We start from the raw sequence: 115343 nt of genomic DNA on the forward strand, positions 1-115343 counted from the left end.
GGGAAATTGAGGAAGATCTAAGGCACGAGATCAGAGGGTTGATTACTCAAAAAATCCATGAGTTTTCTATTGATCTTAAAGAAGATCCGAAATGGGAAGAAGAATTTAAAAATATTAAAAATGATCTTTTAAAAGGTGATAAGCTGAAAGAATATTTCAATGACATCTGGATTTCTATTAAAAATACGCTGAAAAACGAATTACATGAAGAGGATTCTTCCTTAAAAAATTATCTTTCAAAAAATTTAAATGAATTTTCGGAAAATCTAAAAACTGATGAAAGCCTGCAGAAAAAAATTGACGATTGGGTGCGGGTGACGGCTTACAAATATATCCTTAAAAATACCCATCAGTTCGGAAACCTCATCAGCTCCACCGTTGGAAACTGGCAGGGAAAAGAGCTTAGTGAAAAACTGGAGCTTGAGGTAGGGAAAGACCTTCAGTTCATCCGGGTAAACGGAACATTGGTTGGCGGCTTGGTAGGACTGATCATTTATACCATTGCTCATTTTTTTCTTTAAATAAATCGACCATGAAAAAAACATTTGCCTTTCTGCTTGTCCTGAACATTTCATTTTTCTTTGCCCAAAAAGTGGAACTTAAAAAAGTAACCGATTCATTTCAGGTTTTCAGAGGTGAAATTGACGGAATTCCTGTTACCTTACAACTTAATTACGACAATATTATTGATTGCCATCAGTACCAGCATTTTTTAGACGGCTGGTATTACTATGATAAATACAAAAAGAAAATTCCGCTGACGGGGGTTTATAATCTTGGAGATCTTTATCTTTTCAATTTCGGGAATGAGCAGAAAAGGGCGGCAAAACTTTTTAAAGACACCATGACACGCGATCTTATTGAAAAATCCGACAGCATTGCCAAAAAGCTAAACGCAAAAGAAATCATCAGCATTTCAGGTCAGGATACGGACAAAGAAGCAACAGGAACTTTCTCGATGGCCAATAAAAGCCTGCCGATCAGGCTAAACACCAGAGATACCAGAATTTACCGCTTCAATGATTATATTACTGTTCCGGGTGCCAAAAGGATAGATACCTATGACTTCATCAATAAAGCCGGTGGCAACCAGTTAATCTCCTACACTTCCGGAACATCAGGAAACCGAGTTCTGCTCTATTATGAAGAACCCTCCAATTTCAATTATTGTGGAAGATGCGGGGCCAGCGAAGGTGAAAAAGGATATCGTGTACTGTATTTCACCAATGACTGGAATTTTAAAAATTATGAAGACTATCCGACTGAAAGCTGCCTGGATAACATTTACGACAGCACTTCTGTGAGGCTTAAAGATTCAAAGACATTGAAGATAAGCGTCAAGCCATCAGATTCTGCGGCATACACTCTACTCGTTGACATCAAAAACGCTAAAGTTACCCTGTCAAAATAAAAAAGGAGTCATTTTCAGACGAGTTCATTGAAAAACTAAATTTCAGTAAATATTCCTATTTTCATTCTAAATAAATCGGACTATTGTAAGATGGATGGTTTTTCTTAGTGATCCGGCCATCATCACGCTCCACTTTTTTTATTTAAAAGTCTGAAAAATCAAATTTTCAGATCAGTTCCTCATCCTGGAAATACTGAATGATCGCCTTCTTCATCAGGAGCTGTTGCTCATTGGGTTTCAGCTCAGGGAGTTCTTCCAGTTGTTCAAAATGCGGATAACCATCATCGTCGTAATGCGAAAATTTATAATATCCGAAAGGTTCCAGCAGCCGGCATACGGCGATGTGAATGAGATTTACCTTATCATCTTTTGTGTATTTCTGCTGTCCGCTGCCCAGTTCCTGAAGCCCTATCAGGAAAAGATAGGTTTCAATCGGCGCATTTTTTTCCGTGTCAAAATTTTCAATGAAAAATTGTTCTACTTTCTGCCAGTATTCCGTTTCGTTCATAAATACAATTGTCTTTTGTGCCTTTTGTGGTTAAATTATAACTACCTTTTGATCTTGCTCTTTCAATGGATCAGAACCTTATCAATAATCATTTATCTTTTATCGATCTTCAGAAGAAATGCATATTCCAGCGCGTCTTCTTTTAACGACTCAAATCTTCCGCTTGCTCCGCCGTGGCCTGCGCTCATGTCTGTTTTGAAAACCAGAAGATTGTTATCCGTTTTCAATTCCCTTAATTTGGCAGTCCATTTTGCGGGCTCCCAATACTGAACCTGGGAATCGTGCAAGCCGGTGGTAATCAGTATATTCGGGTAATTTTTCGCTTCCACATTGTCGTAGGGCGAATATTCTTTCATATAATGGTAATACTCCTCATCGTTCGGATTTCCCCATTCGTCGTATTCTCCGGTGGTTAACGGGATGGTTTCGTCCAGCATGGTCGTTACCACGTCTACAAAAGGAACCTGTGCAACAATACCATTAAACAGAGTCGGTTCGTAATTCATCACGGCGCCTACCAGTAGTCCTCCCGCACTTCCGCCCATAGCGTAAAGGTGTTTTGAGGAAGTGTAATTTTCTTTAATTAAAAATTTTCCGGCATCGATAAAATCAAAGAATGTATTTTTCTTAAACAGCATTTTTCCTTCTTCATACCATTCCCGTCCGAGGTATTCGCCACCTCTGATGTGCGCAATGGCATAAACAAAGCCTCTGTCCAGGATGGATAGTCTTACATTTGAAAAACTGGCATCTACCGTATGTCCGTAGCTTCCGTAACCGTACAAAAGCAATGGTGTGTCAGCAGATTTTTTGGCGTCTTTACGATATACGAGGGAAATAGGAATTTTTGTTTTCCCATCCCGGGAATCAGCCCAGATTCTCTCCGAAATATAGTTTTCCGCGAAAAATTTTCCGCCCAATACTTCCTGCTGTTTCAGGAGTACGGTGGTTTTCTCCTTCATATTATACTCATAGGTCGAACTTGGCTGTGTTAAAGAAGTATATCCATAACGCAGAACTTCCGTGTCGAACTCGAGATTAACACCGATATAGGCGGTATAGGTAGGATCCGAAAACGGCAGGTAATGTGACTCCTGTGTTTTTTCGTCAATGATTTTAATCTGCAGCAATCCCTGTTCTCTTTCTTCCAGAACCAGATAGTTTTTGAAGATCTCGAAACCTTCCAGCAAAACTTCCGGCCGGTGCGGAATGACATCTACCCAGTTTTCCATACCACAGTTGTCGATTTTTGTCTTTACAATTTTAAAATTGAAAGCATCGTCCGCATTGGTAATGATGTAAAACTCGTCTTCATAATGTTCCACGGAATATTCCAGGTCGTCTATTCTCGGCTGAATGATCGTCCAGTCCACAAAAACATTATCTGATGGAATAAACCGGTGCTCGTCGGAAATAGTACTCGAGCTTGCAATGAAAATGTATTCGAGAGATTTCGTTTTAAACACATTAACGTCGAAAGTGTCATCCGTTTCATGGAAAATCAGGACATCTTCTGAAGCATCTGTTCCAAGTTTGTGTCTGTACACCTGGAAGGCCCTTAAATTTTCATCTTTTCTGATGTAAAAAACATGTTCGTTGTCATTTGCCCATACTGCTTTTCCGGTAGTGTTTTCAATTTTATCGGGGAGAATTTCTCCTGTTGTAAGATTTTTAAAATTGATGGTGTAGATTCTGCGGCTCACATTGTCCGACGAAAAAGAGGCCAGTTCATTATTCGGTGCAACGGCAACGCTTCCGACTTCAAAATAATCCTGTCCTTCTGCCAGAATATTAACATCGAGAATGATTTCTTCATCGTTGTCCAAACTCAGTTTTTTTCTACAGAAAATAGGATATTCTTTTCCTTCCTCATAACGTACGATGTACCAGTAACCGTTAAAAAAATAGGGTAAAGATTCGTCATCCTTTTTATAGCGGGCCTTCATTTCCTCAAAAAGTTCTTCCTGCAGCTGTTCTGTATCTTTCATTATGAAATCTGCATAAGCATTCTCTTCTTCAAGATATTTTATAACCTCCGGATTTTCCCTTTCATTGAGCCAGAAATAAGGGTCAATTCTTTTATCACCGTGTGTTTCAAGTATTTTTTCTATTTTTTTTGCCTTTGGAGCTTCCATTCAATATTAATTCTTGTTCAAATTTAGTTAAAAAAAAACCATCTTTCCTTTATGAAAAGACGGTTGATTTATATTTTATCGTAAAAACTTACTTATGAAGTGCTTTAATATACTTTTCCAGTGCCATTGTCATAGACGGAGTTTCCTTTGTAGGCGCCATAAGATCAACTTTTAATCCGGCTTCTTCTGCCGCTGCAAGTGTCGTGGTTCCGAAAACGCCGATTTTTGTCTCTTCCTGTTTAAAGTCCGGGAAATTCTGCTGTAAAGATTTTATTCCCTGCGGGCTGAAGAAGATCAGCATGTCATAATCTTTTACATTAATATCCGTGAGATCACTGCAAACCGTTCTGTACATGATGGCTCTTTTCCAGTCTACATTGGAGGCTTCCATTGTTTTCACGATATCCGGGCTCAAGACGTCCGATGAAGGCAGTAAATATTTTTCTGTCGGGAATTTTTTGAATAAAGGAAGAAGGTCCGAGAAATTCTTTTCACCGAAGCTGATCTTTCTTTTTCTGTACACGATATGCTTCTGAAGATAATTGGCGATCGCTTCCGACTGGCAGATGTATCTCATCGTGTCAGGAACCGCAAAACGCAGCTCTTCCGCTAATCTGAAGTAATGATCAATCGCATTTTTACTCGTGAAAATAATTCCGGTATATTGCGTAAGATCGATCTTCTGTGTTCTCAGTTCTTTATTGTCAACTCCCTCGACATGGATGAAAGGGCGGAAATCTATTTTTATCTTTTCCTTCTTTGCGATATCCAGGTACGGAGACGACTCACTTGGCGCTGGTTGAGAAACCAATATAGACTTTATTCTCATCATTGACAGATATTAAAAAAATAATACTTTCCAAAGCAACAAAAGAGGTGCGATTTGGAGGGTGCAAATATACAAAAATTTATAATACCATTTTTCAGGTAAGATGTTGTTCTTGTGAAATAAATAGAAAAAAACCTTGAAAATGAATACAAAAGAGAAAAAACCGACATAATACAAAAAGATTTTATTTCTGTCGACCGGGAAATAATAGTGGGTTACACATAAAATGATTAACAAAAAAGAAAGGATAAAGTAAAATTTTGTGGCCGTGAAATAAAAAACAGTCCATTTTTTTCCATCTCCTGTACTTTGGAAAAAGAGAAACCCTAATCCCGACTTTATCATGTAAAAAAGAACCACGGAAATTAGACAAAATCCAAATTTATTCAGCTGGTATCCCAGAATATGAAGATCGGCAATGTATTTCGGCACTGTGGGAATGTACTGTGAGATGAGAACGGATAGCGTAAGAGCCGTCACGCAAGAGGTAATCACCCAGCTCGGGAGATTATTACTGGCGTCAAAGTATTTCTGAACCAGAAAATCTCTCAGATTCGCCTCTCTCTCAATGATGTTCATCATAAAAAGGTATAAAAAGATACACCCCAATAATATAAAGATTACCCAATCGTTGTTTTCAGGCGTCCTTATGTGATTTATAAAATGTTGTGATAACGGCAAGCGACTATTTTTTGCAAAATTATAGATTATTTTGTATAAAATAAAAAGGTTAAATAAACTATCTTTGCAAACTGAAATGAAAAAACTCGTCATCATTCCCACGTATAACGAAAAGGAAAATATTGAAAATATTATTTCCGCGGTTTTTGCATTGGAGGATGACTTTCATATTTTGGTTGTGGACGACTCTTCTCCCGATGGAACAGCGGAGCTGGTAATGGATCTTCAAAGAAAAAATCCGCATTTCCTGCATCTGTCTGTCAGAAGAGTAAAAGACGGTCTGGGAAAGGCTTACATTCACGGATTTAAATGGGCTATCGAAAATAATTATGATTATATTTTTGAAATGGATGCCGATTTTTCGCACAACCCGAATGATTTGCCGAAACTTTATGAAGCTTGTCTAAAAGCTGATATGGCCATCGGTTCAAGATACTCGAAAGGTGTAAATGTGGTCAACTGGCCTATGGGAAGAGTGTTGCTTTCTTATTTCGCTTCGAAATATGTAAGGTTTGTCCTTGGACTGCCAATTCATGATACAACGGCAGGTTTTGTCTGCTTTTCCAGAAAAGTGCTGGAAGAAATCGGTCTGGATAATGTGAAGCTGAAAGGGTACGGATTTCAGATCGAAATGAAATTCAGAGCCTTTAAAAAAGGATTCAAAATTGTGGAAGTACCGATCATTTTTACCAACAGGATCCTGGGGGAAAGCAAAATGAATGGCGGAATTATTCATGAAGCGGTTTTTGGCGTTTTAAATTTAAAATGGAAATCTATCATTAACAGATTATGAAAAAATTGGTATTCATTTTTGTCCTGATGAGCATGCTTTCCTGTGGCGACGCTATTGATAAGCCTAAAAATCTTATTCCGGAGGATAAAATGGCCGAGATTATGGCTGATCTTTCTATTAATGATCAGGCGACTGTCATGTACCCGAATTCAAACCTTGAAGAAGGAACGAGGTATGTCCTGAAAACCCATGGTATAAAATCCGATGACTATGTTCAGAGTTTCAAGTATTATATCGTGAAAGAAAAGATGAGCGCCATTACGGAAGATGCTCAGAAAATACTTTTAAAGAAAGATCCGAAAGCGGAGAAATATGTAAAGGATAAAAAAAATAATACAGGGAATCCTCAAAATCCCCCTGTTTTATCGAGATAATAGAGATGCAAAAATTTTTTAATATAGAAAAAACTTCTGAAGGAAAGGCCAGGGCAGGAGAGCTTACCACAGATCATGGTAAGATCCAGACGCCCATCTTTATGCCTGTAGGAACGGTGGCAAGTGTAAAAACCGTTCATCAGAGGGAATTAAAAGAAGATATCAAAGCCCAGATTATTCTGGGAAATACCTACCACCTCTACCTTCGCCCGGGGATGGAAACCATGCAGGAAGCAGGTGGATTGCATAAATTCATGAACTGGGATCTTCCTATTCTTACGGATTCGGGAGGCTTTCAGGTCTTTTCGCTTTCAGGAACAAGAAAAATGTCCGAGGAAGGTGTAAAATTCAAATCTCACATAGACGGCAGCGTTCATCTGTTTACGCCTGAAAAATCAATGGAAATCCAGCGTCAGATCGGAGCCGATATTTTTATGGCTTTTGACGAATGTGTGGCGTACCCTTGCGATTACAATCAGGTAAAATCTTCCATGGAAATGACCCATCGCTGGCTAAAGAGATGTATGGATTGGAATGAAAATAATCCTGAGCTATACGGCCACAAACAAACATTTTTTCCGATTGTACAAGGGTCTACCTATTCTGATTTAAGAAAAATTTCTGCAGAAGTAATTGCCGAAGCAGGAGCGGAAGGAAATGCGATCGGAGGGCTTTCTGTCGGAGAGCCGGAAGAAGAAATGTACCGGATCACCGATGAGGTAACCGATATTTTGCCTAAAGAAAAACCACGATACCTGATGGGCGTAGGAACACCATGGAATATTTTGGAATCTATCGGTCTGGGAATAGATATGATGGATTGTGTAATGCCGACCAGAAATGCCAGAAATGCTATGCTGTTTACCTGGAAAGGGGTCATGAACATGAAAAATGAAAAGTGGAAAAAAGACTTTTCTCCGCTGGATGAGTTTGGAACAAGTTTCGTAGATAGGGAGTATTCAAAAGCTTATGTAAGGCATTTATTTGTTTCTAAAGAATATCTTGCCAAACAAATCGCTTCAATTCATAACTTAGCATTTTATCTGGATCTTGTGAAAGTTGCACGGGAGCATATCATGGCAGGAGACTTTTACCAATGGAAAAATTCTGTAGTGCCGGTTTTAAGACAAAGACTTTAAAACAGGTTTAAAGGTTAAAAAAATAAGAAACGCATTAAAAAAAATAGAATAATGCTGAAAATTATAGACCGATATATTATTAAAAAATACCTTGGAACGTTCAGTTTCATGCTGATATTGTTGTCTATAGTGGTACTGGTAATCGATGTTCAGCAGAAAATTCCCAGAATTGAAAATGCGACAGCCATTGATCCTAAACTTAATGTCACGTATTTTCTTGTCCATTTCTATCCCTTCTGGATCGTCAATCTGGTGATGACTTTTTTATCCATCCTGGTTTTTATCTCCGTGATTTATTTCACTTCCCGGATGGCAAATAATACGGAAATTGTAGCTATTATCAGTAGTGGAGCCAGCTTTCACCGGTTTGCGAGGCCTTATTTGGTGACCTCTCTTTTTATTGCTGTAATCTCTTTGGGGATCAACCATTTTGTCCTGCCTTGGGCGAATATTCAGAAAAACCAGCTGGAAGCTTATACTTACAATGCCGCCAATAAAGAAAAGGTATTGGGAACAGCTCCTGTCTCTGCACAGCTCAGCAAAACGGAATATATTTTTATTAATTCATGGAACAAAAGAGAAAAAAGAGGTTCCGGTTTTGTTTATCAGAAGTTTGATAAAAACAGGAAAATGATCTACGAGCTTAAAGCTTCAGATGCTTTCTGGGATAAGGATAAAAAACTTTTTGTCCTGAATTCTTACACCGAAAAAACAATTAATAAAGATGATACCGAAAAGTTGGCGAACGGTTTTGATCTTAAGAAAAGCTTTGGTCATGATCCTGATGAGCTTTTCCCCAACGAACTGTTAGGGCAGAACAAAACAACGCCCGAACTTCTGAAATTCATCAAAAGAGAAACCGAAAAAGGAAACAGTAACCTCAACGCGCATTTGAATGAGCTTTATCAGCGTACTTCAATGCCTGTTTCCATCGTGATTCTTACGTTTCTGGCGCTTTCCCTTTCTTCACAGAAAAAACGGGGAGGATTAGGGATCAATTTAGCTTTAGGAATCTCACTGGCATTTGTCTTTGTATTCTCATTCGAAGCTTTGAAAGTCGTTTCAGAAAATAAAAGCATGTCTCCGGCATTGGCGATGTGGTTTCCGAATCTCGTATTTTCACCGCTTGCCTTATTTTTATATCTGAAAAGAGCCAATCAGTAAAGCAGCTTTATTTCTTTGTGATAAAAAGATTTTAAGCCGTCGTTTTCAAGTTCAATCAGGATTTCTCCATTCCTGTCAGCATTTTTAATGATGCCATTTTGTCGCTTTCCATCCAGCTCAAAGACGGAAACCTGATTCTTCCTGAATAAAAGGTTGTTAAAATCATTCAGGATTTCCTGGTCTGATGGTATTCCCTTTAATCTTTCCACCATAAAATCATGGAGGGCAGAAGTGAAGTCGTTAAGGTCAAAATACTTGCCGGTCTGCGATAGAAGAGATCCTGCGTTTGATATCTCATCAAATTTTTCCTGCAGAATATTAAATCCTGCCCCGATGATGAAATAATTATTTTGATTAATTTTTTTTTTTTCGATCAGAATTCCGACTATTTTTTTATTTTTAAGGATAATATCGTTGGGCCACTTTATTTTTACGGTGTTTCCAGTCAAATTGGCAAGGAAATCACTGATGATGATTGCGGTATAATAATTGAACAGGAAATCTGACAATGAAAAATTTTCCGTTTTCACCGCAAGGGTATAAGCTAAATTTTTTTCAGCAGTTGACGACCACGTATTTCCATACTGACCCCTGCCTCCGGTTTGATTAAATGTATGAAGTGCTACAAAATCAGAATTTTCATAAAGTAAAAACTTTGAAATTTCGTCATTAGTAGAAGAGCATTCTTTTATGTAGAACAGATGACTCATTTAAGAAAACTTTAAGACTTTAAGGGGCTAAAAGTAAGGCTAAAGTGAAAGAAAAACAATAAATTTGCAGATTATAGTATTTTTTAATGAACAAAACAGTAGAAAAACAAGCGCTAATAGATAAAATTGTAGAAGCTATTCAGGATGTAAAAGGAGAAGATATCATGATCTTTGATCTTTCTAATATTGAAAATTCAGTAGCGGAAACTTTTGTAATTTGTAGTGGAAACTCAAATACGCAGGTTTCTGCGTTGGCAGGAAGTGTAGAGAAAAAAGTAAGAAACGATCTTAAAGACAGGCCTTGGCATGTAGAAGGTACCGAGAATGCAATGTGGGTTTTGGTAGACTACGTTTCTGTGGTGGTGCATATTTTCCAGAAACAGACCCGTGAATATTACGATATAGAGGAACTCTGGGGAGATGCTGTCATTACCAGAATCGAAAATTAATATTAAATTTTAAAAAGTATAAATGAACAATAAAGGATTTAACTGGTTTTTTCCGATTGCGATCATAGCTCTTTTGTTATTCTTTATTCCCAATTTTTTAGGGGATAACAATGCAAAATCTATTGATGAGGATGGTTTCTTTAAAGAGATGCAGGCAGGGAAAATCCAGCGGGTTTTAATCGATAAACAGGCCCAGAAGGCTGACGTGTTTTTAACACAGGCTGCTAAGACAGCTACCGTAAAAAAAGATGATAAGGCTAACCCTTTTTCTGCCCTTTCCATGGCTCCCAAAGCAGACTATACGCTTAAATACGGAGACCTGAGACTATTTCTCGAGAAATTTGATGCCCTTAAACAGCAAAATCCACAGATTACAACATCTAAAGACTACGCAGAAGGGGAAAGCCCGCTCATGAGCATTCTTATTCAGGCATTGATCTGGATTGCAATTCTGGGATTATTTTATTTCCTTCTTTTCAGAAAAATGGGAAGCGGAGGCGGTCCCGGAGGACAGATTTTCTCAATCGGAAAGTCTAAAGCCAAACTTTTCGACGAAAAGGAAAGAATCCAGGTGACATTCAAAGATGTTGCCGGTTTGGAAGGTGCAAAAGAAGAGGTGCAGGAAGTTGTTGATTTCCTTAAAAACTCTGAAAAATATACGAAACTTGGAGGTAAAATCCCTAAAGGTGTCCTTTTGGTAGGACCTCCGGGAACCGGTAAAACGTTACTGGCGAAAGCTGTAGCAGGTGAAGCTAAGGTGCCTTTCTTCTCATTGTCAGGTTCGGATTTCGTAGAGATGTTCGTGGGAGTGGGAGCTTCAAGGGTGAGAGACCTTTTTGCCCAGGCCAAAGCCAAATCTCCGGCAATTATCTTCATTGATGAGATCGACGCCATAGGACGCGCAAGAGGGAAAAATAATTTCTCCGGAGGAAACGACGAAAGAGAAAATACCCTGAACCAGCTTCTTACAGAGATGGATGGTTTCGGAACCGATACCAACGTGATCGTGATGGCGGCAACCAACAGAGCGGATATCCTGGATAAAGCTTTAATGAGAGCCGGACGTTTTGACCGTTCCATCTTTGTAGATCTTCCGGAATTGCACGAAAGAAGACAGATTTTTGATGTGCATTTAAAGAAAATCAAGCTTGATGATAATGTAGACCGCGAGTTTCTGGCAAAACAGACGCCTGGCTTCAGCGGGGCGGATATTGCGAATGTTTGTAACGAAGCGGCCCTTATCGCGGCAAGAAACAATCATACTTCCGTAACAAAGCAGGATTTCCTTGATGCGGTAGACCGTATTATCGGAGGTCTTGAAAAGAAAAATAAGGCCATTAAACCTTCTGAAAAGAAAAGAGTAGCATACCACGAAGCAGGACATGCAACGATCTCCTGGCTGGTAGAGCATGCATCGCCTCTTTTAAAGGTAACCATTGTTCCGAGAGGTCGTTCTTTAGGAGCTGCATGGTATCTTCCGGAAGAGAGACAGCTAACCACCACTGAGCAAATGCTGGATGAAATGTGTGCCACACTAGGAGGTAGAGCTGCGGAACAGGTGATCTTCAATAACATTTCCACAGGAGCACTTTCTGACCTTGAAAGCGTGACGAAAAGAGCTCAGGCAATGGTTACCATCTACGGATTAAGCCCTAATATCGGTAATATCTCTTATTATGACAGCTCAGGCCAGTCCGAATATAGCTTTGGTAAGCCATATTCTGAAGAAACAGCCAAAAAAATCGATATCGAAATCAAAGGAATTATCGAGACTCAGTATGACAGAGCTGTTCAGATTCTTACCGAAAATAAGGATAAACTGGACGCGCTTGCCAACAAGCTTCTGGAAAAGGAAGTAATCTTCAGAGAAGATCTTGAAGAAGTATTCGGTAAAAGAGCATGGGATCCGGAATTAACGGAAAAGCCGGTTACCAATACCATTCCGACGGCAAAAGAGCCGAGTGAAGAAATCATTATTAAAGATAAAGAAGAAGAAAGTGATATTCAGGCACCTGAAAGTCCGACACAACTCTGATTATCTTTAAAATAACATAACCAAAACCTGACAGTCCCCGATTTGTCAGGTTTTTTCATATTTATCGGCACGTTTTTAGATTTCTATGTGATTAATTTTATATTTTTGTATAAGTGACTAAAAAATAAATAAGTTGAGTTTATTCAAGAGGATTGTAAGCAAACTTACCAACCAGCCTGAAGAAGAAGAAAAACCAAGTCTGGAAAAGCTAGGGGATTCGCTTAAAAATGCGGATCTTGACTACAAATTTGCCCAATTGTTTACTCATTCAGGAGGATTTTTCAATTACTGTGCAGATGAAGGGGAAGCTTTGCAGACTTTACATCAAATTATTAAAATAGAAGGAATACACAACGTTTTCTGCTGGGACAAAGATCTCCAGAATTTTTTGAATGTTGTGAAAACACCTTATACTCCGGAGTTGCAGGGTGATAACGACGCCAGTTTCATCACTTGTGAGTATCTTATCGCTTATGACGGGAGAATCATGCTTTCTCACAATAATATTCTTCATTATCATTCTTCCAGGCTGCCGAATAAAATCATCGTCATGGCCAATGTGTCACAGATCGTGAACAACCTTAATGATGCCATGGGAAAGATTAAAAGAAACGGAAACATCAAAAACCTTACTTCCATCAGCGGAGCACAGTCGAAACTGGATACTTCTTCCAACAGCAATACGAAACTGTTTTTACTGTTGCTTGAAGATTAAGAATCACTTTATAAATTTTAAATCTTGGACAAAAATCTCATTCAAAGAACCTTATCCGGAATTGTTTACGTAGCAGTTATTATTCTTTGTACGACACCGCTAGGCGCAAAACTGATCAACAGCATGGTGCCTGATCTTATAAAGCAGGAATATCTGTATTACGGGCTGATCACTCTTCTTCTCGGAGTCGGTTCCTGGGAATGTTTCAAGATCATGAAATTCGGAAACGGCTATGAACGATGGGCTGTTTTTCCGCTCATCATTTTTATCTTTTATATTTTCTCCAAACGGTATTTCCACTTCGATTTCTTTTTTGATTTCAGGATAAGTGAGATTCTGGCTTTGCTGCTAATAGTCATTGCTATAGTCACTCTTTTCAAATATCCGAATGAATTATATTATGACAGCGGAAAGCTGATCTTTACCGTGATCTATGTTGCATTGCCGTTCAGTTTTGCCTTGGGACTTCCGAAGTTTTCAAGATTTGATGACCGGTTTTCTCTCGAAGTTCTTTTCCTTTTTATTCTGATCTGGAGCAGCGATACTTTTGCTTATCTCACCGGAAAGTTTTTCGGAAAACATAAAATGGCGCCTAAGATTTCGCCTAAAAAAACCTGGGAAGGCTATATTGGAGGAGTAGTGCTTACGCTGATATTATCATATTTTATTGAACAATACCAGCCTGATCTTCGTGGGAACTGGATGGTCGTAGGATTTCTCGTAGCCGCCTTTGCGCCTGTGGGAGATTTGGTGGAAAGTCAGCTGAAAAGAAATTTCGGTGTCAAAGACAGTGGAAACATCATTCCGGGGCATGGCGGAGTATTAGATCGGCTGGATAGCTTTTTAATTTGCGTTCCTGTCGTATATTTGTACTTTATTTTAGAAAAATTTATTTAATCTCATGAAATTACACAGAGAATCAAAAGGAACAATCACCGTTGCCTCCTTATTATTCGTCATTTTAAGTGCGCTGGCCATTTATTTCCTGGAAATGTGGTCGCTGGTGATCATTCTGCCTTTGCTGGTCGTTTACAGTCTTGTATTCTGGTTTTTCAGGGTGCCAAACCGTGATATTCTGGAACACAGGGAGAATGTTATTGCTCCGGTAGACGGCAAAGTAGTCATGATCAAAGAAGTGGAGGAAGATGAATTTATCAAAGGAAAAGCGATTCAGGTTTCTATCTTCATGTCTCCCCTGAATGTTCATATCTGCAGATATCCCGTTTCAGGACAGGTGATTTACAAAAAATACCATCCCGGGAAATACCTTGTAGCGTGGCATGAGAAGTCTTCTACGGAGAATGAAAGAACTACCGTAGCCATAGAAAGTTTAACCAATCACAAGGTTGTCTTCCGTCAGATTGCGGGATATGTGGCCAGGAGAATTGTTTTTTACTGCAATGAAGGGGATGACGCCAAAGCAGGACATGAATTCGGATTTATTAAATTCGGCTCCAGGATGGATGTCTTTCTTCCGCTGGATACGGAAATCATTTGTAAGATCGGCGATATCACCAAAGGTGGACTGGATGTTATCGCGAAAATGAAAGACTAAACACTGTTTAAAAATATAATAAGACCGTTTCTCACAGAAGCGGTCTTTTATTTTAAAGTAACGTCCATTGTTAAAAACGCACCCGAATGTTAATATTTTAATTATTTTAATACTTATTTAATACTTCGTGGTACATATATGGTAAGTAAAGTTGTATTTTTGATGAAATTAATTTCAATTTTCATGAAAAAAGCTTTACTTTTTGCACTCGCCTTCACGGCTTTCTGTAGAACTGCCGCCCAAACGACAGTCAATGTATTCTCACAAATTGTATTTTATGATGGATATGCAGCCAATGTTTCTCAACCCGTACCGGCCAATACCATCAGACTAGCCAACTTCAGGTATACTAAAAAATTAACGGATGCCGAGCTGAATACCTTTCAGAATAAAATCCAGATGAACGTAAAGATCGGTGCCCTTTGCGATAATTACGACAGAATCGGAGGAGTGCATCTTGCCCTGGTTCCGAAAGGGCAGGCATCCTATACATTAAGTGATGCCACTGTAAAAAGAATAGAGGTAGGGAGGTATATCACGCCTTTCATGGATAAAAATCTTTCTCCTACGGAAGTTCCTTATTCGTACCAGGTCGATAATCTTTATTCCGTTTTCAGCAACATGGTTTTAAGGGATGCTTATGATATCTGGGTAGAGCTGGATGTATTCGGTGTGCCTTATGCCGCAAATAATGAGATCGACGGATGTGACGGAAGAAATGATGTATTCGCCGGAACACTTGACTTCGTGACTTATAACGATCCTTCAGTCACTACAACGTATAATAACCTTCTTCCGCTTTTGGATTCTAATGAATTAAACAATTACAATAATACGGATCAGGCGGGCCAAACCGTAAGACTGGTTAATTTTAATCTTACCCAAAGCGCCATCGATGCTAAGTTTTTCATCGTTTCCACGCCTCACGGAGCAAATACCAACGGAGAAGAATATGTAAGAAGACAGAACTTTATATATTTAGATAATAATCAGGTTCTGACTTTCACTCCTGGGGGAACTTCTTGTGAGCCTTTCAGAAACTATAACACACAGGCGAATGGGATTTACGGAAGCTCACCGAGACCCGCTTCATGGTGGACTTCATGGAATAACTGGTGCCCGGGTGATGCTGTTCCGATAAGAAGCTTTACGGCTGGTACTTTGGCAGCCGGAAACCACACCATTAAGTATCAGGTTCCAAGTGCTGTTTTTTACGGACAGGACGGTAGAATTGTTCTTTCGATGTACATGCAGAGCACCAGCCAGCAATTGTCGGTGAAAGATGTTTCAACGGTTGATGTGTCTGTTTTCCCTAATCCGACAACCGATTTTGTGAATATCCGTTCCGATAAGAAAACCAAAAGTATTTCGGTGTATTCTGCAGAAGGAAGAAAACTGAACGAGGTAAAAGATTCAAAAGTAGACCTCACCTCATATCCTGCCGGCGTCTATATGCTGGATATCGTTCTTGAAGGAGGAATTCAGTTTAAACATAAGATAATAAAGAAATAAGTAATAGCTAAAGAGGAGTATAATTGATGTTCCTCCTGTCTTAATAATGCTGATAAAAACGTCGGGACCTTTTGTCTAAAACGTCGAGTCTTTTTTGGGAAAACGTCGGGACGTTTTGTAGCACTTATAAAAAAGAGATAGTTATGATGGTATTCTTCTTTAGTTAAACAAATATCTTTTTGGCGATCAAGAATCCGACTTAATAGCTTATTTTAATTCTATAGGATTGTAAACGTCTATCTTCTTTATCTTGCCTTTATGAACAGGATTAGCAAGTAGGCTATTGTGATAATCTATTTTTTTTTGGTAATATTTTTGTCTGTCAATATCAATAAACTTTGAATTATAGTAGACGTTGTTTTCTGCCTTTTTAAAACTTAATAATAAGAAATGGAAATATTTTTTACTATCATATAACTCTAATATTAAACCGGGTAATTTTGAAAATTTGTAAGGGCCATCCTGAAACGGAATTTCATCGGTGAACCAGGCGGTATATTGTCGCCCTCTGAATTTTACAATAGCTTTTGTTGCGTTATATCCGGTTATTTTCTTCCTTTCATTTGTTATTTGCCAATTTAAATCATTAAAATTATCAGTATAACCAATATTGGAAGTCCCTATTCTATCCGTAAAAATAATTTTATTTTCGTCGTACTTTTTGTAGATTGAGATCGTTGATTTCGGAATTTTTATTTTATTTAAATCAATATAAGAAATATCTCCGGTAATTGTTTTTTGTTGAGTCATTGAATCTATAGACTTTTTATACAAGTTTTGGTAAAGGGACTCATCATTGTTAATATATAAAGCCATTTTCTGTTCTATACTATCCTTCTTTAAGGAGTCAGGAACTGAAATAAAATTATATATTGCCTCGTATTTGAATTCTTTCAATTGTAAAGCTTGTGCCTTTACAGATACAACTAAAAAAACTAAAAGTAAGTTGATGTAATGTTTCATATTTCTTTTATATCAACCTACCTCATTGAGGTAGGTTGTAAATTTATTTACTTATTAAATTCAGACGTTTTCTCTGTCAATAAGCATTCTTATCACTTCATCTCTAGCCTCGCTTTGAGAATTTGCATAAACATTAAAAACTTCACCATCACTTGTTATAAATGTATACCATTGACAATGCATCTTTACAAAAGTCAATTTCTTTGAACTTTCTAAATTATTTGTTTGTTTGGTCTCTTTTGCTAACGCTGTTATAGAAACTAAGGTTAAGATAAAAAAAAATTTTTTCATGATTTAATATATTTTATGATCCTAATATTTATAAATATTGTCATTACCAATATTTATTTTATTCATAAGAATAGGCGGGATTAGGATATTTCTAGCCCATCTCAGGTTTTAGTCATTTCGACCAATCTTTTCATTTTCTTATAATCAATCAAATTGTTGTAATAATGATTATCCAAGATTTTTATGAGACAATCAAAAGTATAAAATTTATATTTAAATGACAAATAAATAAATATTTAATAATTAAATTATGTTTTTTTAATATATTAAGTATAATTATTGTATTTTTTTTATTTATTAGATAAATGCATTATGTTTGGTATATAATAAAAAAAGCATCCTTTTGTTGAGGATGCTTTTATAGTATGTGAATATGAATTAAACGAAATTAATTAATGTGTTAGTCGAAGTTCTGAAGCTCCACCAGCTTATGGTATACGCCCTTCTTAGCGATCAGCTCGTGGTGGGTGCCTTGTTCCACGATATTTCCTTTTTCCATCACAACGATCCAGTCGGCTTTCTGAATGGTTGAAAGACGGTGGGCGATGACCAGAGAAGTTCTGTTTTCCATCATTTTTTCCAGGGCATCCTGTACAAATCTTTCAGATTCGGTATCGAGGGCAGAGGTTGCCTCATCAAGAATCATGATCGGTGGATTTTTCAGTACGGCTCTGGCAATGGAAACTCTCTGTTTCTGCCCTCCGGACAGTTTTCCTCCGTCGTCCCCGATATTGGAGTCATAGCCTTCCGGAAGCTGCGAGATAAACGAATCTGCATTGGCGATTTTTGCGGCGGCAACCACTTCCTCGCGGGTAGCATCTGGTTTACCCATCAGGATGTTATTATATACCGTATCGTTGAATAAAACGGATTCCTGGGTGACCATTCCCAATAGCTTGCGGTATTCTTTTAATTTTAAATTTTTAATATTCTGTCCGTCGATCAGGATTTCCCCCTCGGAAACATCATAAAATCTCGCCAAAAGGTTTGCGATGGTTGTCTTTCCGCTTCCACTTTGCCCTACCAGGGCTACGGTTTTTCCTTTAGGAATAATGAGCGAAAAGTTTTTAAGGATGGTGTGGTCTTTATCGTAGTAAAAACCAATGTCATTGAATTCTATTGCATTATTAAGGGTCGAAATGCTTACAGGGTTCGGAATTTCATCAATCTTTACATCGGCCTCCAGGATTTCCAGTACTCTTTCGAGAGAAGCTTCTCCCTTCTGAACATTTGATATGGATTGGGATAACGTTTTTACAGGAGGTAAAATCTGGAAGAAAATCCCTAAGAAAACAAGAAAATCAGCAGGGGAAATACTTTGGTCCACGATGATCTGTTTTCCTCCGTACCAGGCAATAATTAAAAAAGTAACGGAACCTAAAAATTCGCTCATCGGTGATGCGAGTTCTTTTTTTCTTCCCAATCTTATAGAGCTGTTAATCCATCTTTGCATTGACTGCATAAAGCGGCTGTCCATTATTTTCTCGGCACTGAAAATCTTGATGACTTTCGTAGATTTCAGGGTTTCATCGACTACGGAGAATATATTTCCCATTTCGTTTTGGGCCTCATGAGAATCTTTCTTCAGGCTTTTCCCAATTAACGCAATCATGGTGCCCATTACCGGTAACACCAAAAGAGAGAACAGAGTCATTTCCGTACTTAAGAAAAACAAGGTTACCAATGTGCTGATCAACATGAAAGGCGCATTGATTAATTCTACCAGGCTGCCCAGGATATTTCCTTCTACTTCACCCACGTCATTCGACATACGCGACATGAGATCTCCCTTTCTGCTCTCCGTGAAAAATGATACGGGTAGCGAGAGGATCTTTCTGTACATCGCACCACGAAGATCTTTGGTAACGCCTACACGATAATTGATCAGTAAAAAAGACCCGAGATATCTGAAAAGGTTCCTCAGCAGAAACATAAAAGCTGTTATGACACAAAGCCAGGCCAATACGGTAAGAGCACCATATTGTGTGACGAGACTTTGAACATAATAATTGGCATATTCTTTTGCATAAGAGAAAAAATCCAGGATTTCTCCTGAATATACCGGTGGTGTACTGTATTTTTTGGCTTCGATCGTTCCGAAAAGCATTCCCAAAACCGGCAGAATGGTCCCTAAGGAAGCAATCTGAAATACCGAATACATGAGATTGAAAAATAAACTTCCGTAGATGTATTTTTGATGAGGTCTTGCGAACTTAAGTATTTTAATGTATTGATTCATTCAATGAAAAAATTGGATAGCAAAATTACGTAATTAAAATGATAAGACGTTTTTAAAGGTCTTTTACTTTATTTAATATGTTCTGTTTGGCAGGCTTTTGTTACAATTCAGCCACCGGAAATAAAAAGCCACCGGATTTCCGATGGCTGTAGGTGATTAAAATTTTACAGTGTCATTGTATTTCGGATTGAAATTGGAAGGAGATAATTTCTCGAGTGTTTTCCCAAAATTATTAATGATCTGTGTAAGGTTGTCAAAATCTACAATGTGTACATCATCGCTTTCATGGTGATAATGTGTCGCTTTTGTCATGTCAACGGTTGAAAAAGAATGGGCAATGATCTTCTTCTTCACAAAACTTACGTTATCGGAGCGGTAAAAAAGCTGTTGGGCGGCGTACGGATCGGGATTGATCTTAAGGCCGTTGACTGCATTCTTATTAAAAAGCTCATCAAGATCTGAAAACTGGTCGCCGGTCATGAACAGTGCATTTTTCCCGAAAGCCGATTCTGTTGCCACCATTTCAAAATTAAACAGTGCCGTCATGTTATTGTAAATTTTATCAAGGTTTTTATCCGTTGAGATAGCTCTTGACCCCAGCATTCCTTTTTCCTCTCCGTTGAACGCCATAAATACCATTGAAAAATCCGGTTTCTTATTTTTGAAATAATCAGCGATTCCTACCAGGGTCGTGATTCCGCTTGCGTCGTCGTCGGCCCCATTGTAGATACTGTCTTTCGGGTTGTTGCTGGTCCCGATGTGATCAAAATGTCCTGAAAAGCCTAAGAATTTTTCGGTTTTTCCTTTTTTGATACCACAGACATTGTAGACTGTTTTTCCTCCATATTCAAAAGGGACAAGATAAGAATTGCCGGTGCAGTATTCCAGGTTGTTTTCTTTAAAAAGTTTGGCAATATAATTTGCGGCATTTTCATTTTCCTGGCTGCCGATTTCACGTCCTTTCATTTCATCGGAGGCCAGAGTAGAAAGTACGGTCTCAATTCTTCCTTTCTGAACTTCCTGTGCAAAAGTAAGAACGGAGAATATGGAAAAGACCGGGTAGGTAAGTTTTTTCATGTCATAAAATTTATACACAATCTGTCGCAGCTTACAGGGAAATGTTGCATTGAATGTTTTTTAATTTCCTCAATAACGTTTTAAAACAAAAAATATTTAGGCATAAAAATAAAAAACAGCTCCCAAATAGAAGCTGTTCTCACTCAAAAAATCGTTGTAAGGTTATCGAAGTCTGTCGACAGATTTTACGAGCCGCTCATCTTTTTTGATGTATATGTTTGCAATAAACAGACATACAATCGCAATCAATGGAAGTATTGGCTCAATACCCTTCTCAGGAAACTGAATTCCTCCGGATAAGTTTAGCAACCAGTACGTCAATACACCAACCAACAAAACGTTTATAATGATGCTGATGTTATTCAGCAAAATTTGTCTTTTTCTGTTTTTGTAGCTGAATACACTTAATAATCCCGTAAGAACGAGCACTACGCAGGCGGCATTCAGCAGAGGAAATTCTCCGAAAACGACGACATCCTGTCCCGCAATGAACAGAAAGACAGCGGCTAAAACTGCCAGAAAAGTCCATATGGTCTGTATTCTTTGTATCATTACAATTAAATTCCAGGCAAAAGTAACATAAATTTTGCACAATTCAAAAATAAGTGTAGATTTGCATTATACAAATGTACCTGAAAACAAAAGTCACCGGACTTACTTTTCTTACTCACAATTAATTACATTTTTTACATTAAATATGTTTAACATTGAAACGTTAAGGTCAAAATCCGTAACGGAGCTGACTAAAATCTTAAAGGATTTGGGCGTTAAAGTTGCAAGAAACAGCACTGAAAATGACAAAATCTTTGCAATTCTTGACTTTCAGGCTTCGAATCCCAAAGTGGCGAAAGAATATTTCAACACCACCGAAACCAGTATAAATGCTGAAGAAAAAGCCGAGGAAAAACCAGCCAAAGCACCTGTCAGAAAAGCGGCTCCGAAAAGAACGGCAGCTAAGCCTAAAACAGAAGCTAAAGCCCAGCAAAAACCAGAAGCTGAAGAAAAAATAGAAACAGAAGAAAAACCTTCTGAAGAACCTCAACCGGAGGAGACAAAAGCCGAACCGGCAGCCACAGCAGAAGAAAATTCAACATCTGCGGCAAAGAAAAAAAGAAAAAGGGTTCCGACAACAAATGCAGCAACTACAGAAGCTCAGCCGGAAACTCCCGAAATTAATAAAAACACAGAATCCCAGGAATCTTCTCCAGCAGAAGAAAGGCCAAATACCCCTCAGAATCAGGCCAGACCTCAAAGAGGACAACACAATAATCCGAACAGTAACGGAAATCAAAATAAAAACAATCACCAGAACCAGAACCAAAACCAGAATCAGAATAAGCAGCAACAGCAGCATTCTGAAAGAAACGAAGAGCATCACGAACAGAAAAAAGAGTTCAGCTTCGACGGAATGGTAAGTATTGAAGGGGTTCTGGAGATTTTACCGGATAATTACGGTTTCCTGCGTTCATCCGATTTCAGCTATATTTCTTCTCCAGATGACGTGTACGTTTCTACCGCTCAGATCAGAAATTTCAGCCTGAAAACAGGTGATACCGTAAAAGGTATTGTGCGGCTGCCTAAAGAAGGGGAGAAGTATTTTTCTCTGTTAAGGCCTACTGAAGTTAACGGACGTGATCTGGCATTCATTAAAGACCGTGTGGCTTTTGAATATTTAACACCGCTTTTCCCGCAGGAAAAATTTAATCTTGCAGGAAAGGGATCTACTATTTCCACAAGGGTAGTTGATCTTTTTGCGCCGATCGGGAAAGGGCAGAGAGCTATGATCGTCGCCCAGCCTAAAACGGGTAAAACCATGTTGCTGAAAGATATTGCCAATTCTATAGCGGCAAATCATCCTGAAGTTTATATGATGGTGCTTCTTATCGACGAACGTCCTGAAGAAGTTACCGATATGGAAAGAAGTGTAAATGCAGAAGTTATTGCTTCTACTTTTGATGAAGCGGCTGAAAAACACGTGAAAGTTGCCAATCTTGTTTTGGCAAAAGCTCAGAGAATGGTAGAGTGCGGGCATGATGTTGTGATTCTTTTAGATTCTATTACGAGACTCGCCAGAGCTTACAATACCGTAACTCCCGCATCAGGAAAAGTACTTTCAGGAGGGGTGGATGCCAATGCACTTCACAAACCGAAAAGATTCTTCGGAGCAGCGAGAAAAATTGAAGGCGGAGGTTCGCTAACGATAATTGCTACGGCATTAATCGATACAGGTTCTAAAATGGACGAGGTGATTTTTGAAGAATTTAAAGGAACGGGAAATATGGAGCTTCAGCTGGACAGAAAAATTGCCAACAGAAGAATTTATCCTGCTATTGATCTTGTTTCTTCAAGCACTCGTAGAGACGACTTGCTTCTTGACGAGGTGACTTCACAGAGAATGTGGATTCTGAGAAAGTATCTCTCTGAAATGAATCCTGTAGAAGCGATGGAATTTGTTGATAAAAACATCAAAGGAACTCTTAATAATGAAGAATTCCTGATGTCGATGAATAAATAATAATTAATTTATTTTGTTAAAAAAAAGCGCGGGCCAATCGGTTCGTGCTTTTGTTTTTTTTGATCGTTTTATATATCAAATTTTCTTCATCTCTTTTCCAACTTCCCGATACAGCAATTTAATTCATTCTAAATCAATATATCAATGTTAAAGATTTATTAAAGTAATCCATGTTTTTTGAATATGGTCTTATTTATGGTTAAATTTGGGTTAATAACATTAAAAAATAAAAATATGTCATTTGAATTACCAAAACTAGGATATGCGTACGATGCATTAGAGCCTACGATTGATGCTAAAACCATGGAAATTCACCATACAAAGCACCATCAGGCCTATATCGACAACCTGAATAATGCCATCAAAGGAACTGAGCTTGAAGGAAAAACCATCGAAGAGGTATGTCAGACAGGAACGGATAAACCGGCTGTAAGAAATAATGGAGGAGGACATTTTAATCATACTTTATTCTGGGAAATCCTTACTCCTGGAGGAAGTAAAGAGCCTGTAGGAAACGTGAAGTCTGCAATCGAAGCTTACGGAGGTTTTGAAAAATTCAAAACGGATTTTTCTGATGCCGCAAAAACAAGATTTGGTTCGGGCTGGGCCTGGCTGGTGAAAAATAGCGATGGTTCCGTAGCGGTAACCTCTACGCCAAATCAGGATAATCCTTTAATGCCCGTGGCGGATGTAAAAGGAACTCCTGTGTTAGGTCTTGATGTATGGGAACATGCTTATTACCTGAACTACCAGAACAGAAGACCTGATTATGTGGCTGCATTCTTTGATGTGGTAAACTGGGATAAGGTAGAGGAATTATTCAACAAATAATTCAAACTATTCATAAAAATGGAAAAGGTTCAGAATTGCTCTGAACCTTTTTTAATGACGTGTAGCGTCACTTCCTGAAAGCCCGTTCATCCTCAAACCATATTTCCAGTTTACATAGGCAAAAACCTGATACAGTTTATATTCAAATTTTAACCCGTATTTTTCTTTGGGATCATAGTCGATGGAAGATTCTATGACATTTCTATACTTTCCGGTGTTGTAATAGGAATTCCATTCTGAAACTAACAGAATGTTTCTGCTTTTCAAATACGATTCCGAATATTGGCTGATCGGTCTTGCGATGGTATTCAGAAAATAATCGAATTGAGTGTCAATGACTGTAAGGTCCCATTCACCGTCTTCGTTTTTTGAAGGCTTCATCTCTGATTTCTCTTTATCATTTTTAAGATCAGACTGCGCTGCACAGCTGAATGATAAAAAAAATGCGATGAGTAGTAATGTTAAGTTTTTCATACAGATAAAGATAGACAAAAGCACTCAAAATGAACACTTAATGTTATGGCTCTTTCTGAAGTATGACAAACGCCGGGAAATGATCACTGTAGCCGCCTGTAAACTGGTCGCCGTTCCACGATCTGAAAGGATAACCTTTGAAGTTTCCTTCTTTACTGATAAGATACAGCGGCGCAAAAATTTCTGTTTTGTACACAGAATATTCTTTGGTAACCTCACTTGATATCAAGTTTTTAGAAACAATAATCTGGTCGAATAAATTAGGAGCGTCCTGATAGGCTAAGGAAGCTATCCCTTTTTTATACATAGAATACATTAAATTGAGATAAGGCGTAGTTTCACTTAAATCTTGCGGACTTGGCTGAGCTTTAAGGTAATTTTTTAAGCTTGAACTTACCGGGTCATCATTGAAATCGCCCATTGCAAAAAGTTTTGTTGAAGGATCTGCTGTACTTACGCTGTCCATCTGCTGTTTAAGTAAAGCTGCAGCAGCATTCCTTTTTTGAAGAGATACTGCCTCACCGCCTCTTCTGGAAGGCCAGTGATTCATGAAGAATGCAACTTTTTCATTGTCAAGGAAACCTGTAACCACTAAAATATCCCGGGTATATTCCCTTTTCCCATTTTCACCGAAAATTTTAAGCTCTTTCTTAAGAGAATGGGTCGGGGTGAATCTCCTTTTCTGATAAATAAGTGCTACATCAATTCCCCTGTAATCGTAAGAGTTGTAATGAATAATACCGTAATCATACTTCTTTAGAGTCGGTTCTTTGATGAGGTCTTCAATAACCTGTCTGTTTTCTACCTCAATCAATCCTACGATGGCAGGTGCTGTTTGGGTGTATTGGGCGCCCATTTCGGAGATGACTTTTGCTTCGTTGGCAAGTTTCGTTTTATAAACTCTGGTGTTGTAATTTTTTGCGCTTTCCGGAGTGAATTCTTCAGAACCTGTTTGATACCGCACTGTTTTTTTACCAATCAATGCTGCGTCACTCCAGACACCATCGTATTTTTCTGCTTCTAAAAATGTAACGGAGTCCAGGGGAATGCTTCTGTGGAACGCAGGGTTTTTAATATCTTTCATCCCGTCGATATAATCTGCTGAACGTAGGGTGTCCCAAAGGTTTTCGAGATTTAAAAAACCGACGGTCACAACTTTTCTCAGTTTTCCCCGCTGTTGAGAAGAGATCGCAATTGAATATAGAATAGCAAATGCCATCAAAAATCGCCTCATTATTTTAGATTTTTCACTCATAATTGTTTAATCTTTAAACTTGCCAATTTGTAATTTAATTATTTTGAATTATTATTAAATTATAATAACATATATTAGTTTTATTCGTGTTTATTTGTTTTATTTGTTGTAAAATTAATAAAAAATATTTGCATTTTAGGATTATAATATAATTTTATATACATTTGTCATTCTAAACTTTTAAGCTTGAAAACACGAAGAAAAAATATTCAATAAATAAATTACTCATGATGAAAAAACTATCATTAGTCTCTTTATTTACTTTACTTCCAGCTTCCTATTATTTTGCGCAGACTACAGTTTCTGCATATATCAGAGATGATGACGGAAAGCCTGTTGAAAGGGCGGAAGTAGATCTTAAAGGGAATAACAATGATGTAACGGCGGACAAAACAGGATATTTCCAGTTTGCAGATCTGATGCCGGGGCATTATCAAATTGTAATCACCAAACCGAATTACGAGACAAAAGTGATGGAGTTCGATGTGATGGACAATGAAAAGAAAAAAGATCTGGGAATTATTACGCTGTATTCCACGCTCACCAATGCCGATCAGGGTTTAGTAATAATTGAAACCGACGGTGATGATGAAACCAGCCATCAGATCTCTACAGTTGGCTTGCTTCAGACTTCACAGGATGTCTTTAACCGGATCTCTGCGTTTGATCTGGGATTCTATTGGTTCCGGCCAAGAGGCATTGATGGAAGAACTTCCGAAAACATACTGAATGGAGTCTCTATGGTAAAAGCAGACAATGGAATCGTTGATTTTTCCAATTGGGGAGGGCTCAACGAAATTGTTAGGTATCCCGAAATTTTTACCAATCATTCTCCTTCCGAATATGCGTTCGGCGGCTCCGGTGGAGTTGTTTATAAAAATACAAAAGCCAGCGAATATAGGAAGGGTTTTCAGGCTGCATATTCTGTTACCAACAGAAATTATCGTCAAAGAATATCTTTACGGTATACTTCGGGGATGAATAAAAAAGGCTGGGCATTTACCGGGATGATCGCCAAAAGATGGGCTGAAGAAGGAATCCAGGAGGGAACGTTTTATGACGCATACGGAACTTACCTGGGAATTGAAAAGAAAATCAATGACCGTCATACGATTACTTTTAACGCTTTTGCATCACCTTACAGAAGATCAGTCTCCAGTCCGAATACGCAGGAAATATATGACTACAGAGGAGTGCATTACAATTCTTACTGGGGCTGGCAAAATGGAGAGAAAAGAAGCGAAAGGGTAAAGAAAGGCTTTCAGCCGATTCTCCAGTTGCAGGATTTCCTGAAAATCAATGATAAGTCAAATTTATGGACCTCCGTTTCGTACCAATTTGGAAAAGATAAAAGTTCCAGGCTCGATTGGCAGACAGTGCAAAATCCCTCTCCGACCTACTATAAAAAGTTACCAGGTTATTACCTTAACAGTATAATTTACGGACAGTACCATAACAATACACCCTCTGCTGACTACGAAAAATTATTCGAAGGATATATGGCAGCCCATGAAAACTGGATAAACAATAACCAGGAAGTGACCCAGATCAACTGGAACTCGTTCTATGCAGCAAACCAGGTAAATGATGTCGTTGACCAGGCAGAAATATCAGTAAGGTTCGGACTTACGGGAAGAAGAGCAAAATATTTTTTAGTCAATGATGTCAGTGATGATAAAATATTAAATGCCGCAACACATTATACTTACAATTTTAGTGACAGAACAAAATTTTTATTAAACGTTTCCTATCAGAATTTTAAATCGGAATATTACAGAGAGGTTAATGATCTTCTGGGTGCTGATTATGCGTTGAATGTTGATCCATACGCGGATTCCAACAAAGCAGGATCTTCAGGTTTTTACAACATGAATGATGCACAACTGGCGAAACATGTGGGAGATAAAATTACTTACGATTATATTCTTAGAAGAAAGGATGTAAAAATAAATCCCGGGCTGAAATTTTCTACAGGATTATTCGATGTGTTTTTCAGTGGCCTTTTAGGCTATTCTGTAACAAGCAGAGAAGGTTTATTTAAAAACTATCTTTATCAGAATAACTCTTCCGGAGAAAGTGAGGATTATAAATATTTGAATTACGGCATAAAAGGACAGATGATTTACAGGCTCAATGGAAGAAATTTTTTTGTCTATAACGGAGCTTACTTTTCTCAGGCTCCTTTCGCAGAAGATATCTTTATTAATCCCAGAGTAAACAATTATACAGTTCCGAATATTCAAAATGCGATTATCAGTGCCCATGATATTAGCTATGTAATCTCTGCACCTTTTGTGAAAATGAGAGCAACGGGATATATGGTGAGTACGCAAAACGATACCAGTGTTCAGCGGTTCTTCGCTGATGGATTGGCACTTAACGTTTCCGAAGCCGAAACAGAAAATAAAACAGCCAGCGCATTCGTTACCCAGACGATGTCTAATGTAAACAAAAGAAGTATGGGCGCTGAACTAGGGATAGATGTTAAAGTCTTTCCGACCCTTTCACTACAAGGCGTTGCAAGCTGGGGAGAATACAAATATACCAACAATCCGAATGTCTATATTTCTTCAGATGTAATGGCAGCTCCTTATGCCAGCTTGGGAACCGCGTACATAAAGGATTTCAAAGTTGGAGGAACCGCGCAAAAGGCTTTCTCTGCAGGATTCAGGTACAGTTCACCAAAATATTGGTGGATAGGCGCCAGCTGGAATTATCTTGATGATAACAATCTCGATCCTTCGGCGATCCTCAGGACAGACGAATTTATTCAAAACAACAACAGCAGTACCCCTTTTGTAAATCTGGATGATCCGAAAATAGAACGATATATGCAGCAGGTAAAGCTTCCTTCATCATTCTTCATCAATGCAAATGTTGGAAAGTCCTGGCTTGTACGCAAATACTATGTTCTGATTTCCGGATCAGTGAATAATATACTGGATAACAGAAAATATATTACCGGCGGTTTCGAGCAAATCAGAAGTGCTAACGGCAATGTAGATTTTGAAAACGACTACAACAGCAGATATCCCAATTTTGCACCAAAATACTGGTATACACAGGGACGGTCTTATTTTGTAAACTTTCAGGTAAGATTTTAAAAGAGTAATCACCAAGAATATAAACAAATGAGTATAAAAAAAATTTTAAAAATAAGCTTAGGCATAACTGTTTTGGCAACGGTAACACTTTCCTGTATCCATGATGATAAATGGGAAGCTTCTGAAATGGTATGTAATAATAAATTTAATGCGCCCACGATGACGATGGCAGACTTTGTAGCATTGTCTCCGGCTTCCGGGGTATACACTGTTCCTGCACAGGACGCAACGCATCCTGAAGTAATTTTTGACGGATATGTCATTTCTTCTGATTCCAACGGAAATTTCTATAAAACACTTGTTTTCCAGGATAAGCCGCAGAACCCGACGGTTGGGTTGGTGGTCGGGATCAATAAATCCCTGAACTATGCCGATTTTCCTGTCGGATCGCACATCAGAATCCGCGCAAACGGAATGGTAATCGGGAAATCAAACGATGTCATCACTTTAGGCGTGAAAGATCCTGATTATGCCATCGGGAGAATTCCTGAATCGATCATCAGCAGATACATCGCAGGTGTTTGTGATGGAACCGGTCTTGAAATGGCAAATATTGTTCCTCAGGAGCTCACTTTGGCTCAGATCAAAAATCCTAAATACATAAACACTTTAGCGATCGTTAAAAACGTACAATTTGTAAAAAGCGAGATCGGTTTACCTCTCATGAATAAAGATGCATCAGGAACTTTCGTAGACACCAACAGAACTTTGGTTGATGCAGCAGGAAATACAGGGAACTTAAGAACAGACGGTTTCTTTAAGCCTACCTCTTATACGATTCCCGATAAAAATGGTGATATCACTTTTGTGGTGAGTAAATACGGAACGGGGGCATCACCTTACCAGAATGTCATAAGAGGGATCAGCGATATTAATTTTACCAGGGCCCGTTTCGCAGAAGGGATTATCGGAGGTACTGCCATTGCTTATTCAGGATCATTTACAGAAAATTTTGACAGCTATCCTGCCAATAGTTCTTCACCCTATTTTAATAATTTTCCTAAGTATTTAAACTACGCTTCTACCGGATCAAGATACTGGGAAGTAAGATCATTCAGTAGTAATAAATACATTCAGCTGTCGGGAAACGGAGGTGCTTCAGGTACTGCCTACAATACATACTTCATGATTCCGGTAGATTTTACCGCTGCCGGTTCGCTGTCATTCAAAATAAATGTGGGATATTATAACGGAGCCGCCCTTAAAGTGTACACCACAACAAATTATACTCCGGGAGCAGATATCTCTTCTGCTGCACTTAACGAGATCACATCCAATTTTACACTTCCGACCGTTCCTGCAAGTGGTTATGGAACTTTCGTTTCTTCCGGTACGTACAGTTTTCCAAATGATCTTACGGGTAACGGATTTATTATATTTAAATATCAGGGAAACAGTTCGGGAACTACGACCACTATTCAGCTGGATGATATTACGGTTCAATAATAAATTTTATGGTTAAATCTCTGAAGCTGTCTGAAAGGCAGCTTTTTTAGTGACTGTTAAAATAAAAACCACCGCATCTGCAGTGGCTGTTATTCATTTAAATTAAAAAGAAACTTCATTTACTTCTTTTCCCCGCTGGAAATTCATTGTTCGTTGTTTTCCTTTGTACGCAATATTAACGAGGTTAATCTGTTTTGGAAAAGCGCTCAGAAGTATTGTATTTTTAATCTTTAAGGTACTGATATCCGAAACGCTTCCCGTCTCAAAATAGACCCATACTGTTTCTCCGCTTACCTGACTTCCTGTGAAAGTGATCGTTCTTGGAGAGCCATTGATATACACATCAAAATTGTTATTTACATATTTTTTTACTTCTGCTTCAAAAGCTGCCGTATTAGGGTTTATTTTAATAGCGTCGGAAATATGATTGGTATTCATTTTTGTGGTAAACTTCAATGTCTTACTGCCTTCGATATAATCCACTTTAGTCATTGAAGAGAAAAAGTCTACATACACGAAACTCATTAACACAAAAAATGTTAATAGTCCTGATATATAAAAATAATTTTTCATCTTAAATAATATATTTACAATCATGATTGTTTATTAAAGTTGACAAATTATATGCCAATTAAAAGTTCACATTTACAGAATACTTGTCATAAAATGCCTTAATATGCGCTACTGCCTCATCAGCCGTATCTACCACACGGTAAAGATCCAGATCTTCTTCGTGAATCATTCCTTCTCTAAGCAAAGTTTCTTTAAACCAGTCCAGCAGTCCGCTCCAGAATTCCGTGCCAACTAAAACAATCGGGAATTTTCCTATTTTATTGGTCTGAATTAATGTCAAGGCTTCCGTAAGCTCATCCAGCGTTCCGAAACCGCCCGGCATCACAATGAATCCCTGAGAATATTTCACGAACATCACTTTTCGTACAAAGAAATAGTCGAAGTTCATGGAGTATGATTTATTAATGTAAGGATTGAAGTGCTGTTCAAAAGGGAGATCAATATTCAGACCGATAGACTTGCCCTGCGCATTGAAAGCGCCTTTGTTTCCTGCCTCCATAATTCCTGGGCCGCCACCGGTAATGATCCCGAAACCGATTTTCGTAATCTTTTCAGCAATATCAACAGCCATTTCATAATATTTGCTCTCCGGTTTCAGTCTGGCAGATCCGAAAATAGAAACACACGGACCTATTTTGGCAAGCTTTTCATAGCCGTCCACAAATTCCGCCATCACTTTAAAAACCATCCAGCTGTCTTTGGTGACGGTTTCGTCCCAGGTCTTTTGTCGAAGACTATTCTGGAGCTTTGTCTCATTAATATCCAGTTCAGGATTTACCAAACTTTCATCTCTGGTCCCTTCAATTCCCATTGTAAATCATTTAAAATATTTTTCGGCTTCTGCTATAGACTGTGGTTTTCCCACATCAATAAGAATACTGTCATGCACAAATCCGTGGATCTGTTCCGTCTGCATCAGGTCAAGGTATTCTTCCATAACGGAGAATTTGCCTTTTCTTTTTATTTTCTCAAAAATAAGAGGATTGATACAGTGAATGCCACTGAAAGCTAAAGCTTTAAATCCTTTATTGAATTCAGCGAGCCTCTGCTCGCCGGTCTGCACATTAAGCCAGCCTCTTAAAATCATCTCATCGTTGAAAAGCAGTTTTCTTGAACTTTCCCTGTCCGAAACGGCTAATGTAGCAAAATCTTTTATCTTTTTATGGTATTCTACAAATTCTGTGACGTTCATATCGGTCAGAATATCGGCGTTCATGATCAGAAAATCTTCACCATGATCGAGAAGTTTTCTAGCAAAAATTAAGCCGCCACCCGTTTCCAGCAGTTCATTCGTCTCGTCTGATATTTCTATCTTACAGCCGAAATAGTCGTTTTGCTTTAAAAAATCAACGATTTGATTTCCAAAATGATGAATGTTGATGACAAAGTCACTGATCCCGAAACCTTTTAAATAGTTAATGTTTCTTTCCAAAAGCGGAATGCCATTCACTTTGGCCAAAGCCTTCGGATGATGATCGGTAAATGGTTTCAGGCGCGTTCCTTTTCCGGCTGCAAAAATTAAAGCTTTCATAGTCTATAATTGATAAGTGATGAATGATGATTGATAATTGTCAAAGCGTTTAATAATCATTTATAAATTATCGCTTATCATTTATGAATTAAGCTGGTGCTGTTCGTCGTGGTGAAGGCTGAGTTCTACCTGGTCACCATATTTTTCTTCAATGAAGTGCGCTATTTTTATGGCAGAATATACCGACCGGTGCTGTCCGCCCGTACATCCGAAATTGATCTGAAGGTTTTCAAAGCCACGTTCCAGGTAATTATCAATATTTATCGAGATCAGGCTTTTAACGAGCTCAAGAAATCTGGGCATTTCCGTTTTGGTTTCAAGATATTCCTGAACGCCTTTATCATTTCCGGTCTGGATTTTATATTCTTCAATTCTTCCGGGATTAAGAATTCCGCGGCAGTCGAAGGTGAAACCTCCGCCGTTTCCGGTCGTATCTTTAGGAATTCCTCCTTTTTTGTACGAAAAACTGTGTATGTCGATGTGTAGCATTTCTTTTTAATTTATTTTATTTAAACCATTAACTTCTTTGCAAAATCTTAATGGTTCAAAATATCCTCAATTTTCAATTTTGTATTCTCTCTATTCAATTGTTCAATCACGGTTTTGAGCTCAGGATAGTCTTTCATTCCTTCCCAGGTTTGGGCAAATTCTGCAATATTGATGATCCCTTTTTCGAGGCTGGCAATGAAATGGGACTTTCTCTGGATCAGGCCTCTGAATCCGTATGCGCCCAGCACCTGAAGAAACCGCATCATTTGCAGAGGTTCCACCGAGGATCTTAGTTGAGCCTTTTTCTCTTCATCATCAAACAGGCTGATGTAATATTCCAGCATTTCATCTTTAAAATCTTGTGTGAAATTGGCTTTAGCCTGAAATAAAAAAGAGATCACATCATACATCAAAGGGCCTTCCATCGCCGACTGATAATCGATAAATGAGACCTTATTTTGTCCGTTTACCATAATATTCCTGGCCTGAAAATCGCGGATCATGAGACCTTTCGGCTCCAGGTTTTCAATTTGTGCCGCAATCTTTTTAAATTCTTTCAGCAAAGTGGCCTTGTGGTATTCCAGTTCGAGAACGTCAGCAATGAAGTTTTTAAAGTAATACAGGTCATGAATCACGGGAAGCTCATCATAACGCTCGTATTCAAAGGTTTTTTTATAATCGATCTTGCTGAGGGTAAGCCTCTGGAGTCGGTAAAGCTTCTCTAACGTCTGTTGTACCAGCTTTTTCACATTTTCCGAAAGACCTTCCCGGGAAATAATATCAGACAGCGTGTGTTCGCCCAGGAATTCCTGAACATACATCTTGCGGTCTTCCGAAATATGATAGATTTTTGGGGTGTTGAGGTGCGCTTCTGAGAAAATCCGGGAGTAGTATAAAAAAACTTCATTTTCCCTGATGTTTTCATTGCAGGTAACGATGTATTTTTCGTCGCCCGCGGCGGCCAGGAAATTCACCCTCGCAGAACCGCTTTGAGCCAGTGTGATAAACTCAGAAGATTTTTTTCCTGTAGTGTTTTCAAAAAATCGTTTAGCGTTTTCAAGATTCATATACGAAACAAATATAGTAAATTACAGCCTAATTTCTATCTTTGTATCATGTTAAAGGATTTTAAACCGGCACTGAACATTTTGTTTCGCTTCATCACGGTGTATGTGGTGTTGCTTTTTGCCTATCAGTTTTATTTGAATTATTTTGCACAGCTAGGGTTAGATCCGTTTTCCTGTTCTGTGGCGGAGCAGGTAAAGTTCCTCCAGAACCATACAGGCTATCCAACGCAGCTGTATAATGATGTTAAAGGAGAGCAGGTGTATTTTTATGTGAACAATCATTATCCTTCGAGAATGGTAGAAGGATGTAATGCGGTTTCAATCATGATCCTTTTTGTGTCTTTTGTCTTTGCCTTTTATAAAGGAAGGAAGACATTTGCCTTTGTCGCCGCCGGACTTATAATATTGCACATGATGAATGTTCTGCGGATTGTGGGATTGAATATTGTGCTCACCGATTACAGGCAGTATGGGAAAATGGTTCACGACTATATTTTTCCGGCTGTTATTTATGGTACTGTCGTGCTTCTGTGGCTGGTATGGATTAAATTTTTTGCTTTAAAATATGAAGATCATTAATTGGCTTTTTGTTTTCGCCGGGATAGCCGGACTGATCGCTGTAAGGGCATTGGAAGAAAAGATCTTTTATGATCCTTTTCTCGCTTATTTCCATGAAGCCGATAAGAACATTCCTTTCCCTCATTTCGAATGGGGACCTGTGATCGTGAGCTATCTTTTCCGTTTCGGGCTGAATCTTTTTTTCGCATGTGTGATTCTCTTTTTCTGGTTTAAAAATAAAAAATGGGCTATTCACGGCGCCGTGATGATCGGTATCGTCTTCGTCATTACTTTCCCGATCTATTTATACTGTATTTATACTCGATTTGAGACGGGATACCTGTTTTCGTTTTATATGAGAAGGTTTGTCATACAGCCATTGATCCTTTTACTCATTATCCCGATGTTTTATTACCGGCGGTATACTTCTGAGAATGATATTTAGATGTTTAAAACCTGTTCGTATACGTTTAACATATATAATCATATGTCTTAAACGTATAATGATTCTTATAAGACGTAGACAAATATACTTAAAGCGTAGATCTATATATTTAAGACGTATTTTTATATGTATAATACGTCGCCGGATACATGTAAGATGTATGGCGAGCGGTACTCAACGTTAACAGACCTGTCTTTAACCTTAATCTTTAAAATAAAATACATTTTATGATGAACAGAACCTATCTTCGTAAAAGCAGTAACCCTCACCCTCACATAGGGCAATTGGTAAAAAAGGTGATACAGGATAAAAAGCTCAGTCAGGCCGAGGTCGCAAGACGGATGTCCGTGAGTCCTAATTCCCTGACCAATTATCTCAGGCAGCCTTCGCTCCAGTTCGGGATCCTCTGGAATCTCGGGATCGCTCTGGAATACGATTTTCTTACCAAGCTTACCGATTATTATCCGCCCGGATTGCTTTTAAACAAAAATTCCAAGGTGATTGCAGAACTGGATGAAAAAACAAAGCAGATTGCCGACCTCCAAAAAGAAATCGGCATCTATAAAAGGGCTCTGGGGGTTAAAGAATAAAACCCCTCAAGGGAATTCAATTATATAAATTATTCTTCCGCAGTATGCTTGTCGACACAGGTTACATTTTCCGGTGTCCAGGTTACTCTTTTTACAAAGTCTCTCTCGCGGACCGGGCAGTCGGCGATCTGGCAGATAGAGCAGGAGATGGGCTTGCAGTCGTCCATATGAAAATTGAACTCTACACTTCTCTTGGTGTTTCGGGCGAGAAGAATGATCATCTTTTCCATTTCGTTATGGGCGTCCCGAAGGCTGTAATACCAGGGAAGGGTAATGTGGGCATCAATATGGAGATTGGCGCCAAACTGCTGGATCTTCATGTTGTGTACATCGATCCATTCGGTGCGGCGGTTGTTTTCCAGTACTTTAATGATCTGGTTCAGGAGATCGGGGTCCTGTTCATCCATAATGCCGCTTAATGATTTTCTGATGATCTTATACCCGATAATGATGATATAGAATCCGAAGAAAAGCGCCACCACGGAATCCAGCCAGTAGATTTTGGTAAAATAAACGATGATTAAACTGATGACAACCCCCAGGGTGGTAATGGTATCCGACTGAAGGTGTTTCCCTGAAGAAATCAGGACGTGTGAATTCTCATGCTTCCCTTTTTTAATGGAAATATAGCCTAAGAGATAATTGACAATGGCTGTGGCTGCAATAATGGCAATCCCCCAGTCGAGCTTCTGTAATATCTTGCCTGTTATAAGGCTGTTGATGCCTTCGTAGATGATCATAACACCGGCAATGGCGATCAGGGCACCTTCTATTCCGGAAGTGACGAACTCTACTTTTCCATGCCCGTACGGATGGTCTTCATCTTTCGGCTTAGCGGCAAGGTAGAGTGAATACAGCCCCATAAAAGCACTGATGACATTCACGATACTCTCCATGGCATCTGAAAATACGGCATCTGAACCGGTAAGCTTCCAGGCGATGATCTTCCCGATAAAGAGTATCACTCCAAAAACGGCAATAAGCTTCTGGAAGGCTAATTTATCTTTCGTATTATTTTTCTGAACGTTCATAGGTTTGATAAAAAAAAGAATCTCAATTCTGAGACTCTTTTGTATTTTGTTAGCTTATACTAAGTTGTTGGCTGCAAGATATTCTGCGATCTGCACTGCGTTGGTGGCGGCTCCCTTTCGCAGGTTGTCTGCCACAATCCAGAGATTCAGGGTCTTGGGCTGCGAGAGGTCCCGCCGTATTCTTCCGACGAAAACTTCGTCTTTACCTTCGGAATAGAGCGGCATCGGGTATTCGTTGTTTTTTACATTATCCATAACAACAACGCCCGGAGTTTCGGATAAGATTTTTCTTACTTCATCCAGATCGAATTCGTTTTCAAACTCGATATTCACACTTTCCGAATGGCCTCCCTGAACCGGCACTCTTACCGCTGTTGCCGTAAGGTTGAACGTGTCGTCCCCTAAAATTTTCTTAGGTTCTTTCATCAGTTTAATCTCTTCTTTGGTGTAATCGTAGTCTGCAAAAACATCGCAGTGAGGAAGAGCATTCTTAAAGATCTGGTATGGGTATACTTTGGCAATGGTCTCATCACCGCTGATCTCAGAGTTCAGCTGATCTACGGCCGCTTTACCGGTACCGGTTACCGACTGATAGGTAGAAACGATTACTCTTTTCAGGTCATATTTTTTATTTAAAGGTCCTAAAACCATGACCAGCTGGATGGTAGAGCAGTTCGGGTTGGCAATGATCTTGTCTTCTTTTGTCAGTACCTCGGCATTGATTTCCGGAACGACAAGCTTTTTATCGGGATCCATTCTCCATGCGGAGGAATTGTCGATCACGGTAGTACCGGCTTCTGCAAACAGGGGCGCAAACTCCAGTGAGGTGGCTCCTCCGGCTGAGAAGATGGCGATATCAGGTTTGGCAGCTATAGCGTCTTTCATGCTTATGATGGTAAATTCTTCCTGTTTATACTTCACCTTCTTACCAACAGATTTTTCGGATGCTACCGGGATTAATTCTGTGACAGGGAAGTTTCTCTCCTCGAGAACTTTAAGCATAACTTGTCCAACCATTCCTGTTGAACCTACTACAGCTACTTTCATTGATTTAATTAAAAATTGTTTATGTTAATATATTTATGCCCCGAAGACTCTGGCCCACGGGAACGCGAATGCAAATAAACCTACGGCGATCAGTCCCATGATCACTACTCCCAGAGAGAGCGTAGGGTTGGTTTTTACTTTTTTGTTTACAACGGTCATTAAAATAGCCGCGATCAGCATAGAAAACGGATGTTCTACATATTGGAAACGAAGATCTGCATTTTTCATTATTTCACCCATATTCAGGCCTTTTGTAAAGTTGATGATCAGCATGGTGATTCCCAACAGGAACTGTACATGGAAAAAGATCATCGTGAAAAGTGTTGTTTTTTTGAGGAAATTATTCACTTTTCCACTGTAACCGAACATGGTTGCTAAAAGAGCAATAACGAATAATGTTACTAAAAGGATTTCCAGATATCCGAATCCTTTGTGTGCATTAAGCAAAATGTTGTAAAAGTCCATAGTCTATTTTTTCTTTTTTCTAATGGCAAAGATAACAAAAATCCCGGCGAAAAGCCGGGATTGGTATTTATAAAATCTAATGTTTTATTAGTTAGATCTTAGAATCTGTAAGAAAGTGAAGCTGCCCAAGTTCTTCCGAATCCGAAATAAACGTTGTTGCTAACATCTAGACCTTTGTAGAAATTATTAGAGTTTGCATTGTAAGCATCTAGCAATGCTTGTGCCTGCGCATCTGTATTTGAACCAGTTTTGAAATCTGAGAAAGTTTTCTTCACTGATGATCTTAAATCTGAAATATATGTAGTGTCGAATAAGTTATAAATATTCGCTGTAACTATTAGTCTGCTACCATTTTTCAAATTAAATGTATAAGAAGCTCCAATATCAGTCAGATTATAAGAAGGTGCTTTTAAAGATCCTTTTTCTGCTCTCGCAGCAGGTATAATTCCATCATTAATGATATAGCTATTATTAATACTAAATGTTCCGTACAAATTATCATAATATCTCCATGTCCCGAAAATATCAAGATTTTTAACAGGCTTAACTGTCGCTCCTATTGCAGCAGTTGTTTGTGCAGCATCCCCAACTTTTAATCCATCCAAAGCGAGAACAACTTCATCTTTTCCGTTTGTTGTAACTGGATCACCATTTACGTCAGCTATCCTTCCTGTTGGGTTGTTTTTGTATTTCCAGTTGCCTAAAGAGAACATTCCGTTGAACTCTAACCAGTTTAAAGGTTTGTAGAACGTTTCTAATTCAACACCCATGTGAACTTCTCTTACACCTGTCAAACTTGCAGTACCATTTGTGGCGGTAGTTCCGTCAGCATTAGGGTAGGTAATACCTGTAACACGAACGAATCTGTCTTTCCAATCTGTATAATATGCATTTACATTTGCTCTTAGTTTTCCGCTTTTGAATCCATAACCAACTTCAGCAGAAGAAACTTTTTCGTTTCTTAGATCTTTGTTTTCAATCTGTTGATACAAAGAACCAAATGTTTTTGTTGGCAAATTATAAGGGAAAATAGCATTTTGATTTGGCTGTTTAGAGTAGATACCAACATTTACGAAAACATTATGTTGTTCGTTGATATTATAATTCACACCAGCTTTTGCGTTATATCCGAATCTGAATTTTTGCTCTGTCTTTTGGTTTACCACTTGTCCTTGTTGTGTAGTAGATATACCGGTAGGAACGGCAGATATTCCATCCCAAACCCATTTATCAATTCTTTGGTTGCTCTGCTCAGATGCAGAACCCTGTACGAAAGCCGAAATTTTATCATTCGTATATTCTAACTGTCCAAAAACACCACCCCAAAGAACTTTACCATCATAATTTCTGTATACAATCTGTGACTTGTCTTTCACAGCAGCTGCAAAAGGGTTCGCTGAAGGTTCTGCAGCATATGATTGTGTCACCGTGTAGTATGGGTATTGATTGTAGTTTCCTGCTTCGCGGTATTCTCTGTTTCCTAAGAAATCAGTAACAAGACCTGGGTGATATCCATAATAGTATCTTGCATCCAAACCTACTGAGAAATTCCAGTTCTCATTAACTTTATGTTGGAAATTAGATAAAATTCCGTACCAGTCATGGGAATTTACACTAGCTCTCCTAGTAATACCGTTTGAACTTGTACCAACAAATGGTGTCTTATTATTTGCTCCAAAATCAGCAACTGTCTGTCCAGTATTCCAAGCGTAAATATCATCAAAACGAATCAATCCATCTGCTGATTTTGGTAAAGCATTAATACCTTTTCCATTAATAGAACCTAAAATTCCGGTTCCGCCACCTCTACCCCAAGAAGCATATCCTACTGTAGATAATTTTGATTTTTCAGAAATATTCCAATCCCAGTTGATGGATGCAACCGGCTTACTATAATAATTTACAGATTGTGAAAATTGCTGACCGTTTAAATATCCCCAGTTTGAATTGTATTTTCTATTTGGCTTATCAGATAAGACTCCATCTAATATACCATCGCCCATATCTAAATCTGTTTTGATGGTGTTATTGAAAGTTTGATTATGCCATTGTGGAGCCCCTGTAAAGGTAAATTGGAAATCGTGTTTTTTATTTGGTTGATAACCTAAAGCAAAATAATAGTTGTACGCTTCAAAATCAGATCCATCTATGTACATTGCTCCAGCTGTTCTTGACATTAAAAATGATGTCGACCAGCCTTTTGCGGATTTTCCTGTATTATAAGAAAATAAAGTTTTAAGATAACCATCATTACCAACGCCTAGAGTTACATTACCTTCTCTCTTTTTATCCGCAGCTCTTGTAATAATATTAATTGTACCTCCAACAGAAGCAATTGCTAATTTTGAAGCTCCTAAACCTCTTTGTATTTGCATGGCAGAAGTTACATCAGAAAGCCCTGCCCAGTTAGACCAATAAACAGTACCTCCTTCCATATCGTTAACGGGTACTCCATTAATCATTACAGCCGTATTGTTAGTGTCAAAACCTCTAACGTTCAAGCGGCCATCTCCAAAACCGCCGCCTCCTTTTGTAGCATAAACAGATGGAGTTGTCGATAAGATCTCCGGAAATTCCTGATTTCCTAATCTCTGTACAATCTGAGCTTCTTTGATTGTTGAAACTGCTACAGGAGTTTTTCTCTCTTTCGCGATATCAGCAACACCTGTAAGTACAACCTGTTCAATATCTTTGGACCTTGTATCAGTAACAGTATCCTGAACTTGTTGAGCGTAATAGACACTAGCTGTAGATAGCGTAATTATCGCAGTTAGCATCGATTTGTTGATTAATTTCATAATCGTTAGTAATAGTTAGATTTAAATTTTCTGCAAAATTGGTAAAATAAAATTTAACTAATATTAACTATATGTTAATTTTTACTCGATCTTAATAAGTATTATATTTCTGATTTACAATGTGTTGAATAATAATCGACATTTCATATGAAAAAAATCACATTATTGAATTTTTAACAAAAAGCCTTTGTTTTTATTAAAAATTCAACGTTATTTGAGGGCTTTGAGGCTTAGATCCATATTTTCTGCTGAATGGGTGAGGGCTCCGGCAGAGATGTAGGTTACGCCTGTAGAAGCTATTTCTTTAAGCTGTTCACGGGTTATTCCACCGGATGCTTCGGTTTCGCAGGAGCCGTTGATCAGCTTTACAGCTTCTTTCATTGTAGCTACATCCATATTGTCAAGCATGATCCGGTCTACTTTTGCTTTAATAGCTTCCTGTACTTCCTCGAGGTTTCTGGTTTCTACTTCGATCTTCAGCTTCTTTTTATTCTTTTTAATGTAATCCTTTGCCATTTTTACGGCATTGGTAATGCTTCCGTTGTAATCGATGTGGTTGTCTTTCAGCATAATCATATCATAAAGACCATACCGGTGATTGGTTCCACCGCCGATGGCTACTGCCCATTTTTCACAAATCCTGAAATTTGGGGTTGTTTTTCTGGTGTCCAGAAGTTTGGTTTTTGTACCGACCAGCCGCGAATCCCAATCGTGGGTAAGGGTTGCAATTCCGCTCATGCGCTGCATGCAATTCAGGACGAGCCTTTCGGTGGAAAGAATAGACCTTGCACTTCCTGTTACGATAAAGGCAATGTCGCCAATTTTTACGGCATCACCGTCTTTTACAAAAGTCTCAACTTTAAGGTTTTTGTCATAAGTTTTGAAAATAATCTTCGCCAATTCAACCCCGGCAATGATACAGTCTTGCTTTACCAGAAGCTTTGCGCTCTGTTCAAGATCTTTCGGAATGGTGGACAGCGTAGAGTGATCGCCATCCTGTATATCTTCTTCCAGAGCATTTTTGATGAATTGCTTTAAAGCTTTATCGGTGACGTATACGGGTCTTTTCATATTGTGTAGTGCTTTTAGACTAAATCTTTATTATAAAATGCTCCTTTATTCTCTTTCATTTCCATTGATTGGGTAATGATGAGGTGAGCAACGGTTGTTAAATTCCTAAGTTCCGAAAGTTGCGGAGAAAGAATAGAGTAGTGGTAAATTTCATTCACGGCAGCCGCGATTTCCTGATGTTTCTGAAGCGCCATATTCAGGCGGCGGTTGCTTCTCACGATGCCTACCAGGTCGCTCATCATCTCCTGTAGCTGTTTTCTGAGGTAAGAAACGATCACCATTTCATCCATGATTTTCATTCCTTCTTCATTCCATTCCGGAACGGCTTTCAGGTCATCAAAGTTGAAATTGTTTTCTTTTAATAGCTCAACGGTTTTCATGGCAGCGTTATGACCGAATACCAGGCCTTCAAGCAGTGAATTGGAGGCGAGTCTGTTGGCTCCGTGAAGTCCCGAGTTGGTACATTCTCCTACTCCGAAAAGATTTCTGATGGAAGACTGTCCGTCTTTATCGACTTCAATACCACCCATCAGGTAATGGCATGCCGGAACCACGGGAATCAGTTGTGTAAAAGGATCGATTCCTTCATCTTTACATTTTTTGTAGATATTCGGGAAATGCTCGAGGAATTTCTCGTGATTCATTTCACGGCAGTCGAGTCCTACGTATTCATCACCGGTAATCTTCATTTCGGCATCGATGGCGCGGGCGACGATATCCCTCGAGGCAAGTTCTTCGCGCTCATCATATTTATGCATAAATTTTTCACCTCTCTTGGTTCTTAATTTTGCACCGTCTCCGCGCACGGCCTCCGAGATCAGGAACAGCATGCCGTCGATCTTGCTGTACAGTGCCGTAGGGTGAAACTGGTAATACTGCATGTTCGACACCTTGCCTTTGGCCCTGGCTACAAAAGCGATTCCGTCTCCTGTGGCAATGGTGGGATTGGTGGTGTTTTTATAAACATGTCCGGCTCCTCCTGTGGCAACGAGTGTTATTTTAGAAGTGATCTTCTTTATTTTTTTAGATTTTTCATCCAGAATATAGGCGCCGTAACAATGGATGTCTCCTTCGTTAAGCTCTTTTCCTGGAACGTGGTGCTGCGTGATGATGTCGATGACATAATGGTGGTCGAGAATCTCAATGTTTTCACTTTTATTGGCTGTTTCCAGCAAAGCTCTTTCGATTTCGAAACCTGTAATATCTTTGTGATGTACAATCCTGTTTTCGGTATGGCCGCCTTCTCTTCCCAATGCGAATTCGCCGTTCTTCATATCGAAATTGGCACCCCATTCCACGATTTCATTGAATCTTGCGGGTGCTTCGGTGACGACCATTTTCACGACATCGCGTTTGTTTTCACCGTCTCCGGCACGCATGGTGTCTTCAATATGTTTGTCGAAATTGTCATTTTTAGAATCCGTAACGACTGCAAGGCCACCTTGTGCATATTTGGTGTTGCTTTCATCCTCATCAGATTTTGTTACGATTATTATTTTGGCATCAGGGAGCTGCTCAGAAACTTTTATGGCATAGGAGAGTCCCGAAATTCCGGAACCGATTACCAGTACATCCGCTTTTATCATATCCTTAGTTTAAGACAATTGTCTAAATAATTAAATAAATTTAAACAATTTTTCGTTTGGTTTTCTTACTTTTTTCATGTGCTGGAAATGATCTTCCTGCGATCGGTAACCTAATGCGAGGGTGACGGTTACTTTTTCGGTCTCCGGATTTATGTCTAAAATTTCTTCGATAAGATCCTGCCGGAAGCCTTCCATGGGACAAGTGTCTACGTTTTCCATCGCTGCGGCATACATAAGATTGGCCAGGACGATGTAAGACTGTTTTTCTGCCCAGTTGAAAATTTCATCATGTGTTTTTTGATTAATATGCTGACTGATGCTGTTTCTGAAGGGATCAAGCTTCTCCATGGGAGTTTCTCTCACATCCGAAATGTGACGGAAATAGCCGTTGATGTAGCTTTCATCCAATATTTTTTTTGAAATGATAACGACCAGGTGTGAGCATGTGGAAATCTGGGACGGATTGTAAAACGCCGGAATCAGTTTTTCCCGCATTTCTTTGCTTTCTGCCACAATGATTTTGTAAGGCTGAAGACCCAGAGAGCTTGCCGATAATTTTCCGGACTCCAGGATATTTTGCAATGTTTCCGGAGGGATGATTTCGGTGTTAAATTTTTTCACAGAATATCTTCTGCTTAAAGCTTCCAAATAATTCATATCACAAATTTAAGAATTGAATGTGAATTAATCCGGTTTAGCAATTTATTTTTAAATTAAAGTCTGTTTTGCCTCAAATACATCGTCTTAATGAAGATCGGCAAAAGGATTTATAAGTTCGGAGAGTAAATTTTCAACTCTAATAAACCGGATCGGGCCTGTGGCTTTAACCGGTTGCACCCAATGGCAATGACCGGACAGTACGGATGTTATGATCCGGATCACAGCATTAAATAAATACAGGACTGTTTAAAATGTTTGGTTAAAATAGCCGGCGGGAGGTCGTGGAGATTTTAAAATACGTACTTTTGATATTAAATTTTATCTTCAACATGAATATAAAGATCCTTTGTTTCTTCTGTTTATTCTTCTTCGGTGCTGCAAAATCTCAGGAGGTTTCCGGTAAAAAGATTGTGAGCGATACCCTGGCTTATGCCAAAAGGTTTGAAACCAATAAAGAGAAATATCTCGGAAAACCATTTTCCCTTTTGTTAAAAGATATGGTCCAGATGCAGCCTAAAACATCAAAATCTGAATTTAAGGAAGATCGTAATGATCCGCTGCCCAGCACATCTTTTACCTTTTCAGATAAAGAGCCGGGCTCCGCAAAAGAAGTGACGATGATTCTGAAGTGGAAACCTGACGATTCACCGACCACTCCCCTGGAATTCTCGGAGCAGGAACATAATTATCGTTTTACCCCTTCCGAAAAGAACTTTCTTGAAAATAGGATCATAACGGGTATCAATGTCTACAGAAAATAGCTCCTCAACATACGTCTTAAGTTTTGGTTATTTACCGTTAAACGCAGACATTGTATTATTAATTCCTGCAAAGACAAACGAAAGACTGGCTTTTGAAAATTTTTCAATTCTTTCGGGAAGGGCTGCATTTTCTTCCTCGTTCCAGGTTCCGAGCACATAATCTACCTGCCTGCCTTCCGAGAAATCTGCCGAAATTCCGAATCGCAGCCGGGCATAGTTTTGTGTCTGGAGAACTTCATTGATATTTTTCAGTCCGTTGTGGCCGGCGTCAGACCCTTTACCTTTCATTCTCAGTGTCCCGAATGGCAGTACCAGGTCATCCGTAATGATCAGCACGTTTTCCAAAGGAATGTTTTCTTTCTGCATCCAATATCGTACGGCGTTTCCGGAGAGATTCATGTAAGTGTCCGGTTTCAATACCAACACTCTTCTGCCTTTATATTTACCATCTGCCATCCATCCGAAATTAGTGGTCTGAAAGGGTGCTTCCAGCGTTTCCGCGATTTTATCAGCTACTTTAAATCCTATATTATGTCGTGTGTTTTCGTATTCGGCACCTTTGTTTCCGAGGCCTACGATTAAATATTTCATTCGGGAAATTTTCTGCAAAATTAAGGTATTCAAACAAAAAACTCAACCTTGGAAAAGATTGAGTTTAATATTTATTTTAAAGATTATTCTTATAAAGGCTTATAAATGTAGTTGATGCCATATCCTTTTTTCATATACGTCTGGGCATCGTAGTTGTAATTGGTAGAGGTTATGTTTATTACGGGAACAACCGGGATAAGATCGGTGATCGATTTTCTTGCGGGGCTGTTCGGTGATAATATCCAGCTGTCTATATCATTCTGTTCGGTGGATAAGATTCTTGAAATCTTATATTCTACAGGAAGCAGCGTAAAAGGATTGATCTGAGAATCATAATTTGTGAATTCATACGCATACTTTGTATTGACTGTCCCATGTACGCCTCCCGACATTGGGCCATAGCTTCTTACTACTTTCGATACATTGTCTCCGGCGTATTCATAGGTAGTTTCCGAAAAATTCGTATAGGCGAATTGGGTGCCGGGAGCTTCGTCTCCGGTTTCCATGACAATTTTATTAAGCTTTGCTGTTGTAGAGCTGTATGTCAGTTTGTAAAGTGTTTTAGACTTTCTAAGGAGTACCCATGGTCCCGGAGGAACGGTAGGAGGGGTGCCCGGAGTTCTGTTGTATACCGAGCGGTTTTCAGAAACAGATTCCAGCCTTCCAGTGCTTCCGTACATGAATTGCTGCTCGTAGGAAGTACTGTCCAGATCAAGAGTACCGTTATTATCCGAATCAAGAAAACCCTTAAAGGTAACCCTGCTGATTTTATTACCACTGTACTGTACGTCGGCAACAGAAGCTTTTCTCATCGTCACCTGTGACATTTGAAGGCCATTGTAATAATATGTTGCCAGTGTATCAGTGTCTGTAATTTCTCTGTACAGTGCTCTGGCACCGTTCAGTCCGCTGGTTTCATTGATGTCAAGAAGCGGATTTCCGTCTTCATCTGCCAGGTCTTTACATGAGTGAATGGCAGATATACCAGCTAAAAGCAAAATAAAATAAAAAAGTCTTTTCATTCCAAAGTGGGATTATTTATTTTTCCACAAATATAATTTTTTTTTGAATAAAAATCATATTTTAATTCATTTTCCGATAAAACTATTAACCATAAATTGTACTTATAGCGGTTTATATACATATTTTATCATTTGGCTCTGATCGGAAACCGGATAACTTTGAGAATCATACAGGTATCCTTTCGGTATACTGATTGGCGGGGCGGCAGGATTCTGTGCCGTGATTTTTCCAACGTTGTTGAATGACAGTGAATTAAAATTAATCGGGAACAGTGTACCCGTAATCATAAAATATTCTTTTGGTAAGGTGGTATATGGATTTATCTTTGCATCATAATTGTCGTACGTATAAGACACCAGGCTGGAAGTCGAAGGATCGGGGTTTGCTCCGTTCATCAGCATGGTGGTGTAATCTAATCTTGCGACATTTCCTGCTGAGAATGTAAACTTGCTTTCAATGTAATGGGTGTAGTCAGCACTGCCTCCCATTTTTTTCTTTTCAACAATTCTGTATAGCTGTCCGTTCGCATCATAATAAACCGTGCAGTCAGTGTGGTTGCTGAATGCCATTAAGGTCTGGTCCATCGTAAATCCTGATAATTTGCCGGCGGTGTAAGAAAGGGTGTATGTATTGTCTACAACATGGGGCGTAACATTGTCCTGATACTTGATGGTAGCGATTTTATTTCCGGAATACGTTATCGTAGCAGTAAGCGTATTGGTGCTTCCTACATCCCTGATAAATGCCTGAGAGAGAACTCCCGCATTGGTAATGTATTCTTCCATGGCTGTATTTCCGCTTGTGATCTTACTTAAAATTCTTGGTCCTGTGATGGTAGCTGCTCCTCCCGAACTGCCATTATTCTGATTAGGCGGATCCTCCGTGGTATTGTCGCACGAAATGGTAAAACCCAGCGCTATTGCGGCAAGGGATGAAAAAAGATACTTTTTGATCATACGTTATTAATTTAGTTCCAAATATAAAAGATTTTCTTTGAAGGTGGAAAAGACTTATTGATAAGACTGAAGTACAGACGTAGTAAGTATAGACTGTGACATATCTGTGTTGAGGGATGTGGTGTTCACCGGAACTCCTACTCCCAGTTTTCCTGAATTTAAATTTCTTTTGGTACAGGCTGCTTTTACCGAATAATTATTTTTGGGAGGAACGTTTGCTAATGTTGCATTCAGATTAAAAATCTTATAAGATCCTTCCGCGCCCAAGATGACATCTGTTCTTACGGCCTTTAGTTTATTATCAACAAAAATCCCGCAGGCAAAGCTGATGGAAGAATTTCCGTTCTGAGTTTTCTGCGCGACGGTCTGAAAGGTGAAGACAATTTTATTAACCGGATTACTTACCGAAAAAGTATCTTGTGTTCCTTGTAATACAGCCCATACATTGGTGTCGAGGGTCAGGTTTTCTTCGTATGGGCTTGTAGAGCCGTTTGGTGAAATGAATTGTGCACCATTCTGGTCCGATCGCGTATTAACGAAAAACATTGACATGCTTCCCTGGCCGTCGGCAATTTTTATTTCTTTCCAGTCGTTTACCTGAAGTGATGAATTATGGTGAAAAATGGTTCCGGCTACACCCGGGTCTCCTTTCACATCATTTGTGCCGCCTACCCTTAGTGAGCTTCTGAGGTTAAGGTCTCCGTTAATGTCTAAAGTTCCCACGGGATTTGCGATTTTAATGCCTATCTGTGCCTCTGATGTTATAAAAAATGTCGTTAAAATGATAGTAAATATTTTTTTCATATTTAATTGATGATGGTGTTAAACACTTGAGGAACTTCGTAAACATCAACTCTGAGTGAAGACTGCGAGATGAAGCTGTCGATGTTTGTCGCCACATTAATGCCTATTCCAAGTGTGGAAGTCGTGTTGTAAGATTTAAGCCTTGCGCAAGCAACACTGATGGTATGGCTCCCCTTTGCAAGGTTGTCGATCATACCGATCTGGTTATGGGTAATAAATGGATAAGACGCTGAGCTTGCCTTAATATTGCCCAGTCTCATATTGGCCAACTTATCATCGATAAAAATCCCGCAACCGTAATCTATTGAGGAATCGGTGTTTCCAACTGGCAGGAAATCAGCATGAACTACTGTTTCGAACTGAAAATATACTTTACTATGTTGACTATACGCTTCAAATTGTTGTGACAACGACGGAATTTTTTTAAATAAATTCATCGAGCTGAAGTTGGCATTTTTTACAAAAGAGGAAGATATAGTCGATCCATTCGTGGAGTGCTCGGCTGAGGTGAATTTAACACCGACCCTGTCTGAGAAAGAATTGTTATAAATGAGGAAAAACTTATTCTGCTCATAATCAGGAATGCGGAGGCTTTTCCAGATGGGAGGATAGCCTTCACCCTGAGACACCAGAACCTGGTCGTTGGTTCCTTCAGTAATTGTCTGATTCGATGTATTTAAAACCGATAATTTTCCCCGTAGGTTCATATCGCCATTGACGTCAAGGACTGCTTTAGGAGACTCTGTCTTTATTCCTATTTGTGCGGAAATTAAATATCCTGTGACAACGGCTGTCAATAGAATTATTTTTTTCATTCGTTGTTTGTCTTTTTTGTTTAATAGGTAATAAACTCAATGATATCCATCTTGAATTCAGATTCTAAAATAAACGGATTCGAGGGATTCGATGGGCTGGAAGGATCAGCAGGTGGTATGTTTCGGCCGATCGCAAACTTGCTGTTCTCGTTGGTTGGATTGATCTTTCGGCAGGCGACACTGATCTCGTGAAGTCCGGCGGGAACATTCTGTTCGGTATAATTCAGGGTGAAAATATAATCCTGTAGTCCATTCTTTTCAGTATTGTTGTTGGTTGATATTTTGTCGGGACGCACAGCGACAAGTTTTTCGTTCCTGAAAACGCCGCAGGTAAAGGTAACGCTTTGGATGACAGATGAATTGGGAGCCTGCATTTCAACCCCGGTCTGGAACTGATAAGTAATTCTGTTGTTACTGTTTTTTATTTCAATAGAACTGCTTAAAGCTTCCAGTTTTATCCATTTTCCGGTAACCGTATTATTGATGTCATCTCCTGTATTACTTTTATATACCCCATCTCCGTTATTTGGAAAATTGGTTATCCCGGCCTGGTCTGAAAACAGGTACGAATTGGTCAGCTTGTATTGCCCGGTTTCTACAAGGGGCACATTCAGGGATTTCCATGTGGGAGGCTGTCCTTCTCCCTGAGAAACCAGCACCTGGCCGTTCAGTCCGGGGTTACCCACTGTGGAAGAAGTGCCGCCTAACCGAAGTTCCTTCCTTAAAGTTGTTGTTCCGTTGATATCCAGAACAGCATTGGGTGACGCTGTTTTAATACCTACCTGTGCATTAATGTATAATATAGGTATCATGATCATTAGTAAATTATAAATATTTTTTTTCATAATAAGCGATTGCAAATTTAAATAAAAATTGCAAAAAAAATATAATCTTTGCCTGAAACCGGCAGTTGAATGCCGGTAATCAGGTCAAAAAAATTAGAATTATTTTTAAAAAATTTACGTCAATCAACCTTAAGCATCGATTTTAAAAGGAAGTTTACCTCGTCTACATTATTCACTTTATCTTTTCTCATCATCAGCTGGTTTCCTTCTTTCCCCATTTTCTCTTTCAGTTGGGCTTGTGCCGGGTTTTGAGTGAGATAGTTGATGATATGTCTGAATTTACTGGTCTGATAAAATTTATCCTGAGGGTTGCCTGGGAAATATCCCAGAAACACACCGTTTTTCATGACTATTTTCTCGAAACCGATCTCTGCGGCAAGCCATTTTAGACTCACACTCTTCAGGAGATTGACGGCTTCTTCAGGAAGATTCCCGAAACGGTCTTTTAATTCAGATTCAAACTGTCCGAGGCTCTTTTCATTGTCGATCTCGGCCAGTTTCTGGTACAGCAATAACCTTTCTTCGGTGTTGGAAATATAGAAATCCGGCAGCATGAGTTCCAGGTCGGTATCTATATTGATGTCTTTTGTTGTTTTAAAGAGTTTGTTTCTTTCTTCTTCATTTTCAAACAGGTTTTCAAATTCCTGGTCGTCTTTCAGTTCTTCCAGGGCTTCCTGCATTAATTTCTGATAGGTTTCAAACCCCATCTCATTAATAAAACCACTTTGTTCGGCGCCCAGCAAATCTCCGGCTCCACGTATTTCCAGGTCTTTCATGGCAATCTGGAATCCGCTTCCCAAATCAGAGAACTGCTCGATGGCTTCAAGCCGTTTTCTGGCATCGGATGTCATCATATCGTACGGCGGTGTGATGAGATAGCAGAATGCCTTCCTGTTGCTTCTTCCGACCCGTCCTCTCATCTGGTGAAGGTCTGCCATTCCGAAACGTTGCGCGTCATTGATGAAAATAGTATTGGCGTTCGGAACATCTACACCACTTTCAACAATGGTTGTGGAAACCAGTACGTCATATTTGCCCTCCATGAAATCCAATACATTTTTCTCGAGCTCTTTTCCTTCCATCTGTCCATGGCCTGTGATCACTCTTGCATCGGGAACCAGACGCTGTATTAAGCCTGCAATTTCTTTAAGGTTTTCTATTCTGTTGTTGATGAAATAGACCTGGCCGTCACGCTGCAGCTCATAAGAAACGGCATCCCGGATAATTTCTTCATTAAAGCCTACCACTTGCGTGTCTACAGGCTGCCTGTTCGGGGGCGGTGTTTTAATCACGGATAAATCCCTTGCGGCCATTAAAGAAAACTGCAGTGTTCGTGGAATAGGAGTCGCGGTCAGGGTAAGCGTATCCACATTGCTTTTTAGTGTTTTTAATTTATCCTTTACGGAAACTCCGAATTTATGTTCTTCGTCAATAATCAGCAGTCCCAGGTCCTTGAACTTGACTGAAGAGCCGGCCAGCTGATGGGTTCCGATTACGATGTCTACTTTTCCGTTTTTAAGCGCTTCGATGGTTTCGGATTTTTGTTTCGCTGTTCTGAAACGGTTTATGTACGACACATTTACCGGAAAATCTTTAAGCCTTTCTTTAAAACTTCGGTAATGCTGGAAAGCCAGGATGGTCGTAGGAACGAGCACGGCAACCTGTTTACCGTCTGTTGCCGCTTTAAATGCCGCACGAATGGCAACTTCGGTTTTACCGAAACCTACGTCTCCGCAAACCAGCCTGTCCATTACCGTATCGGCTTCCATGTCTTTTTTTACATCGATCGTGGCTTTTTCCTGGTCCGGAGTGTCCTCATAGATAAAGCTCGCTTCAAGTTCGTTCTGCAAATAAGAATCGGGGCTGTAGGCGAATCCTTTAGCGGTTTTCCTCTGGGCATAAAGTCTGATCAGGTCAAAAGCAATCTGCTTTACTTTTGCTTTGGTTTTTTGTTTTAAAGACTTCCAGGTTGGCGAGCCGAGTTTGCTCAAAACCACTTCACGTCCTTCCGGGCCGTTGTATTTTGAGATTTTATGAAGAGAGTGAATGCTTACATACAGCAGGTCTCCGTTTTTATAGGTAAGTTTAAAGCATTCCTGAATTTTCCCGTCATTATTTACTTTCACCAACCCCATAAATTTACCAATACCATGATCAATGTGGGCTATATAGTCACCTATTTTAAGAGACATCAGATCCTTCAGGGTAAGCTGTTCTGATTTGGCAAATGTATTTTTGGCTTTATACCGCTGATAACGGTCGAAAATCTGGTGATCGGTATAGACAAGAAGTTTATGGTCGTGATCCACAAACCCTTCGTGGATCTCAGATTTAAAACTTTTAAAGGGAAGTTCATGTTCGAGTTCCTCAAAAATAGACTCAAGCCGTTCTTTCTGCTTTTCTCCGGAAAAAGAAATCCACGTGTCAAAACCGCTGCTCTGCTTTTCTTCCAGATCTTCGATTAATAATTCGAAATTTTTGTGAAATGATGGCTGCGGGATCTGGTCTATTTTTATTTCCTTAAGCTCGATAAGCCCTTCAATCGGAACACTCCCGAAATCAATGGTTTTGAATTTTTTATAATCAAATAAAAACTCCTGATCAGAAATGAATAGTTCCTGAGGTGTCCTGTGGGCAATATCTTTACTAAGGGTTTCATATTTTTCCAGGGCTTTTTCGTAGAAGGCTTTAAGCTTCTGCATCCCGATGATCCCGTTTTTAGAAACCACAAGGCTTTCCTTAGGTAAAAGCTGCAACAGGGAAACCCGGCTTCCGGTTACGGTAAAATTCATATTCGAAACCAGCTGAAAGTCTTTTACCTTATCGATAGAAAGCTGGCTCTCGATATCAAATGTCTTAATGCTTTCTATTTCATTTCCGAAGAACGTAATACGGTAGGGTTTTTCATTGGAAAAGGAAAATACATCTACAATCCCTCCCCGTACCGAAAATTCCCCGGGCTCCGAAACGAAATCGGTCTGCTGAAAATTATAGTGGTTCAGCAATTCGTCCACAAAATCAAAATCAAGCTGGTCTCCCACTCTGATATGATGTGATATTGCTTTGAAATCTTCTTTTTTAAGCACTTTTTCCGACAAAGCTCCTGCATAAGCTACAATAACTTTTGGGGATTTTACCGAATTGATTTTATTAATAGCTTCAGTCCTTAACACCAAATTTGCATTCTGTGTTTTTTCCACCTGGTAAGGTTCAAGGTGTGTTGCCGGAAAATATAGTACTTTATCCTTCCCGAGAAGATCTTCCATTTCGGTACTGGCATACAGGGCATCTTCTTTATCATCAATAATATAAAGTAAATGCTTGTTGCTGGTAAGAAAAAGCTCTGCTGCGAAGATAGATACTGCTGATCCCGCGCTCCCTTTTACGGAAAGATGCTGGTTTTGGTCCAGCTGACTGAAAATTTCTTTTCCGAATTCTTTCTGAAGCAAATCCGGAAGAAGCTTTTCGCTGATGGTTTTTAACTGCATAAATAAATTCTGTATAAACGGCAAAAGCGATTTCGGGAGTTTTCCGAAACCGTTTGATCTATACAAAGATACAACATATTAATCTTTTAGAAGAAATGTGCTTTTGCATGATATTCTTAAAAAGCCTTTTAAATCATAAAATTCATTAAAATCATCCCTAAAAAGTTAAAAAATATTTCACTTTTTTGAATGGCACATTGTTTGAAAAGTGAATACTACCAAAAATTAAAAGAAATAATTATTATGAAAAAAGCAATCAGAATTTTAGGAATGTTCATGCTCATGTTCTTTGTAGTCACGACCATTACATCTTGCAGCGACGACGACGATCCGGCAAACAACGACTTCTTCGCCGGAACTTACAAAGGTAGCATCGGCTACACCGACGGAGATCAAAACACCAACATCGACAACGGGAGTGTATTTGTAACCAAAATTGCCAGCGGGACCAAATACAACTTCGCTTTTTCCAACGGAATTCCCGATCTGAACGGGGTTGAGTTCAACCAACAGGGAGATAACACACTTGTAATGGTGGGGTCTACCGCAACATCTTACATCAGAATCGACAATAATGAATTAAAAATATTATATATAAAGGATGGTAAATCATGGAGAGCTAACTGCACGAGATAACCAACTTTTCATACATGATGTTAGAACCTGCTTTCTTCAATAAGGAAAGCAGGTTTTTTAATGATTGTATATTACGATTTAATGTTTTTTTAAGCTGTGATAAACTTTAGTTAAGTTTCTGAAATACAAATTTTAAGTGACATTTTTACCTACCTTTGACTCAACAAAACAGCAAAAAACAAATTCTATGAAAAACTTATTATCTGCATTGTCCATCGTCTTGGGACTTGGCTTTGCAACAGCCCAGCAAACCGCTCCGGCGAATGCCAATACCGCTCCGCAGACTGTAAAAGCTACGAAAACAGCAAAACCGGCCGCTGCAAAAGCTAAAAGTGATGCCGCACCTGTAAATACAAAAATGAAAAAAGACGGTACGCCAGACAAAAGATATAAAGAAAACAAGAAGCTGAAAAAAGATGGTACCCCAGACAAGAGGTACAAAGTAAACAAGTAAACTCAACAATAGTTGTTATTTTCATAATCAAATTTCGAGAACCGGTGGATACTCATCCCGCCGGTTTTTTTATTATATGGTAGGAAAGATTCCTCAGTTATTTTATAAATTTGAAGCATGTTAAACTTCCTAAAGAAAAATATCGCTTTGCTGTGGGCCAGAAAGCATGTGCGTGAAGCTGAAGAATTCAAAAAAAATGCTGCGGAAAACCAGGAAAAATTATTGTTTTCCCTGATAGACACCGCTAAAAAAACTCTTTTTGGGAGGGAGCATGATTTTGAAAATATAACCTCCGTTTCCGATTTTCAGCAGAAAGTAAGAATTTCAGATTATGAAGATCTGAAGCCATATATCGAACGGGTAAAAAAAGGACAGGCTAATATTCTGTGGACGGATATCCCCGAATATTTTGCCAAAACTTCGGGAACAACTTCCGGTTCAAAATATATTCCCATCTCTAAGGAAGGAATGCCATATCAGGTAAAAGGCGCGCAGAGTGCTCTTTTTCATTATATCGCTCAAAAAAACAATGCCGATTTTGTAAACGGTAAAATGATCTTTTTACAGGGAAGCCCAGAGCTTGAGGAAGTTTTCGGAATAAAAACAGGCCGTCTTTCAGGCATTGTGGCGCATCACATTCCGAAATATCTGCAAAAAAACAGGCTGCCAAGCTGGGAAACCAATGTAATGGAAGACTGGGAAGCCAAGGTCGACAAGATCGTAGAAGAAACCGAAGCGGAAAACATGACGCTTATTTCCGGGATTCCACCGTGGCTGATCATGTATTTTGAAAAACTGTCTGAAAAACATGGAAAGAAAATAAAGCAGATATTCCCAAAGCTTCAGCTGATTGTCACCGGCGGAGTTAATTATGAACCCTACCGCGATAAAATGGAGGAGCTTCTGGGAGGTAAAGTGGATATTGTACAGACATTTCCTGCGTCTGAAGGTTTTTTTGCTTTCCAGGATGATTATACCAAAGAAGGTTTGCTGCTTTTAACGAATCATGGGATATTCTATGAATTTGTCCCGCTGGAAGAATATGGTAAGCCTGATGCAAAGAGACTGACTTTAAAAGAGATTGAACTTCACAAGGATTATGCTTTGATTTTAACGACCAATTCGGGACTTTGGGCGTATTCTATCGGAGATGTCGTGAGATTCATTGATAAAAACCCGCACCGGATTCTGGTGAGCGGAAGAACAAAACATTATACCTCTGCTTTCGGCGAGCATGTCATTGCTTATGAAGTAGAAGAAGCTTTAAAGGCGACCCTGGAAAAATATCCTGCACAGATCACGGAATTCCATCTTGCTCCTTATGTAAGTCCTAACGAGGGGCTTCCATATCATGAATGGTTCATTGAATTTGAAAAAGAACCTGAAGATCTGGAATTATTTAAAAATGAACTCGATATCCAGTTGAGAAAGCGCAATTCTTATTATGATGATCTTATTTCAGGAAATATTCTTCAAAAGCTGCAGATTGCCAATCTGAGAAAAAATGCTTTTCAGGAATATGCCAAATCGCAAGGGAAACTTGGCGGACAGAATAAAATACCGAGACTCGCAAATGACAGAAAAATTGCAGAATTATTGGAAATTTATAAACTTTAGGCATATTTTTTTAATTCCGGAAACATATATTCGAAAAAAATTATAAATTTGGAAAACTAAAAAATAATAATGAAAGCATCTGTACTTTTAAAATCATCTTTATTAACGTCGTTATTTGTAATTTCATCTTGTGCCACCACAAAATATAGTATGGATACTGCGAAAAATGATTATTCTAATCTGGAAGCAGGAAGAATGTATACGGTAATGATGAGGGATGGCTCCAAAAGCCAGAAAATGTTATTCCGTAACGTAGAAGGAGATAATATCATCGGAACTGCCGGCAAAAAAGACAGTACAGTTGTAACCATTCCTAAATCCAATGTTGCTGCGGTAAGAGACAGCAGAAAGGCTAAAATCAATACGGCAGGTGTCGTAATCGGTGCTGCGGGAGTAGCCGCTTTGGTCATAAGCGCGTCAAGGGCAGACTAAAATAGATTCTGTCTTTTGATAGCCATAAATTTTTCATTTAAAAAAATACCATATAAGTAGCCTTGAATTGATATTTGAGGCTATTTTTGTGAGATGATTTCGTTTACCCCGTTACAGACATTACAAAATGTCGAATTCAGAAACCTTCTTACGGGAAGATTTTTTATTGTCCTCGCTTTCAGAATGCTGGCCACTTTGTTGGGGTGGTGGGTGTATCAGCTCACAAAAGATCCTTTTTCCATTGGTCTCATCGGACTTTCGGAAGTGATTCCTGCAGTAAGCTGTGCCCTATATGCCGGGCATGTGATCGACATGAATGAAAAGAAAAGATTGTTACTGATCTGCAATTATGCGTACATCTTTTTAATCGGGTTATTGCTGATTCCCGCTTTTTTTAACGTGGAAATGCATTTTACGGGACATCAGATCACTTATTTTATCTATGGAGTGATCTTTTTTACAGGAATTGCCCGGGCATTCATCGGCCCGATTGTTCCTTCCATGATTCCTAAAATTGTAAAAAAAGACAATCTTCCTAATGCCGTCACTTTAAACCAGGCAACGTTTCTTATTTCCTCGGTTTGCGGGCACGCGGCGGGTGGATTTCTTATTGGCTATTTTGGCGTAAGATGGACTTTGGTTGTCATTATTTCACTGATCTTTTTAGCGTCGTTATTCTTTTTTCAATTAAATAAACAGCATTCCGAATACAAAAAAGAGGAAATTAACGTTATAGAAAGTATGCGGGAGGGGATTTCTTACATCTTTAAGACGAAAGAAATTCTCGGAGCTCTTTGTCTTGATATGTTTGCCGTGCTTTTCGGAGGTGCTGTAGCAATGATCCCTGTGTATGCGACAGATATCCTGAAAGTTGGCGCGGAAGGCTTCGGGCTTCTGAATGCAGCCTCAGATATAGGATCTATGTGCATTATTACGATTTTATCAGTCATTCCATTGAGAAAGAATCAGGGTAAAATACTGCTGGCTGTGGTTACAGGGTTCGGCCTTTGTATCATAGGCTTCGGATTGTCGCGGTTGTATTGGCTGTCTTTCATGTTTTTAATGATCAGTGGCATGCTGGACGGAATTTCTGTTGTCATCAGGGGGACGATTGTTCAATTGAAGACGCCTGACAATATCAGAGGGCGGGTATTGAGTGTCAATTCGATATTTATTATGTCGAGTAATGAAATGGGACAGTTCGAGAGCGGATTATCAGCAAAGTTGCTTGGTGTAGTACGTTCCGTGATCTTTGGAGGAGCAATGACCGTACTTATTGCTTTGGTGGTAGGAAGTACAAATCCGAAATTAAGAAAAATGCAATATTAGGACAATAAATATTCATTTATTAAATTAATTTCAAAAACTTTAGTTTAAAATTAATAATTTTTTATATTTGTAATATAAAAATCCCTTACATGAAAAAAACTCTACTTATTTGTTTTTGTGTAGTAGGCTTTTGCTTACAAGCGCAAAGCTTTAGTGAAAAAGACTTCAAACAAAGTGTTTCGCAGGTAAACAGTGCGAAGACAGAAAGTGATTATGAAAGCGCTTTTCAGAAATTTTCCAAATTTACTTCTACAAAACCAACGGAAAAATGGGAAGCGTTTTACTACGCAGCAGTCGCTACATATATGAAAGCAGAGCTGCAACTTAAAAAGAATCCTTCTTTGGATGTATCAGGTTTAAACAGCTTAGCAAGAAAATATGCTGATGCTGCACATACTCAGCAGGATAGCAGTGAAGTAAACCTGTTGTTGGGTCTTATCAGTCTTCAGAAGCTTCAGATGAAAGGAGCTAAGGAAGATAAGAAAGAGCTTGATGCTATTAATCAGGCGGTTACAAAAGCTGAAGCGACAGCTCCGGACAATCCAAGATTGGCAATTTTAAATGCCAAACTTGCAGAAAGATCAAATGATCAGGCAAAGGCAAAATTATTCTACGAAAAAGCTTCTGCTGGATTTCAGAAGTCAGAAGGTACTGCCTCAGTGAATTGGGGGGTAGCGCTAATTGCAGGAAACAAGTAATTTAAGAATTTTTAATTTTAAACGATTCCTATGAGAAATTATCTACTTCTTTTTTTACTTTTTGTGAGCTGCAGCGTTTTCGGACAATCACCCGGCCCGCAGGACTGTATTTATGCGATTCCGATCTGTAGCAATGCCAACATTTCCCTTACACCGGGAGGAACTGGAATTTATGATGAATCTGAGAGTTCTACAGGATCATGCCTGTCCGGGGAAAGCAACTCTATCTGGCTGACCTTCAGTATTCAGACTGCAGGAACACTTACTTTTGTTATTTCACCTGCATCTAATACGACAGATTATGATTTTGCACTCTACGGTCCTAATCACAACTGTGCAAATCTAAACGTTCCTCCGTTAAGATGTTCTTTTGCGAATACCGCTTCAGGTGTTCTTACAGGTTTAAATATGACATCGACAGACACTTCCGAAAATGCAGGAGGTGACGGTTTTGTTAAATATATTAATGTTCTTCCGGGAGAGGTATATCACCTGCTTTTAAATAACTTCTCTCCGACTGTTGCTCCTTTTTCATTAACATTTGGAGGAACTGCAACATTGCTTACACCATTTGATAATGGTTCCGCGCAAATACACCAGCCGTTTCCATTTGTAGAGCCAGGCCCGAATCATGACGGAAAAATCGATGTCTGCGGAAATCCTTTCACTTTTGATTTCTCGACGTTGAGTACACAAATATTAAATGGTAATCCCAACTTTATCGTAAAGTATTTCAGGACCGGAACAGATGCTACTGATGATATCAATGCAATAACAACACCGATTCCTGTTAATCCAACGACGACCTACACGTATTCAATTGCTTATATAGATCCTACAAGTCCGACGAGTTTCCTGAACCAGTGTAGAGAATACGGGACGATCAACTTTACCGACAGGTCTTTCCCGCTCAATCCTGCAACGCTTACATCTTGTAGTAACAATAATTCCGGAACGGCACTGTATGATCTTACTTCTGCCGCCATCGGCAATACAACTGGTCTCACATTGAAATATTATCCGTCACTGAATGATGCCAACTTGGAAACTAATGAAATTACAGAGCCTTATGCCTATACATCTGCTGCAGGATCTGCCTTTGTAAGAGCAACCAATTCCTACGGATGTATTAAAATTGTTCAGATTACCCTGAATTTCTATCCGATTGTAACGGTAAATGATGCTGTATTAAGATCTTGTTTTATTGAAGGAAGTCCTGCTATGGCCACGTTCAATCTTACCACAGCAGCAGTGACCAGCATGACGGGAATGACGAAAGAATATTACCCTTCCGTTGCTGATGCCGTGAATGGAACAAATATCATCTCGAATTTCCAGACCTATGTTGCTCCTACCGGAGTTGTGTATGTGAAGGTAATTAATTCAAACGGATGTTATGCCGTTGCCAAAGTAGACCTGATAGTTCTTCCTCCTGTTTATTCTAATGTTTTGGAAGATAAAATAATCTGCATGGAAGATACTACGACTTTAGATGCAGGCCCAGGATTTAACGGATATAAGTGGAGCACCGGTGCCACAACTTCTTCAATCAGTAATGTTACCGTAGGGACCTATTGGGTGGAACTGAAGACAGGAAATTGTATTACCAGACAAACCGTAAAAGTGTATGCTTCCGAGCAGCCTGTAATTTCCAGTGTTGACATTACCAACAATACGATTGCTGTGAATGTAGTCGGAGGAGCGGCTCCTTACAAATATTCTATTGACGGGATCAACTGGCAGGATTCGAACGAATTCAAAAATGTAGCCAGAGGTGATAATACCATATACGTAAAAGACGGATACGATTGTGACCCGATTGTCATAACTGTCGTTGTTCCTAATCTCGTCAATGTCATTACTCCTAATGGAGATGGCGTAAATGATATGATCGACTATTCTGCTTTAGCCAGCAAGCAAAACCTGGTGCTAAGCATCTTCGACAGATATGGAGTGAAAGTAGGTCAGGCAGATAAGTATAACGGATATAAATGGGACGGAACCGCAGGAGGTAAAAAAGTGCCTACCGGAACCTACTGGTATACCGTTACATGGAACGAAAACGACAAAAGAAATACACCATTCAAATTCTCAGGATGGGTGATGGTAAAAAACAGAGATTAAACTAATAAATAGTGAAGTAAAACCGCTTATTCAGGCGGTTTTATTCACGTAAACAATAAATACTTAAATCATTTCTAATGAAGAAATTACTACTACTGACTGTTTTGTTTTTCTCACAAATGATCTTTTCGCAGTCGGATTGTATTTCAGCAATCCCGGTTTGCGGCAATTCAGATATTTCTTATAATCCCGCTACTTCAGGGCTTGTTCAGGAGGCTACTTCTGCCAGCTGCCTGGACAACGAACACTATTCTGTATGGTATAAATTTACAGCCGCCACGACAGGAACGATCGAATTCACCATTAATCCGAATACAGTTCCGGGCGTTACCCATTACGACTATGACTTTGCGGTTTATGGTCCCAATATCGATTGTGCGACCTGGGACTTCGGGAATGCCATTAAATGTAACTTTTCAGGGACAAGCGGCCCGACAGGATTGAGCTCTACCATCACCGGAGGACAATGGGAGACTCCATTGAACGTTATTGCAGGAGAAACATATTATCTTCTTGTAGATAACTTCATTCCGAGTAATCCTTATGGGTTTTCTTTGACCTGGGGAGGAACAGCTTCTTTGACTTCAGTGTTCAACGATCCTGCTTTAACGCCGAATCCGTTCATCACACCAGGTACACCGGCAGCCAACCCTGCAAATCCAAATGAAATTTTAAAGTGCTCCCTGCCTACCATGTTTGATTTCAGTACTTTATCAGCAGGAATCATTAATAATAATCCAAACTTTTCGGTATCGTATCATTTAACCAGTAATGATGCCATTACAGGAACTGCTCCTATCACAACGCCTACCATGGTCAATGCCACGAGCATCTATTACTACCGATTGAAATACACGGATCCTACCAACCCGAACAATGCCCTGAATGGCTGCTTCCAGGTCGGCAGATTTAAATTCAGATCAGGTAATATTGTTGTACAAAATGCAACAATTACGACTTGTAACTACGACAATACCGGAATCGGTTATTTTGATTTAAATTCGGCAAACGTTTTCACAGGAACCAATATTACAAAGAAATATTATCCTTCAATGGCCGATCTGAATGCGGGAACCAATGAAATTCTGAGTGCTTCTTCATATGCATCTACCGCACCGAAAAAGGTTTATGTAAAAGTGATTACTTCAGAAGGTTGTGTAGGAACTTCAGAAATTACATTGCAGTTTTTACCTGCGCTTCCTGTCGTTCCGATAACCATTAAAGCTTGTAATAACAATAATGCAGGAACAGGACTTTTTGATTTAACGGCAGCGAATGTTTATCCGACATCAACGAACGTTACCAAGAAGTATTTCCCTACGCTTGCCGATATGAATGCGGGGACAAACGAAATAACAAACCCTTCCGCTTACACATCTGTAGCACCAAGATCCATCTATGTAAGAGTAAGAAATCCGCAGGGCTGTACAGGGTACAATCAGATCACCTTACAGTTTAATCCGGTGGTGGTTGTGAATGATGCTTCCCTGGAAGAATGTTATATTGATACCAATGTTACCACTGCGGCGTTTGATTTAACGAAAGCCAACGTAACCTCTCAGACTGGCATTACGAAAAACTACTATAGAACCGAAGCCGATGCACTGGCCGGAACAAATGAAATATTAACCGCAAATACCTATATTTCAGTTACCGGTGTTGCGTATGTAAAAGTAACCAATAGTACGGACTGTTTTGCGATTGCAAAAATCAACCTTAAAGTGTTGCCTCCGGTACAATCCAGCGTTCTTAAAGATAAAATTATCTGTATAGAAGATAAAACAACTTTAGATGCGGGACCTGGCTTCGATGCCTATGAATGGAGCACGGGAGCTACCACTCAGTCTATTTCCAACGTGGGAGCCGGAGCTTACTGGGTTAAATTAAAAACCGGAAAATGCTGGACTTTACAGCTTGTAAAAGTGAATGCTTCCGTACAGCCGGTAATTACCAATATTGACATCAATAATGACTCATTTACCATAACCGTTAACGGAGGGAAAGGGCCTTACCAATATTCCCTTGACGGAATCAACTGGCAGGATTCAAACGTATTCACGGGACTTCCGAGAGGAGAAAATAAAGTATACGTAAAAGATTCTTACGACTGTAATCCGATCAGCGTTCAGGTAACGGTTCCAAACCTTATCAATGCTATTACGCCGAACGGGGACAACAAAAATGATTATATCGATTATTCTGCTCTGGCTTACAAGAAAAACGTAGTCTTTACGGTATACGACAGGTACGGAAATATGATGTACCGTGCAGATAAGATCAGAAACTATACCTGGGACGGTACTTCCAACGGTAAAAAAATCATAACGGGTACGTACTGGTATACGATCACATGGACCGAAAACGATAAAAACAATACCGAAACCAAATACAGCGGTTGGGTACTGGTAAAAAACATCGACTAATTAATTATTTAATTTAAATATCTGAATCACCTCATTAATGGGGTGATTTTTTTATACACATCGACACAAAACCTCTTCACGATTGGGTTTAAAGAATATGGTGTTCATAAATTGTTGAATACTATTTTTTAATTGCTTATCAAAAAAACTATCTTTGCAGAACTATGGCGCAGAAAGAAACATTATCTTCATTGACGAACGGAAACTTTGCAAAAGAACTCTCTATTGCAGACGGTAAAATGCCACCCAATGCACTCGACTTCGAAAGACTGGTTATAGGAACTTTTTTGATCGACAAAAAAGGGCTTGACCATTCTATTGACCTACTGACACCGGAGGTTTTTTATGATCCCAGACATCAGGTGATCTTTTCTGCCATTTTAAAGCTTTATGAAGGCAACCAGCCCGTAGATTTAATGACCATTATTCAGGAACTGAAAAAAGAAGGCAAACTGAACCTGGCAGGGGGAGACAGCTATATCATTGATCTGACAATGGGCGTAAGTTCATCAGCACATATCGAATATCACGTTCGTGTTATTCTTGAAAAATATATCCTGAGAAGCCTAATCAATGTTTCGGCGAACGTTATTGACGCTTCATATAAAGAATCAACCGATGTTTTTGAACTTCTGGATAAAGCTGAGCAGTCATTTTTCGAGATCACCAACGGGACGATCAAAAAGGGATTTGATACCGCCAATTCATTGGTGAAACAGGCGATCGATACGATTAAATCCCTGAAAGATAAAGAGGGACTTTCCGGAGTGCCTTCAGGATTCCGGGATGTCGACAAGGAAACAGGAGGATGGCAAAATTCCGACCTTATCATCATCGCGGCACGTCCGGCGATGGGGAAAACGGCATTCCTTCTTTCGATGGCAAGAAATATTGCAGTAGGACACAAAATTCCAATGGCATTATTCTCCCTCGAGATGGCTTCCGTACAGCTGATCACAAGGATGATTGCTTCCGAAACAAGAATTTCTTCAGAAAAATTAAGAAAAGGAACCCTCGACGATGAAGAATGGCAAAGGCTTTTCTCCAACGTGTCCGAACTGGAAAATGCCCCTTTATATATCGATGAAACCCCTTCGCTTTCCATATTCGACTTCCGGGCAAAATGCCGGCGACTGGTAATGCAGCACGGCGTAAGGCTCATCATGGTCGATTACCTTCAGCTGATGACGGCCGGCGGTGGCGGAAAAGGAACCGGAAACCGTGAACAGGAGATCTCCATGATTTCACGTTCCCTGAAAGCTATTGCAAAGGAACTTAACGTGCCGGTAATTGCCCTTTCACAGCTTTCAAGAAGTGTGGAGACGCGTCCGGGTAAGCGACCTCAGCTTTCCGACCTCAGGGAATCGGGAGCGATCGAGCAGGATGCGGATATCGTGTCTTTCATTTTCCGTCCGGAATATTATAAAATTACCGTTTGGGATAATGATGAAGAAGGCCAGGAAACCTCAACGGAAAACCAGGCAGAGCTTATTATCGCCAAGCACAGAAATGGGGCTACGGCCGATGTGCGACTGTCTTTCCTGAAGCATTTTGCTAAATTCGGTGATATCGAAGCAGCATTTGATGGCGGAATGGGAGGCGGATACCCATCTAATTTCGGATCCGGTGAACCGAGTGGCTTTGATAAAATTAAAACAACCATTCAGCCGGGAGCGGCATTTGACCTTCCGAATAATTCCCAGGTATCAGGATCTTCCATGAATGATTTTGATGATGATGACGATTTCCCATTTTAAAAATAAAGGCTGAGATTTACATGAAAACTTTACTCTGAATCTTAGCCTCAACCTTAACCCTAATGAAAATAGAAATATACACCGACGGAGCTTGCAGCGGAAACCCCGGAAAAGGCGGATATGGAATTCTCATGCGGGTACCCGAAAAAAATTATCAGAAAACATTCTCAAAAGGGTTCAGAAAGACCACCAACAACAGGATGGAGCTTCTGGCAGTGATTACAGCCCTGGAAAAACTGAAATCTCCGGAGAATGATATTCATATTTATACCGACAGCAAATATGTAGCTGATGCGATCAACCAGAACTGGCTGGCCGGATGGATCAAAAGAGGCTGGAAAAATGTAAAGAATCCGGATCTTTGGAAAAGATTTGTGGTACTGTACAATTTGCATAAGCCCAAAATGCATTGGATCAAAGGCCATGCGGGACATTTTGAGAACGAACTTTGTGATAAACTCGCCGTAACTGCCGCTGCTTCAGCTGATTTGGAAGTAGATGCCTATTTTGAAAACCAGGATAACAATACATTGTTTTAATTTGTATTTAACCTAAATATTGCCGTGAACTTTTCAGTAATTCATGTTTTAACTTATCATTTGTTACTGAATCACCATCATTTTCAGTAAAATTAATATTAAATATATATTTATTGATTAGGAATTAATATCTTTGACACGTCTAATTTAAGTGTCTAATAAATGAGTAAAAAATTCTACCTCCTTTTTTTTCTGTATGTATTGCTGTGCTTTCCACAACATCTTTTTTCCCAGACTTATCAGCTTACAGGAAACCCTGTAAGCACTACAGGATGGACGATGGTTGCCCCCACAGTGGTAAATACAGACTTTGTACAGCTAACCCCCGACACCAATAATCAGTCCGGATCGATACGACTGAACGATCCTATCAACCTTAAATACTGTGATAAATGGAGAGTGGAATTCGATTTCAGGATGGATTCCAACCAGACCGCAAACGGTGATGGTATCGCTTTCTGGTATCTGGCCAACCCACCGGTGGCGAGTGTACTGGGTTCAGGACTTGGAGTGTCCCAGAATGCTGTGGGATTTATCGTAGGACTCGACACCTATAACAACACTACGACGGCGGTAATGAGCAAAGTGCATGTGGCATACGGACAGGTCGCCAATACGACGGATAACAATAATGTAGAATTTTTCAATGTGGCCGGAAGTTCATTCCATTCCCCTGATATGAATACCACGCTTCCTTTCCAGGGAACAACGTTTAAGCATGTGGAGGTAACGGCAGAGGTAGATCCTGCTGCTCCGGCGAACTGGATCGTGAAAATTACCATAGACGGAAATGTGATCTGCAACCAGTCTTTTGCTCCTTCAGGAACGGCAGCCGCCATGACCGTGGGGTATTTCGGGTTCTCGGCTTCTACAGGAGGAAACAGATCAAGACATTCCATCAAAAACGTAAAAGTATATATTGATAAAGTAGCGATCAACCAGGCAACGGTAACAGATACGTTTTGCCCAAATCCTTCCACGGGACAGGGAACCGTAAATTTAACGAACTACCAAAGCCAGTTTGTGAGCAATCCTGCCAACTATACATTCTCATACAGCGTTTCAGGAACACCGGTTTCCAATCCTAATAATTTCCAGTTCAGTGCCAATACCACGGTTTCGGTGCTGATTAAAGATAATTCAGGTATACTGTGTGACAACCCGGATGGTAAAATACAGCTTAACCTTTCGCCATTTACGGCAACACCGGCAACACTTACCGCATGTAACAACAATAATGTGGGAACTGCCACCTTTAATCTAAGTTTAGCCAACGTTAATGAGCCTGCAGGTTCAACAAAGAAATATTATAGAACGATGGCCAACCTCAATGACGGTGTCAATGAAATTACAAACTTTACCAATTTCGTTTCTGCTGCAGGGGTGGTGTATGTAAAAGTTACGACCCCGCTGGGATGTGTGGGGTCTGCCCCAATTACGCTGGCCTTTTTCCCGCCGATCGTATCCAACGATGCGACGATAGAATCGTGCTTTATACCGAATGCTCCCAATACGGCGTCATTCGACCTTACGCAGGCTAATGTAACTTCGGCAACTGGCGTTACGAAAAAGTATTATAAAACTGAGGCCGACGCACTTGCCGGAACCAACGAAATCGTGCCTGCCAACAATTATATTTCTACATCATCTACCGTTTATGTAAGAATAACCAATCTTGCAGGGTGCTATGTAATCGTTAAGATCAACTTAAAAGTTCTGGCTCCTGTTTATTCTTCAGTGTTGGCAGACAAAACAATTTGTATTGATGATAAAACAACTCTGGATGCAGGTGCCGGATTCGATACCTACTTATGGAGCACCGGAGAAAACACCCAGTCGATTCAGGATGTAACGCCTGGTCTGTATTGGGTTCAGTTGAAGTCAGGAAGATGTACCACGATGCAAATGGTAAGGGTAAACCCTGCGCCTCAGCCTGTTATTTCCACTATTGATATTACCAACAATACGATCACGGTGAATGTAAAAGGTGGAAAAGGACCGTATAAATATTCTCTTGACGGGGTCAACTGGCAGGATTCCAATGTGTTCAAAGGGCTCGCGAGAGGCGAAGTGGTGGTGTATGTAAAAGATGCCTACGACTGTACGCCGATCCATGTACAGATCACGGTTCCAAATCTTATCAATGCCATCACGCCGAACGGAGACAATGTAAATGATGTGATTGATTATTCAGCATTGGCGTATAAGAAAAACCTCGTTTTCACAATCTTCGACCGATATGGAAATAAGATGTATGAAGCAGACAAACTGAGAAATTACAAATGGGACGGAACTGCCGGTGGTAAAAAAGTGATCACAGGAACATACTGGTACACCATCACCTGGAACGAAAACGACAAGAATAATACTCAGACAACTTACAACGGATGGGTATTGGTAAAGAACAGAGAATAATTTACATAAAAGATCACTCCGGTTTGCGGGTGATCTTTTTTTAACCCTCTACAGTGTTACTCATTACCAAAAATACAAATGACCAAGTAAACGTATCAATTAATAACAAATCGCTCCATGAAAAACAATGCGTTTTATTATCTTTCACTGATTTTCATTCTTTTATCCTGCAAATTTTCTGCACAAACTTACCAGCTTACCGGAAACCCTGTGAATACTACCGGGTGGGACCTTGTTTCCAATGCTAGTGTAAGCGGTGATTTCGTACAGCTTACCCAGGATATTACCAGCCAGTTTGGAGTGGTAAAACTCTCAACGCCTATCAATCTTAAATATTGCGACACATGGAAAGTGGAATTCGATTTCAGGATCGACGGAAACGGGACAGCTGCCTATGGCCGCGGGGACGGATTTACCTTCTGGTATCTGGCCAACCCTCCGACTTCCTTCTCAAGCGGAGGCGGACTTGGGATCCCGTCAAATGCCAACGGGCTTATGGTCGGTTTTGATATTTTTAATAATACCACCGAAGGGCAGATGAGTAAGGTTCACGTTCTGTACGGAACCAACAACCTTCCGGCCGGAAATAATAATATTGAATACAACAATACACCGGGAAGTACCTTCCATACACCCGACCTGAATCCCACACAGCCGTTCGTAGGGGCCACCTACAGGCATGTGATCGTAAACGGAACCATAGATCCTTTAAATCCGAACATCTGGAATATTAAAATCCAGCTGGATGGGGTGGTTCTGGTAGACCAGCCTTTTACCGCATCAGGAGGAGCGGTGGGAATGACAACCGGCTATTTCGGGTTTTCTGCAGCAACCGGAGGGGCCAGTGCACGGCACTCCATTAAAAATGCAAAAATTTATATAGATAAAGTTCCCATCCTTACCAATACGGTTACGCCTTTCGTGTGCGTCAATCCGTCTACCGGAAACGGAACGGTGGATTTAACTTCATTTCAGAACCAGTTTGTAAGCAACCCTGCAAACTATACTTTTACTTATTTTGGGCCTGGAGGAACACCTATTTCCAATCCTTCCAACTATCAGTATGGTACAGGCACCAGCACCATTACCGTTGTGGTGAAAGATCCTTCTTCCACATTGTGTGACAATGGTGACGGAAAGATCGTTCTGAACCCAAGTCCTTTTGCCGCAAATGATGTAACGCTTACCGGGTGTAACAATAACAATGCGGGCGGTGCTGTATTCGATCTTACTTCGGCGGCACTGTCGTCAGTTCCCGGAAGTACGGCCGTCTTTTACAATACAATGTCTGATCTTAATAATCAGGTTAATCCTATTGCTAATCCTTCGGCTTACCTTTCGCCTGCCGCTACGCTTTATGCCCAGGTAACCACCCCGCAGGGATGTACGGATGTCGCGCAGGTAACGCTGGCTTTATTCCCGGTGGTGCAGGTTCAGGAGGCTACCTTAAGGACCTGTGCGATTGATACCAATCCTTCGACCGGAATGTTCAACCTTACCACGGCACCGGTAACCACACAAACCGGCACCGTAAAAAAATATTATCCTTCCCTGGCAGATGCACAGAACGGCACCAACGAGATTTTAACCTTTAATTCTTACATCTCTCCAAACGGAGTTGTTTATATAAAAGTTACAGATACAAACGGATGTTACGCCATTGCAAAGGTAAATCTTGTCGTTATTCCTCAGGTGTTCTCAACTACCCTGGAAGACAAGACCATCTGTATGGAAGACACCACCATTCTTAATGCAGGCCCGGGCTTTACATCTTACGAATGGAGTACGGGCGCAACATCCCAAACCATTACGGCAGGAGTAGGCCTCTATTGGGTGAAACTGAAAACAGGGAACTGTGTGGTTACCCAGACCGTCAAAGTATTCGCTTCGGAACAGCCCGTGATTACAAATGTTGATATTTCAAATACAACCGTTACCGTATATGTAAACGGAGGTACTGCTCCTTACAAATACTCCACCGACGGAATCAACTGGCAGGATTCTAATGAGTTTAAAAATATGCCGAGAGGGGACAGCCAGATTTTTGTAAAGGACGCCTATGACTGTGAACCGATCGTGATTACGATTGTCGTGCCGAATATCATCAACGTCATTACCCCTAATGGTGACGGAATCAATGATGTGGTAGACTATTCAGCACTTGCCGGAAAACAGAACTTAATATTCAATGTCTACGACCGCTACGGCACTAAAATTCACCAGGCTGATAAATTGAACCGATACCGATGGGACGGAACCTCAGGAGGCAGAAAAGTTCCTACGGGAAGTTACTGGTACTCCGTGTCATGGAACGAAAACGACAAGAAGAATACCCCTGTGAAATATTCAGGATGGATTCTTGTGAAGAACAGGGATTAATAAAATAACACATACATGAAGATCACTTCATCTTTTGGAGTGATCTTTTTTGTAAACCAAACATACGAAGGATACACATTATCTACTCATCAGCATGATAGAGAAGGGTGACGCCGGAAATGATCTGATTATTTAATTACATTTACAATCCATAAACTAATACTTTTAATATATGAAGAAAAACTACTTTTTATTATTTTTCATTTTTGTACTGGTATTCTGCAACAGAGCTTATTCACAAACCTATCAGCTTACGGGAAATCCTGTAAATACGACAGGATGGACGATGGTCGGTCCCACCGTAGCTCCTTCAGATTTTGTACAATTGACGCCCGACACCAACAATCAGTCCGGATCGATACGGCTGAATGATCCCATCAACCTTAAATACTGTGATAAATGGAGGGTTGAATTTGATTTCAGGATGGATTCCAACCAGACCGCAAACGGTGATGGTATTGCTTTCTGGTATCTGGCCAACCCACCGGTGGCGAGTGTACTGGGTTCAGGACTTGGGGTTTCCCAGAATGCCGTGGGATTTATCGTAGGTCTCGATACCTATAACAATACCACTACTGCCGTTATGAGCAGAGTGCATGTGGCGTACGGCCAGGTCGCCAATACGACGGATAGCAACAATGTGGAATTTTTCAATGTGGCCGGAAGCTCTTTCCATTCCCCGGATATGAATACCACGCTTCCTTTCCAGGGAACAACGTATAAACATGTTGAGGTAACGGCAGAGGTAGATCCTGCTGCTCCGGCGAACTGGATCGTGAAAATTACCATAGACGGAAATGTGATCTGCAACCAGTCTTTTGCCCCTTCAGGAACGGCAGCCGCCATGACCGTGGGGTATTTTGGGTTCTCTGCTTCTACAGGAGGAAACAGATCGAGGCACTCTATTAAGAATGTAAAGGTCTATGTAGACAAAATTCCTTTACTACAGACTGCGATTACCAAGAATATCTGCCCGGATCTCACAGGAATGGCTAATATTGACCTGACCGCCCTGAATTCTCAGCTTACGGCGACACCGGGCAATTACAACTTTACGTATTATATTACGGGAAGCGGAACACCGATAGCCAATCCGGCGAATTTCCAGTACAGTGCAGACACCAATATTTCGGTAGTTATTAAAGATCCTTCTTCGGTACTGTGTGATAATAATGATGCGACCATCGCGTTAAAGGTGGCCCCTACGGTTACAGCAACCGATGCGTTACTGAGAACCTGTGCTATGGATACCAGTCCTTCCACAGGACATTTCGATCTTACCTCGGCACCGGTAATCGGTTCTTCCGGTGGGATCACGAAAAAATATTACCCGTCTTTAACGGATGCCCAAAATCAAACAAACGAAATCTCAACCTCAAATGCCGGCAACTATATCGCTCCGAACGGGGTCGTCTTCATCAGGGTGAGCAATTCATTCGGATGCTTTGATATTGCTAAAGTAACACTGGAAGTTATTCCTCCGGTATTCTCAACCACTCTGGATGACAAGATCATCTGTATGGAAGATACGACAGTTCTTGATGCGGGGGCGGGGTTCACTTCCTACGAGTGGAGTACCGGCGCCAATACCAGAACGATTTCTAATGTTGGAGTCGGAACTTATTGGGTGAAACTTAAAACCGGAACCTGCGTCGTGACCCAGACTGTGAAAGTATATGCCTCCGAACAGCCGGTGATTTCCAGTGTTGATATTTCCAACAACGTGATTTCCGTTTTTGCGATCGGGGGAACCGCGCCTTATAAATATTCCACAGACGGAATCAACTGGCAGGATTCTAACGAGTTTAAGAATGTACCGAGAGGCGATGTGAAAATTTATGTGAAAGATACCTATGACTGTGAGCCTATCGACATTACCGTCGTAGTTCCGAATATCATCAATGTGATCACGCCTAATGGTGACGGGGTAAATGACGGAATCGATTATTCGGCGCTGGCAGGAAAGCAGAATCTTGTGTTCAATGTATTTGACCGTTATGGAGCGATGATCCATAAAGCGGATAAGACAAACCGGTACCGGTGGGACGGAACCATGGGCGGAAGAAAAGTGCCTACAGGAAGCTACTGGTATTCCGTTTCCTGGAATGAAAATGACAAGAAGAATACCCCTGTAAAATATTCAGGATGGGTATTGGTTAAAAACAGGGATTAACCTGATCATTCATAAAATTTTAAAGAGCGGCTGTATCATACAGCTGCTTTTTTTTGGTATGAAATGGGATAGAGCTGAAACGGCTGTCCATCTCTATTTCCGAGAGACGCTTTCGTCGCCCGACGAAGGCACCTCTCATCGGGCGTGATAAGGAGGTTATGTCGGGCGTGATAAGGTGTTCTCATCGACCGATGAGAACACCTCTCGGTCCTATGCTCTCGAAGGGCGGCACTACCAACCCAATGGTCTGCCCGTAAGGACCTGAACACGGATCTTTCCATCCCCATGTTACCGGCGAGATCTGGACTTCTACGGAAATCGAAGATTGGAAGGAGTCAACCAAAGGGGATGGTTTAAGAAGCCTTTTATAGATCAGCCTTAAAAAGAATTCGGTGAAGAGACTGTAATAGCTTGTTTCTTTATCCGTCAGCACATTATTTTGCTGCTTTCTTATATAAAATAAACACATCTTTAGGGCATAAAAAAAGTAGTCTTAGTTTGACTACTTTTATTTGACAAATGTAAATATTTTATGATTATACCCCAACAATAATCATTTGTTTTTTAATATGTTAAATGGCAAATCTTGTCAAAAAACGGTCGTTTTTAAGCATTTTGACCAAATTCCCGATACCATAAACCCTACTGATTCTTAGACGTTTGAGCACATATGTAGTCAAACTAAGACCACTTTTCATAAATGATGAAAAAACAAACGATTAGCCCTCCACAGCTCCCTCCATTCCTGCATTTCTGCGTAAAAGCGTTATGCTTTATCCTGTTCAATAATAAATCTTTTTTAAAGATTACGGCAAGCCACTTCAGCCGTCCTCCGCCTGGTTTTAAACACAAATGGCACGAATGATTTTGCACGAATAGCACTAATACCTTTAGCATAGCAAATCCGGAAGCGAATCAACTCAATCTCTGCAAGCTCTTATAAGCGAAGCGGCTTTGTGAAACTTAAAGTGTCATGCATTAAAAAACCTTCGTGCACTTCGTGTTCAACAACTAAAGTCATCAAACATTAACAACTTTATAATACATAAACAATGAAAAACATTATTACAGTGGCTGTTCTGTTCATCAGCCTTAATTTGTTCGCTCAGGTGGGGATTAATAATACGACCCCGAAAGCGATCCTCGATATCAGTCCTAAAACCACCGACGGCAGCAAACCGGAGGGACTTATTATTCCACAATTGGACGGAAATACACTCAAAGCAGCAGCGTATGGAACGGCCCAAAAAGGAGTGATTGTGTATGCTAAGTCAGCAGCAAATCCCACCGATACCAAAACCGTAAATGTTACCGCGGAAGGGTATTACTATTTTGATGGAAGCGTATGGCAGAAAATGACCGGGGCAGCAGCCGGCGATACCACCAATGATGCCTGGATCAACGACACTACCAATGGTCTGGTAAAATTAGGAACCAAAGCAGACGGGACAGCCAGAGCCGCAGGAGCCGACTTCGTGGCGAAAGACAATGGACAGGTGGGAATAGGAACGAGCAGCCCGGATGCCAGTGCAGCTTTAGAAGTGGCTTCTGCCAACAAAGGTTTGCTGATTCCTAGAGTTGCTTTGACGGGCATAACGGATCAGACTACTATTAATTCACCTGCTACAGGATTAATCGCCTATAACACTTCTACAAATATTAATGGGCCCGGGCTTGTATTTAACAGAGGTACATCTGCCAATCCTAAATGGTCTTCTGTTCAGGTGTACTCTAATGATACAGGAGCTCTATCGAGAAAGTTGGTATACCAATCATATCCTGATGCAACTAAAACGATGTCTGTTGGTAGCTTAGAATTCAGAGCAATATATTCAGGGGATATATATTACTTTCAAATAAGGATGTTAACTCCTCCTAGCGGAACCGCTACTTATAATTGTGAAAGGATTGCATGGTTTGTTTATAATTCTGCAAGTACTACAACTGTTACAAGTACTGGATTATCATTTACGAGCTCAAATTATAACACATGGCAAACTTATACATCAGGCAACATATCTTCTTTAAATGGTTTACCTGTAGGTTTTCTCACATATATTAGTAGCGCAAATGATATTTTTTTTTATAGGGTTAATAATCATTCTAAGTTTGGCTCAAATAGTTTTACATCTTTTGTTGTTGAAGGATTTTAAGGACTCAGGCTACCAGACCTTTCATATTAATAATAACCCTAAACCCTCAAGGTTTCAAAGCCTGTGAGCATTTATACCACAATTAATACTATAAACAATAAAAATAATAAAATAATGTCCAACGTATTACACAAAATCAAAGCGTATCTGTACGATAACGTTTTAACGAAAGACAATCCCAATGACTTCACGGCGCGCACGGCGAGTGAGCGCAGCCTCAATGTCCAGCAGATCTGCCAGGCAGCGGTATCCCGTGGCGGGGCAGACATCTCGGCTTCGTCTATGGAGCACGCCACCGAGCTGTTTCTTAAGGAAATGGCGTACCAGCTTTGTGACGGCTTTTCTGTAAACACCGGGTACTTCACGGCAAGCACCGCGATCCGTGGTGTATTTGACAGCCCTTCAGAGACTTTTAACAAAGACAAGCACAGCATTATCTTCCAGTTCAATCAGGGCGAGAAGCTGAGGGCAGAGATCTCTAATATTGAGGTGAATATCTTAGGGGTAGCAGAATCTTCTGCGGTTATTCTACAGGTCACTGACGTAAAGAGTGGTTCGGTCAACGACCTGCTCACCCCGGCAGAAACCTGAAAATTGCGGGCAGCAAGATTAAGGTAACAGGCGAAGACCCTTCGGTGGGTGTATTCTTCGTCAACGCCGCTTCACAGGAAACAACTAAAGTAGAAGCCAGTGATATCGTGACCAATAATCCTTCGGAGCTTATCGTCGTGATTCCTGAATTAGCAGCAGGAACTTATAGAATAGAGATCATAACGCAATATGCAGGCAGTATTATTCTAAAGGAACCTCGCGTCGCAACCTTTGAGAGAGAATTAGCCGTAGAATAACAAGCGGATTGCATCAGTGCATGCAAGAGGTTTGCAAGGAGGCGTGTAAGGATCTTGCAAGGAGGCTTGCAAGAGGTTTGCAAGGGAGCAGGCAACCGGCTTGTTCTAACAAACCTATCCTAATACTGAAATTATATTATACTGTATTGAGGTTTAGATTAGCACAAAAATATTCCATCCTGGAGATGGTTTTTTCATCAACTGTGTTGACTCCGGTCCGGGAACTTTCCCGGCCGGAGTTTTTTTGTGGCTGAGTGTAAGGACTGGTGGCTTCGAGAGCCTCAGCCACCACTCAACAGAGACCACCATTTTCCTGGTAACAGTAACTATAAAGTCCACCGTAAGAAGACAGTAGGAAAATTCCCCTCCTCTGGAGGGGCGACAAAAATTCAAAGAATTTTTGGTGGGGTGGTTTGAGAAAGATTGCGGGATTGCTGCTTCCAGTGCCCGGTGGCTGAGCGGAGTCGAAGCCACCGGGAGACGAAGCTTAAGGACTGGTGGCTTCACGTATGGCCGCGTCATAAACCCCGTCGCAAATTCCTGTGGAATTTCCGCCACCCCTCCGCAGCATGGGAATTGGAAGCAGTCGGTTTTAGATAACAAATACCTACGTTACAACCGGTGGCTGAGCGGAGTCGAAGCCACCAGTGAATGGGTGGGTTTAGCAGGATTCCGGGGTGCTTGATAAGAAAAAGGCCATCAATGACGATGGCCTTATGATGTACTTTTAAAAATTTAATTTCCAATCTATCTAACTTAACATATTTTTCTGAATAACCCTTATGATTGGGATCATGCTTATAACCAGCTTACCGCTCCGGTTTCCACATCATAATTGGCCCCTACGATTTTGATTTTCCCTTCCTGCTCAAGCTTTCTGAGGGTTGTGCTTTGCTTACGGATATCTTCGATGGCACTTTTTACATTCTGGTGGTTCAGCCTTTCTAAAAGTGAGTTGTTTTTTGACGAGCGCTCTTCGCCTTCCTCCATCACTTCTTTGATAATCGGATCGAAATGGTTGATCAGGTGGTTCAGGTTATCCATTCCCAGTCCTTCGATTTGTGCCGCGTCCAGGCCTCCCTTTAGTGCGCCGCACTTTGTATGTCCCAATACGACGACCAGTTTGGAGCCCGCCACATTACATCCGAACTCCATCGATCCCAGAATATCCTGGTTCACAAAATTCCCGGCGATCCTGATGCTGAAAATGTCCCCAAGACCCTGGTCAAAAATAAGCTCTGCGGAGGTACGGCTGTCGATGCAGCTTAAAACCACTGCAAACGGCCATTGCCCTTCACGGGTAGCATTAACCTGCTCCAGGAGGTCTCTGTTGGCTTTCAGGTTGTTTACAAATCTCTGGTTTCCCTCCTTTAGAAATTCTAATGCTTTTTCAGGAGTAATGGTAGACTGAGTTTCGTGAGTATGTGCTTTCATATAATCTGTTTATATTTTTAAAGTTAAAAAAATTATTAAACAATGCGCTTTACATTGCTCTTTTATGGGTTACGACAATGTGAGAATCTTCGTCTCTCTCATAGTCTTTGTATGATGTTCTGAAACCCAGAAGCTCTACATGGATATCTTCTTCTTTGGCCCTGATATTGGCGAAATCCTGTATCATTTCCAACACATCGGTCGCTATATACGATGTTCCTCTGGCATCAATGATGACGGTAGAGTTGGGTTTGATATTTTTCAATGTTTTCTTGATGGCCGCTTTGTTGAGGAATGAAACTTCCTCAGCCAGTTTGATCGTGATTCCGTCTGCATCATCCAGTTTTTCCCTGCTCAGATAATAAGCTCTCTTCATATTTCCCTGCAGAATATAGAAAACAGAGATGGCAAGTCCTATTCCTACGCCTTTCAGCAGATCGGTCGCTACCACGGCAATCACCGTAGCGACAAAAGGGATAAACTGGAATTTACCCAAATGCCAGAAGTGCTTGAAGGTCGCAGGCTTGGCCAGCTTGTATCCCACTAAGATCAATACTGCGGCCAAAGTCGCTAAAGGAATAAGATTTAAGATGACCGGAATCGATAAAACACAAATTAACAGAAGAACGCCATGGATGATGGCTGATATTTTCGAAGTAGCGCCCGCATTGGCATTGGCAGAGCTTCTTACCACCACGGAAGTCATGGGAAGGCCGCCGATAAATGAGCTGACCAGATTTCCGATTCCCTGGGCTTTAAGCTCAAGATTGGTATCTGTAATTCTTCTCTGCTGATCGAGCCTGTCGGAGGCTTCAATACAAAGAAGCGTCTCAATGGAGGCCACGATAGCAATAGTAGCACCGGCTATCCATACCTTCGGATTGGTAAATCCTGTAACATCCGGAAAGGTGATCAGGTTTTTAAAGTCATCCAGAGACTGCGGAACCGGTAGAGATACCAGGTGCTGGGTCTGAATCGCCAGTGAGCTCCCTGTCATTTTAAAGATCTCATTGAGGACAATTCCTGCTACTACGGCAACCAAGGCGCCCGGAAGCATTTTAATCCTCCTTAAAGCATAGACTTTATCCCAGATAATCAATATGGCTACGGAAACCAGGGTCACGATAATGGCTCCCGGATGAACAGCGCCAAATAATTCCGAGAAATATCCGAAGTTCAGCCCGTTGTCAAAAATAGACTGGTGTCCTTCGTAGTCTTTATCGAATCCCAGAGCGTGCGGAATCTGCTTTAAAATAATGATGATCCCGATGGCGGCAAGCATTCCCTCAATAACATTATTGGGAAAGTAGTTGGAAATACTTCCTGCCCTTATAAAACCTAAGACCAACTGGATAACTCCGGCAATGATCCCTGCACAAAGAAAAATATTGAATGCACCCAGGTCTGTGATCGCCGTAAGAACGATGGCCGTTAAACCTGCGGCCGGTCCCGATACCGAAATGTTTGAGTTACTGATAGAGCCGATCACGAGACCTCCCACAATACCGGCAATAATTCCGGATAAGGGCGGAGCTCCCGATGCCAGCGCAATTCCTAAACAAAGAGGAAGCGCTACTAAAAATACAACGAGTCCTGAAGGGAAATTCTCCTTTATTCCTCCTATTAATGATGTTTTTTTCATGATGTCAAACTGCTGTGAATACACCTGATTTATGTATGCTTCAATAAATCAGCTGCTTAAGATTGGAAATTTAATTTAAAATAGTACATGGGTATCCGATATCAAAAATGATATGAATAGGCATTAAAAAATCTGACTATAATAATTAAGCTTCCGGAGGCGGAGAAAATATGGTTAATAAAGGCGACAGATGAAAGGAATCATCTACCGGCACAAAAGATCGTGCTTCCAGGGACGTTTCGAAAAATTGAAGGTAATCGAATACATCCAGTGGTTTTGGAAGGGTCTTTTCGTAAACAATGAAAGAGGAAGGATGAGAATGCGGTTCTTCTTCGCTGATCACGACATTCGTTCCCTGAAGATCCCAGCCGAAAACCGAGGCAATACCCGGTAAAGCCGTAAAATTAAGGAAAAACAATAATGTAATAATACTCCAAAGTTTCATTTCACACTTTTTTTAGAAAAACTATTTGGTCTTTCTGCTCATCACCCAGTCGGAACCTGTTAGGTTATAGATCTTCTGGATGTCTTTGAGGATCTTCTCAAAATCAATCTCCAGATCAATAATCTTACCGGTTCTGAGGTCAAATACCCACCCGTGAACGACAGGATACTCCTCCAGGATGTATCTTTCCTGCACACAGGCCATTTTGGTAACGTTAATACATTGCTCCTGAACATTCAGCTCTACAAGCCTGTCATAACGTTTATCCTCGTCTTCGATAGAATCGAGCTCGCTTTGATGAAGCCTGTAAACATCGCGGATGTTTCTCAGCCAGGGATTCAGCAATCCGAGATCTTCCGGGGTCATGGCTGCTTTTACGCCGCCGCAGTTGTAATGTCCGCAGATGATAATATGCTTTACTTTCAGATGTTCTACAGCGTATTGAATGACGGCTGTGGAACTCATATCCAAAGTATTGATGATATTGGCAATATTTCTGTGAACGAATACTTCACCGGGCTTGGCTCCCATCAGTTCTTCCGCGGTGGCCCTGCTGTCTGAACATCCGATGTATAAATAATCGGGGTTCTGGGTCTTGGCCAGATCATGAAAGAAATCCGGGTTGTCTGCCAGCTTGGATTCTACCCATTTTCTGTTGTTTTCAAAAATAACTTCGTACGATTGTGACATAATTTAACTATTTATAATTATTTATTTCGTGTAAATTATTTTTAAAATCAATAGACTAAATCAATAACACTGCAAAAATATAATATTTGATGAAAAAGCAAATACTTTTAACAAAGTTTAATATTAAAATATGCTTAAAATCATGCTTGCTATCAATTTTGAATAATTTCAGCGGTGAATATATAATCTTAATCCTGTCAACAATGGATGATTCATTACAACACGTTGTTAAAATTACGAACAATTCGCAAAAAATCAATATTAAATTATCAAACCTTATGATTAATATATCCTTCCGTAGCATTTTCCGATGGATAAATCGTTCCGGGATTTCCCACCACCACCGAATGTGATGGAACATCGAAATTGATATAAGCATTCGGAGCAATCAAAACATTATCGCCTATGGTGATCCCTCCTACAATGACGGCGTTGGTACCGATCCACACTTCATCACCGATGACCGGAAAGCCTGCATTTCTGCCCCGGTTTTGCTGCCCGATGGTGACACCCTGCGCAATATTGCAGTTCTTGCCGATCTTCGCTTTCGGATTGATGACCAATGCGCCCCAATGCCCGATATAAAAACCTTCTCCGATTTTTGTTTCGGGGTAGATCTGGTAGCCGTATTTAATCTGGTAATGTCTTAAAACCAATCTCCAAAATATACGGATCAATGGGGTTTTACTGTATTTCTGTGCTTTCCTTAAAATGTAGATAAAATGCAGGTTCGGATTAATACATTTTGTTATGATCTGTGCGCCGGATAGCCATTTTCCGCTTTCACGGTAAAAATCTTTTTGAATAAGTGAATACGACATCGTATTTGATTTAAAGATGATCAATGATTTCCTGAAGGTGCTGTACGGATTTTTCCAGCACAAACGGAAGCTGAGTACTCTGGATCGCCGATTTGTACTTTTCCGAAAGATATTTTTCTGTTATGAGTTTTTTCATTCCATCGTAAATTCCCTCTTCTGAATTGGGAGTTATAATCCCCAGCTTTCCATCCTGCAGAAGATCTTTTATACCTGAAATATCGGTGGCGCAAACAGGTTTTTCCAATAGGAGCGCTTCCGCAATAATCGTAGGAAAGCCTTCATGACGTGAAGACATGATATAAAAATCCGATTGCCGGAGATATGGATAAGGATTACTCCGGTAGCCCAGCATCTTTACGCTTTGTGCGATGTTTAATTTATCAATCAAACTTTTCATATTTTCAAAATCGTAACCATCCCCGATAATGACGAGATGATGATGAAATCCGTCTTCCCATAGTTTCCTGTGAACATACAGAAGTCTGTCATATCCTTTTTGTGGATAGACGGTCCCCACCGAGATAAAAAGCGGAAGCCCGGAATTATTAAAAGGCATATCCTCAATAAAAGCATTCGCCTTTTGTAAGGTGTCATTCCGGTCTATCGGATTGTAGATTTTAACCACAGATTGTCTCTCTTTTTCACTATCAGCCAGCTTTAGTATTTCTTCTTCCAGCTTATTGGAAATGACCATGATCTTATTAAACCTGAAGAATTGACGGATGATATCCGGCGTATATTCTTTTAAACTAAAAATGTCGTTTTGTATCCAGATGATTTTTTTTGAATGTTTCCGAGGGCTTGAAAGAATCTCTTTATATATTCCGTGAATGGCTCCCAGCTCAACGTCGTATTGCTTTCCTTTTAAAATGATCCTGTAGAGCAGTGAGGGAAATAGCAGGAATATCTTCTGGTAGAGAACCCGCACCACTTTTACAGGAATATCCTGAATTCTGTTGGTGGTGATCATTTCTCCTCTGATGAGATAATACACATTGACCCACGTTGGAACTTCATCAATATACTGCCCGGAATACAGATTGAGTAAAAGATCAATCTCATACTTGTCCGCAGGAATATTTTTTAAAAAGTTGATCAGCGCTTTTTCTGCCCCGCCATGACGCAGAGAGCCAATACGGATCAGGATTTTTTTCTTGTTCATCAATTTGTTTTAAGTATTGTTATTTATTTTTGTCAGCCAGATCTTCAATGATTTTTTCTACAGCCTCAAAAATTTCTTTACTGTCGAATTTACGTTCAATATCGATCAGGTTTTTTTGAATGTTTCCGATCAGATCTTTATTGGTAAGAAACTCCTTAATGCCCTGATAAAGGCCTTCCTGAGAATATTCCGTCAGGAATCCTGTTGTTCCGTGCTCAATCATTTCGGGGATACCGCCTACCGCTGTTGCTACAATCGGTTTCCGGAGGATAAGTGTTTCAGCAATGATCAGCGGCCAGCCTTCACTTTCTGAAGACATGATGTAGAAATCTGCATTTTTTACATAAGGATAAGGGTTCATAAGGGTGCCGAGAAGCTTAAATGAACTTTCTACTCCCAGCTCTTCAATCCTCCTGGAAAGTATTTCGTGGTCTTCCCCGTTACCGATTACGTGGATATGATGCATGTAGCCGTCTGCTAAAAGTCGATGATGAGCTTCAAGAAGTGTTCTGTATCCTTTTCTGATATCAAGTCTGCCCACTGAAACAAATGTGGGAACCTTTTTAAATTGAGGCAGGAAAGCCTGTGCTTTTTCCTTAATTTCTTCAATAGGAATGGCGTTGAGTATCACTTTTCCGGGAGGAAATTGTACGTTGGGATATTTCTCGTCTAAAATATCTTTACACTGCTGCGAGCCATAGATGATATAATCAAACTGCTGCATGCTTTGAAAAATATTTTCACGGTAAGGATCGAACGAGGGAAGGGTAAGATCAGAATGCAGCCAGGCAATTTTTTTTGAGTTTTTATTGCTTGAATGAAGTACGGTTTCGTAAACCGCATAGGTTGTTGCAATTTCAACGTCAAACAGGTCTTTGAGGATGCGGTCAGCTATGGAAGGATCTTTTTTAGCCCTGTTAAGCTTCAGTCTTCTTATGGCCAACTGTATCTTCCGGACCAGGGGATTTTTTGACAGATCTTCTCTGCCTTCTGTGAGATATACTTTTCGTACATGCGGCGGAAATTCGTTCCGCAACTCACCCTGGTTCATATTGAGGCATATCGTAAGCTCAAATTTTTCTCTGCTGAGGTTGTTGAGCATACTCAAAACGACTTTTTCCACACCTCCCATTTCCATGGAGCGATGCCTGAACAGGACTTTTATTTTATCTTTTTTAATCATTCATCAAAAAATTTGCTGGATAAAAATGACCATCTTTCTTTTTAGTTTTGAAAGAAAGCTCCTCTGATAATCAATAAATTGGTAGATTTCATCGGCATTTCTGAATTCGTCCGGGACAGGTTTTCCGTTAATGCTTTTTAAATTTCTCCGTTTCATCGCATTGAAAATCACTTGAGCAAAATATTCCCTTGATTTCGTTTTGTTCTCATTTTGCGAAATCCCGCCGGAATGCATCCGGTAGAGATAGTTGGGTTCATTGATGAAGCAGACCTTTCCTTTTTCATACATTTTAAGATAAAGGTCCTGGTCTTCTGCGATTTTCATAGCGGGGTTCATCTTTTCGGTTCGGTCGTAGATTTCTTTTTTGAAGGTCACAAAATGAGCGATTTCAATAGGATTGTTAAAGAAGTAAGGAGATCCGTTGACCACCTGTTTTCCCTGCCTGAAAACTTTTTGAGGGGCAAGCTTTTCATCACACATCATAAAGAGCGAATAGGTAAGTACTACACCCGGTTTTTTGGCGTAAACTTCTATGCACGAAGATATGGCCGTGGGAAGTATCGCATCATCAGGATCAACAAAACCGCATATTTCCCCTAGTGCCAGTTCTATAAGTTTACTTTTGGTAACACCGACTCCGCTGTTGGTTTCATTTTGATAAATTCTGAACCGCTTATCATTTCCCACCATTTCAGTGATGACTTCCACAGAATCATCGGTCGAAGCATCGTCGAGGATTATGGCTTCCCAATTGAGGTGTTTCTGATCAAGGATAGACTGATAACAGTCTTTAAAATATTTACCGTTGTTGTAATTGGCAATAAGTATCGAAAATTTCATTGTTTGTGTTTTTAGATTGGGAATAAACAAAATCAGATACTCTTGCTGATCAGTTCCTGATGATTCATTATGACGGTATTGGGTGGAATATCTTTATGGATCACACAGCCGGCACCTATGATGCAGTTATTGCCTATGTTTACCCCTTTAAGAACAGTGACATTGCTTCCAAGCCAGCAGTTGTCGCCTATCGTGATTGCTCCGGTGTTGAATTCATTAGAAAAAACCTTAAAGTTATGAGAGGTTTCATAGCGGTGATTATGGTCGTACAGTTTTACATTTTCCCCGAATAAGGTGTTGTTTCCTATGGTAATGCTATCAAGACAATTGATCGAGCAGAAATTATTCATGAAAAAATTTTCACCAATCTCAAGTGATGCTTTTTTGCCCATGAAAATATGAATGAAATTTCTTAAAGATGCAGAATTTTCTATATTCAGGATTGTAATGTCGGGGTCAAGTGAGAAATAATTGTAATTTCCCAATTTGAGGTCGTTAAGAGACACTTTTTTGTGTTTTCTAAGCAGGGAGATCTGGCCTCTTCTCTGGATTTTTTCAAGGATATTGAACATCATCGGTGTAAATTTTTCGTCATATTTGCATTACAAATATAATAGTTTTGTGTAATTAAAAAAAATATATATTTTTGTTTTTAAATTTAACACAATGACTGAAATATCGACAGTTCTCAAAACATTTGTGGCTTATCTCAAAAGGCCAGGTCTCTATCCCGAGCTAGGACGAAAAATCATTAAAAATACCGTAAACCGGAAAAGTGCATTCAAGGGAAAAGAAAAAACAAATTCCTGGGCTGCATCGGTAGCCATTTCCCAGAAAGAAGCGGTATTAAAACTTTTTTCAATGGATATTGAGGATTTCAGAAAGCAATTTGCTGAAATCTTACAGGAAGCATACCGCAAAGAAAAAGAATGTCCCATAAAAATGGGCGGGGCGGGTGCGCTTGAACTCATTTATTATGCCTGCGAATTTACCAGAGCACAGTATGTTCTGGAGACAGGCGTGGCATACGGGTGGTCGTCGCTCGCAGCTTTGCTTTCTCTGGAAAAGAGAGGCGGAACTTTATACAGCTCAGATATGCCGTATCTTGCGCAGGACGGAGATCAGTATGTAGGCTGTGTTGTTCCGGAACAGCTTCAAAATCATTGGAAATTATTCCGTTTTGCGGATAAAGAATCTTTGCCCAAAATTTTCGCCGAAAACCCTTCTCCGGATGTTTTCCATTATGATTCGGATAAGAGCTATAACGGGAGAATGTGGGCTTATGATGAAGTGTATAAGAGATTAAAGCCGGGTGCAGTATTTATCAGTGATGATATTGGTGACAATTCTGCCTATCAGGACTTTTGCGAAAAAAATAAGATCCAGACCACCGTTGTGCAATATGAAGGAAAATACATTGGTGTTTTTGTAAAATAATAACTTTTAAATGTATTTTTGACCCGTGAAAATAGGTCAGATCACTTTTACCCGTTTTGTCGCTGCCATGGCGATCGTTATTTCTCATTTTAATAAAGATTTATTTTTATATAAAATCAGATATGTTTCCGATATTTTTCTCAGAGCAAATGTCGGGGTGAGTTATTTTTTTATTCTTTCCGGTTTTATTATGATCGTGGCCTACCATCATAAGGTAAGTATTAATTATCAAGATTATTACAGGAACAGGCTGGCGCGAATTTATCCTTTGTATGTCTTAGGATTGCTGCTGTATTTTCTGACCAGGTACACTGATTTCAGTATCTATAAATGTCTTTTGTATCTGTTGGGTATTCAGAGCTGGATCCCGGGAAAAGCCCTGGTGCTTAATTTCCCGGGCTGGTCGATCTCTGTAGAATTTTTGTTCTATCTTCTTTTTCCGTGGCTGTACAATTATTTCTATTCAAAAGGCAATAAAAGCATATGGATTATTGCCATCTTAATCTGGGTAGGAACACAGTTTTTCACCAATCTTTATGTGAATTCCCTGGCCTATAAAGGTCCCCATACGATGAGTCATGAATTCAGCCACTATTTTCCGCTGTGGCACATTAATGAGTTTCTGATAGGGAATCTGGCAGGCTTATTTTTCGTGAAAAACAGGAAGGCGAAAAATCATGATATTGCCGTTATTTTAATTTTCGCAGGGATTTTATTATCATTAATTCTCATTCCGCTGAATTTTCATAATGGTCTTATGGCGGTTCTTTTTGTTCCGCTAATTTATCTGATCTCCTGCAATAATGGGGTTCTGACAAAAATATTTTCATTAAAACCATTAGAATTTCTCGGAGAGATCAGTTATGCAATGTATATCGTTCATATTCCGGTGCTGCACATTTTAAGGTCGGTTTTATGGGATCACTTTCAGGTGTACGAGAGCAATACCGTATTTTGGATTTATATCTTGGTATTAATGGTTGTTTCAGCAATTTTTTACCGGTTTATTGAAAAGCCGGCCAGGGATTATTTAAAGAAAATAAAGTTCAGGTAATTTAAAATAAATCATGTCTGAAGTTGATGTTGTACAGGCCGGAACGAATGCCGTGATAATCGGTTACCAGGTATTTTAAAATCATCATCCATTTCTTACAGAATGGCGCCATGGCAATCTCAAAGCTACGGGCCATCCTTTGAATATGAAGTCTGATGTCTTCCGGAATTGTCTCTTCATCTTTTGCCCACTCGTTGATTTCTTTCCATAGCAGAACCCTCGTGGTGGCGGGGTTTATTTTTTTAGTATCAACCTGTGTGATCCTGTTATTTTCGTGTACGCCTCTCATGGCAACAGCATGGTCCAAAATGCCGGGATAAAGATGCGCATAAAATGACAATCTGAAAAGAAATTCGGAATCCTGGTGTAATCTCAATGTTTTTTTAAAAAGATGATTTAATTTATCTAAAGCATTTTTACGAATCGTTAAAGTGTCCAGATGAATCAGCCCGAAACTACCCCTCATGCCGAGCTGTCCTGGGAAAACCTCATCAGGATGATGTTTTTTGTACACAGTAGTCAAACGATTGCCAAAAACTTTGTAATAGTCTTTTCTGGCCTTTTCTGAATAATAATGGACTCCCAAGGCACCATATACTCCTTCAACAAAGGAATTTTTCAAAAGTTCTTTTTCTGCATCAAACCTGTTAGGCAGATAATAATCGTCGGCATCTAGGAAAGCAATGAAGTCACCGGTTGCTTTTTCAATTCCCAGATTTCTTGAAGGACCGGCTCCGTGATTTTCTTTGTCGGGATGCTGATAGAGTTTTACTCTTTCATTCTCCTTCGATAATTTTTCGCAAACTTGCAGGGCATGATCCGGCGATTTATCTTCAATCAGAATGACTTCGGAAACTTCAGGAAACTGAAGCGCAGATTTCACGGCCTGCGTGACATATTTTTCTGCGTTGTAGACAGGAATGATAACAGAAATTTTCATGATAATTATTTATAGTAATGGTATCGGTATCTTGTTTTTAATATTTTATAATTCTTTACAGCTTCCCAAATGATATTCACATATTTTGTGAAACCCTTTTTTTGAGAAAGGTCAAAAGATTTAAAACTTAAATAAATTCTTTTGCTATATGCTGAAGGTAAATTGTTGGTAACCGCCCAATTGTAGAGGGATTGCCACAACATCAGCTGTCTCGCATTATATTGAGAAGAATACGGAATGATCTTGGTAATTCTGTTGTGGTCGTGGACACCTCTTACTGCAATAGCTTTATCAATGATGCCCGACTTTAAATGGCAGAAATAAGAAAGCTTTATATTAAAATCAGAGTCCTGATGTACACGCAGATTTTCGTTAAATCGCAATCTGTGTTTTTCCACTGCCGATCTTCTTACGGTAAGTGCATTCAGATGAAAAAACGTACCGAAGATTCTTGGAGTAAGTCCCAGCAAGCCTCTGAAGACCTCTTCTCCTTCAGCTGCATAATTTACGGTGGTAAGTGATACGTTCTTAAATTTTTCCTGGAATTCCTGACGGCCTTTTTCCGTGAGATATTCAACGCCAATGGCCCCAAAGACTCCGTCAATCTTTGTCTCTTTTAAAATTTCTTTTTCAGCATCAAATCTGTTGGGCAGATAATAATCGTCAGCATCCAGAAACGCAATAAAATCACAGGTTGCCTTTTCAATTCCCAGGTTTCTTGAGGCTCCCGCACCATGATTTCCTTTGTCAGCATGTTGAAATAATTTGATTCCGGAATTTTCTGAAGCTAGTTTCTGACAAATTTCCAGCGAATTATCGGTTGACTGATCCTCAATCAATAAAATTTCCTTTACTTCATTAAATTGCAGAGCAGATTGTACCGATTTTTCTAAAAACAGCGCTGCATTGTAAACCGGAATAATGACAGAAATAGTAAGCATTATAGATATTTTTTGTTGTTGTGTGCCCAAAGTGCTAGCTGTAGCAAATTCCAATGCTTATGATCTTCGTTAAGGAATTTCTGCGTTGCTTTAAAATCAATAAAGTTGAAAATTTTCTGACCAGGATCATGTAAAAGGTTATTTGAAAGATTAACGAGGTTTTCTTCTTCAAACCAGTTTTTTACGCTCATTCCAAAACCTTGTTTTTTCCTTCTTCGGACAGCTTCTGTCCAGTAAGAACCCATTGCTTCTCTGAGAATAATTTTATCGTTATCGTTATTGATCTTTAGCTGTTCAGGAAGTTGAATGCAGAACTCGGCAAAATCAACATCAAGAAAGGGAGTTCTTACTTCCAGAGAATTGGCCATGGCCATCCTGTCGGACTTTACCATCATATTTCCCGGAACATATCCTTCAAGATCTGCTCTCATTATATCATTGAGAGAATCCGGATCCGGGCAGAAACTAAAAGGCTGGCGGTAGTTTTCCGTAACCCCCAAAGCCGTTCTTTCTTCTTGATTAAAAGCATTTCTTACAAAATTCTGATGAAAATCAAGCAGATTGTGATATTCCAGATTTTTTTGTGTCACAAAAGAAACAGGTCTCAGTTTCTGATAAAGCTGTAAACCAAATTTTGCGATGATATTTTTATAACTGAAATGGTTCCGCAAAAGATTCTCCACCCTGTAAAAATCGTATCCTCCAAAAAGTTCATCTCCTGCATCACCGGACAGAACAACCGTTAGGGTTTCCCTTGCGCTTCTGCAAATCTCAAAATGCGGAATGAAAGATATATCCGAAAAAGGTTCATCAAAAAAGGGAGATATTTTCAGCAATGAAGCAGCCAGATCTTTTTTCTTTTCGTGTACTTCAATATGACCGGTCTGATATTTTAAGGCAATTTCTTTTGCATATTTCAGCTCGCTTTCTTCGTGATCATAGCCGAAACTTATAGTTGTCTGATGAGGAATGAAACGGTCAATCATTGCGACAATAGATGAAGAATCCAGTCCGCCACTGAGGAAACTTCCTACTTTCACATCTGCTACAAGTTGCTTTTGAACTGCTTTTTTTAAAAGATAGGTAAATTCTTCTTTCGCTTCAGAAAGATTCAAAATACGGTCGTTTGGCGGAAGACTGTAATATCTTGAAACGGAAATTTCTCCGTTTTTCCAGATCAGCTGATGGGCGGGTGGTAAGGTTTTTATGTTTTCATAAATGCTGTGATGAGAATTCACATAGCCATGCTTGAGATAATGTGAAAGAGCCTCCTGATTCACCTTCGGGCATACAAGGCCGGATGCCAGAATCGCCTTGATTTCCGACGCGAAAATAAATTCATTATTCTTTCCTACAGCATAATAAAAAGGCTTTTCGCCAAATCGGTCCCTGGCGCAGAAAAGCTGCTGTTTTTCATTGTCCCAGACGGCGAAAGCAAACATCCCGGGAAGGTCCTGAATGAGTTTTTCCTGCTTCTTCTGGTACATGGCCAGAATGACTTCCGTGTCTGAAGTTCCTTGATAGGCATATTCAGCGTAATTCGATTTAATTTGTTGATAGCCGTAGATTTCGCCGTTCAGAACAATGCATTCTTTTTTGGTCTGTGAAAACATCGGCTGTTTACCTGTTTCCGACAAATCAATAATGGATAGCCTGCGATGCCCCAAAGCAGCATTTTCGTAAAATTCACAATGTGAAGAATCGGGACCTCTGTGGGCAATGGCCCCGGTCATTTTTTGCAGCTCTTCTTTATAGTTACGAGCATTATTGGCGATGATTCCTGCTATTCCGCACATATAATATATTTATTGATCGTTATATTGAGCTCCTCTATAGGTAGCTTTTAAAAATTTTTTTCAGGTAATCGGACGGGGCTATATTTTTGAAATAATCTCTGACGATCTGGCGGAATTCCATATCATATCTGGCTCCTTCATCTATCGTTTCATAATCTGCTTTTTTGCCGAGATATTCTTCCATACTCAATACGATTTCGAGTGGTGTAAACTGATAAGGGTAAGCAAAATCAATACACTGATTATTAATTTTATTTAAATAGGAATGTGTAAATTCTGCAATATCATCAGCGTCTACCAATATTCTTCCCGCATGTTTATGCAGCGTAATTTTAGTATTCTTTTCAATGGCATTTTTCAGGAAGTTGATCAAAGTATTAGGATTTCCGCCATTCCCGACGGCATTCCCTATTCTTAAAATGGCAAAATCAGTTGAGATCTCAGAAATAAGTTTTTCAATCTCGATTTTATGCTGCACATAAGGACTTTCAGATTTAGAACTATCATAAATGCTGCAGGTTGAAAAGTAAACCATTTTTTTATCTTTGTGCTGATCTGAAACGGACTTTAAAAGTGCAATTTCCCTTCGGAATTCACTGCGGTCTGTTTCCAGTGAATTTGAAACTCCGGAAGCAAAAAACAGAATTTCCGCTCTGTCGTATTTTCGTAATGCATGGGCCAGCATGCCGTTTCCAATAATCATAATCTGTGTTTTTTAAGTTTATATTTTCAAGATATCAAGGGTTGTTTTTGAGGGCATAATAACGATATCTGGTCTTTAAAAGTAGAGGATTGAATATTGTATATCTGATATAATTTAAATATTTCATCATGCCTTTCATTGAGGCGATTTTCGAGGACAAGTATTTGTACCTGAAAATTTCAAGAGCTTTTGAAGGCATTTTTTTTTGTTTTTTTGCCCATTTGTAGAGTGACTCAAAAATGAGCGACTGATGATAAAAGTAATCTGAGGAATAATTCCTTATTTTGGTAATTGTGTTATTTTCATGTCCAGTGCGTACGGCAACCGGACTGTTGATAAAACCTGATTTCAAATAGGCCAGGTAAGAAAGCTTAACTATAAAATCTTTGTCCTCACTGATTTTCAGCTTTTCATTAAGTCTCAACCCTGTTCTTTTTAAAGCTGTTTTCCTTATGGTGAGGGCAATCATGGAAAAAAATGTACCATGATCCTTATTGATTTCGGATAATCCTCTGAAAACATCAGCTCCTTCAGCTTCCTGGTAAACTGTGGTAAGGCCATCGGTAACAAATTTTTCCAGGTATACTTGCTTCCCTTTTTCTGTTAAAAATTCTGTAGAAATAGCACCATAAACCCCCTCGACTTTAGGGTCTTTGAAATATTCTCTTTCGGCATCGAACCTGTTGGGAAGATAATAATCATCTGCGTCGAGAAAAGCAATGAATTCGGAAGTTGCCAGATCGATCCCCAGATTCCTCGTAGCGGATACGCCGTGGTTTTTTTGATCTGCATGCTGAACAACGTTTACTGCAGCATGCTGTTTCGCGATTTCTAAACAGACGTGCAGAGAATTATCTTCTGAACCGTCATCAATCAGCAGTATTTCTCTTACTTCCGGGAACTGGATCGCGGAACTTACGGCCTTTCTAATAAAATCTTCGGCGTTATAAACCGGTATGATTACAGTAATGGTCATTTATATTGTGTTTTCTTCTTTCAATACTTCCAGATATTTTCTGCCGTATCTTCGATCTGGTTCCAGATAATTCCCTTCCGCCCATTCATTCCAGGACTTGATGAAAATAATGTTTTCACCCTCCGGTTTGTCTTCTACAAGTTTTATGGCTTCCTGTATATGCTTTCTGAATAATTCTGGATTAGAATCATGGAGAATCAATGTTTTCCCTTTGCTTCGGGGCGAATGGTCCCAGTTTGGAAAGACGGTAGGGATGATATTGTTCTCTTTAGCTTCATTCCCCAGCAGAACGGTTATGGCATCCTTGTATTCGTATACCGGCAGGTCAGTCGGAATATTTTTCAGTTTATATTTAAATTTTTCGAGTATACTAAGCTTTGGTATTGGCAGTTGCCGCTGGACTTCATTCATCCGGACCAAATTTACCGCATCTACTCCGAGTTCTAAAAGTTCGTGGCACCTTCTGAAATCAAACAGGTGGCCTATAAAATAAATCCCTTCCAGGGCATTTTTGGCGGCTAAAGAATTCCAAAGATCCATAAAAAAGCTCAGATCAGGTATGTCGAATGGTTTGTAAATAATAAACACAGGCTTATTATGTACACGAATGTATCGTTTATCCTGAAATGCCGGTAAGAGTTCATAAAAATGATTGATATAATCTTCCGTTCCGGGATATTTTTGTTCCGCAAGAATCTGATTCTCCAGTCCGTGCCAGATGCCTTTCCATGTTTCATTGGCCCAGGCAAGGCAGAATGGGAAATCAGGACTTCCACTTCCCAGGACTTCCGTAAAAATCCGATCCAGAATTTTTTTGCCGCCGCCAAACCAGTAATGCCAGTAGCAGAACCCTTCAATACCATGTTCTTTTGCAAGTTGCGCCTGTTGTATTCTTACTTCAGGAACCCTCAGATCATAAAATCCTAATTCTGTAGGTAGGTTCGGCTGGTGGTGGCCGGGAAACAGCGGTTGGGCTTTTGTCACATTTGTCCATTCCGTGAAACCTTTTTCCCACCATTCATCGTTTTCGGGAATAGGATAATATTGAGGAAGGTAATAGGCGATGGCGCGGGCTTTTGTTTTCATTTTATGTTTTTAAAATATTCTTACTAGCTTTTATAATAAATTTTCTGAAGAAAAAGGAATGTGTTATAGGCGAAGCTCCCTGCATTCTTTAGAATCAGCTTTTCTTTAAGTGTTTTATTGTCAAGTTCTTTAAGGTAATTTTTATGATTTTCTGTCAGTTTGTTATCTTGATATGCCTGATGGATAAGCTGTAAAATTTTCTTCTTCATGACAGGCTGTTCTTTGTGTTTTAGATAAATGTCAAAAAAAGAAGCATTCAAAAAATCTTTCTTTTTATGGGAGTTTGTCGCATGCATTCTATAGCTGCAGGATCTATAATCATCATAGATGAAATTATATTTCTCACTTAACCTCAGCCACATGTCGTAATCTTCAAAGGTTAATGTTTCGTCCCAGCCTCCGATGTCTTTTATCAAGGCAGATTTTGTGACACATGACATGGCGGGAATAAAATTATCTTTAAGCAATATTTCGTAAAAATTTCCGGACTCAATACTTAAATACTTATAAAAATAAGGGATAAACGTATTTTGATAACGTACCGAACGATCATCTATTAAGTAGGCATTTGAAAATACTAAAGCTTCATCTGGAGAAGAGTTTTCAAGTATTTTAACATGTCGTTCCACTTTATCAGATTCCATCAGATCGTCCAGTGCTATGGTAATGATATATTTACCTTTCGAGAATGTCAGCAGTTCGTTTAAAGATTTACAGATACCTTGATTTTCTGAATGTCTTATTAATGTGATATTTAAGTGTGAATTGTTTTCAATCCAATCATTGATTATTTCTACAGACTTATCTTCAGAAAAATCATCACAGATTAAAATCTCAATATTTCTGTAGCTCTGAAATTTTATACTATCCAGAGATTCTGAGATAAATCGTTCCTGATTATAACTAAGGCATAAAATCGAAACTAGAGGCAATTGATTCATAAGATTTTAATTTATCTTTTATCGGAATTAAAGCTTAAAATTGATTCACAATCTCTATTAATCTGTCAATTTCTTCATCGGTCATTAAAGGGGAAACCGGCAGACTCAATACTTCTCCGTGAATCTTCTCACTGATGGGAAGAGATATGTTGTTCAAGTATTTATAAGCCTGCTGTTTATGAGGAGGGATAGGATAATGTATCAAAGTTTGAATTCCATTTTCGGTCAGATATTTTTGAAAATGATCACGGTTTTTTGTTCTGATTACAAATAGGTGCCAGACATGCTCTTTTTCATCAGCTGGATTTTCCGGAAGAATTATTTTTGGATTTGATATTTTTGAAATATATTTTTCTGCAATTTTTCTCCTTTTTCTATTTTCTTGATCAATATATTTTAATTTAACTCCCAAAACAGCTGCCTGAATCTCATCTAATCTGGAGTTAAGTCCCTGATAGATGTTGACATATTTCTGATCTGATCCATAATTGGCCAATGCCCTAATTGTTTTTGCCACATTATCATCGTTGGTGGTAACCGCCCCCGCATCTCCTAAAGCCCCAAGGTTCTTACCAGGGTAAAAGCTAAAGCCTGCAGCGTCTCCCAGATTACCTGACTTTTTACCATTCCACTCGGCGCCGATTGCCTGAGCATTATCTTCAATGATTTTTAGATTTTTATCTCTGGCAAGTTGCAACAAATCATTTGAGAAGACTACTCTTCCATACAGATGTACAATCAAAATTCCTTTTGTTTTTGATGTCATCTTTTCTTCAATTTTAGTTAAGTCAATATTATAACTTACGAGGTTAGGTTCTACCAATATCGGAACCAAACCATTGTCTGAAATAGCCAGAATGGAAGCGATGTAGGTGTTGGAAGGAACAATGATCTCATCGCCGGCATTCATTACTCCCATCTCCAGGTAAGCCCTCAATATAAGGCGCAATGCATCCAGGCCGTTGGCAACTCCTATAGCATGCTTCGAGCCGATGTATTTAGAAAGTTTACTTTCAAAAGCCGAAACTTCCTGTCCCATAAGATACCAACCGGAACGGAAAACCTGCAAGAGTTTTGCTTCAATTTCACTTTGATACTCTAAATTTATTTTCTGTAAATCGAGGAATTTAATCATTGGTCTGTGTTTTTTATCAAAATACTTATTCATTAGAAACTTTCCTGTGAAATTGAGCGGGATTTCCAAACCAGATCTCATTATCCGGAATGTTTTTCGTTACGACACTTCCTGCGCCTACCAAAGCATTTTCCCCAACGGTAATTCCTGCAATTATAGTTGCATTGGCACCAATCGATGCCCCTTTCTTAATCAGTGTTTTGCTAAATTTGATAGGATATTGTTTTGAACGTGGAAGAAGATCATTGGTAAAGGTCACATTCGGACCAATAAAAACATTATCTTCGATGGTTACGCCATCCCAAACCTGTACTCCGGATTTGATGGTAACGTTATCTCCTATCGTGACATCATTTTCGATGAAAACATGGCAGTTAATATTACAATTGCAGCCAATTTGCGCATTATCTAATATTACACAATATTGCCAGATTACAGAACCTGTGCCGATGTTTTGCGATCTAACATCAGATAAATGATGGATATTACTTGTCATTTTGAATTTTTAAAAATATTGTAATCTCTTATATAATCGTCTTCATTATAAAAATGAGAAGCCAGCACCAGACAAATTGCTCCAGATGAGAAATTCACCTCTGAAGCCCAGATTCCGGGAGGGATGTGTAATCCCATATTGGGGCGGTTCAGGAAAACCTGTCTTTTGAATGTGCCGTCATCTAGGGAAATCTCAAAGCTCCCACTTGCTGCAATGAGGAATTGGTGACATTCTCTATGAGAGTGGGCACCTCTGTTTTCTCCTCCTGTAATATCATACAGATAAAAAATTCGTTTTACGCTAAAAGGAAATAAGGAATCATTTTCAACAACTGTAAGATTGCCTTCATTAAAACTGATTTTACCTAAATCAATAATATTGCAATTGAATACGGAAATATTATTTTTCATTGGTTATCTTTTTAAATTCTTCAAAATCTCTTATATAATCTTGTTCATTATAATGTTTATCAGAAACAATCAACGCTAATGAATTTGTAGAAAAATTTTCCAGTCTTCTCCAAAACATTTTTGGGACATATAATCCGTAGTAAGACCTGTTTAAAGAAAATCTCTGTTCTTCTTTTCCGTCGTGAATGACCACATCAAAACTTCCTGAAAGTGCTATGATAAATTCCTGCTGCTCTCTGAAAGCATGGCTTCCTCTTACTTCTCCACCAGGCACGTCGTATATCCAGTAAGTTCTTTTGATCTCAAAAGGTAACTGATTGGGATGTTCAAAAAAAGATAAGTTCCCTCTTTTATCATATATTTTAGGAAGTTGTATTTTTTCAGGAATCATGGTGTTTTTAATTTATATTCAAAATTTGGTCTTATTATGCCTGGATAAATATGCATCATTGTTCCAACTTTTATATTTTCTATTTCAAATCCGATAAAGTTGTCAACTCCAAAAAGAAGAATTTTCTGATCCTTTCCGAAGTACAGTTTGAAATAATAATTACCGGCATTTAAAAGTCCGGCCGGGATTTTAAATTCAACAGTATATTCTCCTATTTTTGAATCATTGTTTGCAGACACCAACTTTCCTACGTGAAAGATGACCAGTTCTTCATAGTTTTTTAGTTCAAACGTTGCGTCGAGATTGATATTTCGGCAGTAATTGTGAAACACAAGTTTAATATGGACTCCTGATTCGATATGCAGCAGCTCTCCACATGAAGGAGATACGGAAAACTCTTTTATTCTTATATTCTCATTGCCAATGGCTTCATCCAAATTACCATTGTAGCGGTAAGAACTTTCTTTAGTGCTGTTTTTTTGATATTCTACAATGCTTTTTAGAATGTCACCCTGATAATCGATCTGCCCGTGATTGAGTAGAATTCCTTTGTTGCAAAGCTCTTTTATGGCGGTCATGTTATGGCTCACAAATAAGATCGTTCTCCCGTCTCCTTTTGTCACATCATTCATTTTCCCCAGACATTTTTTCTGGAAATCTGCATCACCTACGGCCAGAACTTCATCAACGATCAGGATTTCCGATTCCAGGTGGGCAGCCACGGCAAAAGCTAGACGTACATACATTCCTGAAGAATATCTTTTCACAGGGGTGTCAATATATCTTTCAACCCCTGAAAAATCGACAATTTCATCAAATTTTCGGGAAATTTCTTTTCTGGTCATCCCTAATATGGCACCGTTCAGGAAGACGTTTTCTCTTCCTGTCATCTCCGGATGGAAGCCTGTTCCCACTTCAAGCAAAGAAGCGATTCTTCCCCGGGAATAAATTTTTCCTGTGGTCGGTTTGGTGACTTTACTCAACAACTTTAGAAGGGTCGATTTGCCGGCGCCATTTCTCCCGATAATTCCCACCGCATCTCCCTGTTCGATTTCGAAATTGATATTTCGTAAAGACCAGACGTATTCCGACGCTCCTTTTATAGTACGGTCATTTACTTCCCCGATCTTCAGATACGGATCTTCCTTACCTCTTAGTTTATGCCACATTCTGTTGAGGTCATGGGATAGTGTTCCGGTGCCTACCTGTCCGATTCTGTACTGTTTCGATATGTTTTCTGCTTTTAAAGCGAGCATATTATTTACAATTTGAAAATTAATAATGATTTTAAACCGTATCCATAAAGGTTTTCTCTACTTTATTGAATGTGAGTATACCAATCAGTAAGAGCATCAGTATAATAACCGTACTAATAATAAGCATGATTGGCGAGAAATTCCCAATCCCAATCCATGCGTATTTAAAGCATTCGAAAATTCCGGTTAACGGATTGTAGAAAGCTAGTTTTTTGAAGAAACCAGGTAAGGCTGAAGCAGGATAAATAACGGGCGTCGCATACATATATAAAGTAACACCGAATCCCAAAAGCAGGCTGATATCTTTATATTTTGTGGTGAGAGAAGAAAATATCATTCCGGTTCCTAGAGCAAATAAAGCCATGAGTACGATCAGAAAGGGGGTTGCCAGTATCCACAAATTAGGGTGTATTTCATTTTTTGAAAGATAATATCCCCACACTATGAGAAATAAAAAGAATTGGACGCCGAACCGCATTAAATTTGAAATAACAACAGATAAAGGAGTTACTAATCTTGGAAAGTATACTTTACCGAAAATGCCGGCATTTCCTGCAAATGTGGAAGACGTACTCAGAAGGCATGATGAAAAATAATTCCAAAGCGTAACGCCGGAGAGATAAAACAATAAAGGAGGAGCGCCGTCAGTTGATAAGCGGGCGATTTTTCCGAAAATAACAAGATAGGTAATGGTAGTGAAAACAGGGTTGATAAAAAACCAGACAGGACCCAAAACGGTCTGCTTAAAGCTGGATATGAAATCTCTTTTTACAAACATGTATATAAGATCCCGGTATTTCCATACCTCTTTAAGTTTTAAATCGAATAAAGAATGCCTGGCTTCAATAATTTCGGTCCACGGTGTTTGTGGTTCATTCATTTGTGTAAAGTTTACTGCAAATTTATATTTTTTAATTATATCTTACACTTTTATTCGAAAAAAATTATCATTAATAGATAAAAAAGTTTTAAACAATATGAATATTTACTTTGCCAAATAAAAAACTGCTGCTAAAAAGCAACAGTTTTTACAATATGATGGGTATTCATTATTTATTAATAAGGTTCTTCAGATATTCACCATATCCGCTCTTTCCATATTTTATCGCTGTTTTAAGTAATTGTTCTTCATTAATGAATTTATTCCTGAATGCAATTTCCTCAATACAACCGATCTTAAATCCCTGTCTTTTTTCGATAACCCGCACAAATTCCGAAGCATCATTTAGCGAGTCGAAGGTTCCGGTGTCGAGCCAGGCGGTTCCTCTGTCTAAAACTCCTACTTCCAGTTTCCCTTTATGAAGGTAAACATTGTTTACATCTGTGATCTCAAGCTCACCTCTTGCAGAAGGCTGGATGTTTTTTGCAATTTCAACGACGTCATTATCATAAAAATACAGCCCCGGAACAGCATAATTGGATTTTGGTTTCAATGGTTTTTCTTCAATAGAAACTGCTTTAAAATCATCATCGAATTCTACCACTCCATATCTCTCGGGATCAGAGACATGATAGGCAAAAACGACTCCGCCTTCAGGATTTGTCTTGTTTTTAAGTAATGTTCCCATTTCTGAACCGTAAAAAATATTGTCACCCAAAACCAATGCTGCGGCATCATCTCCAATGAATTCATCTCCCAGAATAAATGCCTGAGCGAGACCATCCGGGCTTGGCTGTACGATGTATTGTATATTACAACCAATGTGTGAGCCGTCACCCAAAAGCCTGATAAAACCCTCCTGATCATGAGGGGTTGTAATGATCAGAATATCCTTGATGCCGGCCAATAAAAGAGTTGACAGCGGATAATAAATCATGGGTTTGTCATAAATGGGCATAAGTTGCTTGCTGACTGCAATGGTAAGAGGGAAAAGTCGTGTCCCCGAGCCACCGGCTAAAATAATACCTTTCATCTTTATTGTGTTTTAATGATATTGTTTTTCGTAATATTTCTGGTAATCGCCGCTGGTAACATTTTCCAGCCATTCTTTATTCTCGAGATACCAGTCTATGGTTTTTGCCAAGCCTTGTTCAAAGGTTACAGAAGGTTTCCAGCCGAGGTCTTTGTTTAGCTTGGTAGCATCGATAGCATAACGTTTGTCATGTCCCGGTCTGTCTTTTACAAAAGTGATAAGTTTTTCAGAGTATCCTTCCGGCCTGCCAAGTTTGGAATCCATTTGTTTGATGAGTTCCTTTACCAGATCAATGTTCTGCCACTCATTAAACCCTCCGATGTTGTAGGTCTCACCCGTCTTAGCATCATTGAAAATCTGGTGAATGGCTTTCGCATGATCAATCACAAAAAGCCAGTCTCTTGTGTACTTACCATCACCGTAAATTGGTAAAGGTTTTTCATTGATAATATTGGAAATACAGAGAGGAATCAGCTTTTCAGGAAAATGATTCGGGCCGTAATTATTTGAACAGTTTGATACAATAAAAGGCATTCCGTAAGTGTTTCCATACGCTCTTACCAAGTGGTCTGAAGCCGCTTTTGAAGCCGAATAAGGAGATTGTGGGTCGTAAGAGGTGGTTTCCAGAAAGAATCCGGTTTCGCCTAAACTTCCGTAAACTTCGTCGGTAGAAATATGGTAGAAAAGATTTTTTCTTTTTTCGTCAGGAAATCTTCCATGCGTATGATCCGGATTCAGCGTCCAGAATTCTTTGCATAAATTCAGCAGATTAGCGGTTCCGTTTACATTTGTATTAATAAAAGCCATCGGATCTGTGATGCTTCTGTCTACATGGCTTTCTGCTGCAAGATGCACCACTGCATCCGGTTGATATTTTTCAAAAACAGCCCTTAATTCTTCCGGCCGGGTAATGTCTGCTTTCTCGAAAACATAATTGGGTTCATTCTCGATGTCTTTCAGGTTTTCGAGATTTCCGGCGTAGGTAAGTGCGTCCAGGTTAATGATGGTGCTCTCAGGATTGTTTTTTACAAATTCCCTCACAACGTGTGAGCCAATGAATCCGGCGCCCCCTGTAATGATTATATTTTTCATTCATTTTAATTTATAACGGTTCTGCGGCCGATGCTTTTATAATAAAATCCGTTTTGTTCGGGAACTTCGAGCGGATACATGTTTCTTCCGTCGAAAACGGCACGGTTTTTCATTTTTCTGGCCATCAGTTCAAAATTAGGATTTTTAAATTCCGGCCATTCGGTAGCAATAAACAAGGCATCTGCATTTTCAAGGGCATCATACATCGTTTTCGCAAATTGGATTTTGTCTCCGAGAAGCTTTTTAACATTATTTTCCGCAACGGAATCGTACGCTACGATTTTTGCACCCTTCTCCAAAAGAATAGAGATATTATCCAGTGACGAGGCTTCACGAATGTCATCCGTGTTTGCTTTAAAAGCCAGTCCCCACATAGCAATTGTTTTTCCTTCGATATTTCCGCCGAAGTATTTTTCAATTTCGGAAACGAGAATTACTTTTTGGGCCGCATTCACTTTTTCCGTGGCTTCTAAAATTCTGAAATCAAAATCATCGTTTTTTCCGGATTTTATTAAAGCTTTTACGTCCTTGGGAAAACAGCTTCCTCCGTATCCGATCCCCGGAAAAAGGAATCTGTGACCGATCCGGTCGTCACTGCCCATTCCAAGCCTTACTTTATCAACATCTGCACCTACTTTTTCACAGTAATTGGCAATTTCATTCATAAAGGTGATCTTCACGGCAAGAAATGAATTGGCTGCATATTTTGTAAGTTCCGAAGATTTTTCATCCATGAAAATGATAGGAATACCGGTGTTGGTGAAAGGTTGGTAAATTTTAGCCATGATATCCTTTGCTTTGTCAGAGCTTGAACCGACTACCACTCTCGAAGGATTCATAGAATCTTCAACAGCAAAACCCTCTCTCAGGAATTCCGGGTTGGAAACCACATCAAAAGGAATTTGTGTTTTTGATCCGATGACTTCTTTTACCCGGTCGGCCGTACCCACCGGAACAGTACTTTTGTTAACGATAACTTTGTATTCCGTCATCATTTCTCCGATATCATTGGCTACTTTCAGCACATATGAAAGGTCTGCGGAGCCGTCTTCTCCGGGAGGTGTCGGCAAAGCCAGATAGATGACCTCACTTTTATCCAAAGCTTTCTTTAAATCGGTAGTGAAAAATAATCTTTCGGACTGAATGTTTCTCAGAAACATTTCTTCAAGGTTCGGCTCATAAATGGGAACTACGCCGTTTTTCATACCTTCTACTTTTTTTTCATCAATATCTACACAGTATACTGAATTTCCAAGTTCTGCTAAAGTCGTTCCTGTGACTAATCCTACATAACCTGTTCCTACAATGGTAATGTTCAAAATGTATGTTTTTATTAAAATCACTACAAAAATAATAAAAATCCTTTCATCCCGGAGTTTTAAATAATAATTAACTTATTCGCTTGATAATAAGTTATTTTGCTTTTTTAATAAATAGTTCGTATATTTGCAGTGGATTTACGGAAAAACATGGGAAGGCCTTCGGAAGAAAGCCTTTTTTCGTACAGGTAAATCAAGATTTGAAATTACATATGGAGTTTAGAAAAAAAATTGAAGAATTATTAAATGATTTTCTGGAAACCAGGAACGATTTATTTCTTATTGATTTAAAAATTTCTGCCGGAGATGATATTACAGTGATTTTGGATGGTGATAACGGTGTTTCGCTGCAGGATTGCCTGGATGCCAGCCGCGCCATCGAATTCAATATGGACCGTGAAGAGCATGACTTCAGCCTTCAGGTGATGTCTGCCGGCTTAAGCGAACCTCTGGTTACACAGAGACAGTTTGCTAAAAATATCGGAAGAGAAATTGAGGTTCTGCTGAATGACTCTGAAAAAATTGAAGGCGAGCTGGCAAAAGTAGATGAAGAAAAGATTACTCTTATTCTGCGGTACCGCAAGCCGAAAGATATCGGGAAGGGAAAAGTAGATGTAGAGGAGGAAAAGGAAATTCCTTACTCTGAGATTAAAAAAGCATTAGTAACAATTAAATTTTAAAAAGAAAAAGAATAAATGGACAATATAGCGTTGATTGAATCCTTTGGTGATTTTAAAGACGAAAAAGGGATCAGTAAGATTGATCTGATGGCAATTATCGAAGATTCACTGAAAACTCTTTTAAGAAAAAGATACGATTCGGATGATCATTTTGATGTGATTGTGAACCCTGATAAAGGAGATTTTCAGATATTCCTGAATAAAACGATCGTAGAAGACGAGATGTCTGAAGATGATGATCTGGAAATCGAAATCTCTGAAGCTAAAAAAATAGATCCTACTTTTGAAGTAGGTGAAGATTTTACGATGGAAATTCCTGTTGCCCAATTGGGAAGAAGAAATATTCTTACCCTGAAGCAGATTTTGGCTACGAAATTGCAGGAGCACAACAACGCGATGTTGTACGAGCAGTTTAAAGACAGAATCGGTGAGATCGTGGTAGGTGAAATTCACCATATCCGTCATAAGCATGTAATTTTGCTTGATGATGAAGGGAATGAATTTATTTTGCCTAAAGAAAATCAGATTCCTTCGGATTTCTTTAAAAAAGGGGAAAATATCAGAGCTATCGTGGAAACGGTAGATTTTAAAGGTTCAAAGCCACAGATTATTATCTCCAGAACAGCACCGAAGTTCCTTGAAAAATTATTGGAGCTTGAAATTCCTGAAATTCAGGATGGTACGATCATGCTGAAAAAAGTAGTGAGAATTCCTGGTGAAAAGGCAAAAATTGCAGTGGATGCTTATGATGACAGAATAGATCCTGTCGGAGCATGTGTCGGGGTAAAAGGATCAAGAATTCACGGTGTGGTAAGAGAGCTGAGAAATGAGAATATTGATGTTATTCAATGGTCTAAAAATCCTGAAATTCTTGTAAAGAGAGCTTTAGGAAACGTTACCATCAACAAGATTGATATCAATGAAAACAGTACTTATGCATTGGTATACACGCCGATAGAGGAAATTTCCAAAGTAATCGGAAAGCAGGGACAGAATATCAGACTTGCTTCATGGCTTACGGGGTATGAAATTGATGTTCACAGAGAAGCGAGTGAAGATGATGATGTTGAACTGAAAGAATTCAATGATGATATCGAACAGTGGATTCTGGACGAATTCAAAAAAGTAGGACTTACTACTGCAAAATCGGTTCTGGACAAAGAAACTGAGAGTTTATTGAATATGGTAGATCTTGAAGAGGAAACCATTGAGGATGTGAAACGTATTCTAAGAGAAGAATTCGAAGATTAAGATTTTTAAGTAAATTTTAATAAACAGTAAAAAAGAAATACTTTAATTTTAAAAATTAAAAAAACAGTAAATAATATAAATGCCAAAAATTAGATTAAATAAAGCGGTTAAGGAATTCAACATTTCGATGTCCAGATTAGTAGAATTTTTACAGTCAAAAGGCATTGAGGTTGAAAGCAATCCTAACGCTCAATTGGAAGAAGCGGCATATTCTGCATTGGAAGCTGAGTTTGCCAAAGATGGCGAGCAACGAAAGGCTTCCCATGAGGTGGTGATCACCAAAGTTCCGGAAGAAAAACTGGAAATTGAGGAAAAGAAAACCCCTGAAGTAATAAGAGCTAAAGCTAATAAACCGGAAACTAAGATTTTAGGTAAAATAGACTTAGAGCCTAAAAAACCTGAAGTGGAAGAAACTCCTGCTCCGAAACCGGAACCTGTGGTGGAAGAGAAAAAAGAAGCTGAACCTGAAGTAAAGGCAGCTCCTGAAAAACAGGAATTCAAAGTTCTGGATAAAATAGATTTGTCTCAGATCGAGTCTAGAAACAGACCTGTGAAAAAAGACAAACCAAAAACAGAAGACAAAAAAGAAGAGGAAAAGACTGTGGAAAAAACAGCTGAGGTTGTAAAAGAATCGCCAAAACCTGTTCAGGAGGCTTCAGCTCAACCTGTTGAGGCAAAGAATGAAGCGCCAAAGCAGCAAGATGAGCCGCAGGAATCTCAAAAAATTGAAACCGTTTACCAAAAACTTGACGGACCGAAAATTGTTGGTGAAAAAATCGATTTAACTCAGTTTGCTCCTAAACAGGGAGCCGGAGCTAAAAAGAAAAGAAAGAGAATTGAGAAACCTGGCGGACAAAACCAACAGGGTGGAAACAATAACCAACAAGGCGGAAACAATCAGGGTGGACAAAACCGTCCTCAGGGCCAGGGAGGCCAGAACCGTCCGCAGGGACAAGGTGGACAAGGCGGAAACCGATTTGGAAACAATAACCAGGGTGGCGCACAAGGAAACCGTCCTCAAGGACAAGGTGGTCAAGGTGGAAACCGTTTTGGAAACAACAATCAGGGAGGCCAGAACCGTCCTCAAGGTCAGGGCGGACAAGGCGGAAACAGACCTGGCTTCAACCGCGGCGGACAAAACAACCGTCCAGGACAAAGAACCATGCCTGTCGAGCTTACTGACGAACAAGTTAAAAACCAGATCAAGGAAACCCTTGAAAAATTAACCAATAAAGGAGGTAAATCCAAATCTGCAAAACACAGAAAAGATAAGAGAAACTTCCGTAGAGAGCAGGATGAGCGTCAGCAGGAAATCGATGCGGCAGACAGAACATTGAAAGTAACGGAATTCATCACGGTTGGTGAATTGGCGAGCTTAATGAATGTTTCTCCTACAGAAGTAATTTCAGCATGCTTCTCATTAGGGGTCATGGTAACCATGAACCAGAGATTGGAAGCGGATACCTTATTGCTGGTAGCGGATGAATTCGGATATAAAATCGAATTCTCAGATGCAGATCTTGAAGAGAATGAAGCAGAAGATGAAATCGATAATGAGGAAAACCTTATTCCGAGAGCACCGGTAGTGACCGTCATGGGACATGTTGACCACGGTAAGACATCATTGCTGGATTACATCAGGAAGACTAACGTTATTGCAGGGGAATCCGGTGGGATCACCCAGCATATCGGGGCTTATAACGTGAAGCTTGAAAACGGGCAAAGAATCACATTCCTTGATACTCCGGGTCACGAAGCCTTTACAGCGATGAGAGCCAGAGGTGCACAAATCACGGATATCGCGATTATTGTAATTGCGGCCGATGATGATGTAATGCCTCAGACCAAAGAAGCGATTGCCCATGCTCAGGCTGCGCAGGTTCCTATGATTATTGCAATCAATAAAGTGGATAAGCCTAACGCAAACCCTGATAACATTCGTCAGCAACTTTCGGGATTAAACCCGCCGGTTCTTGTAGAAGAATGGGGAGGAAACGTTCAGGCGCAGGAAATTTCAGCAAAAATGGGTAATAATATTGACCTTTTATTGGAGAAAGTATTGTTACAGGCAGAATTGCTTGAATTAAAAGCTAACCCTGCACGCTCTGCCAACGGAGTTGTGATTGAAGCATCTTTAGATAAAGGTAGAGGATATGTGGCTACAATGTTGGTGCAGTCCGGAACTTTAAAAGTAGGAGACTATGTAGTAGCAGGTAAAAACCATGGTAAAGTGAAAGCTTTGCTTGATGAAAGGGGAAAAAACCTTGCTGAGGCCGGTCCTTCGATTCCTGCCACGATCTTAGGTCTTGACGGTGCACCTACCGCGGGAGATAAATTCCGTGTTTATGCTGATGAAAGTGAAGGTAAGGCCATTGCGAATAAGAGAGAACAGCTTCAGAGAGAATTGTCCATCAGAACCAAAAAACATACGACGCTTGAAGAATTGGGCAGACGTATTGCTTTAGGTGAATTTAAAGAATTGAACATCATTCTTAAAGGAGACGTGGACGGTTCGGTAGAAGCGCTTTCTGATCAATTGCAGAGACTTTCGACAGAAGAAATCAGTGTGAAAATCCTTCACTCAGGGGTTGGACAGATCACCGAATCCGATATCAACCTTGCTGCGGCTTCCGATGCTATCATCATTGGTTTCAACGTAAGAGCGGGCGCTAATGCTAAAGACCTTGCGGACCGTGAGGAAATTGAGATCAGAACGTATTCTGTAATCTATAAAGCGATCGACGAGGTAAAAGAAGCAATGGAAGGAATGCTTTCTCCTGAAATCCAGGAGCAGGTAATCGGTAACGTTGAGATCCGTGAAGTATTCAAAATTTCAAAAGTTGGAACGATTGCCGGTTGTATGGTTCTTACCGGTAAGGTTACCAGACAGTCGAAAATACGTTTGCTGAGAGATGGTATCGTTAAATTTGAAGGCGAACTTGAAAGTCTGAAACGTTTCAAAGACGACGTAAAAGAAGTCACCAAAGGCTACGAATGTGGATTGAACCTTAAGGGATATAATGACATAGAAGTCGGAGATATTCTGGAGGTATATGAAGAGGTTGCGGTGAAGAAAAAACTTAAGTAAGTAGTACGTAATTTTATACTATAGCTAAAAAGCTGTCTCTATTGAGGCAGCTTTTTTTTGTCAAATATTTTGAGCTTTTAAAAGGATTAAGAATAGGCTGTGATATAATTCCTTTATAAATATTTTGAAGGCTTTTGTACATAATTATAAATTAATTGCCATAGCAGGTAGACTATTGCATTCATCAAAAAAAATATCTTTTAATATCTTTTAACATTTAAGCGTTAAAAAAGTGTTAGAATTTTTATTTTCTTCTCACAATTACATTTGGTTAAAAATATCCTCAACTAATGATATATTCTCATTTCCGGGAAAAATTAAAATTTATAATGATTCTAAATAATATTTTTGAATTTATCTTATATGTGTTAAAATTTTAAATATAATATCATTTATCACTTATTATTTTTAATGTTTTAGCTGATGTTTCAAAAAAGTGACCAAATAATTATGAATATCTAATCATAATTCTTTTACTGTTAATAATTTATCAGCCATAAAAATTGCTGATGTTAAAATTTATTAACATATTTGTTCACTTTTTAAAAATATTAAAATTTTGTTAATATGAATGTTAAACTACGTGTATTAAGTGCGGGGGCTTTGTTTTTCTTAGGACAGGCTGCTTTTGCGCAAACAGCAAAAAAGGATACGGTTAGAGAAAATGAAACCCAGATTGAAGAGGTTGTGATGATGGGATTGGGTCAAAAGAAAGCCATTAAAGAAGTAACCGGATCTATCGGTACTGTTAGGGCTGATAAGATCAACGACCTACCTGTTTCTTCACCTGAAAAGGCTTTAATGGGTAGAGTTGCGGGTGTTCAGGCAGGTACTGCATCCGGACAGCCAGGAGGCTTTGTAACCCTGAGAATTAGAGGGTATACTTCTATTAATGGTAATAACAGTCCAATCTTCATCATTGATGGTGTTAGGGTTCAGTCAGGAGACTTAACGACGCAAAACACTACGGGAAATATCCTGGCAAACTTAAATTCTGATGACATTGAGTCAATGACAGTATTAAAGGATGCGGTTTCTACAGCGATCTATGGTGCTGATGCTGGTGCCGGGGTTGTAATTATTACAACAAAATCAGGAAAAGCTGGAAAGCCAAGATTCAGTTTCTCAAGCAACATGGGTACCAACAAAATGGCGGTAAAGATGCCTGATGCAATCAGCAAAAGCGATTGGTTGAAACTGGCTTCTGAGACAATGTATAACTACTCTCCTTTCCAGTTTTCATCAGCTGCCGAAGCTTATGATGCAATCGTAGATCCTAACCAAGATTTCTTAGGTATTGCTCCATACATGGGATACAATACGGATTGGACAAAAGAATTACAAAGATCTGCAACACAAACTGAAACAAACTTTAATGTTTCAGGGGGTACGGATAAATTTAAATACTATAACTCATTAGGTTACTTTAACCAGGAGAGTATCTATAAAGGAAGTGATTTCAGAAGAGCTAACATCGGATTGAAATTCGAATATAAGCCAACTGACCGTCTGACAATCAATACTGATCTCCAGTTCTCAAACAGTATTATGAATACGTTACCTAATGGTGGTGCGTTTTCTAACCCTTTGATTGCTCAGTACTTTAACCTTCCGACAGATCCTGTTAGAAACCCTGACGGATCATATTATTTAGGAATCGCTAATAATCTTCCATCAGGAAACTTTAACGTTGCTGCATTACAACAACTTAACTTCAATAAAGCAAATACTACACGTTTCTTTGGAAACTTTAATGTAGGCTATAAAATTCTTAAGAATTTAAACTATAAGTTTACCTTCGCTCCTGAATATATTAATATTGAGGAAGATGTATATTGGTCTCCTCTTCATGGTGATGGATACAGTGTTGAAGGTCAGATGACATCGACAGCCAGCAGATATTTCAACTATAACCTCATCAACTTATTGGAATATACCTTCCAATTGGGTGATAAAAACAGATTCACTGTTGCAGGTTTCCAAGAAGCCTATAAAGCGAACACGAGATTTTTGTCAGCAACATCAAATGTAGTGGGAGCTACAGATCCTTCATTCCAAATGTTAGGTAGCTTTGTTAAGCCGATTGGTAATGATGGGAATTCCGACCATAATACAAGATCAGGTTATGGAGCCAACTTAAGCTACCGTTATGACAGATTCTTAAATGTTGACGGGATGTATAGAAGAGATGCTTTATCTCAGTTCTATCCTGGATATAAAGGAGCTAACTTCTACTCTGTGGGTGTAGGGGTTGATTTTGCAGAATTATTCTTATCAGGAAATCAGTATATCAATACATTAAGATTAAAAGGATCTTATGGGGAGGTAGGTAACAGAATTACAGCAAGCCCATATGCAATTTATTCTTATGGATTAAACTACAACAACCATGCAGGTGCATCTTTGGGAGGTTTCTTTAACCCAGATTTAAAATGGGAGGTTGTAAATCCTCTTAACATTGGATTGGATTTAGGATTTTTCAATAATGATCTGACAATTACTGCGGAATACTTTAACAAGACAACTAAGGATATGATTCTTAGTGTGCCGCTTTCATTGTCTCAAGGTTTGTCAGCATACAATGAGAATGTGGGAGAGATGGTAAACAAAGGTTTTGAATTTAGTGTTACCGGAAATATCCTGAGACCTGAAAATCCAAAAGGGCTTAATATAAGCATGGATGCCAATTTTTCTATCTTAGATAATGAAGTTACTAAACTCTATGGTGGGAAAGATATCTTAAGTGGGGCTACATTAATTCGTGAAGGAGAAACCATGAACAGCTGGTTTATGAGAAAATGGGCTGGTGTCGACCCTACAAACGGAGATCCTCTATGGTATTTGAATGGAGTAGATGGCGAAACAACTAATGACTACAACAAGGCGCAAAGAGCTATTCAGGGGAATAGAATTGCTAAGTATTATGGTGGTGTAGGGTTGAGAATGTCTTATCAGAACTTCGAGTTAACTGCACAGGGAACATATAGCTTTGGAGGTACATTCTATGACGATTGGGCAGGTTATACGCAGAGTGATGGTCAGTACAATTTATTCTATTCAGGTTATGCTTCGCAGATGGATTATTGGACGCCTGACAATCCGAACGCAGCAAACCCGAAACCTATTTACGCAGGGAACAAATCGTCTAACAGAATCTCAACAAGATTCTTGTATAAAGCTGACTATCTGAGATTAAGTAATATTAGATTGGCTTATACATTTGATAAAAACTTCCTGGAAGGTTCCAGGTTGAACAAAGTTACTGTATACGTAATGGGGAATAATATCTGGACACATACTTATGACAAAAACTTAAGATATGACCCGGATATGGCATTGGTTGGAACAACCAATTTAAACCTTCCTCCAATGAAATCATACTTAGTTGGATTTAATGTTGAATTTTAATATATAAATATTTAAAGAATGAAAAAATATATAACACGAGCTGCACTAGTTTTACTGGGAACTTTCTCATTAGTTTCTTGTGGAGATGAGTTTCTCGATACAAACTTCAGTAATAGTGAACAGCAGGCTCCCCTTACGACCGTAGAAAAGTTACAATCATTTGTGTATGGTAACTATGCGACAATGAGAGATTTCAATTATTATGGGAATTATTTTATTACAACTTCGGAAGTAAGAAGTGATGAAATGTACTCTAATAACAGAAGCGGGTATCACTCAACTACCATGAACTACACGATGGTGTCTTCTGATGCTGTAGCAACAGGTGCCTGGACAGCAATGTATACTGTTGTAGCGAAAGCAAATACAATTATTAACACATCTGATAATCTTTCTTGGTCACAAACACAAGATCCGGCAGTGATTAGTGAAAAAGTAAAGCATTTAAAAGGTCAGGCATATGCGTTAAGAGCGCAGGCTTTCTTTGACTTATTAAGATTATACGGACAAAAGTATACACAAAGCCCTTCTCAGTTGGGTGTTGTATTGCCTTTGCAATACAATCCGGCAGCTAATATGCCTAGAGCGACTATAGCTCAGACTGAAGCACAGATTGCTGCAGACTTTGATAAAGCTTATCAGTTGTTAAATGGTAATTCGAATAATGAATACACAGATAAAACTGTTTTAAATGATTATTCAGTACAGGCTTTAATGTCCAGATTTTATCTTTACAAAGGAGATTATGCGAAGGTAAGAGCTTTAGTAGCAAGTATTGTAGCTTCAGGAAAGTGGAGTGTAACGCCTGCAGATTCTTTTGCTGGTAGTTTTGGACTTAATAATGCATCTCCAAACTCGATGTTTGAATTGGCGGTTGGAAGTTATGTTACCATTGCTCCTTCAATCAATGATTTTTATAATCCTGCTGGGGCTTATAAAAATATACCTGTAAAAACTGCGATTTATAACAGTTATGCTTCTTCTGATGTGAGAAAACAGATTTTTGGTACTGCATCAGGTATAGCAGGAAGATTTATCACTGCCAAATATCCTACGCTTAACGGTGATACGAATATCAGAATGGTAAGGTATGAAGAGGTTCTTCTTAACGGTATTGAAGCTGAATTAAATGGAGGTAATCCCGCTACAGCTAAATTATATTATGAAACACTTCTAGAAAACAGACTAAAAATTATTAAAGATCCAAATACCAATGTTGTAATTAAAACTGTTGCTGAGCAAGTTGACGAATATCTTGCTACGATTGACATGACTAAGCTTAAAGCAGAAAGAGCAAAAGAATTACTTGGCGAAGGATTCAGATATTGGGATCAATTGAGATGGGGAGATGTTATCAGAAAAAACATTACAACAGGTGGAACTAATGGTAATGCTACATTAAACCTATTGGCTTTCCCTATTCCTCAGGCAGAAACTAACGTATCAGGTTCATTGGTTGCTCCTAACCCTGGTTACGACAACTCTTTATAATTTTAAAAATTATATATACAAGACCACCTCAATTGAGGTGGTTTTTTTATGGAATGAAATCAATAATTGTCTTCATAATCTAAATCTAATGAGGTTGCTAAAATTCCAGTTTTAAAGCCGTTATTATAAAACAATTAAATTTAGAATAATTCTAAATAATTTATTGATACTTAAATAACATTAGTGAATAAAAATTTTAAATAAAAATTTTTATTTAAAAACAATTTATGTAATAAAAATTTTCATCAAAAATCTAATTTTAATGAATTTATATATTTGACTATCAGGAGCTTACGACTTTATCTTTTTTGGTAATTTTAATATTTATTAACATATTTGCCCTTGTAAATATTAAAATTTGTTAATATGAATGTGAAATTACGTGTATTAAGTGCCGGCGTTCTGTTTTTTATCGGAGGAACCATTGCGGCACAAAAAACTAAAAAGGATAGTGTTCCAAAAGAAAAGCAAATTGAAGAGGTTGTTTTAGTTGGAGTACAGAAGAAGAAAAAAGATGAAGTAAGTCAAGCAGTATCAGTTGTGGCTGGTGAGGAATTGAGTAGAATGTCTGCTTCAAGTACTGGTATAACTAATATGTTACAGGGAAAAATGTCAGGTTTACAAGTTTCTACAAATTCCGGAAAACCTGGTGAGCCTGGATCGATAAGAATTAGAGGTGCTATTAATGTTTCTTCAACATTAGGAGCCTCAGACCCGCTTTTTGTAGTTGATGGGATTTATATGACTCAACGGCAATTTAATTCTATTCCACCAACGGATATAGAAAGTGTAACTGAGTTAAAGGATGCTGCATCAACAGCGGTATACGGAGCAAGAGCTGCGAATGGTGTTATAGTTATTACTACAAAGAGGGGTAAATCGGGTAAGCCTGATATAGTATACGATACCAGATTTGGCTTTTCATATAAGCCCAAAGATATCAATTTTAAAATGATGAATACTGCTGAAAAAATACAGTATGAAAATCAACTGTCAGCTCTTGGCGTAAATCCAAATCCTACTTATACTTCTCAAGAAACTTCTGTTTTATTATCACAAGATCACGATTGGGCAAAAGATATACTAAAGAATTCAACTATTCAATACCATAACTTATCAGTTAGGGGAGGAAGTAATAAAAATTCCTACTATACTTCTTTAGGATATGACTCAGATTCTGGTATTTTACAAGAACTAAATGGATTTAAAAGATATAATGCTAGATTTAATTTTGATCAGGAATTAACAAGTAAAATTAAAGTAGGTTTTGATTTCGCAGTAACAAATGTCAAAACTCAAGATCAAAGATTTGCATTTAATGCCTTAAGTCCCTTTTATTCTATATATACGTTGAATCCTTATGAAACGGTATATAATTCGGACGGTTCTTTTAATTCTACAACTAACTCAATAAACCCAGTTGACCTCAGGAGAAATGAGGTGACAACAGATTTACGGACCCGACTTTCCGGACAGGTATTTGGCTCATATCAATTTTTTAAAGGATTAACTTTTAAATCAACTTTTGGAAATATATATGATCTCAGAAAAAATAAGTATGTTGTAAAAAAAGGATCAGATATAGCAGCAATTTACGGATATCCGGATGGTAGCATCAGAGATACTAGGACTGATTTTTGGACTTATGTATTCAATAATAGGTTTGATTTTAATAAGTCATTCGGTCAGCATAAAGTAAGTGCTGTAGCTGCCTTTGAATATAGTCAAGAGCAATTCGGGAGTTTATCAGCAACTAAGAGAGTTATGTTAGGCCCAGATATTACAGATATAGGATCTGCTTCTACTCCATTCGCTATTACAGGAAACACAATAGTAACCCGGTATGTAAGTTTATTGGGAGTAGTTGATTATAACTATGGTGATAGATATATTATTTCAGGATCCATTAGAAGAGATGGAAATTCTAAATTAGGAGAAAACAATAAATATGGTAATTTTTGGTCTGCTTCAGCAGCGTGGAATTTAGCAAAAGAATCTTTTTTTAACATTCCATTTTTCAATGATATCAAGCTTAGGTATAGTATAGGAACGACAGGAAATGTTGCTGCTCTTAATGACTATCAAAATCTTATTTCAATTGTATCTGGTGATTATGGTACTGATGCTACAGCGGGACCATCAAATTCTGTAGGGAATAAAAATATCAGGTGGGAATCAAAAAAATCTCAAAACTTAGGGATTGATATTGTAATGTGGAACAATAGGATTAGATTAAGTGGAGAGGTATTCAAAGATGACAGAAAGGATTTCCTTTATGCAATTCCAAATACCCAATATGAAGGTGGCGGATACTTATTTTCTAGTATAACTAATGCTGGAAATATAGAAGTTAAAGGGTTAGAATCTGAATTAAATATTGAAATTATTAAAAGTAAAGAATTTGATTGGTCAGTTAGAGGAAATGTTTCTATGTTAAAATATAATGTGAAAAGCCTTTACGGAAGTGCTACACAATTAAGCTTAGATGGCTATACTTTTATGAATATAGGAATGGAACCAACCGTGTTCAAGATGGTAAAGAGTGCTGGAGTAGATAGTGCTACCGGTCAGGCACTTTATTACAAATTAGATGGTTCGATTACAAGTGTTTATAGTTCTAGTGATGCTCAGTTTTTAAATGGTAAGTCAACTTTACCAAATGCATATGGTGGTTTCGGTACAAGTTTCAGATTTAAAGGTTTTGACTTAAATGCAGATTTTTCTTTCCAGACTGGTGGATATAGCTATAATATTATGGCACAAAATTTAGTTGATTTTTCATTGTATAGCCAAAATTTAAGCACAGATGCGTTCAATTACTGGCAGAAACCAGGAGATACTAATGTTTTGCCCAAGCCAACTGTAAACGGTCTCGAATCCACGGATGCCTTTTTGCAGAAAACTGATTTTATAAGATTAAGATCTCTCGAGCTAGGTTATACTTTTGATAGAAAATTCTTAGGTTCAAGACTACCTGTTAATAGTATTAGAATATATGGTTCGGGTCAAAATTTAGTGCTTTGGACTAAATTCACAGGAGATCCGGAAGTAGCTGTTGCTTCCGAAAGTCAAGTTAATAATGGAACACTTATACCTGGAGCAATAAGTCTATACAATTATCCTACGACAAGAACATTCCTATTAGGTGTACAAATCAATTTCTAATTAAGCTTATTATGAAAAAAAATATAATAAAAATAATTCTATTAGCTACTACTGCATTTATAGCAATATCATGTACCGATGATTTATCAGTTTTACCTAATGACAGATTAGTGGTCGATAACTATTATACAACTGAAGGTGACTTCAGAAAAGGTGTTGATTACGCATACGATGCGTTTAAAATATCAGGATACTACGCGGGGGATAATTCTCAAGTAATAATTCCAGATATTCTTTCGGATAATTTGATTCAAAATCCCCAAGGTAGAAGGTCAAACAACTCAGCATTTGTTTTAGATATTGCTGCTAATGTTGGTGACGTAACCTCTGTATATGGTGGAGGATATGCAGTAGTTGCTAGGGCGAATGCAGTATTAAATAAAATTAATAATTTGCCAAACGGAAGTTTTAGAAGTAATATTGAAGCAGAGGCAAGAGCAATTCGGGCAATTGCACATTTTGATATAGTTAGAAGATATTGCAAAATACCTACACAATCATCAGATGCGGGAACATCTATTGGTATTGCATATGTAGAAGAATTTGACCCATTTTTGATTACGAAAAGAGATTTAAATGTTAATCAAGTTTACGAAAAAATTATTAACGATTTGCTTTTTGCAGAACAAAATATTACTCAAAATGGAAATGTGGGTAAACTAACAAAAGCTGCTGTACAAGGTATGCTATCCAGAGTTTATTTATACAAAGGAGATTATGATAATACCATTTTATGGGGGCAAAAGTCTTTAGCATTAAATCCTAGTGTTGGAACATTAGC

The 115343-nt window shown here is 39.3% G+C and carries 103 protein-coding genes (2 of these 103 running past the window's edge); 45 read left to right on the forward strand and 58 right to left on the reverse strand.

Annotated features, from left to right (window positions below; translation table 11 throughout):
* Positions 1 to 521, forward strand: partial view of a DUF445 domain-containing protein gene (locus AC0N32_RS02870; protein ID WP_476392364.1) — the final stretch only. The gene continues 724 nt to the left of window position 1, outside the view; only the last 521 of its 1245 coding nucleotides appear in the window; the start codon falls outside the window, past its left edge; the stop codon is at positions 519 to 521.
* A gap of 11 nt (positions 522 to 532) precedes the next feature.
* Positions 533 to 1411, forward strand: coding sequence for a hypothetical protein (locus AC0N32_RS02875; RefSeq protein WP_476392365.1), 879 nt, complete (start codon positions 533 to 535; stop codon positions 1409 to 1411).
* 166 nt (positions 1412 to 1577) lie between these two features.
* On the opposite strand, the gene AC0N32_RS02880 is transcribed toward AC0N32_RS02875, so the two are convergent.
* The 4 genes from AC0N32_RS02880 to AC0N32_RS02895 form a co-directional block, all read right to left on the reverse strand.
* Positions 1578 to 1919 (reverse strand): hypothetical protein, encoded by a 342-nt coding sequence (locus tag AC0N32_RS02880; protein ID WP_476392366.1) that lies wholly within the window; start codon positions 1917 to 1919, stop codon positions 1578 to 1580.
* Positions 1920 to 2011: 92 nt separating this feature from the next.
* Positions 2012 to 4054 (reverse strand): S9 family peptidase, encoded by a 2043-nt coding sequence (locus tag AC0N32_RS02885; protein WP_476392367.1) that lies wholly within the window; start codon positions 4052 to 4054, stop codon positions 2012 to 2014.
* Between the two features lie 88 nt (positions 4055 to 4142).
* The gene (locus tag AC0N32_RS02890) at positions 4143 to 4883 is read right to left on the reverse strand and encodes a uroporphyrinogen-III synthase (RefSeq protein ID WP_090000012.1); all 741 of its coding nucleotides are present in this window, start codon (positions 4881 to 4883) and stop codon (positions 4143 to 4145) included.
* Between the two features lie 12 nt (positions 4884 to 4895).
* Entirely contained in the window at positions 4896 to 5564 is a 669-nt protein-coding gene (locus tag AC0N32_RS02895; protein ID WP_476392368.1) for a DUF4271 domain-containing protein, read from the reverse strand.
* Positions 5565 to 5640: 76 nt separating this feature from the next.
* On the opposite strand from AC0N32_RS02895, the gene AC0N32_RS02900 reads away from it, so the two are divergent.
* Genes AC0N32_RS02900 through AC0N32_RS02915 form a run of 4 tightly spaced genes read left to right on the forward strand, consistent with a single transcriptional unit; the run spans position 5641 to position 9034 of the window.
* Positions 5641 to 6357 (forward strand): polyprenol monophosphomannose synthase, encoded by a 717-nt coding sequence (locus AC0N32_RS02900; RefSeq protein ID WP_476392369.1) that lies wholly within the window; start codon positions 5641 to 5643, stop codon positions 6355 to 6357.
* Positions 6354 to 6731 (forward strand): DUF4296 domain-containing protein, encoded by a 378-nt coding sequence (locus AC0N32_RS02905; RefSeq protein ID WP_476392370.1) that lies wholly within the window; start codon positions 6354 to 6356, stop codon positions 6729 to 6731. Before AC0N32_RS02900 ends, AC0N32_RS02905 begins: the two co-directional genes overlap by 4 nt.
* Positions 6732 to 6736: 5 nt before the next feature.
* Positions 6737 to 7870 carry a tRNA guanosine(34) transglycosylase Tgt gene (gene tgt / locus AC0N32_RS02910; protein WP_476392371.1) on the forward strand — a complete coding sequence of 378 codons (1134 nt, stop codon included), beginning with the start codon at positions 6737 to 6739 and terminating at the stop codon, positions 7868 to 7870.
* Positions 7871 to 7924: 54 nt separating this feature from the next.
* Positions 7925 to 9034, forward strand: coding sequence for an LptF/LptG family permease (locus AC0N32_RS02915; protein WP_476392663.1), 1110 nt, complete (start codon positions 7925 to 7927; stop codon positions 9032 to 9034).
* Here AC0N32_RS02915 and AC0N32_RS02920 read toward each other — a convergent pair.
* Positions 9028 to 9744: a biotin--[acetyl-CoA-carboxylase] ligase gene (locus tag AC0N32_RS02920; protein ID WP_476392372.1), complete on the reverse strand. Its 717-nt coding sequence runs from the start codon at positions 9742 to 9744 to the stop codon at positions 9028 to 9030. The genes AC0N32_RS02915 and AC0N32_RS02920 overlap by 7 nt on opposite strands.
* An 86-nt stretch (positions 9745 to 9830) precedes the next feature.
* On the opposite strand from AC0N32_RS02920, the gene rsfS reads away from it, so the two are divergent.
* The 6 genes from rsfS (at position 9831) to AC0N32_RS02950 (ending at position 16010) form a co-directional block, all read left to right on the forward strand.
* The gene (gene rsfS, locus AC0N32_RS02925) at positions 9831 to 10193 is read left to right on the forward strand and encodes a ribosome silencing factor (protein ID WP_476392373.1); all 363 of its coding nucleotides are present in this window, start codon (positions 9831 to 9833) and stop codon (positions 10191 to 10193) included.
* A 22-nt stretch (positions 10194 to 10215) separates the two neighbouring features.
* Positions 10216 to 12228, forward strand: a complete 2013-nt coding sequence (gene ftsH, locus AC0N32_RS02930; RefSeq protein ID WP_476392374.1) for an ATP-dependent zinc metalloprotease FtsH — start codon at positions 10216 to 10218, stop codon at positions 12226 to 12228.
* A 133-nt stretch (positions 12229 to 12361) separates the two neighbouring features.
* Positions 12362 to 12943, forward strand: coding sequence for an LUD domain-containing protein (locus tag AC0N32_RS02935; protein WP_476392375.1), 582 nt, complete (start codon positions 12362 to 12364; stop codon positions 12941 to 12943).
* Between the two features lie 24 nt (positions 12944 to 12967).
* A complete protein-coding gene (locus AC0N32_RS02940; protein WP_476392376.1) occupies positions 12968 to 13840 on the forward strand; it encodes a phosphatidate cytidylyltransferase in 873 nt (290 codons plus the stop codon).
* Between the two features lie 4 nt (positions 13841 to 13844).
* Positions 13845 to 14498, forward strand: coding sequence for a phosphatidylserine decarboxylase family protein (locus tag AC0N32_RS02945; RefSeq protein WP_476392377.1), 654 nt, complete (start codon positions 13845 to 13847; stop codon positions 14496 to 14498).
* 183 nt (positions 14499 to 14681) lie between these two features.
* The gene (locus AC0N32_RS02950) at positions 14682 to 16010 is read left to right on the forward strand and encodes a peptide-N-glycosidase F-related protein (RefSeq protein ID WP_476392378.1); all 1329 of its coding nucleotides are present in this window, start codon (positions 14682 to 14684) and stop codon (positions 16008 to 16010) included.
* A gap of 207 nt (positions 16011 to 16217) precedes the next feature.
* Here AC0N32_RS02950 and AC0N32_RS02955 read toward each other — a convergent pair whose 3' ends face one another.
* The 5 genes from AC0N32_RS02955 to AC0N32_RS02975 all read right to left on the reverse strand — a co-directional run bounded on the left by AC0N32_RS02955 (position 16218) and on the right by AC0N32_RS02975 (position 21132).
* On the reverse strand, positions 16218 to 16973 hold the full coding sequence (locus AC0N32_RS02955) for a GLPGLI family protein (RefSeq protein ID WP_476392379.1): 756 nt from the start codon (positions 16971 to 16973) through the stop codon (positions 16218 to 16220).
* A 60-nt stretch (positions 16974 to 17033) separates the two neighbouring features.
* Positions 17034 to 17264 (reverse strand): hypothetical protein, encoded by a 231-nt coding sequence (locus AC0N32_RS02960; protein WP_476392380.1) that lies wholly within the window; start codon positions 17262 to 17264, stop codon positions 17034 to 17036.
* Between the two features lie 400 nt (positions 17265 to 17664).
* Entirely contained in the window at positions 17665 to 19503 is a 1839-nt protein-coding gene (locus tag AC0N32_RS02965; RefSeq protein WP_476392381.1) for an ABC transporter ATP-binding protein, read from the reverse strand.
* 156 nt (positions 19504 to 19659) lie between these two features.
* Positions 19660 to 20580, reverse strand: a complete 921-nt coding sequence (locus AC0N32_RS02970; protein WP_476392382.1) for a M28 family metallopeptidase — start codon at positions 20578 to 20580, stop codon at positions 19660 to 19662.
* A 162-nt stretch (positions 20581 to 20742) separates the two neighbouring features.
* Positions 20743 to 21132 (reverse strand): DUF4293 family protein, encoded by a 390-nt coding sequence (locus AC0N32_RS02975; protein WP_476392383.1) that lies wholly within the window; start codon positions 21130 to 21132, stop codon positions 20743 to 20745.
* A 145-nt stretch (positions 21133 to 21277) separates the two neighbouring features.
* On the opposite strand from AC0N32_RS02975, the gene rho reads away from it, so the two are divergent.
* Positions 21278 to 23095 carry a transcription termination factor Rho gene (gene rho / locus AC0N32_RS02980; protein WP_476392384.1) on the forward strand — a complete coding sequence of 606 codons (1818 nt, stop codon included), beginning with the start codon at positions 21278 to 21280 and terminating at the stop codon, positions 23093 to 23095.
* Between the two features lie 234 nt (positions 23096 to 23329).
* Complete coding sequence (locus AC0N32_RS02985; RefSeq protein WP_476392385.1) at positions 23330 to 23926, forward strand: superoxide dismutase; 597 nt, start codon at positions 23330 to 23332, stop codon at positions 23924 to 23926.
* A 51-nt stretch (positions 23927 to 23977) separates the two neighbouring features.
* On the opposite strand, the gene AC0N32_RS02990 is transcribed toward AC0N32_RS02985, so the two are convergent.
* Together AC0N32_RS02990 and AC0N32_RS02995 are read right to left on the reverse strand one after the other, a co-directional pair.
* Positions 23978 to 24400, reverse strand: a complete 423-nt coding sequence (locus AC0N32_RS02990) for a DUF6146 family protein (RefSeq protein WP_476392386.1) — start codon at positions 24398 to 24400, stop codon at positions 23978 to 23980.
* A 43-nt stretch (positions 24401 to 24443) separates the two neighbouring features.
* Positions 24444 to 25634, reverse strand: a complete 1191-nt coding sequence (locus AC0N32_RS02995; protein ID WP_476392387.1) for an endonuclease/exonuclease/phosphatase family protein — start codon at positions 25632 to 25634, stop codon at positions 24444 to 24446.
* 248 nt (positions 25635 to 25882) lie between these two features.
* Here AC0N32_RS02995 and AC0N32_RS03000 point away from each other — a divergent pair, with 248 nt between their 5' ends.
* Both AC0N32_RS03000 and AC0N32_RS03005 read left to right on the forward strand, forming a co-directional pair.
* The gene (locus tag AC0N32_RS03000) at positions 25883 to 28759 is read left to right on the forward strand and encodes a carboxypeptidase regulatory-like domain-containing protein (RefSeq protein ID WP_476392388.1); all 2877 of its coding nucleotides are present in this window, start codon (positions 25883 to 25885) and stop codon (positions 28757 to 28759) included.
* 27 nt (positions 28760 to 28786) lie between these two features.
* Positions 28787 to 30205 carry a M949_1556 family lipoprotein gene (locus AC0N32_RS03005; protein ID WP_476392389.1) on the forward strand — a complete coding sequence of 473 codons (1419 nt, stop codon included), beginning with the start codon at positions 28787 to 28789 and terminating at the stop codon, positions 30203 to 30205.
* 102 nt (positions 30206 to 30307) lie between these two features.
* On the opposite strand, the gene AC0N32_RS03010 is transcribed toward AC0N32_RS03005, so the two are convergent.
* From AC0N32_RS03010 to AC0N32_RS03030, 5 genes are all read right to left on the reverse strand, one after another.
* The gene (locus AC0N32_RS03010) at positions 30308 to 30778 is read right to left on the reverse strand and encodes a DUF6702 family protein (RefSeq protein ID WP_476392390.1); all 471 of its coding nucleotides are present in this window, start codon (positions 30776 to 30778) and stop codon (positions 30308 to 30310) included.
* 58 nt (positions 30779 to 30836) lie between these two features.
* Positions 30837 to 31589, reverse strand: coding sequence for an LOG family protein (locus AC0N32_RS03015; protein ID WP_476392391.1), 753 nt, complete (start codon positions 31587 to 31589; stop codon positions 30837 to 30839).
* Between the two features lie 6 nt (positions 31590 to 31595).
* Positions 31596 to 32309 (reverse strand): nucleotidyltransferase family protein, encoded by a 714-nt coding sequence (locus AC0N32_RS03020; protein ID WP_476392392.1) that lies wholly within the window; start codon positions 32307 to 32309, stop codon positions 31596 to 31598.
* 81 nt (positions 32310 to 32390) lie between these two features.
* Positions 32391 to 32798, reverse strand: a complete 408-nt coding sequence (locus AC0N32_RS03025; protein WP_476392393.1) for a RapZ C-terminal domain-containing protein — start codon at positions 32796 to 32798, stop codon at positions 32391 to 32393.
* A 47-nt stretch (positions 32799 to 32845) separates the two neighbouring features.
* Positions 32846 to 33865, reverse strand: coding sequence for an aminoglycoside phosphotransferase family protein (locus AC0N32_RS03030; RefSeq protein ID WP_476392394.1), 1020 nt, complete (start codon positions 33863 to 33865; stop codon positions 32846 to 32848).
* Between the two features lie 48 nt (positions 33866 to 33913).
* On the opposite strand from AC0N32_RS03030, the gene xrtF reads away from it, so the two are divergent.
* The 3 genes from xrtF (at position 33914) to AC0N32_RS03045 (ending at position 35458) form a co-directional block, all read left to right on the forward strand.
* A complete protein-coding gene (gene xrtF / locus AC0N32_RS03035; protein ID WP_476392395.1) occupies positions 33914 to 34444 on the forward strand; it encodes an exosortase family protein XrtF in 531 nt (176 codons plus the stop codon).
* The gene (locus AC0N32_RS03040; RefSeq protein ID WP_476392396.1) at positions 34431 to 34868 is read left to right on the forward strand and encodes an exosortase F system-associated membrane protein; all 438 of its coding nucleotides are present in this window, start codon (positions 34431 to 34433) and stop codon (positions 34866 to 34868) included. The genes xrtF and AC0N32_RS03040 overlap by 14 nt, the downstream gene beginning before the upstream one ends.
* Positions 34869 to 35095: 227 nt before the next feature.
* Positions 35096 to 35458 carry a helix-turn-helix domain-containing protein gene (locus tag AC0N32_RS03045; RefSeq protein ID WP_476392397.1) on the forward strand — a complete coding sequence of 121 codons (363 nt, stop codon included), beginning with the start codon at positions 35096 to 35098 and terminating at the stop codon, positions 35456 to 35458.
* A gap of 29 nt (positions 35459 to 35487) precedes the next feature.
* Here AC0N32_RS03045 and AC0N32_RS03050 read toward each other — a convergent pair whose 3' ends face one another.
* The 7 genes from AC0N32_RS03050 to AC0N32_RS03080 form a co-directional block, all read right to left on the reverse strand.
* A complete protein-coding gene (locus tag AC0N32_RS03050; protein WP_476392398.1) occupies positions 35488 to 36489 on the reverse strand; it encodes a cation diffusion facilitator family transporter in 1002 nt (333 codons plus the stop codon).
* A gap of 54 nt (positions 36490 to 36543) precedes the next feature.
* Positions 36544 to 37536, reverse strand: a complete 993-nt coding sequence (locus tag AC0N32_RS03055; RefSeq protein ID WP_476392399.1) for an aspartate-semialdehyde dehydrogenase — start codon at positions 37534 to 37536, stop codon at positions 36544 to 36546.
* Between the two features lie 33 nt (positions 37537 to 37569).
* The gene (locus AC0N32_RS03060) at positions 37570 to 38001 is read right to left on the reverse strand and encodes a hypothetical protein (protein WP_476392400.1); all 432 of its coding nucleotides are present in this window, start codon (positions 37999 to 38001) and stop codon (positions 37570 to 37572) included.
* A gap of 98 nt (positions 38002 to 38099) precedes the next feature.
* A complete protein-coding gene (locus tag AC0N32_RS03065) occupies positions 38100 to 40799 on the reverse strand; it encodes a TonB-dependent receptor (RefSeq protein WP_476392401.1) in 2700 nt (899 codons plus the stop codon).
* Between the two features lie 210 nt (positions 40800 to 41009).
* Entirely contained in the window at positions 41010 to 41870 is an 861-nt protein-coding gene (nadC, locus tag AC0N32_RS03070) for a carboxylating nicotinate-nucleotide diphosphorylase (protein WP_476392402.1), read from the reverse strand.
* A 14-nt stretch (positions 41871 to 41884) separates the two neighbouring features.
* The gene (gene nadB, locus AC0N32_RS03075) at positions 41885 to 43456 is read right to left on the reverse strand and encodes an L-aspartate oxidase (RefSeq protein WP_476392403.1); all 1572 of its coding nucleotides are present in this window, start codon (positions 43454 to 43456) and stop codon (positions 41885 to 41887) included.
* 30 nt (positions 43457 to 43486) lie between these two features.
* Positions 43487 to 44113: an NAD(P)H-dependent oxidoreductase gene (locus tag AC0N32_RS03080; RefSeq protein WP_476392404.1), complete on the reverse strand. Its 627-nt coding sequence runs from the start codon at positions 44111 to 44113 to the stop codon at positions 43487 to 43489.
* A gap of 332 nt (positions 44114 to 44445) precedes the next feature.
* Between AC0N32_RS03080 and AC0N32_RS03085 the strand changes: the two genes are divergently transcribed.
* The gene (locus tag AC0N32_RS03085) at positions 44446 to 44877 is read left to right on the forward strand and encodes a hypothetical protein (RefSeq protein WP_476392405.1); all 432 of its coding nucleotides are present in this window, start codon (positions 44446 to 44448) and stop codon (positions 44875 to 44877) included.
* Between the two features lie 27 nt (positions 44878 to 44904).
* On the opposite strand, the gene pth is transcribed toward AC0N32_RS03085, so the two are convergent.
* From pth to mfd, 7 genes are all read right to left on the reverse strand, one after another.
* Positions 44905 to 45468 (reverse strand): aminoacyl-tRNA hydrolase, encoded by a 564-nt coding sequence (gene pth / locus AC0N32_RS03090; RefSeq protein WP_476392406.1) that lies wholly within the window; start codon positions 45466 to 45468, stop codon positions 44905 to 44907.
* A gap of 89 nt (positions 45469 to 45557) precedes the next feature.
* A complete protein-coding gene (locus AC0N32_RS03095; protein ID WP_476392407.1) occupies positions 45558 to 46490 on the reverse strand; it encodes a hypothetical protein in 933 nt (310 codons plus the stop codon).
* A 102-nt stretch (positions 46491 to 46592) separates the two neighbouring features.
* The gene (locus AC0N32_RS03100; RefSeq protein ID WP_476392408.1) at positions 46593 to 47447 is read right to left on the reverse strand and encodes a hypothetical protein; all 855 of its coding nucleotides are present in this window, start codon (positions 47445 to 47447) and stop codon (positions 46593 to 46595) included.
* A gap of 54 nt (positions 47448 to 47501) precedes the next feature.
* Positions 47502 to 48251, reverse strand: coding sequence for a hypothetical protein (locus tag AC0N32_RS03105; protein ID WP_476392409.1), 750 nt, complete (start codon positions 48249 to 48251; stop codon positions 47502 to 47504).
* A 2-nt stretch (positions 48252 to 48253) separates the two neighbouring features.
* A complete protein-coding gene (locus AC0N32_RS03110) occupies positions 48254 to 49066 on the reverse strand; it encodes a hypothetical protein (RefSeq protein WP_476392410.1) in 813 nt (270 codons plus the stop codon).
* Positions 49067 to 49086: 20 nt separating this feature from the next.
* Positions 49087 to 49878, reverse strand: coding sequence for a hypothetical protein (locus AC0N32_RS03115; RefSeq protein WP_476392411.1), 792 nt, complete (start codon positions 49876 to 49878; stop codon positions 49087 to 49089).
* Positions 49879 to 50030: 152 nt separating this feature from the next.
* Complete coding sequence (mfd, locus tag AC0N32_RS03120; protein ID WP_476392664.1) at positions 50031 to 53399, reverse strand: transcription-repair coupling factor; 3369 nt, start codon at positions 53397 to 53399, stop codon at positions 50031 to 50033.
* A gap of 243 nt (positions 53400 to 53642) precedes the next feature.
* On the opposite strand from mfd, the gene AC0N32_RS03125 reads away from it, so the two are divergent.
* The 13 genes from AC0N32_RS03125 to AC0N32_RS03185 all read left to right on the forward strand — a co-directional run bounded on the left by AC0N32_RS03125 (position 53643) and on the right by AC0N32_RS03185 (position 72375).
* A complete protein-coding gene (locus AC0N32_RS03125; RefSeq protein WP_476392412.1) occupies positions 53643 to 54035 on the forward strand; it encodes a hypothetical protein in 393 nt (130 codons plus the stop codon).
* A gap of 187 nt (positions 54036 to 54222) precedes the next feature.
* A complete protein-coding gene (locus AC0N32_RS03130; RefSeq protein WP_476392413.1) occupies positions 54223 to 54489 on the forward strand; it encodes a hypothetical protein in 267 nt (88 codons plus the stop codon).
* A gap of 117 nt (positions 54490 to 54606) precedes the next feature.
* On the forward strand, positions 54607 to 56106 hold the full coding sequence (locus tag AC0N32_RS03135) for a GH3 auxin-responsive promoter family protein (protein WP_476392414.1): 1500 nt from the start codon (positions 54607 to 54609) through the stop codon (positions 56104 to 56106).
* A 69-nt stretch (positions 56107 to 56175) separates the two neighbouring features.
* Positions 56176 to 56538: a hypothetical protein gene (locus AC0N32_RS03140; protein ID WP_476392415.1), complete on the forward strand. Its 363-nt coding sequence runs from the start codon at positions 56176 to 56178 to the stop codon at positions 56536 to 56538.
* 93 nt (positions 56539 to 56631) lie between these two features.
* A complete protein-coding gene (locus AC0N32_RS03145) occupies positions 56632 to 57867 on the forward strand; it encodes an MFS transporter (RefSeq protein ID WP_476392416.1) in 1236 nt (411 codons plus the stop codon).
* An 89-nt stretch (positions 57868 to 57956) separates the two neighbouring features.
* On the forward strand, positions 57957 to 58565 hold the full coding sequence (locus AC0N32_RS03150; RefSeq protein WP_476392417.1) for a hypothetical protein: 609 nt from the start codon (positions 57957 to 57959) through the stop codon (positions 58563 to 58565).
* A gap of 30 nt (positions 58566 to 58595) precedes the next feature.
* Positions 58596 to 60689 (forward strand): T9SS type B sorting domain-containing protein, encoded by a 2094-nt coding sequence (locus AC0N32_RS03155; RefSeq protein WP_476392418.1) that lies wholly within the window; start codon positions 58596 to 58598, stop codon positions 60687 to 60689.
* 77 nt (positions 60690 to 60766) lie between these two features.
* Positions 60767 to 63112 carry a T9SS type B sorting domain-containing protein gene (locus AC0N32_RS03160; RefSeq protein ID WP_476392419.1) on the forward strand — a complete coding sequence of 782 codons (2346 nt, stop codon included), beginning with the start codon at positions 60767 to 60769 and terminating at the stop codon, positions 63110 to 63112.
* Between the two features lie 164 nt (positions 63113 to 63276).
* A complete protein-coding gene (dnaB, locus tag AC0N32_RS03165) occupies positions 63277 to 64869 on the forward strand; it encodes a replicative DNA helicase (protein ID WP_476392420.1) in 1593 nt (530 codons plus the stop codon).
* Between the two features lie 62 nt (positions 64870 to 64931).
* Positions 64932 to 65408, forward strand: coding sequence for a ribonuclease HI (rnhA, locus tag AC0N32_RS03170; RefSeq protein ID WP_476392421.1), 477 nt, complete (start codon positions 64932 to 64934; stop codon positions 65406 to 65408).
* Between the two features lie 162 nt (positions 65409 to 65570).
* Entirely contained in the window at positions 65571 to 67823 is a 2253-nt protein-coding gene (locus AC0N32_RS03175; RefSeq protein ID WP_476392422.1) for a T9SS type B sorting domain-containing protein, read from the forward strand.
* 117 nt (positions 67824 to 67940) lie between these two features.
* Positions 67941 to 70202: a T9SS type B sorting domain-containing protein gene (locus AC0N32_RS03180; RefSeq protein WP_476392423.1), complete on the forward strand. Its 2262-nt coding sequence runs from the start codon at positions 67941 to 67943 to the stop codon at positions 70200 to 70202.
* 172 nt (positions 70203 to 70374) lie between these two features.
* Complete coding sequence (locus tag AC0N32_RS03185; RefSeq protein WP_476392424.1) at positions 70375 to 72375, forward strand: T9SS type B sorting domain-containing protein; 2001 nt, start codon at positions 70375 to 70377, stop codon at positions 72373 to 72375.
* Between the two features lie 181 nt (positions 72376 to 72556).
* Here AC0N32_RS03185 and AC0N32_RS03190 read toward each other — a convergent pair whose 3' ends face one another.
* Complete coding sequence (locus AC0N32_RS03190; RefSeq protein WP_476392425.1) at positions 72557 to 72844, reverse strand: hypothetical protein; 288 nt, start codon at positions 72842 to 72844, stop codon at positions 72557 to 72559.
* 583 nt (positions 72845 to 73427) lie between these two features.
* On the opposite strand from AC0N32_RS03190, the gene AC0N32_RS03195 reads away from it, so the two are divergent.
* From AC0N32_RS03195 to AC0N32_RS03205, 3 genes are all read left to right on the forward strand, one after another.
* Entirely contained in the window at positions 73428 to 74528 is a 1101-nt protein-coding gene (locus tag AC0N32_RS03195) for a hypothetical protein (RefSeq protein WP_476392426.1), read from the forward strand.
* A gap of 63 nt (positions 74529 to 74591) precedes the next feature.
* A complete protein-coding gene (locus AC0N32_RS03200; protein ID WP_476392427.1) occupies positions 74592 to 75119 on the forward strand; it encodes a DNA-binding domain-containing protein in 528 nt (175 codons plus the stop codon).
* 17 nt (positions 75120 to 75136) lie between these two features.
* Entirely contained in the window at positions 75137 to 75376 is a 240-nt protein-coding gene (locus AC0N32_RS03205; RefSeq protein WP_476392665.1) for a DUF4469 domain-containing protein, read from the forward strand.
* A 153-nt stretch (positions 75377 to 75529) separates the two neighbouring features.
* Here the strand turns inward: AC0N32_RS03205 and AC0N32_RS03210 are convergent, their stop codons facing one another.
* The 10 genes from AC0N32_RS03210 to AC0N32_RS03255 all read right to left on the reverse strand — a co-directional run bounded on the left by AC0N32_RS03210 (position 75530) and on the right by AC0N32_RS03255 (position 84168).
* Positions 75530 to 75979 (reverse strand): hypothetical protein, encoded by a 450-nt coding sequence (locus AC0N32_RS03210; protein WP_476392428.1) that lies wholly within the window; start codon positions 75977 to 75979, stop codon positions 75530 to 75532.
* 195 nt (positions 75980 to 76174) lie between these two features.
* Positions 76175 to 76810 carry a carbonic anhydrase family protein gene (locus AC0N32_RS03215; RefSeq protein WP_476392429.1) on the reverse strand — a complete coding sequence of 212 codons (636 nt, stop codon included), beginning with the start codon at positions 76808 to 76810 and terminating at the stop codon, positions 76175 to 76177.
* 49 nt (positions 76811 to 76859) lie between these two features.
* Positions 76860 to 78452 (reverse strand): SulP family inorganic anion transporter, encoded by a 1593-nt coding sequence (locus tag AC0N32_RS03220; protein ID WP_476392430.1) that lies wholly within the window; start codon positions 78450 to 78452, stop codon positions 76860 to 76862.
* A 145-nt stretch (positions 78453 to 78597) separates the two neighbouring features.
* Complete coding sequence (locus AC0N32_RS03225; RefSeq protein ID WP_476392431.1) at positions 78598 to 78897, reverse strand: hypothetical protein; 300 nt, start codon at positions 78895 to 78897, stop codon at positions 78598 to 78600.
* 21 nt (positions 78898 to 78918) lie between these two features.
* Positions 78919 to 79587 carry a carbonic anhydrase gene (locus AC0N32_RS03230; protein WP_476392432.1) on the reverse strand — a complete coding sequence of 223 codons (669 nt, stop codon included), beginning with the start codon at positions 79585 to 79587 and terminating at the stop codon, positions 78919 to 78921.
* Between the two features lie 269 nt (positions 79588 to 79856).
* Positions 79857 to 80408 (reverse strand): serine acetyltransferase, encoded by a 552-nt coding sequence (locus AC0N32_RS03235; protein ID WP_476392433.1) that lies wholly within the window; start codon positions 80406 to 80408, stop codon positions 79857 to 79859.
* Positions 80409 to 80418: 10 nt separating this feature from the next.
* The gene (locus AC0N32_RS03240) at positions 80419 to 81570 is read right to left on the reverse strand and encodes a glycosyltransferase (RefSeq protein WP_476392434.1); all 1152 of its coding nucleotides are present in this window, start codon (positions 81568 to 81570) and stop codon (positions 80419 to 80421) included.
* Between the two features lie 19 nt (positions 81571 to 81589).
* Positions 81590 to 82753, reverse strand: a complete 1164-nt coding sequence (locus tag AC0N32_RS03245) for a glycosyltransferase (protein WP_476392435.1) — start codon at positions 82751 to 82753, stop codon at positions 81590 to 81592.
* A gap of 3 nt (positions 82754 to 82756) precedes the next feature.
* The gene (locus tag AC0N32_RS03250; protein WP_476392436.1) at positions 82757 to 83593 is read right to left on the reverse strand and encodes a glycosyltransferase family 2 protein; all 837 of its coding nucleotides are present in this window, start codon (positions 83591 to 83593) and stop codon (positions 82757 to 82759) included.
* Positions 83594 to 83625: 32 nt separating this feature from the next.
* The gene (locus tag AC0N32_RS03255) at positions 83626 to 84168 is read right to left on the reverse strand and encodes an acyltransferase (RefSeq protein WP_476392437.1); all 543 of its coding nucleotides are present in this window, start codon (positions 84166 to 84168) and stop codon (positions 83626 to 83628) included.
* Between the two features lie 91 nt (positions 84169 to 84259).
* Here AC0N32_RS03255 and AC0N32_RS03260 point away from each other — a divergent pair, with 91 nt between their 5' ends.
* Together AC0N32_RS03260 and AC0N32_RS03265 are read left to right on the forward strand one after the other, a co-directional pair.
* Entirely contained in the window at positions 84260 to 85030 is a 771-nt protein-coding gene (locus AC0N32_RS03260; RefSeq protein WP_476392438.1) for a class I SAM-dependent methyltransferase, read from the forward strand.
* Positions 85031 to 85055: 25 nt separating this feature from the next.
* Positions 85056 to 86084, forward strand: coding sequence for an acyltransferase family protein (locus AC0N32_RS03265; protein ID WP_476392439.1), 1029 nt, complete (start codon positions 85056 to 85058; stop codon positions 86082 to 86084).
* Position 86085: 1 nt separating this feature from the next.
* On the opposite strand, the gene AC0N32_RS03270 is transcribed toward AC0N32_RS03265, so the two are convergent.
* The 16 genes from AC0N32_RS03270 to AC0N32_RS03345 all read right to left on the reverse strand — a co-directional run bounded on the left by AC0N32_RS03270 (position 86086) and on the right by AC0N32_RS03345 (position 101479).
* Positions 86086 to 87024: a glycosyltransferase family 2 protein gene (locus AC0N32_RS03270; RefSeq protein WP_476392440.1), complete on the reverse strand. Its 939-nt coding sequence runs from the start codon at positions 87022 to 87024 to the stop codon at positions 86086 to 86088.
* 5 nt (positions 87025 to 87029) lie between these two features.
* On the reverse strand, positions 87030 to 87965 hold the full coding sequence (locus AC0N32_RS03275) for a glycosyltransferase family 2 protein (RefSeq protein ID WP_476392441.1): 936 nt from the start codon (positions 87963 to 87965) through the stop codon (positions 87030 to 87032).
* Positions 87965 to 89761, reverse strand: coding sequence for an asparagine synthase (glutamine-hydrolyzing) (gene asnB, locus AC0N32_RS03280; protein WP_476392442.1), 1797 nt, complete (start codon positions 89759 to 89761; stop codon positions 87965 to 87967). The genes AC0N32_RS03275 and asnB overlap by 1 nt, the downstream gene beginning before the upstream one ends.
* Positions 89762 to 89795: 34 nt before the next feature.
* Positions 89796 to 90464 (reverse strand): NAD-dependent epimerase/dehydratase family protein, encoded by a 669-nt coding sequence (locus AC0N32_RS03285; protein ID WP_476392443.1) that lies wholly within the window; start codon positions 90462 to 90464, stop codon positions 89796 to 89798.
* A gap of 34 nt (positions 90465 to 90498) precedes the next feature.
* Positions 90499 to 91440 (reverse strand): glycosyltransferase family 2 protein, encoded by a 942-nt coding sequence (locus tag AC0N32_RS03290; RefSeq protein WP_476392444.1) that lies wholly within the window; start codon positions 91438 to 91440, stop codon positions 90499 to 90501.
* Positions 91441 to 92526, reverse strand: coding sequence for a glycosyltransferase WbsX family protein (locus AC0N32_RS03295; RefSeq protein ID WP_476392445.1), 1086 nt, complete (start codon positions 92524 to 92526; stop codon positions 91441 to 91443).
* Positions 92527 to 92549: 23 nt separating this feature from the next.
* A complete protein-coding gene (locus AC0N32_RS03300; RefSeq protein WP_476392446.1) occupies positions 92550 to 93467 on the reverse strand; it encodes a glycosyltransferase in 918 nt (305 codons plus the stop codon).
* 34 nt (positions 93468 to 93501) lie between these two features.
* Positions 93502 to 94602: a DegT/DnrJ/EryC1/StrS family aminotransferase gene (locus AC0N32_RS03305; protein ID WP_476392447.1), complete on the reverse strand. Its 1101-nt coding sequence runs from the start codon at positions 94600 to 94602 to the stop codon at positions 93502 to 93504.
* A 25-nt stretch (positions 94603 to 94627) separates the two neighbouring features.
* Positions 94628 to 95098 (reverse strand): acyltransferase, encoded by a 471-nt coding sequence (locus AC0N32_RS03310; protein ID WP_476392448.1) that lies wholly within the window; start codon positions 95096 to 95098, stop codon positions 94628 to 94630.
* Entirely contained in the window at positions 95095 to 95508 is a 414-nt protein-coding gene (locus AC0N32_RS03315; protein WP_476392449.1) for a sugar 3,4-ketoisomerase, read from the reverse strand. Before AC0N32_RS03315 ends, AC0N32_RS03310 begins: the two co-directional genes overlap by 4 nt.
* Positions 95498 to 95899, reverse strand: a complete 402-nt coding sequence (locus tag AC0N32_RS03320; RefSeq protein ID WP_476392450.1) for a sugar 3,4-ketoisomerase — start codon at positions 95897 to 95899, stop codon at positions 95498 to 95500. The genes AC0N32_RS03315 and AC0N32_RS03320 overlap by 11 nt, the downstream gene beginning before the upstream one ends.
* Positions 95896 to 97155 carry an ABC transporter ATP-binding protein gene (locus AC0N32_RS03325; RefSeq protein WP_476392451.1) on the reverse strand — a complete coding sequence of 420 codons (1260 nt, stop codon included), beginning with the start codon at positions 97153 to 97155 and terminating at the stop codon, positions 95896 to 95898. The genes AC0N32_RS03320 and AC0N32_RS03325 overlap by 4 nt, the downstream gene beginning before the upstream one ends.
* A gap of 31 nt (positions 97156 to 97186) precedes the next feature.
* On the reverse strand, positions 97187 to 98035 hold the full coding sequence (locus tag AC0N32_RS03330) for an ABC transporter permease (RefSeq protein WP_476392452.1): 849 nt from the start codon (positions 98033 to 98035) through the stop codon (positions 97187 to 97189).
* Positions 98036 to 98204: 169 nt separating this feature from the next.
* Positions 98205 to 99068, reverse strand: coding sequence for a glucose-1-phosphate thymidylyltransferase RfbA (rfbA, locus tag AC0N32_RS03335; protein WP_476392453.1), 864 nt, complete (start codon positions 99066 to 99068; stop codon positions 98205 to 98207).
* Between the two features lie 12 nt (positions 99069 to 99080).
* A complete protein-coding gene (gene rfbB / locus AC0N32_RS03340) occupies positions 99081 to 100160 on the reverse strand; it encodes a dTDP-glucose 4,6-dehydratase (protein ID WP_476392454.1) in 1080 nt (359 codons plus the stop codon).
* A 5-nt stretch (positions 100161 to 100165) separates the two neighbouring features.
* A complete protein-coding gene (locus AC0N32_RS03345) occupies positions 100166 to 101479 on the reverse strand; it encodes a UDP-glucose dehydrogenase family protein (protein WP_476392455.1) in 1314 nt (437 codons plus the stop codon).
* A 212-nt stretch (positions 101480 to 101691) separates the two neighbouring features.
* Here AC0N32_RS03345 and rimP point away from each other — a divergent pair, with 212 nt between their 5' ends.
* From rimP to AC0N32_RS03380, 7 genes are all read left to right on the forward strand, one after another.
* The gene (gene rimP / locus AC0N32_RS03350) at positions 101692 to 102159 is read left to right on the forward strand and encodes a ribosome assembly cofactor RimP (protein ID WP_476392456.1); all 468 of its coding nucleotides are present in this window, start codon (positions 101692 to 101694) and stop codon (positions 102157 to 102159) included.
* Positions 102160 to 102174: 15 nt separating this feature from the next.
* Positions 102175 to 103410: a transcription termination factor NusA gene (nusA, locus tag AC0N32_RS03355; protein ID WP_476392457.1), complete on the forward strand. Its 1236-nt coding sequence runs from the start codon at positions 102175 to 102177 to the stop codon at positions 103408 to 103410.
* Positions 103411 to 103489: 79 nt separating this feature from the next.
* Complete coding sequence (gene infB, locus AC0N32_RS03360; RefSeq protein ID WP_476392458.1) at positions 103490 to 106498, forward strand: translation initiation factor IF-2; 3009 nt, start codon at positions 103490 to 103492, stop codon at positions 106496 to 106498.
* Between the two features lie 567 nt (positions 106499 to 107065).
* Entirely contained in the window at positions 107066 to 109906 is a 2841-nt protein-coding gene (locus AC0N32_RS03365; RefSeq protein ID WP_476392459.1) for a SusC/RagA family TonB-linked outer membrane protein, read from the forward strand.
* An 18-nt stretch (positions 109907 to 109924) separates the two neighbouring features.
* On the forward strand, positions 109925 to 111397 hold the full coding sequence (locus AC0N32_RS03370; protein WP_476392460.1) for a RagB/SusD family nutrient uptake outer membrane protein: 1473 nt from the start codon (positions 109925 to 109927) through the stop codon (positions 111395 to 111397).
* Between the two features lie 366 nt (positions 111398 to 111763).
* Entirely contained in the window at positions 111764 to 114562 is a 2799-nt protein-coding gene (locus AC0N32_RS03375; protein ID WP_476392461.1) for a SusC/RagA family TonB-linked outer membrane protein, read from the forward strand.
* An 11-nt stretch (positions 114563 to 114573) separates the two neighbouring features.
* Positions 114574 to 115343 carry the 5' portion of a RagB/SusD family nutrient uptake outer membrane protein gene (locus AC0N32_RS03380; RefSeq protein ID WP_476392462.1) on the forward strand. 670 nt of this gene lie beyond the right edge of the window, so the window shows 770 of its 1440 coding nt (coding positions 1-770); the start codon lies at positions 114574 to 114576; its stop codon lies beyond the right edge, outside the window.

Source organism: Chryseobacterium endophyticum, assembly GCF_056333165.1.

Bases quoted from the DNA above. Each gene is read 5' to 3' on its own strand.
- AC0N32_RS03010 (WP_476392390.1), bottom strand. From the start codon at position 30,778: ATGAAAAATTATTTTTATATATCAGGACTATTAACATTTTTTGTGTTA.
- AC0N32_RS03135 (WP_476392414.1), top strand. From the start codon at position 54,607: ATGTTAAACTTCCTAAAGAAAAATATCGCTTTGCTGTGGGCCAGAAAG.
- ftsH (WP_476392374.1), top strand. From the start codon at position 10,216: ATGAACAATAAAGGATTTAACTGGTTTTTTCCGATTGCGATCATAGCT.
- AC0N32_RS03220 (WP_476392430.1), bottom strand. From the start codon at position 78,452: ATGAAAAAAACATCATTAATAGGAGGAATAAAGGAGAATTTCCCTTCA.
- AC0N32_RS03025 (WP_476392393.1), bottom strand. From the start codon at position 32,798: ATGCTACACATCGACATACACAGTTTTTCGTACAAAAAAGGAGGAATT.
- pth (WP_476392406.1), bottom strand. From the start codon at position 45,468: ATGAAATATTTAATCGTAGGCCTCGGAAACAAAGGTGCCGAATACGAA.
- AC0N32_RS03325 (WP_476392451.1), bottom strand. From the start codon at position 97,155: ATGCTCGCTTTAAAAGCAGAAAACATATCGAAACAGTACAGAATCGGA.
- AC0N32_RS03310 (WP_476392448.1), bottom strand. From the start codon at position 95,098: ATGACAAGTAATATCCATCATTTATCTGATGTTAGATCGCAAAACATC.
- AC0N32_RS03060 (WP_476392400.1), bottom strand. From the start codon at position 38,001: ATGGACTTTTACAACATTTTGCTTAATGCACACAAAGGATTCGGATAT.
- AC0N32_RS03150 (WP_476392417.1), top strand. From the start codon at position 57,957: ATGAAAAAAACTCTACTTATTTGTTTTTGTGTAGTAGGCTTTTGCTTA.
- tgt (WP_476392371.1), top strand. From the start codon at position 6,737: ATGCAAAAATTTTTTAATATAGAAAAAACTTCTGAAGGAAAGGCCAGG.
- AC0N32_RS03020 (WP_476392392.1), bottom strand. From the start codon at position 32,309: ATGAAAGCTTTAATTTTTGCAGCCGGAAAAGGAACGCGCCTGAAACCA.
- AC0N32_RS03045 (WP_476392397.1), top strand. From the start codon at position 35,096: ATGATGAACAGAACCTATCTTCGTAAAAGCAGTAACCCTCACCCTCAC.
- AC0N32_RS02950 (WP_476392378.1), top strand. From the start codon at position 14,682: ATGAAAAAAGCTTTACTTTTTGCACTCGCCTTCACGGCTTTCTGTAGA.
- AC0N32_RS02875 (WP_476392365.1), top strand. From the start codon at position 533: ATGAAAAAAACATTTGCCTTTCTGCTTGTCCTGAACATTTCATTTTTC.
- AC0N32_RS02960 (WP_476392380.1), bottom strand. From the start codon at position 17,264: ATGAAAAAATTTTTTTTTATCTTAACCTTAGTTTCTATAACAGCGTTA.
- AC0N32_RS02995 (WP_476392387.1), bottom strand. From the start codon at position 25,634: ATGAGGCGATTTTTGATGGCATTTGCTATTCTATATTCAATTGCGATC.
- AC0N32_RS03305 (WP_476392447.1), bottom strand. From the start codon at position 94,602: ATGATTAAATTCCTCGATTTACAGAAAATAAATTTAGAGTATCAAAGT.
- AC0N32_RS03050 (WP_476392398.1), bottom strand. From the start codon at position 36,489: ATGAACGTTCAGAAAAATAATACGAAAGATAAATTAGCCTTCCAGAAG.
- AC0N32_RS03370 (WP_476392460.1), top strand. From the start codon at position 109,925: ATGAAAAAATATATAACACGAGCTGCACTAGTTTTACTGGGAACTTTC.
- AC0N32_RS03175 (WP_476392422.1), top strand. From the start codon at position 65,571: ATGAGTAAAAAATTCTACCTCCTTTTTTTTCTGTATGTATTGCTGTGC.
- AC0N32_RS02905 (WP_476392370.1), top strand. From the start codon at position 6,354: ATGAAAAAATTGGTATTCATTTTTGTCCTGATGAGCATGCTTTCCTGT.
- rfbB (WP_476392454.1), bottom strand. From the start codon at position 100,160: ATGAAAAATATAATCATTACAGGGGGCGCCGGATTCATTGGCTCACAC.
- AC0N32_RS02965 (WP_476392381.1), bottom strand. From the start codon at position 19,503: ATGAATCAATACATTAAAATACTTAAGTTCGCAAGACCTCATCAAAAA.
- AC0N32_RS03125 (WP_476392412.1), top strand. From the start codon at position 53,643: ATGAAAAAAGCAATCAGAATTTTAGGAATGTTCATGCTCATGTTCTTT.
- rsfS (WP_476392373.1), top strand. From the start codon at position 9,831: ATGAACAAAACAGTAGAAAAACAAGCGCTAATAGATAAAATTGTAGAA.
- AC0N32_RS03110 (WP_476392410.1), bottom strand. From the start codon at position 49,066: ATGAAAAAAATAATTCTATTGACAGCCGTTGTCACAGGATATTTAATT.
- AC0N32_RS03195 (WP_476392426.1), top strand. From the start codon at position 73,428: ATGAAAAACATTATTACAGTGGCTGTTCTGTTCATCAGCCTTAATTTG.
- mfd (WP_476392664.1), bottom strand. From the start codon at position 53,399: ATGCAGTTAAAAACCATCAGCGAAAAGCTTCTTCCGGATTTGCTTCAG.
- AC0N32_RS03290 (WP_476392444.1), bottom strand. From the start codon at position 91,440: ATGACCATTACTGTAATCATACCGGTTTATAACGCCGAAGATTTTATT.
- AC0N32_RS02945 (WP_476392377.1), top strand. From the start codon at position 13,845: ATGAAATTACACAGAGAATCAAAAGGAACAATCACCGTTGCCTCCTTA.
- AC0N32_RS03130 (WP_476392413.1), top strand. From the start codon at position 54,223: ATGAAAAACTTATTATCTGCATTGTCCATCGTCTTGGGACTTGGCTTT.
- rfbA (WP_476392453.1), bottom strand. From the start codon at position 99,068: ATGAAAGGTATTATTTTAGCCGGTGGCTCGGGGACACGACTTTTCCCT.
- AC0N32_RS02990 (WP_476392386.1), bottom strand. From the start codon at position 24,400: ATGAAAAACTTAACATTACTACTCATCGCATTTTTTTTATCATTCAGC.
- AC0N32_RS02970 (WP_476392382.1), bottom strand. From the start codon at position 20,580: ATGAAAAAACTTACCTACCCGGTCTTTTCCATATTCTCCGTTCTTACT.
- AC0N32_RS03040 (WP_476392396.1), top strand. From the start codon at position 34,431: ATGAAGATCATTAATTGGCTTTTTGTTTTCGCCGGGATAGCCGGACTG.
- AC0N32_RS03160 (WP_476392419.1), top strand. From the start codon at position 60,767: ATGAAGAAATTACTACTACTGACTGTTTTGTTTTTCTCACAAATGATC.
- AC0N32_RS03365 (WP_476392459.1), top strand. From the start codon at position 107,066: ATGAATGTTAAACTACGTGTATTAAGTGCGGGGGCTTTGTTTTTCTTA.
- AC0N32_RS03275 (WP_476392441.1), bottom strand. From the start codon at position 87,965: ATGCTTACTATTTCTGTCATTATTCCGGTTTACAATGCAGCGCTGTTT.
- AC0N32_RS03190 (WP_476392425.1), bottom strand. From the start codon at position 72,844: ATGTGTTTATTTTATATAAGAAAGCAGCAAAATAATGTGCTGACGGAT.
- AC0N32_RS03240 (WP_476392434.1), bottom strand. From the start codon at position 81,570: ATGAACAAGAAAAAAATCCTGATCCGTATTGGCTCTCTGCGTCATGGC.
- AC0N32_RS03375 (WP_476392461.1), top strand. From the start codon at position 111,764: ATGAATGTGAAATTACGTGTATTAAGTGCCGGCGTTCTGTTTTTTATC.
- AC0N32_RS03180 (WP_476392423.1), top strand. From the start codon at position 67,941: ATGAAAAACAATGCGTTTTATTATCTTTCACTGATTTTCATTCTTTTA.
- AC0N32_RS03320 (WP_476392450.1), bottom strand. From the start codon at position 95,899: ATGATTCCTGAAAAAATACAACTTCCTAAAATATATGATAAAAGAGGG.
- AC0N32_RS03085 (WP_476392405.1), top strand. From the start codon at position 44,446: ATGAATATAAAGATCCTTTGTTTCTTCTGTTTATTCTTCTTCGGTGCT.
- AC0N32_RS03270 (WP_476392440.1), bottom strand. From the start codon at position 87,024: ATGAAAATTTCTGTTATCATTCCTGTCTACAACGCAGAAAAATATGTC.
- dnaB (WP_476392420.1), top strand. From the start codon at position 63,277: ATGGCGCAGAAAGAAACATTATCTTCATTGACGAACGGAAACTTTGCA.
- AC0N32_RS03330 (WP_476392452.1), bottom strand. From the start codon at position 98,035: ATGAATGAACCACAAACACCGTGGACCGAAATTATTGAAGCCAGGCAT.
- AC0N32_RS03080 (WP_476392404.1), bottom strand. From the start codon at position 44,113: ATGAATTATTTGGAAGCTTTAAGCAGAAGATATTCTGTGAAAAAATTT.
- AC0N32_RS03105 (WP_476392409.1), bottom strand. From the start codon at position 48,251: ATGAAAAAAATATTTACTATCATTTTAACGACATTTTTTATAACATCA.
- AC0N32_RS03300 (WP_476392446.1), bottom strand. From the start codon at position 93,467: ATGAATCAATTGCCTCTAGTTTCGATTTTATGCCTTAGTTATAATCAG.
- AC0N32_RS03260 (WP_476392438.1), top strand. From the start codon at position 84,260: ATGACTGAAATATCGACAGTTCTCAAAACATTTGTGGCTTATCTCAAA.
- AC0N32_RS03250 (WP_476392436.1), bottom strand. From the start codon at position 83,593: ATGAAATTTTCGATACTTATTGCCAATTACAACAACGGTAAATATTTT.
- AC0N32_RS03055 (WP_476392399.1), bottom strand. From the start codon at position 37,536: ATGAAAGTAGCTGTAGTAGGTTCAACAGGAATGGTTGGACAAGTTATG.
- AC0N32_RS03230 (WP_476392432.1), bottom strand. From the start codon at position 79,587: ATGTCACAATCGTACGAAGTTATTTTTGAAAACAACAGAAAATGGGTA.
- AC0N32_RS02985 (WP_476392385.1), top strand. From the start codon at position 23,330: ATGTCATTTGAATTACCAAAACTAGGATATGCGTACGATGCATTAGAG.
- AC0N32_RS03030 (WP_476392394.1), bottom strand. From the start codon at position 33,865: ATGAATCTTGAAAACGCTAAACGATTTTTTGAAAACACTACAGGAAAA.
- nadB (WP_476392403.1), bottom strand. From the start codon at position 43,456: ATGATAAAAGCGGATGTACTGGTAATCGGTTCCGGAATTTCGGGACTC.
- AC0N32_RS02885 (WP_476392367.1), bottom strand. From the start codon at position 4,054: ATGGAAGCTCCAAAGGCAAAAAAAATAGAAAAAATACTTGAAACACAC.
- AC0N32_RS03005 (WP_476392389.1), top strand. From the start codon at position 28,787: ATGAGTATAAAAAAAATTTTAAAAATAAGCTTAGGCATAACTGTTTTG.
- AC0N32_RS02900 (WP_476392369.1), top strand. From the start codon at position 5,641: ATGAAAAAACTCGTCATCATTCCCACGTATAACGAAAAGGAAAATATT.
- AC0N32_RS02975 (WP_476392383.1), bottom strand. From the start codon at position 21,132: ATGATACAAAGAATACAGACCATATGGACTTTTCTGGCAGTTTTAGCC.
- AC0N32_RS03295 (WP_476392445.1), bottom strand. From the start codon at position 92,526: ATGAAAACAAAAGCCCGCGCCATCGCCTATTACCTTCCTCAATATTAT.
- xrtF (WP_476392395.1), top strand. From the start codon at position 33,914: ATGTTAAAGGATTTTAAACCGGCACTGAACATTTTGTTTCGCTTCATC.
- AC0N32_RS03015 (WP_476392391.1), bottom strand. From the start codon at position 31,589: ATGGGAATTGAAGGGACCAGAGATGAAAGTTTGGTAAATCCTGAACTG.
- AC0N32_RS03235 (WP_476392433.1), bottom strand. From the start codon at position 80,408: ATGTCGTATTCACTTATTCAAAAAGATTTTTACCGTGAAAGCGGAAAA.
- rimP (WP_476392456.1), top strand. From the start codon at position 101,692: ATGGAGTTTAGAAAAAAAATTGAAGAATTATTAAATGATTTTCTGGAA.
- AC0N32_RS03255 (WP_476392437.1), bottom strand. From the start codon at position 84,168: ATGATGTTCAATATCCTTGAAAAAATCCAGAGAAGAGGCCAGATCTCC.
- AC0N32_RS03155 (WP_476392418.1), top strand. From the start codon at position 58,596: ATGAGAAATTATCTACTTCTTTTTTTACTTTTTGTGAGCTGCAGCGTT.
- AC0N32_RS03315 (WP_476392449.1), bottom strand. From the start codon at position 95,508: ATGAAAAATAATATTTCCGTATTCAATTGCAATATTATTGATTTAGGT.
- AC0N32_RS03245 (WP_476392435.1), bottom strand. From the start codon at position 82,753: ATGATTAAAAAAGATAAAATAAAAGTCCTGTTCAGGCATCGCTCCATG.
- AC0N32_RS02890 (WP_090000012.1), bottom strand. From the start codon at position 4,883: ATGAGAATAAAGTCTATATTGGTTTCTCAACCAGCGCCAAGTGAGTCG.
- AC0N32_RS03185 (WP_476392424.1), top strand. From the start codon at position 70,375: ATGAAGAAAAACTACTTTTTATTATTTTTCATTTTTGTACTGGTATTC.
- AC0N32_RS03140 (WP_476392415.1), top strand. From the start codon at position 56,176: ATGAAAGCATCTGTACTTTTAAAATCATCTTTATTAACGTCGTTATTT.
- AC0N32_RS03115 (WP_476392411.1), bottom strand. From the start codon at position 49,878: ATGATACCTATATTATACATTAATGCACAGGTAGGTATTAAAACAGCG.
- AC0N32_RS03000 (WP_476392388.1), top strand. From the start codon at position 25,883: ATGATGAAAAAACTATCATTAGTCTCTTTATTTACTTTACTTCCAGCT.
- AC0N32_RS02920 (WP_476392372.1), bottom strand. From the start codon at position 9,744: ATGAGTCATCTGTTCTACATAAAAGAATGCTCTTCTACTAATGACGAA.
- asnB (WP_476392442.1), bottom strand. From the start codon at position 89,761: ATGTGCGGAATAGCAGGAATCATCGCCAATAATGCTCGTAACTATAAA.
- rnhA (WP_476392421.1), top strand. From the start codon at position 64,932: ATGAAAATAGAAATATACACCGACGGAGCTTGCAGCGGAAACCCCGGA.
- AC0N32_RS02955 (WP_476392379.1), bottom strand. From the start codon at position 16,973: ATGAAACATTACATCAACTTACTTTTAGTTTTTTTAGTTGTATCTGTA.
- infB (WP_476392458.1), top strand. From the start codon at position 103,490: ATGCCAAAAATTAGATTAAATAAAGCGGTTAAGGAATTCAACATTTCG.
- nusA (WP_476392457.1), top strand. From the start codon at position 102,175: ATGGACAATATAGCGTTGATTGAATCCTTTGGTGATTTTAAAGACGAA.
- AC0N32_RS03285 (WP_476392443.1), bottom strand. From the start codon at position 90,464: ATGATTATTGGAAACGGCATGCTGGCCCATGCATTACGAAAATACGAC.
- AC0N32_RS03145 (WP_476392416.1), top strand. From the start codon at position 56,632: ATGATTTCGTTTACCCCGTTACAGACATTACAAAATGTCGAATTCAGA.
- AC0N32_RS03095 (WP_476392407.1), bottom strand. From the start codon at position 46,490: ATGAAAAGACTTTTTTATTTTATTTTGCTTTTAGCTGGTATATCTGCC.
- AC0N32_RS03225 (WP_476392431.1), bottom strand. From the start codon at position 78,897: ATGAAACTTTGGAGTATTATTACATTATTGTTTTTCCTTAATTTTACG.
- AC0N32_RS03065 (WP_476392401.1), bottom strand. From the start codon at position 40,799: ATGAAATTAATCAACAAATCGATGCTAACTGCGATAATTACGCTATCT.
- rho (WP_476392384.1), top strand. From the start codon at position 21,278: ATGTTTAACATTGAAACGTTAAGGTCAAAATCCGTAACGGAGCTGACT.
- AC0N32_RS03100 (WP_476392408.1), bottom strand. From the start codon at position 47,447: ATGATCAAAAAGTATCTTTTTTCATCCCTTGCCGCAATAGCGCTGGGT.
- nadC (WP_476392402.1), bottom strand. From the start codon at position 41,870: ATGAAAAGACCCGTATACGTCACCGATAAAGCTTTAAAGCAATTCATC.
- AC0N32_RS02880 (WP_476392366.1), bottom strand. From the start codon at position 1,919: ATGAACGAAACGGAATACTGGCAGAAAGTAGAACAATTTTTCATTGAA.
- AC0N32_RS03215 (WP_476392429.1), bottom strand. From the start codon at position 76,810: ATGAAAGCACATACTCACGAAACTCAGTCTACCATTACTCCTGAAAAA.